Source organism: Flavobacterium sp. (genome assembly GCF_046293665.1).
GTDB lineage: Bacteria > Bacteroidota > Bacteroidia > Flavobacteriales > Flavobacteriaceae > Flavobacterium.
In genome coordinates this window covers 346,028-461,370 of record NZ_JBKBOL010000001.1, presented here as the reverse complement: position 1 = coordinate 461,370, position 115,343 = coordinate 346,028, and the positions used below count along the sequence as shown (strand labels likewise).

The 115,343-nt window shown below is 34.7% G+C and carries 118 protein-coding genes and 1 tRNA gene (1 of these 119 cut by a window edge); 50 read left to right on the top strand and 69 right to left on the bottom strand.

Annotation, left to right across the window (positions count from 1 at the left end; translation table 11 throughout):
- The 10 genes from atpB to ACK4R1_RS02040 all read right to left on the bottom strand — a co-directional run.
- Positions 1–756, bottom strand: partial view of a F0F1 ATP synthase subunit A gene (gene atpB / locus ACK4R1_RS02085; RefSeq protein WP_409682974.1) — the 5' portion only. Its footprint begins 399 nt before the window's first position; the window shows 756 of its 1,155 coding nt (coding positions 1–756); its start codon is at positions 754–756; its stop codon lies off the left edge, out of view.
- Positions 757–872: 116 nt separating this feature from the next.
- Positions 873–1,271, bottom strand: coding sequence for a hypothetical protein (locus ACK4R1_RS02080; RefSeq protein ID WP_409682971.1), 399 nt, complete (start codon positions 1,269–1,271; stop codon positions 873–875).
- Position 1,272: 1 nt separating this feature from the next.
- Complete coding sequence (locus ACK4R1_RS02075) at positions 1,273–1,506, bottom strand: AtpZ/AtpI family protein (protein ID WP_409682968.1); 234 nt, start codon at positions 1,504–1,506, stop codon at positions 1,273–1,275.
- Positions 1,475–1,879: a polymer-forming cytoskeletal protein gene (locus ACK4R1_RS02070; RefSeq protein ID WP_409682965.1), complete on the bottom strand. Its 405-nt coding sequence runs from the start codon at positions 1,877–1,879 to the stop codon at positions 1,475–1,477. Before ACK4R1_RS02070 ends, ACK4R1_RS02075 begins: the two co-directional genes overlap by 32 nt.
- A gap of 4 nt (positions 1,880–1,883) precedes the next feature.
- Complete coding sequence (locus ACK4R1_RS02065) at positions 1,884–4,679, bottom strand: tetratricopeptide repeat protein (RefSeq protein WP_409682962.1); 2,796 nt, start codon at positions 4,677–4,679, stop codon at positions 1,884–1,886.
- Positions 4,680–4,768: 89 nt separating this feature from the next.
- Positions 4,769–5,467, bottom strand: a complete 699-nt coding sequence (locus ACK4R1_RS02060; RefSeq protein ID WP_409682959.1) for an ABC transporter ATP-binding protein — start codon at positions 5,465–5,467, stop codon at positions 4,769–4,771.
- A 32-nt stretch (positions 5,468–5,499) separates the two neighbouring features.
- Positions 5,500–6,966, bottom strand: coding sequence for a DUF5687 family protein (locus tag ACK4R1_RS02055; protein WP_409682956.1), 1,467 nt, complete (start codon positions 6,964–6,966; stop codon positions 5,500–5,502).
- 56 nt (positions 6,967–7,022) lie between these two features.
- Positions 7,023–7,715 (bottom strand): hypothetical protein, encoded by a 693-nt coding sequence (locus tag ACK4R1_RS02050; RefSeq protein ID WP_409682953.1) that lies wholly within the window; start codon positions 7,713–7,715, stop codon positions 7,023–7,025.
- Positions 7,712–8,341 carry a hypothetical protein gene (locus ACK4R1_RS02045; RefSeq protein ID WP_409682950.1) on the bottom strand — a complete coding sequence of 210 codons (630 nt, stop codon included), beginning with the start codon at positions 8,339–8,341 and terminating at the stop codon, positions 7,712–7,714. Before ACK4R1_RS02045 ends, ACK4R1_RS02050 begins: the two co-directional genes overlap by 4 nt.
- Entirely contained in the window at positions 8,341–8,676 is a 336-nt protein-coding gene (locus ACK4R1_RS02040; RefSeq protein WP_409682947.1) for a PadR family transcriptional regulator, read from the bottom strand. Before ACK4R1_RS02040 ends, ACK4R1_RS02045 begins: the two co-directional genes overlap by 1 nt.
- A gap of 119 nt (positions 8,677–8,795) precedes the next feature.
- Here ACK4R1_RS02040 and ACK4R1_RS02035 point away from each other — a divergent pair, with 119 nt between their 5' ends.
- A complete protein-coding gene (locus ACK4R1_RS02035; RefSeq protein WP_409682944.1) occupies positions 8,796–9,851 on the top strand; it encodes a 2Fe-2S iron-sulfur cluster-binding protein in 1,056 nt (351 codons plus the stop codon).
- A gap of 58 nt (positions 9,852–9,909) precedes the next feature.
- On the opposite strand, the gene ACK4R1_RS02030 is transcribed toward ACK4R1_RS02035, so the two are convergent.
- Positions 9,910–10,908 (bottom strand): glycosyltransferase family 9 protein, encoded by a 999-nt coding sequence (locus tag ACK4R1_RS02030; protein WP_409684045.1) that lies wholly within the window; start codon positions 10,906–10,908, stop codon positions 9,910–9,912.
- A gap of 140 nt (positions 10,909–11,048) precedes the next feature.
- Positions 11,049–11,654: a DUF4254 domain-containing protein gene (locus tag ACK4R1_RS02025; protein ID WP_409682941.1), complete on the bottom strand. Its 606-nt coding sequence runs from the start codon at positions 11,652–11,654 to the stop codon at positions 11,049–11,051.
- A 135-nt stretch (positions 11,655–11,789) separates the two neighbouring features.
- On the opposite strand from ACK4R1_RS02025, the gene upp reads away from it, so the two are divergent.
- On the top strand, positions 11,790–12,443 hold the full coding sequence (gene upp, locus ACK4R1_RS02020) for a uracil phosphoribosyltransferase (protein WP_409682938.1): 654 nt from the start codon (positions 11,790–11,792) through the stop codon (positions 12,441–12,443).
- Here the strand turns inward: upp and ACK4R1_RS02015 are convergent.
- Positions 12,438–13,367, bottom strand: coding sequence for a DUF6427 family protein (locus tag ACK4R1_RS02015; protein WP_409682936.1), 930 nt, complete (start codon positions 13,365–13,367; stop codon positions 12,438–12,440). The two genes, upp and ACK4R1_RS02015, sit on opposite strands and share 6 nt — an antisense overlap.
- A 45-nt stretch (positions 13,368–13,412) precedes the next feature.
- Between ACK4R1_RS02015 and ACK4R1_RS02010 the strand changes: the two genes are divergently transcribed.
- Positions 13,413–13,643 carry a DUF6341 family protein gene (locus ACK4R1_RS02010; RefSeq protein WP_409682933.1) on the top strand — a complete coding sequence of 77 codons (231 nt, stop codon included), beginning with the start codon at positions 13,413–13,415 and terminating at the stop codon, positions 13,641–13,643.
- Positions 13,644–13,676: 33 nt separating this feature from the next.
- Here ACK4R1_RS02010 and purD read toward each other — a convergent pair whose 3' ends face one another.
- The gene (gene purD, locus ACK4R1_RS02005; protein ID WP_409682929.1) at positions 13,677–14,951 is read right to left on the bottom strand and encodes a phosphoribosylamine--glycine ligase; all 1,275 of its coding nucleotides are present in this window, start codon (positions 14,949–14,951) and stop codon (positions 13,677–13,679) included.
- A gap of 99 nt (positions 14,952–15,050) precedes the next feature.
- Between purD and ACK4R1_RS02000 the strand changes: the two genes are divergently transcribed.
- Genes ACK4R1_RS02000 through ACK4R1_RS01985 form a run of 4 tightly spaced genes read left to right on the top strand, consistent with a single transcriptional unit; the run spans position 15,051 to position 20,021 of the window.
- A complete protein-coding gene (locus tag ACK4R1_RS02000; RefSeq protein ID WP_409682926.1) occupies positions 15,051–16,376 on the top strand; it encodes a T9SS type A sorting domain-containing protein in 1,326 nt (441 codons plus the stop codon).
- 58 nt (positions 16,377–16,434) lie between these two features.
- The gene (locus ACK4R1_RS01995) at positions 16,435–17,748 is read left to right on the top strand and encodes a phenylacetate--CoA ligase family protein (protein ID WP_409682923.1); all 1,314 of its coding nucleotides are present in this window, start codon (positions 16,435–16,437) and stop codon (positions 17,746–17,748) included.
- Positions 17,749–17,751: 3 nt separating this feature from the next.
- Positions 17,752–18,837, top strand: a complete 1,086-nt coding sequence (wecB, locus tag ACK4R1_RS01990) for a non-hydrolyzing UDP-N-acetylglucosamine 2-epimerase (RefSeq protein WP_409682920.1) — start codon at positions 17,752–17,754, stop codon at positions 18,835–18,837.
- Positions 18,837–20,021, top strand: a complete 1,185-nt coding sequence (locus tag ACK4R1_RS01985) for a glycosyltransferase family 4 protein (RefSeq protein ID WP_409682917.1) — start codon at positions 18,837–18,839, stop codon at positions 20,019–20,021. The genes wecB and ACK4R1_RS01985 overlap by 1 nt, the downstream gene beginning before the upstream one ends.
- On the opposite strand, the gene ACK4R1_RS01980 is transcribed toward ACK4R1_RS01985, so the two are convergent.
- From ACK4R1_RS01980 to ACK4R1_RS01860, 25 genes are all read right to left on the bottom strand, one after another.
- Positions 20,018–21,385 (bottom strand): undecaprenyl-phosphate glucose phosphotransferase, encoded by a 1,368-nt coding sequence (locus tag ACK4R1_RS01980; RefSeq protein WP_409682914.1) that lies wholly within the window; start codon positions 21,383–21,385, stop codon positions 20,018–20,020. The two genes, ACK4R1_RS01985 and ACK4R1_RS01980, sit on opposite strands and share 4 nt — an antisense overlap.
- A gap of 6 nt (positions 21,386–21,391) precedes the next feature.
- Positions 21,392–22,375, bottom strand: coding sequence for a UDP-glucuronic acid decarboxylase family protein (locus tag ACK4R1_RS01975; RefSeq protein ID WP_409682911.1), 984 nt, complete (start codon positions 22,373–22,375; stop codon positions 21,392–21,394).
- Positions 22,372–23,733, bottom strand: coding sequence for an O-antigen ligase family protein (locus ACK4R1_RS01970; RefSeq protein WP_409682908.1), 1,362 nt, complete (start codon positions 23,731–23,733; stop codon positions 22,372–22,374). The genes ACK4R1_RS01975 and ACK4R1_RS01970 overlap by 4 nt, the downstream gene beginning before the upstream one ends.
- Positions 23,666–24,781, bottom strand: a complete 1,116-nt coding sequence (locus ACK4R1_RS01965; protein WP_409682905.1) for a DUF1972 domain-containing protein — start codon at positions 24,779–24,781, stop codon at positions 23,666–23,668. The genes ACK4R1_RS01970 and ACK4R1_RS01965 overlap by 68 nt, the downstream gene beginning before the upstream one ends.
- Before the next feature lie 90 nt (positions 24,782–24,871).
- Entirely contained in the window at positions 24,872–25,981 is a 1,110-nt protein-coding gene (locus ACK4R1_RS01960) for a glycosyltransferase family 4 protein (RefSeq protein ID WP_409682902.1), read from the bottom strand.
- Between the two features lie 3 nt (positions 25,982–25,984).
- Positions 25,985–26,902: a hypothetical protein gene (locus ACK4R1_RS01955; protein ID WP_409682898.1), complete on the bottom strand. Its 918-nt coding sequence runs from the start codon at positions 26,900–26,902 to the stop codon at positions 25,985–25,987.
- 341 nt (positions 26,903–27,243) lie between these two features.
- On the bottom strand, positions 27,244–28,500 hold the full coding sequence (locus ACK4R1_RS01950; RefSeq protein WP_409682895.1) for an oligosaccharide flippase family protein: 1,257 nt from the start codon (positions 28,498–28,500) through the stop codon (positions 27,244–27,246).
- Positions 28,501–28,531: 31 nt separating this feature from the next.
- A complete protein-coding gene (locus ACK4R1_RS01945) occupies positions 28,532–29,314 on the bottom strand; it encodes a class I SAM-dependent methyltransferase (protein WP_409682892.1) in 783 nt (260 codons plus the stop codon).
- A 110-nt stretch (positions 29,315–29,424) separates the two neighbouring features.
- The gene (locus tag ACK4R1_RS01940; RefSeq protein ID WP_409682889.1) at positions 29,425–29,979 is read right to left on the bottom strand and encodes a hypothetical protein; all 555 of its coding nucleotides are present in this window, start codon (positions 29,977–29,979) and stop codon (positions 29,425–29,427) included.
- Between the two features lie 71 nt (positions 29,980–30,050).
- Entirely contained in the window at positions 30,051–31,907 is a 1,857-nt protein-coding gene (locus tag ACK4R1_RS01935) for a glycosyltransferase family 39 protein (protein ID WP_409682886.1), read from the bottom strand.
- Complete coding sequence (locus ACK4R1_RS01930; RefSeq protein ID WP_409682883.1) at positions 31,907–32,650, bottom strand: glycosyltransferase family 2 protein; 744 nt, start codon at positions 32,648–32,650, stop codon at positions 31,907–31,909. Before ACK4R1_RS01930 ends, ACK4R1_RS01935 begins: the two co-directional genes overlap by 1 nt.
- Entirely contained in the window at positions 32,650–33,711 is a 1,062-nt protein-coding gene (locus ACK4R1_RS01925) for an NAD-dependent epimerase/dehydratase family protein (RefSeq protein ID WP_409682880.1), read from the bottom strand. Before ACK4R1_RS01925 ends, ACK4R1_RS01930 begins: the two co-directional genes overlap by 1 nt.
- Positions 33,708–35,399: a hypothetical protein gene (locus ACK4R1_RS01920; protein WP_409682878.1), complete on the bottom strand. Its 1,692-nt coding sequence runs from the start codon at positions 35,397–35,399 to the stop codon at positions 33,708–33,710. Before ACK4R1_RS01920 ends, ACK4R1_RS01925 begins: the two co-directional genes overlap by 4 nt.
- 4 nt (positions 35,400–35,403) lie before the next feature.
- Complete coding sequence (locus ACK4R1_RS01915; RefSeq protein WP_409682875.1) at positions 35,404–36,465, bottom strand: NAD-dependent epimerase/dehydratase family protein; 1,062 nt, start codon at positions 36,463–36,465, stop codon at positions 35,404–35,406.
- The gene (gene rfbD / locus ACK4R1_RS01910) at positions 36,462–37,319 is read right to left on the bottom strand and encodes a dTDP-4-dehydrorhamnose reductase (RefSeq protein WP_409682872.1); all 858 of its coding nucleotides are present in this window, start codon (positions 37,317–37,319) and stop codon (positions 36,462–36,464) included. The genes ACK4R1_RS01915 and rfbD overlap by 4 nt, the downstream gene beginning before the upstream one ends.
- Positions 37,313–37,864 (bottom strand): dTDP-4-dehydrorhamnose 3,5-epimerase, encoded by a 552-nt coding sequence (gene rfbC, locus ACK4R1_RS01905; protein ID WP_409682869.1) that lies wholly within the window; start codon positions 37,862–37,864, stop codon positions 37,313–37,315. Before rfbC ends, rfbD begins: the two co-directional genes overlap by 7 nt.
- The gene (gene rfbA / locus ACK4R1_RS01900; protein WP_409682866.1) at positions 37,865–38,722 is read right to left on the bottom strand and encodes a glucose-1-phosphate thymidylyltransferase RfbA; all 858 of its coding nucleotides are present in this window, start codon (positions 38,720–38,722) and stop codon (positions 37,865–37,867) included.
- Between the two features lies 1 nt (position 38,723).
- Positions 38,724–39,707 carry a hypothetical protein gene (locus tag ACK4R1_RS01895; RefSeq protein WP_409682863.1) on the bottom strand — a complete coding sequence of 328 codons (984 nt, stop codon included), beginning with the start codon at positions 39,705–39,707 and terminating at the stop codon, positions 38,724–38,726.
- Between the two features lie 9 nt (positions 39,708–39,716).
- Positions 39,717–41,408: a DUF6909 family protein gene (locus tag ACK4R1_RS01890; protein ID WP_409682860.1), complete on the bottom strand. Its 1,692-nt coding sequence runs from the start codon at positions 41,406–41,408 to the stop codon at positions 39,717–39,719.
- A gap of 42 nt (positions 41,409–41,450) precedes the next feature.
- Positions 41,451–42,344, bottom strand: a complete 894-nt coding sequence (locus ACK4R1_RS01885; RefSeq protein ID WP_409682858.1) for a carboxypeptidase-like regulatory domain-containing protein — start codon at positions 42,342–42,344, stop codon at positions 41,451–41,453.
- Positions 42,345–43,199: a carboxypeptidase-like regulatory domain-containing protein gene (locus ACK4R1_RS01880; protein WP_409682855.1), complete on the bottom strand. Its 855-nt coding sequence runs from the start codon at positions 43,197–43,199 to the stop codon at positions 42,345–42,347.
- Positions 43,199–44,083: a carboxypeptidase-like regulatory domain-containing protein gene (locus ACK4R1_RS01875; RefSeq protein ID WP_409682853.1), complete on the bottom strand. Its 885-nt coding sequence runs from the start codon at positions 44,081–44,083 to the stop codon at positions 43,199–43,201. The genes ACK4R1_RS01880 and ACK4R1_RS01875 overlap by 1 nt, the downstream gene beginning before the upstream one ends.
- A 113-nt stretch (positions 44,084–44,196) precedes the next feature.
- Positions 44,197–45,693, bottom strand: a complete 1,497-nt coding sequence (locus ACK4R1_RS01870; RefSeq protein ID WP_409682850.1) for a GH3 auxin-responsive promoter family protein — start codon at positions 45,691–45,693, stop codon at positions 44,197–44,199.
- Positions 45,694–45,695: 2 nt separating this feature from the next.
- Complete coding sequence (locus ACK4R1_RS01865; RefSeq protein WP_409682848.1) at positions 45,696–46,061, bottom strand: SdpI family protein; 366 nt, start codon at positions 46,059–46,061, stop codon at positions 45,696–45,698.
- Positions 46,062–46,064: 3 nt separating this feature from the next.
- On the bottom strand, positions 46,065–46,934 hold the full coding sequence (locus tag ACK4R1_RS01860; protein WP_409682845.1) for a M23 family metallopeptidase: 870 nt from the start codon (positions 46,932–46,934) through the stop codon (positions 46,065–46,067).
- Positions 46,935–47,074: 140 nt separating this feature from the next.
- On the opposite strand from ACK4R1_RS01860, the gene tatA reads away from it, so the two are divergent.
- A complete protein-coding gene (gene tatA / locus ACK4R1_RS01855; RefSeq protein ID WP_409682842.1) occupies positions 47,075–47,275 on the top strand; it encodes a twin-arginine translocase TatA/TatE family subunit in 201 nt (66 codons plus the stop codon).
- A gap of 152 nt (positions 47,276–47,427) precedes the next feature.
- Here the strand turns inward: tatA and ACK4R1_RS01850 are convergent, their stop codons facing one another.
- The 5 genes from ACK4R1_RS01850 to ACK4R1_RS01830 form a co-directional block, all read right to left on the bottom strand.
- Positions 47,428–49,551 carry a Tex family protein gene (locus ACK4R1_RS01850; protein ID WP_409682839.1) on the bottom strand — a complete coding sequence of 708 codons (2,124 nt, stop codon included), beginning with the start codon at positions 49,549–49,551 and terminating at the stop codon, positions 47,428–47,430.
- A 75-nt stretch (positions 49,552–49,626) separates the two neighbouring features.
- Positions 49,627–50,442 (bottom strand): NAD(P)H-hydrate dehydratase, encoded by an 816-nt coding sequence (locus tag ACK4R1_RS01845; protein ID WP_409682836.1) that lies wholly within the window; start codon positions 50,440–50,442, stop codon positions 49,627–49,629.
- A 10-nt stretch (positions 50,443–50,452) separates the two neighbouring features.
- The gene (locus tag ACK4R1_RS01840) at positions 50,453–51,355 is read right to left on the bottom strand and encodes a cation diffusion facilitator family transporter (RefSeq protein ID WP_409682833.1); all 903 of its coding nucleotides are present in this window, start codon (positions 51,353–51,355) and stop codon (positions 50,453–50,455) included.
- 2 nt (positions 51,356–51,357) lie between these two features.
- Positions 51,358–51,789, bottom strand: a complete 432-nt coding sequence (gene rpiB, locus ACK4R1_RS01835) for a ribose 5-phosphate isomerase B (RefSeq protein ID WP_409682830.1) — start codon at positions 51,787–51,789, stop codon at positions 51,358–51,360.
- 670 nt (positions 51,790–52,459) lie between these two features.
- Positions 52,460–52,693: a DUF2007 domain-containing protein gene (locus ACK4R1_RS01830; RefSeq protein WP_409682827.1), complete on the bottom strand. Its 234-nt coding sequence runs from the start codon at positions 52,691–52,693 to the stop codon at positions 52,460–52,462.
- 113 nt (positions 52,694–52,806) lie between these two features.
- Between ACK4R1_RS01830 and rnr the strand changes: the two genes are divergently transcribed.
- The 3 genes from rnr to ACK4R1_RS01815 are packed head-to-tail and all read left to right on the top strand — an operon-like array spanning position 52,807 to position 56,434.
- Positions 52,807–54,987 (top strand): ribonuclease R, encoded by a 2,181-nt coding sequence (rnr, locus tag ACK4R1_RS01825; RefSeq protein ID WP_409682824.1) that lies wholly within the window; start codon positions 52,807–52,809, stop codon positions 54,985–54,987.
- 32 nt (positions 54,988–55,019) lie between these two features.
- The gene (locus ACK4R1_RS01820; protein ID WP_409682822.1) at positions 55,020–55,685 is read left to right on the top strand and encodes a head GIN domain-containing protein; all 666 of its coding nucleotides are present in this window, start codon (positions 55,020–55,022) and stop codon (positions 55,683–55,685) included.
- Between the two features lie 56 nt (positions 55,686–55,741).
- Positions 55,742–56,434 (top strand): LysE family translocator, encoded by a 693-nt coding sequence (locus tag ACK4R1_RS01815; RefSeq protein ID WP_409682819.1) that lies wholly within the window; start codon positions 55,742–55,744, stop codon positions 56,432–56,434.
- A gap of 681 nt (positions 56,435–57,115) precedes the next feature.
- Here ACK4R1_RS01815 and ACK4R1_RS01810 read toward each other — a convergent pair.
- Both ACK4R1_RS01810 and folB read right to left on the bottom strand, forming a co-directional pair.
- Positions 57,116–57,186, bottom strand: a tRNA-Cys gene (locus ACK4R1_RS01810).
- 75 nt (positions 57,187–57,261) lie between these two features.
- Positions 57,262–57,621 (bottom strand): dihydroneopterin aldolase, encoded by a 360-nt coding sequence (gene folB / locus ACK4R1_RS01805; RefSeq protein ID WP_409682816.1) that lies wholly within the window; start codon positions 57,619–57,621, stop codon positions 57,262–57,264.
- Positions 57,622–57,720: 99 nt separating this feature from the next.
- On the opposite strand from folB, the gene ACK4R1_RS01800 reads away from it, so the two are divergent.
- From ACK4R1_RS01800 to ACK4R1_RS01785, 4 genes are all read left to right on the top strand, one after another.
- Positions 57,721–59,406: a glutamine--tRNA ligase/YqeY domain fusion protein gene (locus ACK4R1_RS01800; protein WP_409682813.1), complete on the top strand. Its 1,686-nt coding sequence runs from the start codon at positions 57,721–57,723 to the stop codon at positions 59,404–59,406.
- A gap of 279 nt (positions 59,407–59,685) precedes the next feature.
- Positions 59,686–60,015 carry a YtxH domain-containing protein gene (locus ACK4R1_RS01795; protein ID WP_409682810.1) on the top strand — a complete coding sequence of 110 codons (330 nt, stop codon included), beginning with the start codon at positions 59,686–59,688 and terminating at the stop codon, positions 60,013–60,015.
- Positions 60,015–60,365, top strand: a complete 351-nt coding sequence (locus ACK4R1_RS01790; RefSeq protein WP_409682807.1) for a competence protein — start codon at positions 60,015–60,017, stop codon at positions 60,363–60,365. Before ACK4R1_RS01795 ends, ACK4R1_RS01790 begins: the two co-directional genes overlap by 1 nt.
- Positions 60,366–60,368: 3 nt before the next feature.
- Positions 60,369–60,623 (top strand): DUF6327 family protein, encoded by a 255-nt coding sequence (locus ACK4R1_RS01785; protein ID WP_409682804.1) that lies wholly within the window; start codon positions 60,369–60,371, stop codon positions 60,621–60,623.
- A gap of 30 nt (positions 60,624–60,653) precedes the next feature.
- Here the strand turns inward: ACK4R1_RS01785 and ACK4R1_RS01780 are convergent, their stop codons facing one another.
- Positions 60,654–61,637, bottom strand: a complete 984-nt coding sequence (locus ACK4R1_RS01780; RefSeq protein ID WP_409682801.1) for an SPFH domain-containing protein — start codon at positions 61,635–61,637, stop codon at positions 60,654–60,656.
- Positions 61,638–61,715: 78 nt separating this feature from the next.
- Between ACK4R1_RS01780 and ACK4R1_RS01775 the strand changes: the two genes are divergently transcribed.
- Positions 61,716–62,345, top strand: coding sequence for a PorT family protein (locus ACK4R1_RS01775; protein WP_409682798.1), 630 nt, complete (start codon positions 61,716–61,718; stop codon positions 62,343–62,345).
- 35 nt (positions 62,346–62,380) lie between these two features.
- On the opposite strand, the gene gltX is transcribed toward ACK4R1_RS01775, so the two are convergent.
- Positions 62,381–63,892 carry a glutamate--tRNA ligase gene (gltX, locus tag ACK4R1_RS01770; RefSeq protein ID WP_409682795.1) on the bottom strand — a complete coding sequence of 504 codons (1,512 nt, stop codon included), beginning with the start codon at positions 63,890–63,892 and terminating at the stop codon, positions 62,381–62,383.
- Positions 63,893–64,068: 176 nt separating this feature from the next.
- On the opposite strand from gltX, the gene ACK4R1_RS01765 reads away from it, so the two are divergent.
- From ACK4R1_RS01765 to ACK4R1_RS01740, 6 genes are all read left to right on the top strand, one after another.
- On the top strand, positions 64,069–67,443 hold the full coding sequence (locus ACK4R1_RS01765) for a hypothetical protein (protein WP_409682793.1): 3,375 nt from the start codon (positions 64,069–64,071) through the stop codon (positions 67,441–67,443).
- Positions 67,436–67,858, top strand: a complete 423-nt coding sequence (gene ybeY / locus ACK4R1_RS01760; protein ID WP_409682790.1) for an rRNA maturation RNase YbeY — start codon at positions 67,436–67,438, stop codon at positions 67,856–67,858. Before ACK4R1_RS01765 ends, ybeY begins: the two co-directional genes overlap by 8 nt.
- 1 nt (position 67,859) lies before the next feature.
- Positions 67,860–69,731: a tRNA uridine-5-carboxymethylaminomethyl(34) synthesis enzyme MnmG gene (gene mnmG / locus ACK4R1_RS01755; RefSeq protein WP_409682787.1), complete on the top strand. Its 1,872-nt coding sequence runs from the start codon at positions 67,860–67,862 to the stop codon at positions 69,729–69,731.
- Positions 69,732–69,785: 54 nt separating this feature from the next.
- Positions 69,786–70,631: a class I SAM-dependent methyltransferase gene (locus ACK4R1_RS01750; RefSeq protein ID WP_409682784.1), complete on the top strand. Its 846-nt coding sequence runs from the start codon at positions 69,786–69,788 to the stop codon at positions 70,629–70,631.
- A 253-nt stretch (positions 70,632–70,884) separates the two neighbouring features.
- Entirely contained in the window at positions 70,885–71,463 is a 579-nt protein-coding gene (locus tag ACK4R1_RS01745; protein ID WP_409682781.1) for an OmpH family outer membrane protein, read from the top strand.
- Positions 71,464–71,570: 107 nt separating this feature from the next.
- Complete coding sequence (locus ACK4R1_RS01740; protein WP_409682778.1) at positions 71,571–73,844, top strand: helix-turn-helix domain-containing protein; 2,274 nt, start codon at positions 71,571–71,573, stop codon at positions 73,842–73,844.
- On the opposite strand, the gene ACK4R1_RS01735 is transcribed toward ACK4R1_RS01740, so the two are convergent.
- Both ACK4R1_RS01735 and ACK4R1_RS01730 read right to left on the bottom strand, forming a co-directional pair.
- Positions 73,836–74,219 carry a DoxX family protein gene (locus tag ACK4R1_RS01735; RefSeq protein ID WP_409682775.1) on the bottom strand — a complete coding sequence of 128 codons (384 nt, stop codon included), beginning with the start codon at positions 74,217–74,219 and terminating at the stop codon, positions 73,836–73,838. The genes ACK4R1_RS01740 and ACK4R1_RS01735 overlap by 9 nt on opposite strands.
- 4 nt (positions 74,220–74,223) lie before the next feature.
- On the bottom strand, positions 74,224–75,372 hold the full coding sequence (locus ACK4R1_RS01730; protein ID WP_409682772.1) for an ATP-binding protein: 1,149 nt from the start codon (positions 75,370–75,372) through the stop codon (positions 74,224–74,226).
- A gap of 232 nt (positions 75,373–75,604) precedes the next feature.
- Between ACK4R1_RS01730 and ACK4R1_RS01725 the strand changes: the two genes are divergently transcribed.
- From ACK4R1_RS01725 to ACK4R1_RS01710, 4 genes are all read left to right on the top strand, one after another.
- Positions 75,605–76,792 carry a phosphoglycerate kinase gene (locus tag ACK4R1_RS01725; protein WP_409682769.1) on the top strand — a complete coding sequence of 396 codons (1,188 nt, stop codon included), beginning with the start codon at positions 75,605–75,607 and terminating at the stop codon, positions 76,790–76,792.
- An 85-nt stretch (positions 76,793–76,877) separates the two neighbouring features.
- Complete coding sequence (locus ACK4R1_RS01720) at positions 76,878–79,145, top strand: LysM peptidoglycan-binding domain-containing protein (protein WP_409682766.1); 2,268 nt, start codon at positions 76,878–76,880, stop codon at positions 79,143–79,145.
- Between the two features lie 38 nt (positions 79,146–79,183).
- Complete coding sequence (locus ACK4R1_RS01715) at positions 79,184–80,155, top strand: DUF4837 family protein (protein WP_409682763.1); 972 nt, start codon at positions 79,184–79,186, stop codon at positions 80,153–80,155.
- Positions 80,156–80,160: 5 nt separating this feature from the next.
- Complete coding sequence (locus ACK4R1_RS01710; RefSeq protein WP_409682760.1) at positions 80,161–80,607, top strand: GNAT family N-acetyltransferase; 447 nt, start codon at positions 80,161–80,163, stop codon at positions 80,605–80,607.
- On the opposite strand, the gene ACK4R1_RS01705 is transcribed toward ACK4R1_RS01710, so the two are convergent.
- The 10 genes from ACK4R1_RS01705 to ACK4R1_RS01660 form a co-directional block, all read right to left on the bottom strand.
- On the bottom strand, positions 80,608–81,420 hold the full coding sequence (locus tag ACK4R1_RS01705; protein ID WP_409682757.1) for an OmpA family protein: 813 nt from the start codon (positions 81,418–81,420) through the stop codon (positions 80,608–80,610).
- Position 81,421: 1 nt separating this feature from the next.
- Complete coding sequence (locus ACK4R1_RS01700; protein WP_409682754.1) at positions 81,422–83,059, bottom strand: S41 family peptidase; 1,638 nt, start codon at positions 83,057–83,059, stop codon at positions 81,422–81,424.
- Position 83,060: 1 nt separating this feature from the next.
- Complete coding sequence (locus ACK4R1_RS01695; protein WP_409682751.1) at positions 83,061–83,933, bottom strand: DUF4349 domain-containing protein; 873 nt, start codon at positions 83,931–83,933, stop codon at positions 83,061–83,063.
- Positions 83,934–83,993: 60 nt separating this feature from the next.
- Positions 83,994–84,383: a ribonuclease P protein component gene (gene rnpA / locus ACK4R1_RS01690; RefSeq protein WP_409682748.1), complete on the bottom strand. Its 390-nt coding sequence runs from the start codon at positions 84,381–84,383 to the stop codon at positions 83,994–83,996.
- 16 nt (positions 84,384–84,399) lie between these two features.
- Complete coding sequence (locus ACK4R1_RS01685; RefSeq protein WP_409682745.1) at positions 84,400–84,813, bottom strand: hypothetical protein; 414 nt, start codon at positions 84,811–84,813, stop codon at positions 84,400–84,402.
- A gap of 72 nt (positions 84,814–84,885) precedes the next feature.
- Positions 84,886–86,775, bottom strand: a complete 1,890-nt coding sequence (locus ACK4R1_RS01680) for a M1 family metallopeptidase (protein WP_409682742.1) — start codon at positions 86,773–86,775, stop codon at positions 84,886–84,888.
- Positions 86,776–86,816: 41 nt separating this feature from the next.
- Positions 86,817–88,397, bottom strand: a complete 1,581-nt coding sequence (locus ACK4R1_RS01675) for a S8 family peptidase (protein WP_409682739.1) — start codon at positions 88,395–88,397, stop codon at positions 86,817–86,819.
- Between the two features lie 321 nt (positions 88,398–88,718).
- Positions 88,719–88,928, bottom strand: a complete 210-nt coding sequence (locus tag ACK4R1_RS01670) for a hypothetical protein (RefSeq protein ID WP_409682736.1) — start codon at positions 88,926–88,928, stop codon at positions 88,719–88,721.
- Positions 88,929–89,015: 87 nt separating this feature from the next.
- Positions 89,016–89,447, bottom strand: coding sequence for a MarR family winged helix-turn-helix transcriptional regulator (locus ACK4R1_RS01665; RefSeq protein WP_409682733.1), 432 nt, complete (start codon positions 89,445–89,447; stop codon positions 89,016–89,018).
- Positions 89,448–89,471: 24 nt separating this feature from the next.
- Complete coding sequence (locus tag ACK4R1_RS01660; RefSeq protein WP_409682730.1) at positions 89,472–90,329, bottom strand: MBL fold metallo-hydrolase; 858 nt, start codon at positions 90,327–90,329, stop codon at positions 89,472–89,474.
- 181 nt (positions 90,330–90,510) lie between these two features.
- On the opposite strand from ACK4R1_RS01660, the gene ACK4R1_RS01655 reads away from it, so the two are divergent.
- The 5 genes from ACK4R1_RS01655 to sufD all read left to right on the top strand — a co-directional run bounded on the left by ACK4R1_RS01655 (position 90,511) and on the right by sufD (position 94,955).
- Positions 90,511–90,840, top strand: coding sequence for a HesB/IscA family protein (locus tag ACK4R1_RS01655; RefSeq protein ID WP_409661241.1), 330 nt, complete (start codon positions 90,511–90,513; stop codon positions 90,838–90,840).
- A 9-nt stretch (positions 90,841–90,849) separates the two neighbouring features.
- Positions 90,850–92,298: a Fe-S cluster assembly protein SufB gene (gene sufB, locus ACK4R1_RS01650; RefSeq protein ID WP_409682727.1), complete on the top strand. Its 1,449-nt coding sequence runs from the start codon at positions 90,850–90,852 to the stop codon at positions 92,296–92,298.
- A gap of 143 nt (positions 92,299–92,441) precedes the next feature.
- Positions 92,442–93,191: a Fe-S cluster assembly ATPase SufC gene (gene sufC, locus ACK4R1_RS01645; RefSeq protein ID WP_409682724.1), complete on the top strand. Its 750-nt coding sequence runs from the start codon at positions 92,442–92,444 to the stop codon at positions 93,189–93,191.
- A gap of 32 nt (positions 93,192–93,223) precedes the next feature.
- Entirely contained in the window at positions 93,224–93,613 is a 390-nt protein-coding gene (locus ACK4R1_RS01640) for a four helix bundle protein (RefSeq protein WP_409682721.1), read from the top strand.
- 25 nt (positions 93,614–93,638) lie between these two features.
- Positions 93,639–94,955, top strand: a complete 1,317-nt coding sequence (gene sufD / locus ACK4R1_RS01635) for a Fe-S cluster assembly protein SufD (protein ID WP_409682718.1) — start codon at positions 93,639–93,641, stop codon at positions 94,953–94,955.
- A gap of 129 nt (positions 94,956–95,084) precedes the next feature.
- Here sufD and ACK4R1_RS01630 read toward each other — a convergent pair whose 3' ends face one another.
- Positions 95,085–95,273, bottom strand: coding sequence for a hypothetical protein (locus ACK4R1_RS01630; protein ID WP_409682716.1), 189 nt, complete (start codon positions 95,271–95,273; stop codon positions 95,085–95,087).
- Between the two features lie 103 nt (positions 95,274–95,376).
- Complete coding sequence (locus tag ACK4R1_RS01625; protein WP_409682713.1) at positions 95,377–96,717, bottom strand: serine hydrolase domain-containing protein; 1,341 nt, start codon at positions 96,715–96,717, stop codon at positions 95,377–95,379.
- Between the two features lie 179 nt (positions 96,718–96,896).
- Between ACK4R1_RS01625 and ACK4R1_RS01620 the strand changes: the two genes are divergently transcribed.
- The 7 genes from ACK4R1_RS01620 (at position 96,897) to ACK4R1_RS01590 (ending at position 101,589) form a co-directional block, all read left to right on the top strand.
- Positions 96,897–98,111 (top strand): aminotransferase class V-fold PLP-dependent enzyme, encoded by a 1,215-nt coding sequence (locus ACK4R1_RS01620; protein WP_409682710.1) that lies wholly within the window; start codon positions 96,897–96,899, stop codon positions 98,109–98,111.
- Positions 98,112–98,121: 10 nt separating this feature from the next.
- Positions 98,122–98,562 (top strand): hypothetical protein, encoded by a 441-nt coding sequence (locus ACK4R1_RS01615; RefSeq protein ID WP_409682707.1) that lies wholly within the window; start codon positions 98,122–98,124, stop codon positions 98,560–98,562.
- Positions 98,559–98,978 carry a SufE family protein gene (locus ACK4R1_RS01610; RefSeq protein ID WP_409682704.1) on the top strand — a complete coding sequence of 140 codons (420 nt, stop codon included), beginning with the start codon at positions 98,559–98,561 and terminating at the stop codon, positions 98,976–98,978. The genes ACK4R1_RS01615 and ACK4R1_RS01610 overlap by 4 nt, the downstream gene beginning before the upstream one ends.
- Positions 98,979–98,981: 3 nt before the next feature.
- A complete protein-coding gene (locus ACK4R1_RS01605) occupies positions 98,982–99,701 on the top strand; it encodes a hypothetical protein (protein ID WP_409682700.1) in 720 nt (239 codons plus the stop codon).
- 1 nt (position 99,702) lies between these two features.
- A complete protein-coding gene (locus ACK4R1_RS01600) occupies positions 99,703–100,026 on the top strand; it encodes an SUF system Fe-S cluster assembly protein (RefSeq protein ID WP_187659106.1) in 324 nt (107 codons plus the stop codon).
- A gap of 67 nt (positions 100,027–100,093) precedes the next feature.
- A complete protein-coding gene (locus ACK4R1_RS01595) occupies positions 100,094–100,600 on the top strand; it encodes a DUF2480 family protein (RefSeq protein ID WP_409682697.1) in 507 nt (168 codons plus the stop codon).
- A gap of 95 nt (positions 100,601–100,695) precedes the next feature.
- Complete coding sequence (locus ACK4R1_RS01590; RefSeq protein ID WP_409682694.1) at positions 100,696–101,589, top strand: DUF3078 domain-containing protein; 894 nt, start codon at positions 100,696–100,698, stop codon at positions 101,587–101,589.
- 116 nt (positions 101,590–101,705) lie between these two features.
- Here the strand turns inward: ACK4R1_RS01590 and ACK4R1_RS01585 are convergent, their stop codons facing one another.
- On the bottom strand, positions 101,706–101,945 hold the full coding sequence (locus ACK4R1_RS01585; protein ID WP_409682692.1) for a hypothetical protein: 240 nt from the start codon (positions 101,943–101,945) through the stop codon (positions 101,706–101,708).
- Between the two features lie 202 nt (positions 101,946–102,147).
- Positions 102,148–103,290 carry a cystathionine gamma-synthase gene (locus ACK4R1_RS01580; protein ID WP_409682689.1) on the bottom strand — a complete coding sequence of 381 codons (1,143 nt, stop codon included), beginning with the start codon at positions 103,288–103,290 and terminating at the stop codon, positions 102,148–102,150.
- A 115-nt stretch (positions 103,291–103,405) separates the two neighbouring features.
- On the opposite strand from ACK4R1_RS01580, the gene ACK4R1_RS01575 reads away from it, so the two are divergent.
- The 5 genes from ACK4R1_RS01575 (at position 103,406) to ACK4R1_RS01555 (ending at position 107,434) form a co-directional block, all read left to right on the top strand.
- Positions 103,406–104,113, top strand: a complete 708-nt coding sequence (locus tag ACK4R1_RS01575) for a response regulator transcription factor (protein WP_409682686.1) — start codon at positions 103,406–103,408, stop codon at positions 104,111–104,113.
- 142 nt (positions 104,114–104,255) lie between these two features.
- Entirely contained in the window at positions 104,256–105,509 is a 1,254-nt protein-coding gene (locus ACK4R1_RS01570) for an ATP-binding protein (RefSeq protein WP_409682683.1), read from the top strand.
- Positions 105,510–105,663: 154 nt separating this feature from the next.
- Positions 105,664–106,161 (top strand): hypothetical protein, encoded by a 498-nt coding sequence (locus tag ACK4R1_RS01565; RefSeq protein WP_409682680.1) that lies wholly within the window; start codon positions 105,664–105,666, stop codon positions 106,159–106,161.
- A 15-nt stretch (positions 106,162–106,176) separates the two neighbouring features.
- On the top strand, positions 106,177–106,641 hold the full coding sequence (locus ACK4R1_RS01560; protein ID WP_409682677.1) for a hypothetical protein: 465 nt from the start codon (positions 106,177–106,179) through the stop codon (positions 106,639–106,641).
- Between the two features lies 1 nt (position 106,642).
- Complete coding sequence (locus ACK4R1_RS01555; protein ID WP_409682674.1) at positions 106,643–107,434, top strand: YoaK family protein; 792 nt, start codon at positions 106,643–106,645, stop codon at positions 107,432–107,434.
- Between the two features lie 44 nt (positions 107,435–107,478).
- Here the strand turns inward: ACK4R1_RS01555 and ACK4R1_RS01550 are convergent, their stop codons facing one another.
- Both ACK4R1_RS01550 and ACK4R1_RS01545 read right to left on the bottom strand, forming a co-directional pair.
- Positions 107,479–107,934: a DinB family protein gene (locus ACK4R1_RS01550; protein WP_409682671.1), complete on the bottom strand. Its 456-nt coding sequence runs from the start codon at positions 107,932–107,934 to the stop codon at positions 107,479–107,481.
- 8 nt (positions 107,935–107,942) lie between these two features.
- A complete protein-coding gene (locus tag ACK4R1_RS01545) occupies positions 107,943–108,380 on the bottom strand; it encodes an acyl-CoA thioesterase (protein ID WP_409682668.1) in 438 nt (145 codons plus the stop codon).
- 70 nt (positions 108,381–108,450) lie between these two features.
- Between ACK4R1_RS01545 and ACK4R1_RS01540 the strand changes: the two genes are divergently transcribed.
- The 5 genes from ACK4R1_RS01540 (at position 108,451) to nadD (ending at position 111,910) form a co-directional block, all read left to right on the top strand.
- Complete coding sequence (locus ACK4R1_RS01540) at positions 108,451–108,804, top strand: arsenate reductase family protein (RefSeq protein ID WP_409682666.1); 354 nt, start codon at positions 108,451–108,453, stop codon at positions 108,802–108,804.
- Positions 108,804–109,694, top strand: coding sequence for a DMT family transporter (locus ACK4R1_RS01535; RefSeq protein WP_409682663.1), 891 nt, complete (start codon positions 108,804–108,806; stop codon positions 109,692–109,694). Before ACK4R1_RS01540 ends, ACK4R1_RS01535 begins: the two co-directional genes overlap by 1 nt.
- An 81-nt stretch (positions 109,695–109,775) precedes the next feature.
- Positions 109,776–110,636, top strand: a complete 861-nt coding sequence (locus tag ACK4R1_RS01530; RefSeq protein ID WP_409682660.1) for a YicC/YloC family endoribonuclease — start codon at positions 109,776–109,778, stop codon at positions 110,634–110,636.
- A 67-nt stretch (positions 110,637–110,703) separates the two neighbouring features.
- Positions 110,704–111,273 carry a guanylate kinase gene (gene gmk / locus ACK4R1_RS01525; protein ID WP_409682658.1) on the top strand — a complete coding sequence of 190 codons (570 nt, stop codon included), beginning with the start codon at positions 110,704–110,706 and terminating at the stop codon, positions 111,271–111,273.
- Positions 111,274–111,328: 55 nt separating this feature from the next.
- A complete protein-coding gene (gene nadD, locus ACK4R1_RS01520) occupies positions 111,329–111,910 on the top strand; it encodes a nicotinate (nicotinamide) nucleotide adenylyltransferase (protein WP_409682655.1) in 582 nt (193 codons plus the stop codon).
- A 79-nt stretch (positions 111,911–111,989) separates the two neighbouring features.
- Here the strand turns inward: nadD and ACK4R1_RS01515 are convergent, their stop codons facing one another.
- Positions 111,990–112,559, bottom strand: a complete 570-nt coding sequence (locus ACK4R1_RS01515) for a hypothetical protein (protein ID WP_409682652.1) — start codon at positions 112,557–112,559, stop codon at positions 111,990–111,992.
- A 320-nt stretch (positions 112,560–112,879) separates the two neighbouring features.
- The gene (locus tag ACK4R1_RS01510) at positions 112,880–113,470 is read right to left on the bottom strand and encodes a hypothetical protein (protein ID WP_409682650.1); all 591 of its coding nucleotides are present in this window, start codon (positions 113,468–113,470) and stop codon (positions 112,880–112,882) included.
- A gap of 221 nt (positions 113,471–113,691) precedes the next feature.
- Here ACK4R1_RS01510 and ACK4R1_RS01505 point away from each other — a divergent pair, with 221 nt between their 5' ends.
- Together ACK4R1_RS01505 and ACK4R1_RS01500 are read left to right on the top strand one after the other, a co-directional pair.
- Entirely contained in the window at positions 113,692–114,687 is a 996-nt protein-coding gene (locus ACK4R1_RS01505) for an NAD(P)H-dependent glycerol-3-phosphate dehydrogenase (RefSeq protein ID WP_409684043.1), read from the top strand.
- A 1-nt stretch (position 114,688) separates the two neighbouring features.
- Entirely contained in the window at positions 114,689–114,907 is a 219-nt protein-coding gene (locus ACK4R1_RS01500) for a hypothetical protein (RefSeq protein ID WP_409682647.1), read from the top strand.
- On the opposite strand, the gene ACK4R1_RS01495 is transcribed toward ACK4R1_RS01500, so the two are convergent.
- Positions 114,908–115,315 (bottom strand): hypothetical protein, encoded by a 408-nt coding sequence (locus ACK4R1_RS01495; protein WP_409682644.1) that lies wholly within the window; start codon positions 115,313–115,315, stop codon positions 114,908–114,910.
- Between the last annotated feature and the right edge of the window lie 28 nt (positions 115,316–115,343).

Genomic DNA, 115,343 nt, shown 5'->3' with positions numbered 1-115,343 from the left:
GGCAATGTTTCCGGTTACGTTAATTCCAAGCGGCGTTAATCCGAAGATATTTAAGAACCAAATAAAGAAGAAGATGGTTAATAAATAACTCATGTATCTTTTATAGTGCTTTTCTCCAATGTTTGGAATGGCAATTTCATCTCTTACGTATAAAACAATCGGTTCGAATATACGACCAACTCCTGAAGCAATTCCCCCGTTTTTAACGTAAGATTTGGCCAAACCTCTAAACAATAGGAACATGATTAAAGCTACTACGAAAATCATGAATACGTTTTTGGTAATAGAGAAATCAAGTGGTTTTTCATTAGTAGCATGGTGATGCTCATCCATAGTGACTTCGCCTTGAGCGCTGTCAACTTTGTAGATTTTACCGTGGTGTAATTTGTAGAAAGTTCCGTTAACTTCAGCCACCTCATCATCGTTGTGGAATTTTGAAGAAGAAAAAACTTGTAAACCATTGTCAAGCAAAATTACCGGTAACGGGAAACCAACGTGGTGTTGTTTTCCGGCTTCGTCTTTGTAACCAAAAATATTGAAGTCATACGAATCTTTCAAGTGATGATCGATGAACTCTTTGATTTCGGTTTTGACGTCTTTCGGTTCTGCTGATTCTCCATGTGCAGCTTCTACCACATGAGTAGTTTCTGCTGAAACTTGGGTTGAATCAACTGTTGGATTTGCCGAACTTACTAATGGTAAAAAAGCTACTAAGGTAGCGATGATAAAACGGAGTGGTTTTTTTGAAAACACCATATCTGATAATTATCTAAATTTTATTTTCTCAAATTTGGTGCAAAAGTACAATATTAATTAATATTAAAAAGTATAAGTTTTAATTTTTTTGATAGAATTGTCAATTTAAAACCCATTTATTGTTTATTATTTAAAATTCTGATAGTTACATAGGTTTCTATTGTCAAAAAGTAAATAAAAACGATAAAAAAACTCATTTTTTCTGTCGGCGTTTTGGGCAGGTTTGCAGCCAAAATCGGTTTCAAAAAAAGAAAAGCGATTCCCATTTTTAAAGTAGTGAGTAACAAGAAGGTATAACCGACTGAATTAATACTCTTTTCTTTAATCTTGTCAAGAACTAGAATCAACAAAGAAGAAAAGAAGAAAAAGAACAAATACAATAACTCAATTGAATAGATAAATCCTTCTTCGAATACTTTTGGAACAAAAAAATAAAACAAAGCTTTGTGCATTATAAAACCAATAAGTCCTAAAACTAAAATGGTAAAAATTGATTTGAATTTGTCTAAATTCATATTACTGATTATCAGATTTATTAATTTCTTTCAATTGACGATTAAGATTATAAAACGCAATAGCTACGCCAACTAAGGTTAAAATTTTCACATATAAATTATGCGGATTGGCGTACTTTTCGTCGAGCCAACGACCGAGATAAGCAAACAAAAAAACAATTACGCCCATTTGAATGGGAATGTTGATCAATGTCAACCATTTGTTACGCGCTTTTTTCTTCGGTTGATTGTCCATTGTTAGGAAGGTTTTTCACGTGTGGTTTCATGACACAAGACGCGCTGAATTCGGCTCCGGGTTCTACAGAAAGTTTGCCACAAATTACTTCTCCTATGATATGGGATTTTGATTTTACATTCAGGATTTCCTGGACTTGGATTTTGCCTTCAAAAGTGCCTTCGATATCTGCATTTTTACAAATGATGTCGCCTTTTACACTTCCGGCCGGACCGATAACTATTTTTCCTTTCGATTGAAAGTTACCTATCAGATGTCCATCCAAACGAAAATCGGCAGGAGAAACAATATCACCGGTAATGGTAGTTCCTTCCACAATTCTATTGGTTTTCCCTAAAAGATCAGTGTATGATTTTGGACTTTTTTCAAACATAACTTTACCCTTTCTTACTTGGCGGTGTCGTTAATTGAGGTGTTGGAGGTAAATCCATCTTACCCTTATTGATTTCTGCGCCTTTTTGTGTTTTTGTGGTTTGTGGTTTATTAACCTCTTGTTGTTCTTGTTGTTGAATCGGTTTTTGTTCTTGGACTACCGGTTTTTCTATAGTTCCATCCCAATTTGGTTTCGTGGGATTGTCTGTTAAATTTCCGGCTAAAAACTCATTCAGATTCTTTTTGATTTGAAGAATCGTATAATTTTCGGTTGAAATAATAATTGGCACTTCTTGAACCTTATAATCTTTGTAGTCTTTTAAAATAGAAGTAATTCCAACCGCTAAGTCATTAGAATTCATCCCATGAATTACCACAAAATTGTCGGTCATCGTGTAAATATCCAAAGAAACGGTCAGTTTTCCTAAGTCTCTGTCTTTAATAAATTTAGCAATCTTCTCTCGAAGCACTTTGGTATTTTTATCATCAAAATCTTTAGTTCTGTAAAGAATTTTCCAGTTTTTAGAATCTAGACTTGACAATTGTAAGGCTTGTAATTTTGGTAAATCTACCGATAACATTTTCTCGGCTCTTTTACCTTCTTCGCTATTGGGATAATTCAAGGCTACAAAATTCAACGCTTTTGCGTATTCATCAAGACCAGCTAATTTTCCAACAATATTGGCTTTTAATAATTCTAATTTTGGAACAATTTCATCTCCGGTAAATCGGTCGGTTGCGCTTTCTGTATCGGTTAAAACTAATTTATAATCACCTTCTTGATAACGTTTGTAGAGGCTTTGATAAACTGCTTTCGGCGAATCACTGTTTTCTGCGTATTCACCGCCGGGGTTGCTTAAAATTTGGGCATATCTTGAATTAGGGAATGAAGTAATGATTCTGTTTTTCATTCCTTCGGCTTTCGACTTGTCTATAATTTCATAAATTTTATACAAATTATACATCGAAGGCAAAACCAATCTTTCTTCAGGATCATTCTGCAACAAACGCTCTAATTTGTCAGCTGCCAACTGGTATTCTTTGAATTTTTCTTTGTAGATAACACCCAGTTGATAATAAGCGAAATTTCTTTCTTTGCTCAAACTATCAATAAGTGTTTGGCTGGTTGGCAGTTGTTTGATGTAAAAATCGGGTGTAAATCGCTCTTCAATAATAGCTTCTTTTGAGACTTTGTCGCTATTTTTATCTTCTTCTTCAACATTGTCTTTGTCATTGTTTTTACCTGAACCTGTTTCTAATCTCCAATTGTCTTGTAGCGTTCGCTTACCCCAAATTTTTTGAAACTCCTTTTTTCCAAATGCAACGGTTGTAGGATTATAAAAATAAAACGTTGCCTGATTTCCATTTGAGTTTGAAGCGATAGATGGATTTAATTTTTTGCCGCTGGTATTAACCTCTGAATCTGTTTTTCCTTCGTTCCTTTCTTGGTTTTCTTTGATTCTGGCTTCCTTCTCGGCTAATTTTAGGGCTATTTCTTCTTCTTTTTTAAGCTTCTCTATATGCTTTTGAAAATAAGCTGTTCTGTCTGCACCCGACATAGAAAACAATGAAATGATACTGTCATTGGTTTGAGCAATCGCTTCATATTTGATGACATCTTCCAGATTTTCCCTTTTCTTTTTAATCAAATTGAATTCGCGTGTTCTTGGTTTTAAATGCACCAATGTACTGTCAAAATATTTCCCAGCTGTCAGATATTTGGCTGAATCAAAATAAATATCAGCTAAATTCCTGTAATTTGATGCAATAAGATAATTGTCTTGTGTTTTCTTTTTTAGCGAAAGATTATAGTGTTTTTTGGCTTGGGACAAATTGTTTTGCTTGTCATAAAACAATGCTACTTGGTGGTGTAATACATCTAAATAAGGACGGTTTTCACGGTCTTCAAGCAAATCGTTGAATTTTTTCAGGAACGCAATGGTATCTCCGTTTTTATAATCAAACTGACCCGCTTGTTTAGCATGTGCCTGAATCACATATTGACGGGCTGATTTTCTGTTCATGTCAATTACCTCTTGGAATTTGGCATAAGCACTGTCTTTGTAACCCAATCCTTCGTAAAGTTGCCCTAATATGAATCGGTATCTCGCTTTTTCCTCGTTGGATTTAGTGAATTCGGTAGCCAGTTTTATTTTGGCTACAGCGCTGTCTTTTTCTTCTAAATTCAAATAGGCCTGAGCTAATGCCGCATTAGCATCAGCAAAAATTTGGTCTTTGAATTTGATTTCTTTTAAAAGTTTGGTCAAGTTGTTAACCGCTATCGCGTCGTTTTCTAGACGCATATTGGTTTTTTCACGCCAAATTTTGACTTCGTAAATTTTGTCGCTTTTTGGATATTTATAAAGTACATAATTGAAAGCCTCCAAGGCCGGTACAAAACGTTGTTCGTAATACCTTGATTGTCCCAAAAGCAAGTGCGCTTCATCCATTTGTGGGTTTTTCTCCGAACCTTGAATGTTCATCGAGTGTTTTTGAATGGCTTTAGTGGCTTTAGTTTCCGCTCTTTCGAAATTCGCGTTTCTGTTATCACCGGGTAACATTCTGTCTTCAGTAACCTGCATTCTCTCGATAGGAAGCAATTCCCAAAAATTGTCACTGTTTTGCAATTTCACATCTTCAATCCCTTTTTCCAAAGCGATTCCGCCATTGTATAAAATGTTGTATTTGGTGCTAAGCGCATGTGAATTTCGGGAAAGGAAAGTGTTTTTCTTGGTAGAACAAGCTATCAAAAAAACAAGCAATCCGGTATAGATAAGATATTTAATAGTATTGGTTTTCAAAGCGAAACGTATTTTTATAATAACGTGAAAAAGTCATAAATAGTATAACTAACTGGTAAAAATACGTTTCTTTTTGATATGGCAAAAAATTAGACTGCAAAAAATGCTTCCAGTTCTTTTAAAGTTTCAGGAGATGTTTGAATATCTTTTACGACTTCGCCCAAATGCAAGGCAACAATTCGGTTACAAACCTCAACGGTATGAACCAAATCATGACTCGATACCAAAACCGTTCTGTTAGGGTCTTCGGCTAATTCTTTGATAATTTTTTTCAATCGGTTTACGGTTGTTGGATCAAGATTGGCAAACGGCTCATCTAAAATAACCACTTCTGGATTGCCAATCAAAGCTGCTATAATGCCCACTTTTTTCATATTCCCTTTAGATAAATCTCGAAGGTATTTTCGGCTGTTGAGAATTTCTCCGTTGAAGAATTCTTCGTGTTTTTTTAGTAATGCATCTACATCTGCTTTATTTTGTCCCCGCAAATCTCCGATGAAATAGAAATATTCTTCAGCGGTTAAATAACCTATTAAGAAACTCTCATCGATAAAAGCTGCGGTAAAAGGTTTCCATGCTTCGCTGGTATTAACCTGAACTTTATTGTTTATAATATGTCCGGAACTTGGTTGGATTAAGTCGAGCAATAAACTAAAGAAAGTGGTTTTTCCGGCTCCGTTGTTTCCTACTAATCCGAAGCTTTGCCCTTTTGGAATTTCAAGATTAGTGATGTTTAAAACGCGAACACCATTAGCATATGTTTTTGAAAGATTATTGACTTGTATCATCTTAAAAGTAGTTAGTGATTAGTGATTGGTAATTAGTTTTTTTGTTTATAAGCAGCAATGGTTTCGTACTTTTCGGTTTTGTAAATTTTTTCAATTTTATCAAAAACATAATTTCTGAAAGCAAAGCCTAAAACTCCGGCACCCGCGACGAAAATCAGTCCAACATTTGGAGAAAATAAATAATACCCTAAAGCATACAATCCCATTGGTAACAACATTTTTGGAATGGCGATTAACATGGTTTTTACATTAAAAGCTTGTTTGTCACCAAAGGCCTGTTTGCTGGTGGTTAAATCGATTGGGGTTTTTACGAAAGCACCGCCAAGCATTACCAAATGAGAATTGACACCAATATTAAAAATCGCAGCAACGACAATAATAAGATAAGTATGTAGCCCGAAATACAAATAAAAAGACGCTAAAATGGTTGTGATTACCGTAGCAATCACCATCAACCACCATTTTGCACTGATGTATTCTCGATATTGAATGTTTTGACTCATCATTAATTGGTAATAGGCGCTATCCCAACTTGGCACAAACTGCCCGAAAACAAATAAAAAGCCACCAGAAACAAATATTCCGGCAAAAACTTTCATCGCTGGATTATCGTAAGCTTCGATTGATTGTGTATAAAATAACAGACCATAAAAAATAAATACCACACTCATGATAACTGTGGTTTTGGAGCGTTTGTTCCTTTTCAATAAACGTATATCGTTTTTGAGGAATGTTCCCAAAGTACCAAATTGGTCTAACCAAGTGAAATTTTCGGTTTTAGCGATATCGCTTCTCTTAGCTAATCCATCATCAAGGTTTAATCGGCTCTTGAAGTAGATAAATGAGAAATAATAAACCAATGCAACAAGAATAATAGGAACCAAAAACAAATAATTGGTGTCATACATTCCTTGAAAAAACTGAGTCGAATAAACCGTTAAATCAAAAATATGATAATATTGTAATGCTATTAAACCAATCAAAATAGCCAAAACGCTGTAAAAAACCGAACTTTTATTATTGACAAAGACATTGATGTAATTGTTGGAATAAATTAGAGCCACAATGCCTAAATGCCACAAAATCGCTTGGTAACCAAATCCTTCATACAATAAACGCGCGGTAAATGGCACAAAGAAAAAAGCATGCATTATATTGAAAAAAGAGATGGTGGTTTTCCCTAGTGAAAAATGTACAATCGTGCTTCGTTTTATAGGTAAAAGCAATAATGGTTTGATATTGGTCACCGGCATCTTTTGCAAGAAATAGCGAATAATCAAATCAATTAACACATAATAAACGAGATATTTATTTACCGTTTCCAATGGTTTTAGATTGTATTTCTCCATGATGTCATAGGAAAAAATACCTAGTGCCAAAAACTCCAAGATGATAAAGGCCGCAAAAATACCCATGATGATTTTCAGCGCCAGATTACTCCCAAAAGAAGACGACCGAAGAAAAGACTTCCATTCTAGTTTGATGAAATGTTTGAACATAGTTGGTGGTTTTAGGTTTTGGAAATTAGTTCCTAAAGATAGAAAATTGTTACAATTTAATTTACAAATTCATATTCAGGATAAGTTTCTTTGAGGTGTTTTTCGGCTTTAGACGGAATTAAAACCAAAACGATATATTCTGTCAACGCAAAGACAATCATGAATAAAGCATAAATCGCCAAAACCCAATCCGGATAACTTTCAGCTCTTAGATGAATAGAAAACTGTAACGGTAAATTGATCAAACCGGCCGAAGCGCTATACCCAAAAATAATGTCTTTGAATAACCATTTTCGGCCACTCTTTTGACTTCTTCGTTTATTGGTTCTCCAAAGTATGGTCATTCCAATGAAATAAAATAAAACCAAGAAAAGGAAAACCGTTTGCATTATCCAAATACCTTCTTGAAGGGATTTCAGGAAGTAAAAAATAATACCGATAGCCGAGAAAGTTCCGATGATTTTTGGGATTGAAAAGAACGTTTTCAATTCGCTTAAAACCAATTTATTGTACTTTTTATTCAAGGCAACTTGTCGTTCTTCGACCACTTCCATAAACCCGAAAACACCGAATTTTTTAAACTCAATTTTTAAAGCTTCTTCAAAAGATAATTTCGGATTTTCTAGCCATTGTTCTTCAATGGCATTCGCCAAATGATCCACCAATTCGGTTTGCAAATCGTAATATTCCACATAATGCTGGCGTGTGAAAGTGTATAGTCTTTCTATTTGTTCGGCGTTGAGTTTCATGATTTCAGATAACTGATTTGTTGACGATTAAATTTTATAAGTTCTTGTATAAAATAAGAAACATACCCAAAAAACAGGAAGCTAAAAATAGTAAGTATAATTGCCGAAGGCGGCGTTTTACTAAAAATCGGAAAGAAAAAAAATTGTCCGAAGTAGATTAAAACTAATAACTGAGACACTTTTTCAACTTTATAAAATTGCTTTTTAAGTTGATATTTCATATATACCTGCTGGAAAATTGCAGCTGTTAATACCAATACAAAAAACAAATTATTAATGGTGAATTCTTCAGAAAAGTATTGATTAACATCAACTTTTCTAATAACGCCGTAAAACAGAACTCCGAAAATCAACATTTGTGGCTTTCCTAAAAAAAGAAAAAACTGAACTATAGTTGATAACGAAAAACTTCCACGCTGTTTGTTACTTTTCAGAATATCTTTTTTATTAATTGCCATGTATTGTTTGAAGGCGTTATAAAAATCATGTTGTTCTGATTGCATTTTTTCCTCAATAGCCGTTGCAATATGGTCTACCATCTCTTGACGAATATCCACATAGACAACATCACTACTTTGTAAATACGTGTCAATGAATTTGATTTCATCTCTTGATAATTTCATCATCAATAATCTAATTTAGGTTGAACTAAAGTTTGCATATTCCTAATAAAATCTTCCAATTCGGTCAGTCTGTTCACGGTTTCTGCCGAACCTTTTTCCGTAAGCTTATAATATTTTCGCAATCTGTTGTCTACATTTTCAACTTCAACTTCTAAAACGCCTTCGGCTTCCAATTTATGTAACGCCGGATACAACGCACCTTCGGTGATTTTCAGTTCGCCTTTGGTGATTTCTTTTACTTTTTGGGTGATTTCATAGCCATACATTCGGCCATTTTCTTCCAATAGCTTCATCACTATTGTGGTCAAACTTCCTTTGTATAATTGTGAACTTTTCATTGACTTTCATTTTTAAAAATCAAATATACATAAGTTTTTTATATACATAAAATTCTTAGGTATAAATTATTATTTTCTCAAAAGTGATACGTTCGCTACCTTTGCCAAAAATAAATTCCATGTCAGCTTTTTATAAATTACATATCAAAGAAGTAAAGCGCGAAACACCAAGCGCTATTTCTGTTGCTTTTACCATTCCGGCCGAATTAAAATCGGCTTACCAATTTACTGCCGGTCAATACGTTAACCTAAAATTAACCCTTGACGGACAAGAAGTACGCCGAGCCTATTCGGTTTGTTCTTCGCCTAATAGTGATGAATTGCGTATCTCGATTAAATCCGTGAAAAGTGGTCATTTTTCTAAATTTGCCAATGAGAATTTGAAAGTGGGCGATATTTTAGAAGTCAGTCAACCCGAAGGAAGATTTACGTTCGAACCTTCTTTTTCGAACCTAAAAAACTATGCGGCTTTTGCAGCAGGAAGCGGCATTACACCGGTAATGTCTATTTTAAAATCGGTTTTGGAAGGCGAACCAAATAGTTCTTTTGTATTGGTTTACGGCAATAAAACGCCGGAAGAGACCATCTTTCACGATGAGTTACACGACTTACAATTAAAATATGTAGGGCGATTTTTTGTACACTTTGTGTATAGTCAAGCTAAAATAGACAACGAACTTTTTGGTCGAATTGATAAGTCAACCGTCAACTTTGTGTTGAACAACAAGCACAAAGAAAAAGAGTTTGACAAGTTCTATTTGTGCGGTCCGGAAGAGATGATTAATTTGGTTTCGACGGTTTTAAAAGAACACAACATTGCCGATAAAAACATCAAATTCGAATTGTTTTCGACTTCAACTGCTGCCGAAAATACCACTGCGGCTTCGCACGATGGTCATACCAAAATTACCGTAATGGTCGATGACGAGGAAACCACTTTTGAAATGTCACAAAAACAAACGGTTTTGGAAGCGGCTTTAAAACAAGGGATTGATGCTCCGTATTCTTGTCAAGGCGGCATTTGCAGTTCTTGCTTGGCGCGAATCACGAATGGTTCAGCCGAGATGAAAAAGAATTCGATTTTGACAGATGGTGAAATTGCCGACGGATTGATTTTAACTTGTCAAGCCCATCCGACTTCTTCGGAAATTTATGTGGATTTTGATGATGTATAGTTAAAAACAAAGATATTGTCATCCCGAGCGCAGTCGAGGGACCAAATTCCAATTTTGTCTAGGCAAGATTGGAATTTATTTTTTCCACCACTTGCTCAACGGAAATTGTTCGCATAGCATTTTCGTAGCCTTCTACTTTTTTGTTACCATAAACTGAAGTCGGCAAAAGCGGATATTGTTCTCTATCAGAAACCAAACAGTTTTCCATTGGTTGGTTGAAAGGTTTGAAACCGGCATAAGGATGCGTTGCGCCCCAAAGTGTGATTACATTTACACCTAACATCGCTGCAATATGAGCGTTTCCGGAATCCATCGAAAGCATGAGGTCTAAATTGGAAATCAATTGTAATTCTTGTTCGAAAGATAATTTTCCGGCAACCACAATTACATTTTCTTTGGCTGTAGCCAAAATATTCAATTCCTCTATTTCTTTTTTTCCACCACCGAAAAGGAATATTTTATAAGCATGATTTTGGGCCAAATTATATATTACTTTTTGCATCAAATCTAATGGATAAACTTTGCTGTCGTATTGGGCAAATGGCGCAATACCAATCCATTTATAATTGTCTTTTTCGCTTGAAACTTTTAGGATATCTTCGGATAAAATAGCTTTTTCAGGAAATATCGTATTGTTTAAATCAACGAAAAAACCAAGTTCTTTAAAGGTCTCAACATGTCTTTCAAACATTGATTTTACCGGTTGAAAGATTTTGTTTTCGGGACGAGTTAGGGCTTTTTTATCGGCTCTGCCTTTGTCGGTGTGTGCCACTTTTTTTCCGCTTAGCGCGAATAAATTTCGGACTACAATAGAACGCAGCACATTGTGCAAATCGGCAACCGCATCAATATTTAATTTCTTTAAATCGGAATACAATTTGAGCAAACCCAAAAACCCTTTGTGTCGTCCTTTAACATCAACCGCAAAGAAACTGACATTCGGAATTTCGTCAAAAAAAGGCTGGAAAAACGGGCGCGAAACTAGGGTGATTTTCACGCTCGGATTTTGATGTACAAAAGCTCTAATAACAGGAACTGTCATCGCAACATCGCCCATGGCAGACAATCGGATGACGGCTATATGTTGGATTGGGTTTGACAAATTTCTGCATTAAATTGTCATTCCGAGGAACGAGGAATCTCATAATATATGAATAGTTTGATGAGATTTCTCCTTTGTCGAAATGACAAAGACGTTTATTTTTTATTTTGATACAACACCGGATTCAAATCGTCGTCGTTGTACATTTTCATTTGTTTGTATACTTTCATGAACTTGTCGCCGTTTTCAATATCGGTCAACAAATCATTAATAGAAATAAACATGTCGCTTTTTTGGTCTAGCAATACATTCAATTTCTCCTGACATTTAGCTCTGTGTTCCGCCGAAGCTTCTGCACGATTTGCTTCTTCATTCATGTGGTAAATTTTCAACGCTAGAATTGACAAACGATCGATAGCCCAAGCCGGACTTTCAGTGTTGATTTTAGCATTTGGTTTTACCTGAACGTCTTTGTGTTTTTGTAGAAAATAACTATCGATATATTCCACCATATCCGTACGAACTTGGTTTGAAGCGTCAATTTTTCTTTTCAAAACTAAAGCCGCAACCGGATCAATATTTGGGTCGCGGATGATGTCTTCATAATGCCATTGAACAGTATCAACCCAATTTTTAGCATATAATAAATACTCGATAGTTCCTTTGTTATATGGGTTTAACGTTGGTTGATAAACATCATCTATAACGTGGTAATCTTTTATACTTTGCTCAAAAATAGGAAATGCAAATTGTGAAAACATAATTTTGATTTTTATTTTATTTAACTTCGTTCCTTTTGCCTTGAAGACTCGTACACATAAAATTTGACCTAAAAGGACTCGGGTACAAAGATAGTTTTTATACTTTTACCATACCATACAAAATTAAAGTCGTCCATGCACATTCATTACATTTCAGAGCAGAACAGTATTCTCAATCATTTTTTGGCCCAAATTCGCGATGTCAGCATTCAAAAAGACAGCATGCGTTTTCGAAAAAACATCGAGCGCATTGGTGAAATTATGGCTTATGAATTAAGTAAAACTTTAGACTATAAAAACATTGCTGTGCAAACACCATTGGGCATCAAAAACACCACTACGATTGCCGATCATGTGGTTTTGTGTTCTATCCTTCGCGCCGGATTGGCTTTACACACCGGTTTTATGAACATTTTTGACAATGCTGAAAACGGTTTTGTTTCTGCCTATCGCCACCATTATGACAACGATGATAAGTTTGAGATTTTGGTCGAATACCAAGCCGCGCCTTCATTTGAAAATAAAAACCTGATTTTAATCGACCCGATGTTGGCTACCGGACAGTCATTAGTGGCGGTTTTACACAAGTTACATTTGGAACAAAAACCAAAAGAAATTCACATCGCGGTAGTAATTGCTGCTCCTGAAGGCATTGCTTATTTAGAAAAAAATCTCCCGGAAAATTGTCATCTTTGGGTTGCGGCTTTGGACGAAAAGCTTAACGAGAAAAACTACATCGTTCCGGGTTTGGGTGATGCCGGTGATTTGGCTTATGGCAGTAAATTATAACTGAGCAAAAAAGATAAAAAAACTACCTGAAATTAATATCAACAATACGATTTCTTTGTACATATTATTTTGAGAAAACTCAATATTATTGGTACACATTAAAGACAAAGGCATTAGTGTGAAGATTAGCATGCTGTTATTTTTATCCGGAGAAATTAGGAAAACAATTACTCCTACAATAAATGTAAAGATCATTTTTTTATACGATGCTTGCAAAATAAGTGGTCTGTTTGAAACAGTAAAAATGGTAGAAAAAACAAAATACAAAGCGATTACCGAATAGAAAGAGAGTGCTATGTTTTGGTAATTGTTAGTAAAATAATCAAGTTCAAAATTCATTCGCGTTTGATCAAATATATGGTCTATCCATGTTTTGTCAAAAAATAAAGCCGCCGCTAAAAAAACTATTGCCGTAGTTACAAAGGCTACGAATGGTAAAAGCCAATTTCTATAATCTCTAGACACGTGGAATATGATAGAAATATAGACTAAAACTATAAAAAGAATACACCAAAAATGAAATAATGCCGCAATGAAAATCCAAATAGATGCGTCAAAAATCTTTTCTTTTGGTTGTTTTAAAGTCTGTAAAGAAATTAATCTTCTGATGGCCAATAAAAGAAAAAAATTGGCGAATAATATATTAGTGTTGTTGAAAATCGACTGAAAAAGCGCCAAAAAAAGCAAGAAAAAGAGAATGGCATAACTACTGTCTTTTGTTAATCCATTTTTTTTTACAATAAAATTGACCAAAAAAAGTGACGCTAATAATAAGGCTAATGTCTCAATGGTTATTAAAAATCCTTGCGATAAATTTTTAGGGTAAAGGTCACTTGATTGGTGTAAAAAAAAGAAAAGCAATACCAAAATTACAATTAGCGTATAATTTAGAATTGTAGATTTTTTAAAAACACTTGTTATCATGAGGATATTTTATACATTTGTGCTGTAAATATAACATTTTATAAAATGAAAGCATTTTTTGAGGGCATTCAAACTTTATTTGTAGACTTTTTATTCAAACCACTAGATTGGTTACGTGCGCTAGAATTAAGCAATTGGTGGTTGGCTAATATTGTTAGTTGGGTATTAATCATCGTTTGCTGCAAATACATAGTTTACTGGTGCAAAGAATTGAAAAAACACCAAGACAACAACGAAGAAAACCAAGATACTACGGCGCATTCTTTCTTAAGCTAAAAACTCCTTAACCCAAAAAAGGAAAAAGAGGTTTTATATTAAATCGAATCCGATATCTTTTCTAAAATACATCTTATCAAAATGTAGCTTGTCTATGTTTTGGTAAGATTTTTTTATGGCTTCTTGGAAGTTGTCTCCAAAAGAAGTCACAGCCAAAACTCTCCCGCCGCTAGTCACCACTTTGCCGTTTTCCAATTTAGTTCCGGCATGAAAAACAATCGAATCTTTTACGTTTTCAATTCCGGTAATTTCAAAACCTTTGTCATAATCTTCAGGATATCCTCCCGAAACAATCATAATTGTTGTGGCACTTCTTGGGTCGATTTGTAAAGTAACTTCGTTTAGTTTTTGCTTGGCTACCGCTTGAAACAATTCGACTAAATCAGATTTAATTCTAGGCATTACCACTTCGGTTTCCGGATCGCCCATTCTCACGTTGTATTCAATTACCATTGGTTCTTCTTTGACAATGATCAATCCGATAAAGATAAATCCTTTGTATTCGATTTCATCCTTTTGTAAGCCTTCAACTGTTGGTTTAATTATTCTGGTTTCTATTTTCTCTAATAAAATTTTGTCTGCAAACGGGACAGGAGAAACCGCTCCCATTCCGCCGGTATTCAATCCGGTATCTCCTTCGCCAATTCTTTTATAATCTTTGGCGGTAGGCAATACTTTGTAATTCTTTCCGTCCGTTAAAACAAAACAACTTAATTCAATTCCATCAAGAAATTCTTCTATTACTACTTTTGAACTTGCTGTTCCAAATTTGGCGTGAACCAACATATTTCGCAATTCGGTTTTGGCTTCTTCTAAATCATTTAAAATTAAGACTCCTTTCCCGGCGGCCAATCCATCTGCTTTTAAAACATATGGAGGTTGCAGTGTTTCTAAAAAAAGGCATCCATTTTCAACCGTCTCTGAGGTAAAACTATCGTAAGCGGCGGTAGGTATTTTGTGTTTGATTAGAAACTCTTTGGCAAATTCTTTACTTCCTTCTAATTGAGCCCCTACTTTCGATGGCCCAATCACCGGAATATGATTGATAGCACTGTCATTTTTAAAAAAATCATAAATACCGTGAACTAAAGGGTCTTCGGGTCCTACAACAACCATGTTAATTCCTTCTTTCACAACAAAAGTTTTTATGCTTTCAAAGTCAGTTGGGCTGATGGATATGTTGATTGCAATAGCCGCTGTTCCGGCATTTCCCGGTGCTACAAAAAGTTTTTCACACTGTGAACTTTGAATTAATTTATAAGATAATGCGTGTTCTCTCCCGCCTGAACCAAGTAGTAAAATTGTCATTTTTGTTGTGTGTTGTGTTAAAAGTATGCAAAAATACAAGTATTCTTTTTTCTTGAGTTATTTTTAACTAATTTAGTTCCGAATAAAAACAATCATCTTATGAAAAAAATATTACTTTCTTTTTCTTTACTCATTTTAGCCTTTACTGCAAACGCTCAATCTTGGACCTCTCAAGCAACCGGTTTTGACCTTACCAGCAGAGGCCTTTCAGAAATTCATATTGTAAATCCTACAACGGTTTGGGCATTGGCCTATGATGGTTTGAGTACTACAAATGTAATTCAAGAGTTCACCAGAACTACCGATGGAGGAAATACATGGACTCCCGGAACTATCAATGTTGGTGACCCAACTTTATCCATAAACAATATTGCGCCAATTAGTGCTACCACTGCTTGGGTAAGTGCCTTGACCCCAACTATAGGAAACAACGGTGTTATTTACAAAACTACGGATGCTGGTGCAACTTGGGAACAACAAAACATAGGTGCTTTTAATGCCGCATCTTCATTTATTAATGGTGTTCATTTTTTTGATGCCAACAATGGAATTTCTTTCGGAGATGCTGTTGCGGGTGAATTCGAAATTTATACCACTTCAGATGGTGGAGAAACATGGGATCCTGTACCGGGTGCAAATATTCCTAACCCTCTAGGTTCAGGTGCAACAATTGAGTATGGTTACAATGGTGGAAATGTTTTTATCGGTAATACTGCATGGTTAGTAACTAACAGGGGTAGAATATTAAAATCTACTGATATGGGATTAACTTGGACTGTTTCTCAAGCGCCTGTAACTGATTTTGCAGGAACTACTCAAAGTGCGAGATTGACAATGAGTTCTCTTACAAATGGCTGTTTGTTAAAAACTGCAGGTACTACTTACACATTCTATACAACTACTGACGGTGGTGCTACTTGGTCAGCAGGAACTCCATTTACCGGAGCTTACAGAGTTTTAGCTTATGTGCCGGGTACTACAACTTTAGTAGCCACATCTGCAGGAACTCCTTCAGGTTCTGCCTACAGCAATAACAATGGCACTACTTGGATTCCAATCGATTCAGGTGCGCAGAGAGGTGTTGTGACTTTCTTAGATGGTTCAACAGGATGGTGTGCCGGATTTAACGAAGACCCATTTACCGGTGGTATATTTAAATTTAATGGAACGTTGTCTAACAGTGATTTCAATAGTAGTAAATTTAGAGCATATCCAAATCCTACTACTTCTTTAGTGAATTTACAAACTGAAGGATTAGATTCATACACTTTAAAAGTTACTGATTTAGCAGGTAAAGTAATGGTAACCAAAGAATTCAACGGTGTTGAAAACACTCTGGATATTTCAAGTTTTGCTACCGGGGTTTATTTTTTCGAAATTAATTCAGGTAACAAATCAGAAACTATTAAGATTATAAAAAATTAATACTAATAAAATAGTATTTTTAAGGGCTGACATTGGTTAGCCCTTTTTTATTGTTTTTATGTTCCATATTTTCAACTTATCGCTTCAACTCAATGGCTATCCGATAAAGGATGCTCTTCGTGAATTTGAAAAAATTCAATCTTTATCTGAAGCTGAGTATGAAAATTATCTGACTATAAAAAGAAACGATATTGTTGCTTTTCACCTACAAAAAAATGATTCCTATAAAAAATTAGTTGGAAATAGAATTGCTGGCGATTGGAATACACTTCCGATTATGACCAAAAAAGATTTTCAAAAGCCATTAGCCGAAAGACTTTCTGAGGGATATACTCTTAAAAATGTTTATGTCAACAAGACTTCCGGTTCCAGTGGTGATCCTTTTATTTTTGCTAAAGATAAATTCTCTCACGCCTTAACATGGGTCAATATTTTTGACCGATTTGGTTGGTTTAACATTGATTTTAATTCGTCTTTACAAGCGCGTTTTTATGGAATTCCATTAGATTTTTTAGGCAACACTAAAGAACGGTTTAAAGATTTTTTAAGTCATCGTTATCGCTTTCCTATTTTTGATTTATCGGATAATATTTTAGAAGGCGTTCTAGAAAAATTTAAGCAAAAGCGTTTCGATTACATCAATGGTTATACTAGTTCAATCGTCTTATTTGCTAAATTTCTCCAACATAAAAATGTCGTTTTAAAAAGCATTTGTCCGACATTAAAATGTTGCGTTGTCACTTCAGAGATGTTATTTGATGACGATAAGCTATTACTCGAAAAACAATTTGGCGTTCCAATTGTCAATGAATATGGTGCTTCCGAATTGGATTTGATTGCTTTCCAAAATCCTCAAGGAGAATGGCAAGTGAATTCGGAAACCTTATTTGTAGAAATTTTGGACCAAGAAAATAATGTCTTACCTTTTGGAAAAGAAGGTCGAATCGTAATCACTTCTTTATACAACAAAGCCCATCCTTTTATTCGTTATGACATAGGCGATATTGGAATTTTGGATGAGAAAAGCACTTTTAAAAAGCCTATTCTGAAAAAATTAACCGGAAGAACCAATGATGTTGCGATTTTACCTAGTGGTAAAAAATCCCCGGGATTGACTTTTTATTACGTGACCAAAAGCATCATTGAAGATGATGGAAATGTCAAAGAGTTTGTCATTAAACAAACCAAAATCGATACTTTTGACATAGAGTATGTGAGTCAAAGTGAATTGACTTCGGCCCAAATAAAAAATATTGAAAAAGCCATATCAACCTATTTAGAAAACGGTTTGACTTTTAAATTTATCCGAAAAGAAAAATTAGAAAGAACCAAAAGCGGTAAATTGAAACAGTTTGTTTCGTTAGTAAAATAATTTATGAAAATCACCATAATCGCAGGCGCGAGGCCTAATTTTATCAAAATCGCTCCCATAATCAAAGCAATTGAAAAAAAACAAGCCGAAGGAGCTAACGTTTCGTATCGGTTGGTCCATACCGGTCAACACTATGATAAAAACCTCAGCGACACCTTTTTTGAAGAATTAAATATTCCGCATCCGAATGCTAATTTAGAGGTCAAAAGCGGTTCACAAGCTGAACAAACTGCTGCCATTATGATCGCTTTTGAAAAAGAATTAATCCAAAACCCGTGTGATTTGGTTTTGGTTGTAGGCGATGTTAATTCGACCATGGCTTGTGCCATTGTAGCTAAAAAAAGCAATGTAAAAGTTGCGCATGTCGAAGCCGGAATTCGATCAGGCGATATGACCATGCCCGAAGAAATCAACCGAATTGTAACCGATAGTATTACTGATTATTTCTTTACCACTTCAACAACTGCTTCGGAGAATTTAATTAAATATGGTGCAGAAATTTCAAACATTCACTTTGTTGGTAATGTAATGATTGATACTTTATATCAAAACCTTAGTAGGATTTCAGCACCGAAATTTTGGGATGAATTTGGTTTAGCCAAAGGCAATTATATCATCTTAACTTTGCATCGACCGGCGAATGTTGACGAGGAAAAATCTTTAATCAAATTGCTCCAAGGCATTGATCAGATGGTTGGTGATAAGAAAATAGTTTTTCCGATTCATCCGCGCACTAAAGCTATTTTGGGCGAAACCAATTTGGCCTTAAAAAACATCCTTTTTGTAGAGCCTCAAGGCTATTTAAATTTTATGTTTTTAATTAAAAACAGTTTTGCAGTCATTACGGATTCCGGAGGAATTTCGGAGGAAACTACGGTTTTAAACATTCCGTGCTTTACCATGCGCAACAATACCGAAAGGCCGGAAACGGAAACAATCGGCACCAATACTTTGGTAGGAACTTCAATAGAAAATCTGGAAAAAATATTTGCTGCATTTCTTCAAAACGGACCCAAAAAAGCGGGGATTCCTGAGCTTTGGGACGGAAAAGCCTCAGAGCGAATTATCGAGATTCTTTTGAAAAAATAATGGAAGAAATACTAATCATATCTAATTATTATCCGCCGGAAAAAGGCGCAGCTGCCAACAGAATTGAGCAGTTGGCTTTGAAATTACATCAAAATAATTACAACGTTACAGTGATTTGTCCGTTGGGAAATTACCCGAAAGGGGAATTGTTTCCTGAATACAAAGGGAAGTTTTCCGTCACCGAAAATCGCGATAATATTACCGTAAAGCGACTTTGGATTTATCCGAGTGTGAGTAAAAACATTTTGGTTAGAATTGTTTCGATATTGTCTTTTTCTTTGAATTTATTTTTCTATTTGTTATTCAAAAAAACACCTCAAAAAGTAATTGTTCAATCACCTCCTTTATTGCTTTCTTTTATTTCAGTTTTGGTCCTTTCATTTAAAAACAAAAAAATAATTCTCAATGTTTCGGATTTATGGCCATTGGCTGCTATTGAATTAGACGCGTTAAAATCAGGCTCTTTTTCGCATAAAATTTCGTTGTTTATGGAGCGATTTATTTATAAAAAAGCCTCTTTGGTTTTGGGACAATCTGATGAAATTATTGCGCATATAAAAACTATCTCACCCGGTAAAGAATGTCATTTGTACAGAAATTTTCCTGATCATCAAGTGACCGAAATAGAATTGAAAACCATCGAAAACCAACCGATAAAAATATTTTATGCCGGATTGTTGGGTGTGGCTCAAGGTGTTCTAGAATTGTGTGAAAAAATAGATTTAAACGGCTTGTCTATCGAATTGCATCTGTTTGGCGACGGTGCCGAAAAAAATCAAATAGAAGCGCTTATATCAAGCATGAAAGACCAAAAGATATTCTTCCACGGTATGATGGACCGAAAGGCTTTGCATGAAACACTTAAAACTTTTGACATTGCCATTGTTCCTTTGAAAACCAGAATTTATGGCTCCGTGCCTTCTAAGATTTTTGAATATGGTTCGTTGGGATTTCCAATACTTTATTTTGGTGGTGGCGAAGGAGAAATAATCGTTTCGGAAAATAAATTAGGTTGGGTAGCTTCGGTGGAAGATTTTCAGGACTTGAACGAAAAGCTAGTTGAAATTTCCCTATTGGAAAAAGCCGATTTAGATACAATGAAACAAATGGTTTTTAATACGGCCAATACCAATTTTCACTTAGACAACCAAATCAAAGATTTGATAGCAAAAAAGGTTTTTTAATACGCCTTTTCTTCCCCTTTAAAAATGTTTATCACTGTTTGGAAAATGATTTTCAAATCCATGATGATGGACCAATTTTCAATATAAAAAACATCCAGTTTGATTCGATTGACCATGTCTTCTTCAGTTTCAATTTCGCCTCTGAATCCTTTGACTTGCGCTAAACCGGTAATTCCTGGTTTAACATAGTGTCGCACCATATATTTCTTAATTTTACTGGCGTAAGCTTTGTTTTGTGACCATAAGTGCGGTCTTGGTCCAACTACCGACATGTCACCTAATAAAACATTGAAAAATTGTGGCAATTCATCCATACTGGTTTTACGCATCAATTTGCCCATTCTGGTAACTCTTGGGTCATTTTTAGAGGCTTCTTTTTCGGTAAACCCATTGACTTGCATCGAGCGAAATTTGTAACAAAAGAATTCTTCTTCATCCAAACCAGGTCTGCCTTGTTTAAAAAATACCGGCCCTTTTGATTCTAATTTGATTAAAACCGCCAAAACAGGAATCAACCAAGACAGTATAAAAATGATAACAAATAACGAAAAAACCACATCAAAAACACGTTTAAACCCTTTAATAATTGGGTTGTGTAATTGTGTTTTTTGCAGAGAAAGTACCGGGAATAATTCGTAATAATCGACCTTTAAATTTTTGGAGAAAATCTCTTTGGAATCAGGAATGAATTTGATGGCTTTTTTATTATCGTCTGCAAATTCAACTAACTCTTTTAGTTTTTCATTAGAAATTTCGTTTAAAGAACAATAAATTTCGTCAATTTTATTTTCAATGGCATATTTTTTTAGGTCTTCGACTTTGCCTAAAATTTCCGGATTTTGTTTCTTATCTGAAAAATAACCATAGAATCGATAACCATAATCTTTCCTGTTTTCAAAAACCTCTTTTAGGCGAATGGCTTCTGGTGTATAGCCAATGATTACGGCATTTCTGAAGTTGCTTCCGGTGACAATTCTGTACTTCTTTAGATAGAAAAACAGAAAATATTTAAACGTTAGGATGATAACAAAACTAAAAGTAATAAAAATGGCAACCGCACTACCACTAAAAATAGCCGTTTTGGCAAAAGGGAAAAAAGCAATCACTACCAGTAAAAAAAGACCAAACTGCTTAACTAGTTTGGTAATAATTTCTACCGGTGTTGTAAATCTAAAAACCTCATAATATTTGACAATAATAGCAATCAAAAACCAAGTAAACGTTTGATACAACAAATAGTAAAGTACATTAAGTTCCAATTCCCTGAAGAAAAACAAACTTAATGTTGTTACTACAATTAGATCGAATAAAATACTTATCGGTCTAATATATTTTGAATATCTTCCTGTTTGCTGTGCAACCATAAAATACTAATGGATATATCCTTTAAAATCTTTATGTTCTTCTTTTAACAGTTCATCATTCGAAAGCGATTTGAAATAATCGTAAGTTAATTTCATGCCTTCGTCTCTCTTTACTTTGGCTTCCCAACCTAAAATTTCTTTGGCTTTGGTAGTATCCGGTTGGCGCTGTAAAGGATCGTTTATTGGCAATGGATGATAAACCACTTTTTGATTGGTTCCGGTAAGTTTAATGATTTCGTCTGCAAAATCTTTAATGGTAATCTCGTCTGGATTTCCGATGTTAACCGGATAAACATAGTCTGAATGCAACAATCTGAAAATACCTTCAACTTGGTCCGTTACATAACAAAACGAACGCGTTTGGCTTCCATCACCAAAAATGGTTAAATCTTCGCCTCTCAAAGCTTGACCGATAAAAGCCGGAATTACACGGCCATCATTGAGTCGCATTCTTGGTCCGTAAGTGTTAAAAATTCTAACGATTCTGGTTTCCACCCCGTGAAAAGTGTGATAGGCCATCGTAATTGATTCTTGAAAACGCTTGGCTTCATCATAAACACCTCTTGGTCCGATGGTGTTTACGTTACCGTAATATTCCTCTGTTTGCGGATGAACTAATGGATCACCATATACTTCTGAAGTAGACGCAATTAATATTCTTGCTTTCTTAACCCTTGCCAAACCTAAAAGATTGTGTGTGCCTAATGATCCTACTTTTAGCGTTTGAATTGGAATTTTCAGATAATCAATCGGACTTGCCGGCGAGGCGAAATGAAGGATGTAATCAATTTTTCCGGGCACGTGAACAAACTTGGTTACATCGTGATGATAAAACTCGAAGTTTCTATCTTTAAATAAATGTTCAATGTTTTTTAAATCTCCGGTAATCAAATTATCCATCCCAATTACAAAATAGCCTTCTGCTATAAACCTGTCACAAAGATGGGAACCCAAAAAACCTGCTGCTCCGGTAATTAATATTCTTTTCATAAATTTTGTTCTGATTTGGAATTATTTGAGGCAATTCCGGAATTAAAAAGACAATACATCATTGTGAAAAACACAACACCTCTTTGTCTCCATAAAAATGATTCGGTCAAAAATAAACTTATCATTAGAATTGCGAAAGCAAAATGGACAAAATCTTTCGATTTGTATGCGATTTTAACGTTAATGATGAGCATTAATAACAATAATATAAAACCTAAGATGCCTAATTCGGCGAAGTTTTGAATGTATTGATTGTGAAAGTTTTTATTTTGATAACCTTCTTTTCCTTCTTCGCCTAAGTACAAATTGTAGAATTTGGCCTTTTCTTCTATTTTCGGATAAGAAGCATTTAAACCAAAGCCCATTAAAAACACCATGCGGTCATTAATTAACTCGGTAAAGATTCTAAACTGATAAACCCTAAAAGCTGTTCCGGGAAAATAATCATTTGGCGTGAATTTTTCGTTTGACCAAGCCTCTTTTAAACTTACATAATGAACTCCTGCTGGAATTCCTTCGACTACATTGGCACTTAAACTTTTCTCTGAATTGGTTTGAAACTCTTGTTGAAATCTTGTTTTTATTTTACCAAACGAAAAAATCAAACCTATAATGAGACCAAAAACGATAAGGTTTCGCAAACGAAGTTTGTGCGATGATTTTGAAAAAAAGAAAACATGAAGTAAGACCAATAAAATAAAAATGAGAATGATATTTTTAGAAGATAGCATTAACACAAAAACAAAAAGCAAAACCGAAAAAAAAATGTCAATTTTAGATTTGATTTCCTTAGTGAAAAAATAAAAAAAGGCGACTGCTACAAATACAGAAACATGAATTGCATTTAATAGTTTAGGAACCAAACCGAAATCAATGTGGTCTTCCCCATGGTAAAAAAACACCCTGAAATCATCTCTTAACCAATACCTAACTACCGCTCTTAGCAAGAAATACAAGGTTAAAAGCACTATTGCGTAACTATAATAGGCTATTATTTTTTGCTTTTGGGTTGCCGAAAAATCTTTAAGCAGTAAAAATCCTATTGGTATAATTAATAGCGGAATTTCTTTTGATAAAGCAGGCAACGTACTTTCTTTGTCGATAGACCAGAAATAAGATAGCGCCATTAAAACATAAAGTGTAATGGGCAAAATCAAGTGGGATTGGAGCGAAAAATGGTTTTTTTTGTAAGTGAAAATGGCTGTAGCCAAAAACAATCCCATGGCTATATTATTAAAAGCATAGCTTAACGGAATGGTAATAAGAACTAGAAGTGTTGGAATAAAAGAATTATTTTCTTTGCTTTCTTTTGTCAGATTTTGAAAAACATTCTTCAAAAAGTTGTAAGTATTCCCCATTTATTTTCTCCCAATTAAATTCATTGACGATCGCGTCAAAATTGTTTTGAACTAATTGCAAGTTATCATTTTTTTTGATAGTATTCAGAATATTTTTCACCTCAATAGGGTTGGAAAAATAATGACTGTTTTCTTTTAAAATTCCTTTGTTAAAATCATTATTATGTGCGATAACCAGAGCTCTTGAAGCCATGGCTTCTAACAATGACGGATTGGTTCCACCAACAGAATGTCCGTGAAAATACAAGTTTGAAAAGTAACGAAGGTTATTCAAATGTTCTAAATTGTACAGACCGCCAATAAAACGAATATTTTGATGAGATTTGAACTTGTTTTTAAGGTATTCTCCATACTTGGTTTGGTGTTTCCCAATAACAAGAATAGGCGTTTTGTCTTCGTTCATTGCTACGCCTTCCAATACCATATCAAGATTGTTTTCCGGCTCGAAGCGCGCCATTATCATATTGTATTGCTCTTTTTCTACGCCATATTCTTTGAGAACCGTTTCATCGGGATTGCTAAAAGGATAAGCGCCATAAGCAATATAGGTTGACTCTTTTTTATATTTCTGTAGTAAAAACTTTTGAATCCCTATTGAATCCGATACTAAAAAATCACTACTGGTCGCGGCTAATCTTTCGGCAAACCTCAAGAATTGCTGTACTGGTTTTGAATACTTGGTTCTCTTCCACTCCAAGCCGTCCATATTGGTAATGATGATTGATTTTTTGGGTAAAAGAAAACACCAGATAGAATTGCTGGTATAACCCAATTGCAAAATGATGTCAAAATCTCTTTTTCGAGAATCCATGATGCAATTAAAATCATAAATAAACTGACCAAAAGTACCCATTTTGTGCTCGGGATCGTATTGGTGAATAATATTTACGCCGTGAAAAGATTTTTCCTGAAAAGGATGATCATGGGAATTGTAGCAATATACTTCGTGCCCTTGCTCAACCAAATAAACCGAAAAAAATTCGGCAAACTGTTCAAAACCTCCGTAATAATTGGGCACACCACGAGTTCCTAAAATGGCTATTTTCATGAGTTATATTACGATTTGCTTTGACTTGTTATTCGAGTTTGCAAACATAATAAAATTGAGGGAATATCTTTAAAGAAAATGACTTGTTTGCTATTTCTTTGAGGCTTCAAAATCATACAAAGCATTAATAAAATCTGTTTTCGCTTTTTGCCAACTGTAAACAAGCTTCATCTCAGAAATCATTTTGGGCCAATCTTGATTAGTTAATCCAAAATGAATTTTAGTATTTAAATCCGCTTCATTTAATGGATCAAACTGACAATCTTTTAGAAAGTGGAAATCTGCCATAGCTGTTGTATTGGAACAAATAGTTGGAATTCCCGCTGCTAAAGATTCCAAAGGCGGAATTCCAAATCCTTCGGCGATTGAAGGATAAACAGATAGATTTGTGCCACGAACAAATAACAACAAATCTTCGAAATTAACTTTGTTAAACGTAAATATCTTAGCTTTTATCGTCTCTGGAAGCCCTGCGTAGTAATCAGTGTAGGTTTTGTTTTCAATGGCTTTGTCTCCAATAAAAACTAATGAATGATTTTTATAATGTTCCTTTTCGACAAAAACTTTAAGCAACCTGTGGTGGTTTTTTCTTGGTTCCCAACGGCTAACAAAAAGAAAGTAATTGTTTACGCCAAACTTTCTTTCTACTTCCTTTTGAATAGTTCGCTTGTCAAATGCCTCAAAGTAAATCGGATCAACGGCATTGGCTGTTACAAAGACTTTTTCAATTCCAAAATGTTTTTGGATTTGAGCTTTGGAGTATTCGGAAACACTCAAAACGATATCGGAGCATTTTGCGCTTCTTTTAAACAGCAATTTGTTCTTTAATCGGTAGCCTAAGGGAAAATATTGAGGAAAATCAAGAAACAACACATCGTGTATAGTGACTATGTATTTGCATTTTTTAACTGGTGGTACTACATATTGAAAATGGGCGTAATCAATCTTATTCTTTTTGATAATGTTAGGGATATCAAATAACAGCCTGAAAAATTTATTTTTTGTTTTGTATTGTATGTAAGTCAAATTCTTGTGGGCACCAAAAATGGTTTCCAAAAAAACAATATCATTTGCTGCAAAAAAGAAATGACAATTAACCTCTTGGATTAACTTGGCGTAAAGTCCTTTTATATAGGTAGTCGTGCCTTGAAAATTCCCGTCAAAGACATGACAATCAACAAATATTTTTATTTTTTGCATGGTTTATTCAATGACTTTGGATTGATTTTCTTTCTTGATTAGCAATTCTTTATAGGATAAAATAAACCCAATTATTATTGCTTTATTTTCTGTTTTTAGGTACAAGCCTAACAATACCCAATTATCAAATAATAAATAAATGCCCGTTGCCATTAATATCAAGTTCAATTGTTTGATATTCTCATGGGCTGAAGGATTTTGCTTTATCAATAATCTTAAAAAATAAAACATAAAAAAGACACCTATAAGCCCTGATTTTAAAAACACTGTCATAAAGGCATTATGCAAAATGGATATTTCTGTTAGTACTGTCCCATCGTTAGTGTATAATTTCTGACCTAGCTGTATTTCAGAACCCAACCCTTTTCCTCTTACAACACCCCAAAAACCTTCATAAACAACATTTTTAACGGTAATAATGTTTTCATAAGCACGATAATTATCATTGAAATCCTTCCAATCATCTTTATTTACTTTAGACTTAAAAGCTTCAATTGGTGCATTTTTAATTTTATAAAGTAATGCCTCTAGCCCTTTACCATTTCTAGACAAGTTCATGTTATAAATTACAGCATAGCCTATCAATATCAATGAAATGAATGAAATGAGAATGAGTAACGTTCTCTTATTTAGCGAAAAATACCCTTTTAAAACAAGGAAAAAAATAAACGCTTGAATAAAATTAGCTCTGGAAACATATAAAGCGCTGGAAACACCAATTACGATGAGCAATAACAAGAATCTTTTTCTAGTGAAAACAACACCAAATTTCTTGTGAAATAAAACTAATATAAACGCATAGACTTCAAAATCACTGAAATAACCCGAATACTTTCTGAGCTCATGAATGTTTAAAATTCTATGAATTAAAGCGCTATAAAAAATAATCCCCAAATGAATAATCGCTATGATAAAACCCACATAAATAATCGTTTTTACGACCTTCATGTCTGCATTTCTACACAATTGATAACCCAATATTAAGCCAACAATGGGTTTTAATAAGTAGGTTATATCCCTGATTATCTTGTATGTTGTATAATCATAAAAAAATGAGGAAATTATGGCCACTATTAAAATTGCGACATAGGGTAGAATGTAGTGTAAAATGGTTACTGAGTATTTTTTTCTCAATGTGAACAAAATTGTGGTACTCCAAACCACAAAAGTCAATTCATAGTTATTTAAATAAGTAACTCCAACACAAATGGCAAAGAGTATTTGGTATAAATAATTTTTAGATATTTTAATACTGCTCATTTTTATGCGATTACATTTTGGTTGAAGTGCTTTCTCAAAATCGTTAAATACAAAACTATAATAATAAATTCAATAATAATAATAGAGTAAAAAGCACCTTTTAGCCCTTGATAGTTGGTCAAAATATAAAGCAAAATAAAATTGAAAATGGTGGCTATAATGGTTATTCGGATGTAAATTTTATTTTCGTTAAAGGCAAATATTAATTGACGTAAAGGTTGCGAAACCGAAACGAACAATGGCACTATCAATCCTAATTTGAAATAGTCTGCCATTAAAGCAATTTTAGTCGGATGGATTTTAAAAAAGGTTAAAATGTATTCTGAATTAAGGTAAAATGTCATCAATACTATCAACAAAAGCCCAAAATTAAATCCGTTGTATTGTTGCCAGACTTTGATCCCGCTTTTGATGTTTTTATTTAATTCATAGCAAATGTTGGCATAAACAAAGTAAAAAAACATATTAAGATAAGTCTTAAATACAGAAACAATTTGGTCGATGACTCTAAACTGTCCGGCCATAAAATCACCACCGATGTAACTGATCACCATGATGGGAAAAAATTGGTAAAGCGATAAAAAAATCTGCGAAACACTGAAGCTGAATTCCTCTTTTAAGATGACTATCGCGTCTTTAAATGAAAAGTCATTCAGCACAAATCCATAATGACTTACCAACCACCACAGACCAATGCCGTTTCCGATTACAGCACCGATTCCAAAAAACAAATTAGCATAAATGTAATCTGATTTTTGATTGACTAAAATCAGTACCAACAAAATGTATATCGTTTTAGAAATTACATTTACAATTGAAATCCACTTAAAATTTTCAACACCTTGAAAAAACCATTGCGGATTAATAAACTGTCCTATGACAATAAAAAAACTAAAAAAAAACAGCGTTTTGTCTCTTGAAAAAAAAGGCACGGTAAAAACCAGAACTGATAATAGTATAAAAACTAAAACGGTTAGAAGTAATTTAGAAAGATATATCGATTTAAATTTGCGTTCTAAAACCACTTTGTTGTCTCGGTTGATGGATATTTCCTGAACGCCTTTGATGTAAGAACCGTAATCAATAATTCCGTTTAAAATCAAAGCTAATGAAAATCCAACACCAACTTTTCCTAAGCCATCTTCACCACATTTATAAATGATAAAAGGCATTACAAACAATGGACTAACCAAGTTTATAACTTGTCCGAAACCATAAATTAAAAAGTCTGTTATTTTTTTTCTATTAAAAACACTCATTGCATTCAATCAAATATAAGGATGCAAGGTATTACTTTTTGATATAAAAGCTGTTCATATCATCAAGTGATTTGGATTTTAGAAACGGATTAAAAACAAAATATCCAAAATAAAGTAAGTGTTTTGCAAAACCAAATTTGAAGAAAAGTTCACTGAAGACACCAAGTTTTTTCTTGGTTAGAATATGAACATTCATCGCATTGTAATAATTCATTCCGAATTTTTTAGCGATTTCTTTAAACGCCTCTTTAGAATAAAAAGAGACATGCTGTCCGTGTTCAGAAGCGTAATACCACCAATCCTTGTGAGCAGGTGCCGGTTTTGAAATTAAATCGGTAGTGAGAATGATGGTGTCCGTAAGTTTTACAATTTTTGCTATTTCTTCCAGTGGATTTTCGAAATGCTCAAAACTTTCGAAAGTTGTTACAACGTCATATGTGTCATTTAAACTTCCCTCAAAACCCCTTGCGATTTCGTTTTTTGTATAAGGATCTTGCCAATAATAATCAAAACCAATGTCACGCATTTGCCTAGTAAAAACTCCGAAACCACCGGCATAATCTAAAAATTTACCTTTTGGATTAAAAAACAAAAACAGTAAAGATGTTGTAATCTTTGACATTCTTTCACAACGATACATGACACCGGTATCTGAAAGATTCATGGAACTGATATAGGCTTCTTCTAACCAATAAGGTTTTTCAGTTTGGCCAAAACCACAAGTTTGACATTGAAAATAATCAACATCGTATTTGTATAAAACTTTAGCTTTAAAAATTGTTTTGGTTTCGTTTTGGCAAATTTTACAGGTCATTGTTAAATTTTCTTGGATTTGTTGTATACAATTGTACTTTTAGTAAAGTTAATTTTTTAAACAAAAAAGCCATAAGTATATACTTATGGCTTTGTAATTTTTAAAATATCTTATTTTAATATCTTTTTAATCTCGTCAAGAATAGTTTGTTGTGGATAAAAAGATGGTGTATATGGTTTGTCTGCAATTTTTTGGAATCTAATAGTTCCTTTTACAGGATCTACATCTGCTTTTACATTTTCATTTGGAATAAAATATTTTAAGAAATCTGATCCCTGAGCTTCAAAAGTTTTTCCATAATAGTTTAATTTAAATTTTTCCAAAGTTACATCACCTCTATCCTGAACGATTCCAAAATCAATTCTAATATTAGTTGGCATGATTTCTTCTTTTAAATTAAAAACAACTTTTTGGCTTGTTGCTTTTGGCTCTACACCAGTCCAAGCTACTTGATCTGCATTAAAATTAATAGTACCGTCTTCGGTATAAAACATTGAGAAATCCTCCTTATTTGTACATATTACATCCATTTCTAGACTGAAGTTTTCCTTGACATTTTGATTTGCAACTTCTGTTCCTTCTTCAGTTGTAGTCTTTTCTTCATTCTTGCATGAGATAAGTATCAACGAAAAAACAGCTGTAAGAATAATAAATTTTGTTTTCATGTCATTATTTAAATTAGTGGAGCTAAATTATGTTTTTTTTGTATAATTCAAACAAATACTTTATAAATTATTTATCTTTTTTTGATTTTAATAGAGTGAATTATTGCATTTCTATCTTTACCGTTTTCTGAGATATCATTATCATAAATAATTTGAAATCTTACTCTTTCATAATTCAAATTTGAGAACTGAATTTTTGTTAAAGGATTTGAAAGATCATCACTTAAATAAAAGTTTGCAATTTCGTTACCATTTAATTTTATTTTTATGTGTGCGTTCTCATTATTTATCGCTGGAGAAGGAAAACTATTCCCATTTATCTGTAATTCATAATTACCTCTATCCAAATCTATAAACGATGAAACTGTATTGGTCTTTTCAAATAATGTCATACTTCCATTCGAATCGAATTTTACTCTTTGAAATATTTTTAAATCTAAATTATTATCTGAATTTATTTTTTGCTTCTTCTTGGATACATAATGATAGGCCCATGCGTCAAAATATTCTATTTTGTCTTGTTCAATAAAATTTTGCTTTAAAAATTCTTCATCTTCGTTGCTTAAATTGTATGGGTTTACATTGGCATACCAAAAATCATTTTGATCGATTATATTTTTTCTCATCCCGTCAATATATTCCTCAAATGATTTTCCTTCAATAGTAATATCGGGTCTATCTTCAAAGAAAAAAGGAAAAACCCAATTGTAAAAAACTACAAGTTTAGTATCGCCATCATTTCTTGCTTTTATTTCATTTGTTAATTCCCTCATTTGACATTTTGAAGGTTTATTGTAATAATCCTTTACTATAAAAATATCTATCAAACTAAAAATTAAAACAGTTGAAAAAACCAAATTTTTAATGATTTTAGTTTTAATTAAGTCAATACCAACCGCTATTACAATAATAAAAATTGGGACGATGTTAATAAAATAGCGCGCTAAAATCATTGATACATCTGTATATGATTTTATCATTGGAATTAAAATAGATACTATTAACCAAGAAAAAAGAATGATAAAACTAAAAATCAGCTTATTTTTAATAATACTAATTGCTGTGTTAGTTGCAGTTTTTTGCTTTAAAACTTGAATTATATAGTAAAGAATTATACAATTTATGACAAAAAGCAACAATTCAGAATTGCCAAAAAACTCCTTGAACATAACGGTAAAAGAATCTGGATTCGGTTTAGGAATCCAAAATGATTTTATTTTCATTATTTGCAATAATGGCTCGTATGTTGGAATCATCAGTAAAATTGTTGCTATTCCAGCTACTATCGAATATTTTATAAAAGAGATTCTTAAGTTTTTAGGTGTTTTGAAAGCAAAAAACAGTATTACAATAAACTGAGAAAATAAAGTTAATAATCCAAAAAAATGAGAATTCATCATTAAACCTGAAAAAACTCCGTAGTAGATTGCATTTTTATAATTGGTTTTTTTTAAGAATATAACCATTCTATAAAATGACAGCACGGTAAATAGAAACAACATTCCATAAGGTCTAACTTCTTGTGAATAAATAATATGATAAATACTCACACATGTAATAGCTGCAGCGATTAATCCTGTTCTTTTATTGCGTAATTCCTTTCCTAAAAGATAAATGGCATATACGCCAAAAACACCAATTATTGCAGAAAAAATCCTAGCTTGCATTGTTGAATAACCAAAAATCAACATAAACCATTTCAATAAAAGAAAATAAAGATGTGGAAACGCTTCCCAAAGCAATACACTTTCATAAAACTGCTTAAAACTCATTTCTGGCTTAGTATCATTCATACTCAGCACTTCATCTAACCAAAAGCTCTGATAGTCTGCATGATAAAACCGTAAAAATATTGAAGCTAATAAAATAATAGTTAACCAATTATTATCAACAAGCCATCTTTTAATTTTTGAAATAGTGTCCTTCATTATTCTTCTCTCTTTCTCTTAAAATCTCCTCTAGAGAAATATTTTTCTACAAAACAATATACTAAAATGAAGAAATAACGACTTCCCATTTCTTTTATTTTCAATTTAGAAACACCATATTTCCTGTTAGTCCAGGAATTTGGAACAACGGTAAAAGTATATCCTCTTATGATTGCCTTTAATGGCAACTCAATGGTTAAATTAAAATGTGGTGACAAAATTGGCTTAACGCCTTCTATAACTTCTCTTTTATAAAGTTTAAAAGCGTTAGTTGTGTCATTATATTTTATTCGCATCACCATTCTGATGATAAAATTTGCTATACGGTTGATGATTTTTTTTACCCAAGGATAATCAATTACTTTTCCGCCTTTGATAAAACGACTCCCAAAAACACAATCATAATTACCTTCAATCATAGTCGTATAATAGCGGATCAAATCATAAGGAGAATCGGATAAATCGGCCATCATTACCGCAACACAATCACCAGAATATCTTTCCAAACCATAGCGAACGGCATAGCCAAAACCATTTGGACCAAGGTTAGTTCCATAAGTTAATGAAGGATATTTTTTTGCTAATTGCTCTAAAACCACGAGTGTTCCGTCTTTAGAATTATCATTAACTACATAGATTTCATGATCGATATTGACTTTAGAAAATGCTTCTTCAATTTGGTCAATCGTTTCAGTGATAGACTCTTCTTCGTTATAGGCAGGAATTACAATGCTTAGTTTCATTAGTTTTTCTTAATCGTTGCTTCGTATATCTGTGTTAATATATCGTTGATGTTGTATTTCCAAGTCCAGTTCGGATAATGTGCTTTGAATTTTGATACATCACTTACCCACCAAATATGATCCCCAATTCGGTTGGCTTCAGTGTATTCATAATTCATCGGTTTTCCGGTAATGGCTTCACACATTTCTATCGCTTCTGCCATAGAGCAATTTGAATGTCTTCCGCCGCCGGCATTATACACTTCTCCTTGTCTTGGGTTTTGATAAAAATGCCAAAACATATTTACCAAATCCCAACTGTGAATGTTGTCTCGAACTTGCTTGCCTTGATAACCAAAAACCGTATACTTATCACCTGTTATTGCGCATTTCATTAAATAAGATAAAAAGCCATGCAATTGTGTTCCTGAATGATTTGGTCCGGTTAAGCAACCACCTCTAAAAACACCCGTATTCATTCCGAAATACTTTCCATATTCCTGAACTAAAACATCCGCAGCTACTTTTGAAGCACCAAAAAGAGAATGTTTGGTTTGATCAATACTCATGAGCTCGTCAATTCCGTCTTTAAAATAAGGATGTGATTCGTCAATTTCCCATCGCTTATCTAACTCTACCAAAGGTAAATAGTTTGGTGTATCACCATAAACTTTATTCGTAGACGTGAATATAAAAGTAGCTTCCGGTGCATGTAAACGAGTCATTTCTAACATATTTAACGTTCCGTTGGCATTTACAGTAAAGTCGGTTAATGGCTCACGAGCCGCCCAATCGTGGCTTGGTTGTGCTGCAGTGTGAACAATTAGCTGTATGTCTGTATTGTATTTAGCAAATAGTTTCTCTAATTCGTCTACGTTACGGATATCTATGGCGTGATGTTCAAAGTTAGGAACTTCTTTAACTAACTTCTCTGTATTCCAATCGGTAGATGCATTTTTACCAAAAAAAACTTGGCGCATATTATTGTCAATTCCAACGATTCTGTCAAATTTATCAGCAAAAAAGGCCACTGATTCACTTCCAATCAATCCCGATGAGCCTGTTATGATACATGTTTTCATTCTAAAATATTTATTTTCTTATCTGTTTCTATTTGCTTTGTTTCTTCTTTTGTTTTAACCAAAACGAAAATTTTATATTCTCCCTTATCTAATTTATCGGTGTAAATTCTACAGAAAAAACCTCCGTTATTCAGATTCCATTTTTTAAAATACGGGTTTAAATCAAATCGTTGAACTTGTTTTGTGGTATAAAATTTCGGTTCCGTTTGTATAATGTCTTTTAATCCAATATATACTTCTTGACCTGATGTGGAAATACCGTCGAGAAAAGCCCATCCATCAATCAGGTAACTATCTTTTATTTTGTTAATACCATCTACACTGTATGAAATATTGTTTGGGCCTTTGGTTTCTTCCATTTTGTTTTCCACAATCCTACTAAAAGGGAAAGTGGTTTCCAGATATTGGTCATCCGGAAAATGATAAACATCTAAAGTACTAGATTCCGAAATCATTGAACCATAGGCTTCAACCATTGATTTATCTCCATTTAAACGACTTTGGTCATCTGAATTAAAGTGTAATATTCCCAATAGAGTTTGATTTTTTCTAAAATATAAATACTCATACTGATTAAGGTTGATATAAAAAAAGTAGAAAACAGTAATAACCGACAATGTCCAAATCTGTCTTTTATTTAACTTCGGATTGGATTCTATAAACCAATAATATAATGATATACAAAAAATTATTCCATTGATTCTATATCGAGAAGCGCCTGCTGTTTCCAACCCAAAGGAAACCCTTGAAACAGCTGTTACAAAGGATGAAATGACAACAAACAACATTAATGAATAGTTAAATAAGTTCTTCTTATAATATTTAGTTTTACTTATATAGAGAAAGAGAACAAACAATAAAAAACCAATTACCGCAGTTACATAAAATGACTGATCCACAACATTGGTGTAAATTAAAAAGTAATTGAAGGCATTTCCTAAGAAAGCAAAAACAAAAACTAAAATTTTTACATTGTACTCAACAAGGGTTGTAAATAAGCCGGTGTTTTGAGGTCTATGAAAACCGTAAAAGTAAGCAATCAGTATTGGTAAGACGAAAAGAGAATAAACTAAAATGTTTTTATATTCTTTTTTAAACAATAAAATCAAAATAGAAACTGGCAATATAAAAATTCCTCCTCCTTGAGTTAATAACGCCAAATAAAAAAAAAGAATTGCTATAATGATATTCTTTTTTGTACTCAAAGTATCTTTTGCTATAAAATTCAAACTTAATATTACAAAAAGTAATACGGTGAAATTTGACATTCCAGCCATGGCAAAGGTCATGTTTTCCCAATTGGACAAGTTGAATAATAAAACACTTATTGGTACAAAAAGAAATAAACTTGTTTTTAAACAAAGAAATTTTCTAAAAAAGAAAAGTCCAATTGCTAAAATTGAAAGATTCCCAATGAAAGCCAAAAAGGTAAAATTAACATACATATGAAACTTATAAGAAAAGATTGTCCATATCCTGTCATAAACAATTCTATGCTCATTATGTTGTGAAAAGATCAACTTTATTTTTTCTGAAAAAGAATCAGTCGAAATGCACTTATTTAAAAAATCCAAAATCGCCTGATAATCATCATTAATCGGGGCGTTAACCATATACAAAAAAAACATTCCGAAAAATGTAATAATTGGTATTAATATTAAAATACTGGAGATTATTTTTTCTTTCATATTCTTATTTCAATATCGCTTCTAATTGTTTTTCATTTTCTCTAATCCAATCATAAATATCCTGAAAAACCATTTCAACCGATTTTTTAGGTTTCCAACCTATTTCGCTTTCAATACTTGAATTATCGGTTACAAAAATCCTTAAATCAGCCGTTCTGGTTTCTTTTTCAGAGGCTATCTCAATAGTGTTTCCTGTTATTCTTTCGCAGATTTTGGTCATTTCCAATAACGAAGCGCTGTTTTCTAAACCACCGCCAACATTGTAGATTTTACCATTGAATTTTTCAATTTGGTGAATTTGTAAATCGATTAGCGCTACTAAGTCATCTACATGAAGAATATCGCGAACTTGTTTCCCTGTTCCGCCATATCCAATGTATTTCAAAGATTGATTCCAAAAATGTTTGGCCATCCAAAGTGTCACAACACCTTGATCGGTTTTACCCATTTGTCTTGGTCCGGCAATTACGCCAAATCTTGTAACCGCTGCCTGTAAACCATAAAAAGCGGCATACTCTTGAATAAAAAGTTCTGAAGCCAATTTGGTGGTTCCATAAAAAGAACGCGCACCTTCAAGTGATAATGCTTCTGAAATTCCCTTTGAAGAAATACCTTTAGTGGTTTGGCTTTCATCAAAAATAAAACGGGTTTCTTGTTCTTTAAAATTAGCGTTTTCAATCCAATCAATCGGGTAAACTCTACTAGTTGAAAGGAAAATCAGTTTAGCTTTATTCTTCAAACACGCATTGAAACAATTAATGGAGCCGTATAAGTTATTATTAATTACATAAGTCGGATCAGAATCTAATCCTGCCGTCACAGAAGGCTCAGCTGAAGCTTCCACTAAAACATCAAAGTTGCCTAAAGCTGATAAATCTTCATTGTTTCGGATATCGCCATGAAAAAAAGGAATTCCATTTTTTTGAAAATCTGACAAATTCAGTTCGGAACCTCTTCTTTTCAAATTGTCAAAAGCTACAATTTCATAAGTAGGATATTTTGCCTTCAATTGTAAACAAAGTGTTGATCCTACAAATCCTGCGCCGCCGGTAACTACTATCTTCATATTGTGATTATTTTTAAACTTGCCTCCCAACTTTTAATGTTCAAATCAAAAGCATCCTTGATTTTAGTCTTATCCAAAACACTATAACTCGGTCTCTTAGCCGGTGTCGGAAAACCCGTAGTTGGAATGGGTTGTAAATTTATACTTATATTATTGATTTCAAATATTTTTTGGGCAAAATCATACCAAGAACATTGGCCTTCGTTACTGAAGTTATAGATGCCAAAGTTATCGGTTGTCCGTTGTCCGCTGTTCATTAAAATAATTTGAACCAAAGCATTAGCTAAATCTACTGCATAAGTTGGTGTTCCGATTTGGTCATTGACTACAGAAATTGCATCTCTCTCCGAAGCCAAACGCAACATGGTTTTCATAAAATTATGTCCGAATTGTGAATAAACCCAAGACGTTCTAATGATAAAATGTTTTACCCAAGTTTGCTGAATAGCGATTTCACCCTCTAATTTTGTACGACCATAAATACCTGTTGGATTAGGTAAATCGACTTCAGTATAGGGTTCTTTTTTTTCTCCATCAAAAACAAAATCGGTGGAAATATGAAGTAAAACGGTATTGTTTACTTTACAAACCTCAGCTAAATTTTTAGCGCCAATTACATTAATGGCCTTTGCTTTTTCAGGTTCGCTTTCGGCTTTGTCAACCGCGGTATAAGCCGCAGTGTTTATGCAATAATTAGGTTGATGCTTGGAAAAAGTATTTTGACAACTTTCTAAATCGGTGATGTCCAATTCATTTGCATTACAGAAAATAAAAGTAATTTCAGGATAATTAGGCGCAATAAATTGCAAACTTTGTCCCAATTGTCCTGAACTTCCGGTAACTAAAACTACCATGCTTTCTTAGCGTTTTCAATAGTTGGCTGAATCTTGTCTTTGTCTGAAACGATTAGGTTTTCTGATGGGAAATCCCAATCAATATTGATGGTTTTATCATTGTAAATGATTCCGCCTTCACTCTCTTTATTGTAGAAATTATCACATTTGTAAAAAAATGTAGCCGTATTGCTGAGCACTAAAAATCCGTGTGCGAAACCTCTTGGAACAAAAAACTGTCGCTGATTGTCTCCCGATAAAACTACCGATTCGTATTGCCCGAATGTTGGTGAATAAGGGCGAATATCAACCGCAACGTCTAATACTTCTCCTTGTAATACTCTAACGAGTTTGGCCTGAGCGTGTTCTCCCGTTTGGTAATGTAATCCGCGTAAAACGCCTTTAGACGAATAAGATTGGTTGTCTTGAACAAAATGAATCTCTTGACCAACGCCATTTCGAAAAATCCTTTCGTTGAAACTTTCCATAAAATAACCTCTTTCATCAAGAATAATTTTAGGCTCAATAATAAAACATCCTTCGAGTTTTGTTGGGATAAAATTCATTTAAATCAAACTTAGTAAATGATTGCCGTAACCGCTTTTTAATAACGGCTGGGCTAGTTTTTTTAATTGTTCGGCATCGATAAAACCCATTTTATAGGCAGCTTCTTCTATAGCGCCAATTTTCAATCCTTGTCTTTCTTCAATAACTTGAACAAACTGGCTGGCTTGCATCAATGAATTGAATGTTCCGGTATCTAACCATGCCGTTCCTCTGTCGAGGATGCTGACTTTGAGTTTTCCTCTTTTTAAATATTCCTTATTAACATCGGTAATCTCTAATTCACCGCGATGACTTGGTTTGATGTTAGAAGCAATTTCAACAACCTCATTGTCATAAAAATAAATGCCGGGAACCGCAAAATTGGATTTAGGATGCTCTGGTTTTTCTTCGATTGACAAGACTTTCCCATTGGCATCAAAATCGACTACGCCATAACGTTCAGGATCGTGAACATGATAGGCATAAATAATTCCGCCATCCGGATTGTTATTGGCCAAAAGCAAATCAGATAATCCGGTTCCGTAAAAAATATTATCGCCTAATACCAATGCTACTTTATCATTCTCTATAAATTCTTTTCCGATAATAAAAGCTTCGGCAAGACCATTAGGGTTTTCTTGTACAGCATACTCAAAACGACAGCCCAAACTAGATCCATCTCCTAAAAGTTGTTGGAAAAGCGGTAAATCATGTGGTGTTGAAATAATCAATATCTCACGAATTCCAGACCACATCAGTGTTGACAATGGATAATAAATCATCGGCTTGTCATAAATTGGCATTAATTGTTTACTTACTGCTAAGGTCAATGGATGCAATCTTGTACCTGAACCGCCTGCTAATATTATTCCTTTCATATTAATTGTTCAATTTGGCCATTTGATGCTTGTAATAAGATTTAAATAATCTAACTAAAACATAAAATAAAATAAACAAAAATGGTAAAACAAGCTTCATTTTTCCATTTGTAGCCTTGTTGTTTCTTATGTTTAATGTGATACTGGTATCTTTTACTATTCTATCATAATTAATCAACTCTAAACGATGTTCTCCTTGTTCCGCAATTAATAAATCTTTGGTTTTAATTATATCATCAAGTTGTGAATTCTCATTATAATAAATCAATTTATCATTCTTCTGAGTTCCGTCAAGTGATTTATTAAACGTGTTTAAAAACCCATTGATTTGTGTAAGAGTGGAATCGTTTTCAATTACTTTTAATCTAATATTTTGCAAATATTCCTTTTGCATTTTATTGTAGAAGTCTGAATCATTTAAATACTTCAATATCGGCACAACTGTTTTCTCATGAGAAGTCAATTGGACTGTGCTAAATGAAATTAAATGAGAAGGATAATTTTTACTGGTAATTGATTCATTAACCACTTTCTTTACGTCTCCGCTTTCTGCCAATAACTTAATCAATTCGAAGTTTTGTGGTCTATTATCAATGAATTTATATACATCAATGATAGGTGAAATGTTTATAGACCTTATTTTTTTAGGTTCTTTAACTCCTACAACTTCTTTTAAAAAAAGGGTATCTCCTTCTTCTATTTTAGAATTAATCAACTCTATCTTTGCGTATAAATAATCTACTGAACCAAAGTTAGGTGCAACAATCAACTGATGGTCATAAATCTTAGTCTTTTTATCTAAATAATACCCTAGTGAAGCTCCAAGAACAAACAATATCCCAACCCAAATTACATTTTTTTTAAAAAACAAGAAAGCTTTGAAAATTTGAGTAGAAATGTTTTCAAAAAAACCTCCTATTCTCCTAGAAATCTGTGATAAATCTATTTCCTGATTGTCAGTATTGTTTTGAGGTGTTGCGCTCATAAAAAATGATTATTTTACGTTAAAAATTTGTTCTAATATTTTAATGGTAATCAAGTAAGTCGGTTTTACTCCGGTTGTACCCAATCCGCCTGACGCTAATGTACTTCCGGTTTCCAATGGATTGTCCGAAGCATAATAAGCATAACGAACTTTTACATTAGGATGGATGCTTTTTCTGATTTTTGAAGCCGATTGAATTGCTTTTTGGTAATAAGAACCTTCCATTTCAAGACCAATTACTTCCCAAGTTGATTCGTGGAAGAATTTCAAAAGATCCTTATTTTGCAGCGATGTTCCCAAAACGGTAACCATTGGTCCTGAAAATACCGGAATGCCATTGCCCTCAAACATTTCGGCCGTTAACTCATTTTCAAACGGATAATTATCTGCTGTTCCTTCATTGATGTGCGCAGACGGAATCATGATATCGCCTTTACCGCCTTGTAAAATACCGGCTTTTCCCATAATGGAAACCGACTCTACGTTGAGGAAGGTTTTATTTTTTCCGTCTTTATACGGTTTCAATAATTCGTCAATAGTTTCAAAAGCTTGTTCTCCAAAAGCATAATCCATTACGATTAGCACCGGGCTTTCTTTACCAATAACCGCTTTAGGGAAACTCGATTTGGTCCAATCGATTTTGGCTGTATCAAAAATCTGAACATCAATATTGGTTCCCGATTGGTCAGGCAAAGAAATCATTCCATGTTTTACGGCAAATTCTTCTACTTTATTCCTAACCGGATCAGCGCCCGATTTGCTCAATTCTTCATAGATAAAAAAATCTGATTTGTCTTTAAACTTGGTTTTCAACACCGTAGTAGCAAAAAGTGAATTCATTACACTGTGCATGTTGGCACTGATAATGTGAATCGGTCTTTCCAATAAATTGTTGGCTTTCAGGGTTTCTTTGATGGTTGTAGCCCAAATTTCACCGTGGATATGATGGCCTAATCTTTCTCTTAAAATCGGACTAAAAGTGATCGTTCTTTTGTTGTTGTCAACGATTTCTTCAATGGCTAATTTACCCAACCAATAAATTACGTGTAAAAATCTATCCGGTTTTTCTTTAGTACCGAAAGAATCATAAATATCTAACACTTCCGAAAAACTTCTGCCCAAAACATTGGCGGCATGAGAAATCGCCACTTCCTTTTCTGATTGTGTGAACTTTTTGTTCTGTAAAACCGCTTGTTCTAATTTTTGCCAATCGCGAGTAAGTTCTACGGTAGTTTCGTCTAACATCACGCGGTCTTTAATTTTATGCGATTCGATAAAAATAAAAGTCAAATGCGTTAAAATATCATAGATGTCAGAACGGCCACGCGTGATTTCCACGTTCATTTGTTCTTCATCAATACGGTAACAATTTCTTCTTCTTTTGGGTGGAACAATCGCCTGAAAATGCGATTTTGAATAGCCTTCGTCTGAAGTTAAGTTGATAAAACGACATTCTTCAATGCCTACCGGAAGTCTTTCTATTACATAAAGCAAACCGTTGAGTTCTACTTTTTCTTCGGCAATACTGCCATAAATTTCCGGTCTTAGAGACAACAACGCCTCTCTTAAAGTTTCTCCCGAAACACCCATGGGTTTATAAAAACCTCTGTTGAATAAATGTCTCATGGTAATGTACAATCGTTCGATAGCTGCCGACGATTCTTGCGCTCTTGAGCGCGAAATGTTTTTAATTTCTTTCATTAAATTTTGTTTTCTAACCTGCAAATATAGGTTTTTTGTCGTTTAGTTGGTCAGAATTAGGTGGATTGCCGGTTCGTATCCTTTCACTTTTTCGGCTATGCCGTTGGTTTCTTTTACTTCTTTATTCCATTTTCCTCCTGAAAAAGTGAACAACGCCTCTCTTTCTACATAATTATATAGTATGAACGGATAATAGATTTTTTGGATTTGAGTGGTTTTGGTATTTTGGTCGATGATGGTTTTTTCTTTCTTGTTTTTTTCAATCATTAATTTTTCAAAACCCACAAAAAGACCGTTTTTAGGCATGACCAAATTATAATCAGACAAGTCTATTTTATTACTCTTGGTGCCGTTTTTAACCGAAACAATTAAATCTTTTTTGAGCATTTCTTCCCCGGGAAAGCCATTGGCATCAACATGATAAAATCGAATTCTAATCGTAGCGTCTTCAATCCTACTATCGGTAGAAAGGGTTACTTTTTTTATGTATCTGGTTTTTTTGTAAGCTTGACTGTACGGAAAATATTTTACGTCAATTCTGGGTCCGTTGTCAAAAGCTTGCGCGATAGTATTTTCGGTTTGACCGATGACAATTCTCTTGGTGTCAATGCTATTAGAAATAACAACTTCATCCAAATCAAATGCCTTGGAATTCAGAAAAACTTCACCTGATTTCGAGGCTTTAACTGTTTTCTTTTCGTAACCCAATGCTGAAAAAATCAGGTTTTTGTTTCCTGAAACATTAATGGAAAAAGTACCATCTTCTTCAGAAGTTGTGGCGATGTTTTCATTCTCAACCCAAATATTGACATACGAAATGGGTTGGCCGGAAAGGCTGTCTTTTACAACGCCTTTAACTTCGTTCCGTTCGGCTATGCCACGGGTGGTTTGAGCGGAAAGTGATAAAAAAGAAAATAAAGCAACGAATAGTTTCATTTAGTTTGTGAGTTTAATTTTTAAGGCGATTTCTACGTTTCCATATCCTTTAGAACGAGGACTTCCATCACGGTTAAGTATTAAAAGTGATTCGCTTCCTGGAAAAAAACCTTTAATGGATGGTTCGTAAGCATATCCTTTTTGACTTCCTTTTTGCCCTTTTGTGGTATAACTATACTCGTATTTATTTTGCTCTAATTTTAGATATTCAAAACCCACTATTATTCCTTCTTCGGGAATTCTAATGTTGTATTTTGTTAAATCTACAATATTATTGTTCTTGCCTTTTTTTATCGATACCAAAATATCTTCTTCAACCTCGTCTTCTGTTGGAAAACCTTCTTTGTTAACATTGAAAATCCTAATTCTCAATAAAACATTATTTAGTTTTGAACTAGTGACAAACTCGATTGACTTAACAAAAGGATGTTCTTTGATTTTTTCATTTGATTTTACAAATTTTCCCCAAACGTGAACATTCTCTTGTCCGGTATTGGTAACGCCTGAATTTAATTTTATTCCCGAAAAGTCACCAATCACTATTTCGCTTGTTTCTTTTTTTCTTTCAACAACAACTTCATTGAGTTCTAAAGCTTTTGGATGTAGTGTGATTGAGGTGAGATTTGTAGATAAAACAATTTTAGTTTCATAGCCTAAGGCCGAAAAAACGATCCTTTTTGTTTCCTTTAACGGTATTGAAAATGTGCCGTCTTCTTCTGCTGTGGTTCCGATATTTTCATTTTCAACCCAAATATTCACATAAGGAATCGGTTGGTTTTTTTCATCAACTACAATGCCTTTGGTTTGGGCGAATAATAATAACGGAAATAAAAAAAATAGCAGTGTTGTTTTCATCAATTGGTCAATATCAAATTTATAGCCGGCATCATTATTTTATTATACCAAGGTTCTTTACTTTTCTTTTCGGTTAGGAATACTTTGCTTCTGTGCCATTTCCCACTAGAATAGGTAAACGCATTTTCTTTTTCAGAATAGTTAACCACCAGTGATGGCGCGTAATCTTCTTGTTTTACCAATTTTTTAGTTTTAGGATCTTTGTATTCAAAATCGGCCCTGTTTTCTTCTATTATCATCCATTCTAAACCGATTACAATTCCTTTTTCGGGAAATCTTAAATTGTATTTAGAAACATCTATCTCATTGCGCTTCATGCCTTTTTTAACGGTTACAATCAGGTCTTCTTCGATTAGGTCTTTTCCGGGAATCGAATCGTTGAATTCGAAAAAACGGATTTTTAGTTTGGCGTCTTTTTTATCACTGTCTGAATAAAACACCACCTTTTTTAGAAACGGCGTTTTTTCATAAATCGTATCATTTTCAAATAATTTTCCGTAAATCCAAGGTTTGTCTCCCGACAATTGTCTGTGGTGTATTCTTTGGGCATCGCCGATTTCAATTTGTTTCTCTTGCTTTCTTTTGGCAATGACTACTTCTCTTAAGTTGTAAACAGCCGCTACTAAAATTACTTTTTCTTCATTTTTTACCGCGGTCTTTTTTACTTCAAAACCAACGGAAGAAAAAACAAGTGTCTTGTCTTCAGAAGTATTTATTTTGAAAATCCCTTTCTCATCCGAAGTTGTTCCGATATTTTCGTTTTCAACCCAAATGTTCACATACGGAATCGGTTGGTTTTTTTCATCAACAACAACACCTTTAATTTGGGCAAAACCCGAAAGTGTTTGTAAAAACAAAACAATAATTATAGCGTTTATTTTCATGCCTTTAGTTTGTTTTCTAGCCCTGATACCGAAATTGTTTGAGCTCGTAACGCAGTTACAGCGAGTTTCGGTAGCAGGAAAATGGTAACCAAAAATGCCCAAGCCATTCGCTCCTATTGATTAAAAAAATCCGCAATTTTTCTGTCGTTCGACAATCTTGGTAATTTGTTTTGTCCGCCGAGTTTTCCGATGGATTTCATATACTCTTGGAAACCGTTTTTGGCCACTTTTGAAATGACTAAAGTTCGCAAAACATTGCCCACAATTAAATCATCGTAATAAGTGTTTTGCTTGCGCATCGCGTTATCAATTCTCAAGGCGAAATCTTCTAGGTTTTCGGGTTCTCCCGAAGCTTCGGGATCAAATTCGATAAACCATTCGTGATAAGGCAATCCTTCCTTTGGTGTGATTTGCGGTGCCACGGTAAACTCGTTAACCCGAACCGTTGTTCCTTGCATGGCTTCTTGCAAAGCGCTTTCGACTTCCTTGCCAATCACGTGTTCGCCAAAAGCGGAAATGTAGTGTTTAATCCTTCCGGAAACGATAACGCGATACGGTTTTAAACTCGTGAACTGAACGGTATCGCCGATGTTGTAAGCCCAAAGTCCGGCATTAGTGGAAATGATTAAAACGTAATTGATGCCTAATTCGACTTCGCCAATGGTATAACGTCTTGGTTGGTCTGTGAAAAATTCATCTGCTTTTACAAATTCGTAGAAAATACCCGAATTCAACAACAGCAACATGCCTTTGTCTTTCTGCGAATCTTGGTAGGCAAAAAAACCTTCGGAAGCTGGAAATAACTCTATAGAATCGACTTTTCGGCCAATTAGGTTTTCAAATTTGGCGCGATAGGGTTCGTAATTCACGCCGCCGTAAATGAATAAATTGAAGTTTTTAAATATCTCGCCAATGGGTTTTCCTCCTTTTTGCTGTAGTTTTTCAAAATACATTTGCACCCAAGACGGAATGCCTGAAATGACGGTCATGTCTTTGTTAAACGTTTCTTCAACTATGGCGTTTACTTTAGTTTCCCAGTCTTCGATGCAATTGGTTTTCCAACTTGGCATGCGGTTTTTTTGAAGATATTTAGGCACAAAATGCGCTACAATTCCGGAAAGTCTTCCGAGTTTGATTCCGTTTTTTTCTTCTAAAATCGGACTGCCTTGCAGGAATATCATTTTGCCATCGACAAAATCTGCTTTCCCGGTTTCGTGTATATAACTTAGAATGGCATTTCGTGCAGCTTGAATGTGAAACGGCATCGATTCTTTAGTCAGCGGAATGTATTTCGCGCCCGAAGTTGTTCCGGAAGTTTTGGCAAAATAAATCGGTTTACCTTTCCATAATATGTTTTCTTCTCCTTTTACAACTTTATCGATGTATGGCCGCAATTCTTCGTAGTCGCGAATCGGCACTTTGGCGGCAAAGTCTTCAAAAGTTTTGATGTTGAGAAAATCGTGGTCGTTCCCGAAAAGTGTAAATTTAGCTTCATTGATTAAATTGTTCAACACTTTTTGTTGGGTTTCAATAGGTTTTGAAGCCCAAGTTTGGACTTTTTTATGCACATTTTTGGCTAATAATTTGGCGGCTATTGATTTGATTGACATTTTTATTCTTTTGGAAAATTCTTTTTTATGGCTTTTTCTGTTGCGAAAAACAAGTAGAGGCAAGCTAAAATTACTAAGGTTAAACCTAGACCAACTTGTAAACCTTCTGCTAAATCTAAAAAGAAATTTAGAAAAGAAATCGTTACTAAAACCAATCCGACTTGAATCATTTTAATGCCGGAATAACGTTGCGAAAAGTCCCAAACTTGTTGGTTCTTCATAGAAGCTATTGTTCTGTATCCGTATAGATAATTGATTTTTTTGGGTGGAAATCTTAACATAATTAATGCTGTTGCGGTAAAAATGATTCCGATTAGAAACGGAATGATCATTATTTTTTCGCTTAGGTAATTTAAAATGGCTTCCATAATTTATTCAAATGCTATAAAAATTGTTGGATCAATTGGGTAACCGTCTTTCCACAATTCAAAGTGCAAATGCACTCCGGTTGATTCTTGTCCGGTTGAACCTGCTAGTGCAATGACTTCACCGGTTCTTACGTTATCACCTTGAGATTTGGTTAAAGACGCAGCGTGTTTATAGACCGATATAAATCCGTTATTGTGTCTAATTATGGCAACGTTTCCTGTCGTTGGCGTCCAATCGGCGAAAATTACGGTTCCGCCCAAAATGGTTTTTATCGGTGTATTTTTGGCCAAAGCCACATCAACCGCATAATGCTTTTCTTTAGGGTTGAATTTCTCAGTAATCATACCTTTTGCCGGCGGAAAAAGCACCACGCTGACTTTGGGTTTGGCTTTTTCAAAAAGATTGTATTTGTCTTCTCTGGCGACTTGTTCTCTTAGTTTTAAATCGGCTTCGGTGGGTTGCAAATCTTCTTCCGAAACAGGTTCGAGATTTGTAGCCGTTATTGAATCTTTACTGAATTTGGCATAATCCAAATCGCCGGTTAAAACTCTTTTGATGGAAGCAATATAGGCTTCGTTTTTCTTTAAAGCGTTGCTTAACGAATCTGACTTCAGCGCTAATTCGGTTGCATCTCTTTTTAATTTAGACGATGCATAACCCGGAATATATTCACGCAAAGGCGTAAAAGCAATGATATAAGTGGTTACGAAAATAATCAATAAAGCTCCGATAGAAGCTACCACAAACACGTTCATCAACGTCAAACGCAAAGAAAATACTTCTTCAAAAGTGTCTTCATTCAGGATAACCAAACGGTTTTTAGTGAATAATTTTTTCTTGATGATTTTGCGCTTGAGCCGTTTTCCCGCCATAGTTGTTGATTATACCACAAATATAGAAAATAATATCTGCTTCCTATTTTATAAAGTTTAACGTTCTTTAGGATTAAAAGAATCGCTCCTATTGATTTATTTTCTACATTTGCCTAATATTTAATCTAATTACAGTAATCATGAACTTTTTAATGATATTTTTAGGAGAATTTGGAATGCCACAAATTCTATTGATTCTTGCGGTTGTCTTATTGCTTTTTGGCGGTAAAAAAATTCCGGAATTGATGAAAGGTTTGGGTAGCGGCGTAAAAGAATTTAAGAACGCAGCTAAAGATGATGCTCCTGCCGCTAAAAAAGAAGAAGAAACTACTAAAGAGTAATAACCTTTATGTCTAAACTAGGTTTACTTGAAATATTTATCATTCTATTTATAGTCTTAAGTCCTATTTTAGTTATACTTTTTATTCTTTTTCTAAGAAGAAATAAGAAAAATAAAATGTAAAACCCAACTTTAAAAGTTGGGTTTTTGTTTTTAGATAACCATCGTCAACTGAATGCGTTTGCGTTCTTCGTCAACCTCAACCACTTTTACTTGAACGTGTTGGTGTAATTTGACTACTTCATTAACATCCGAAACAAAACCTTCTTTAAGTTGGGAAATGTGAACCAAACCGCTTTCTTTGATTCCGATATCGACAAAGCAACCAAATGCGGTAATGTTATTGACAATTCCAGGTAAAATCATGCCGGAACGAACATCTTTTATTGTTTTGACATTGGCATCGAATTCGAAAACTTTGGCGGCTTTTCTTGGATCTAATCCGGGTTTTTCCAATTCTTTTAGAATGTCTTTGATTCCTAAAATTCCAATATCTGAAGTAATATAACTTTCCGGTTTGATTAAAGCAATTTTATCTTTTTTACCTATCAATTCTGCAGTTTTCATCCCTAAATCACTGGCCATCTTTTCTACAATTGAATAAGCTTCCGGATGTACGGCCGAATTGTCCAGTGGATTTTTTCCGTCTTTGATTCGGATAAAGGCTGCGGCTTGTTGGTAAGCTTTATCACCCAAACGCGGTACTTTTTTGAGTTGTTTTCTGTCTTCAAACGGACCATTTTCAGAGCGAAAAGCAACAATGTTTTCGGCCATTTTTTCACCGATTCCTGAGACATAACTTAGTAATGATTTACTCGCGGTATTGATATTGATTCCAACCGAATTCACGCAACGAACCACAACAGTGTCTAATTCTTCTTTGAGTTTGGTTTGGTCGACATCGTGCTGGTATTGTCCGACTCCGATAGACTTCGCATCAATTTTTACCAATTCCGCCAAAGGATCGGAAAGTCTTCTTCCGATAGAAACGGAACCACGAACGGTTACATCATAATTTGGGAATTCATCTCGAGCAATTTTACTGGCAGAATACACCGAAGCGCCGGCTTCTGAAACTACAAAAACTTGCACCGGTTTATCAAAGGCTATCTTTTTGATGAAAAATTCGGTTTCTCTCGATGCCGTTCCGTTTCCAATAGAAATCGCTTCAATATTGTACGCATTCACCATCGATTTGATTTTCTTCATTGCCATCGCAGTTTCATTTTGCGGTTGGTGTGGATAAATGGTTTCGTTGTATAACAAATCACCTTTTTCATCCAAACAAACCACTTTACAACCACTGCGATAACCCGGATCAATAGCTAAAATTCGTTTTTCTCCCAATGGCGGCGCTAATAAAAGTTGTCCCAAATTCCCGGCAAATACTTCAATGGCTTTAGTATCTGCTTTCGCTTTGGCTTCTTGTAACGTTTCGTTGGCAATGGCCGGTTCGAGTAATCTTTTGTAACTGTCTTTGATGGCTAATCGCAATTGATCAGCCGTTTCTCGGTTGTTTTTTATGGTATTGTTTTCGATAAACTCTATCGCTTCTTCTTTTTCAATTTCTACATTTAGCTTGACAAAACCTTCGGCTTCGGCTCGCAACATCGCTAATAATCTATGCGATGGCGCTTTGGAAATCGGTTCAGACCATTCAAAATATTGAGCAAATTTTTGAGCAGCTTCGTCGTCTTTTTTGGTTTTTACGACTTTAGTTTCTACAATCGCTTTTCTTTGGAACAAACGACGGAGATTTTTTCTAATATAGATGTTTTCGTTAATCCATTCGGCGATAATGTCACGCGCACCTTGTAAAGCATCGTCTTCATTGGCGACTTTGGCATTCAAATATTTAGACGCGATGAATTCTATTTCATCACTATTTTGTGCCATGATAATTTTGGCCAAAGGTTCTAAACCATTTTCACGCGCGATATCGGCTCGGGTTTTTTTCTTCTTTTTATAGGGTAAATACAAATCTTCAATCTCTTGCAAATCGAAACTGTTATCAATTTTACTTTTCAATTCAGAAGTTAGTTGACCTTGTTCTTCAATCGATTTTAAAACGCTGTCTTTTCGTTTTACTATTTCATCGAATTGCTTGGAAAGTTTGGCGATATTTTCAATGACCACTTCGTCCAAGTTTCCGGTTTGGTCTTTTCGGTAACGAGAAATAAAAGGGATGGTGCAATCTTCTGATAATAATTTTAAAGTGGCTTCGATACTTTTTGGCGAAGCCGTAACTTGGCTTTGGATGAATTGTATGTTGGTCATCAGTTGAATTTCTTATAACCGCAAAGATGCAAAGTATTACGCAATCCCGAAACTTCGGGACGCAAAGATTTATGCTTAAATTTTTTGAAAAGCTTTGCCTAAATTTTCTATCACATCGGTAATTAACATACTTTCTACACTTTGGGATTCCAACGTAATATCGGCAGCTAATCCGTGAAGATAAACTCCCAGAATTGCGGCATTTATAGGTTCGTAACCTTGGGCTAAAAAAGCAGTAATGATTCCAGTTAACGCATCGCCGGAACCGCCTTTAGCCAAGCCGGAATTTCCGGTAGTATTTTGAAAACTTTGGGTTCCGTCGGTGATGAAAGTTTTGTGACTTTTTAAGACAATAATGCAGTTTAATTCTACTGCTTTCTCAATGGCTTTTTGTTGTCTTTTTTCGACGGAAAAATGAATACCAAAGAGTCTATCAAACTCTTTAACATGTGGTGTTAAGATAGATTTTTCGGGAAGTTTAGAAAGCAATTGTTGGTTTTTGGCTAAAATATTGAGCGAATCGGCATCAAAAACTGTTGGCAATTTTACATTTTTAATTAAAAATTCTATTTTTCTTTCAGCTGTTTTATCGGTTCCAAAACCCGGTCCGATGGCGAAAGCGTTGTACTTTTCCCAATCGTTCTTTTCTTCACGAAATTCAATCATCGCTTCAGGAATAGAAGTAAAAATAGCCAATCGCTCTTTTTTTGGAATATTAACCGTTAACAAACCAACTCCGGTTCTCAAACAAGCTTTTGCGGCAATAATCGCTGCGCCCATTTTGGCTTTGCTTCCGGCGATAATCAAAGCGTGGCCATGGTTGCCTTTATGGGATTCGGGCAAGCGTTTTTTGAGAATTTTTCGGATAAGATATTGGTCAACAGTAATCATGTTGAAAGTTTTAGTCCTGAACTATAAAATCTTTTGGATCTTCTTTTTTGAATTCGGGTTGGATATTGATGTGATTGATGTTAAATTTGAGAAATAAAACTTGTTCTACCTCGTGAAGCAATTCATTAAATTCACTCATTTTAATATCGTCAGAACAATCAAGATGTGCTTCGAGGTGTAATTCTTCGTCGTTTAAATGCCAAACGTGAATATGGTGTAATTTATTTACGCCTTTTACTTTGTGTACTTCGCGAACCAATTCTTTGATGTCGATAAAATCGGGCGTGAACAGCATTAGCATTTTGGTAGATTGAATTAGTAATTTCAAACCAACCACTATCAAATAAATAGCAATGGCAATCGTCATTACGCTATCGACCCAAAACCAACCATAGAATTTCATCAACAAACCGCCAACTAAAACGGCTACGGAAGCCATCATATCGGTGAGCAAATGCAAATAAGCTGACTTCATATTAATGTTGTGCTCGGCATCTTTTCTGAGAAAAAGCACAGACATTCCGTTGACAATAATACCTAATAAAGCCAACCAAATGACTAATCCGGATTCTATAGCTTGCGGATTAACAAATCTTCCTATTGCACCATAAATCAATATAAACGCTACTATCACTAAAGTTGACGCATTGACAAAAGCGGCTATTAATTCGGCTCTTTTATACCCAAAAGTATTATTGATAGAGGCTTTTCTTCTGGACAATTTGTGTGCGACCAAACTAAAAACCAACGAAAGTACATCGGAAAAATTATGTAAAGCATCTGAAATTAGCGCCAAACTTCCTGAAATGATTCCGCCAACTACTTGCGCGATAGTAATAATCAGATTCAGGATTATGGAAAGGACTAGGTTTTTCCCTTTTACTTCATGTTTGTGGATATGAACTTCGCTCATTATTATTGACAAGCAATTTTATTCACTCGGGTGGCGTGTCTTCCTCCTTCAAAAGCTGTATTTAAAAAAGTATCCACCATTTCAACCGCTTGTTGAACCGAAGTAAATCTCGCCGGAATACTGATAATGTTAGCATCATTATGTTGACGAGCCAAAGCTGCGATCTCTTTGGTCCAGCAAAGTGCGGCACGAATACCTTGGTGTTTGTTAGCCGACATTGCTATTCCGTTTCCTGAACCGCAAATCACTATACCAAAATCGGCTCTTTTGGTTTCTACATCAATCGCAACAGGATGACCAAAATCAGGATAATCGACACTGTCAAAAGTATCGGTTCCATGGTTGAATATTTGATAGCCTTTTTGTTCCAAAAATGAGACAATGGCTTTTTTATAATCCGGTCCTGCGTGATCGTTTCCGATAGAGATTTTCATAGTGGTGTTTTTGTAGTTAAGACTACAAATTTACGCAAACTATCGGTTGGTTTTCTACTTTAAGGTAACTACTTGATTTTAAAAACCTAAGATTTTTGACCAACTAAGAAGTTTTTATAACTATTTGAAAATCATTACATAAATTGTATCTCAACTGTTAAAATATTGCAATGTTAATAGTGTTTTGCAAATCCTTGATAATCAGTTAACTTTAAATTAACACGAATTGTTAACAACTTTGGATAGAATATTAGAAGTTTTTTGGGGTTGTATGCCTTTTTTTTCTAATGCAAAACGCAAACGAGATAATCAAATTTAGTTTGGTCTTTTTTTGGAATATTTATCAGCATAAAAAAGTAGGTTTTCAACATAAATCAGTTATTAAACTTATCAAAAATTTAGTTGCTTTTTTACATGTTAACAACTGTTGATAAGAATTTAAATTTTGCTCATTCAAAGAACTTTAGAAACTATAATCATTGTTAATTTCTCTGTATAAGTTTACATAACTTTTAAAACCTTATAAATCTAAAAAAGTTATTGGCACTATTAACACACTATAATAACCATCATAAATTTTAAATAATTTTAAAAATCTTTTTATTGTTTTTAATATGTGTTGACAACTTTAAATTTTAGAAAATAGAAAAAAGGAAATAGAGTAAAGATTTTAGACGATTTTTAAATTATTATTCAAGTCGTCTAGAATCGTTTGAACTGTTTCAATATCGTTAGGATGAATTTTTAATTGGATTCCGCCATAAGCAATACTAGCCAGTGGATCAATAGAAATAAGATTTTCATTTTGGAACAAATGCGGAATACCTTCTTTGTCTAAAATTGTTCTTAGAATAGCAATTTCATGAGCGAAATTAAAAGTAGCAATCGTTATAAATTCGGTCATCTTTTTTGAGTTTTTATAAAGATAGTGAATGTTAGATTTATATTAAAACTTATAACTTATAACTCATAACTTATAACTATTTCGTAATTTTCAACATTAATAGAACTGATACAATGAGTAAGAAACCCAAAAAGTTCGGAAAGAACACCAAAACATTTTCCGAAAAGATTTTTAAAATATTATCTAAGAATGCCAATAAACCATTCAATTACAAACAAATAGCTGCTATACTTGAATTGGATGATACCAAAAGTAGAAATGAAATTATCAAAGATTTAAAGGTATTAGCCGCTCAAAAACTAATTATAGAATCCGAACCCGGAAAATATTTAGTTAAAGCCACCAGCCAAAAATATTACGAAGGAACCATTGACATGACCAGCAGAAAAGCCGGTTATTTTGTTTGTGACGAATTAGAACACGATGTTTTTGTTCCGTTTGTGAATTTGAATCACGCTTTAGATGGCGATAAAGTCAAAGCTTATGTTTACGACCGAAGAAGTTCGAGAAAACCAGAAGCAGAAGTGCTTGAAATTTTAGAAAGACACAAAGAAGAATTCGTTGGAGTTGTTGATATTCAAAAGAATTTTGGCTTTGTCACTACAGCGAATGCTAAAATGTATACTGATATTTTTATTCCAAAAAATAAATTAGGCGATGCTGAACACGGTGATGTAGTTTTAGTAAAATTAGAAGATTGGCCAGCAAAGGCAGATTCACCTTTTGGTTCCGTAATCAAAGTTTTAGGAAAGCCAGGAGAACACAATACCGAAATTCATGCCATTTTAGCCGAGTATGGTTTACCCTATGATTTCCCGATAGAAGTGGATGCTTTTGCTAATAAATTAGATACTTCAATCACAGAAGAAGAAATTGCTAAGCGTCGTGATATGCGAAAAGTATTGACTTTTACCATTGATCCAAAAGATGCTAAAGATTTTGATGATGCACTTTCTTTTCAAGTTTTAGAGAATGGAAATTACGAAATTGGTGTTCATATTGCCGATGTTTCTCATTATTTAAAAGAAGGAACTATTTTAGATGATGAAGCTTACAGACGAGCAACATCTGTTTATTTAGTAGATAGAGTTGTGCCAATGTTACCCGAGGTATTATCTAATTTTGCTTGTTCACTTCGTCCAAATGAAGAAAAATATACGTTCTCAGCTATATTTCAATTGAATAACAAAGCCGAAGTTTTAGATTCTTGGTTTGGAAGAACGGTAATTTATTCTGACCAACGTTTTGCTTACGAGGAAGCACAGCAAATTATTGAAACCAGATCGGATTTAATTCCGGCAGAAATTTCGTTAACCGGAAAAGAATACAAAGCGCCGAAAGAAATTGTTGAAGCAACCTTAAAAATGCAAGATTTAGCTAAAATTCTTCGCAAGAAAAGAATGGCTGATGGAGCAATATCTTTTGACAAAGTAGAAGTAAAATTCAACTTAAATGAAGCGTCAGAACCAGTTGGAGTGTTCTTTAAAATTTCTAAAGATGCCAATCATTTGATAGAAGAATTTATGTTGTTGGCCAATCGAAAAGTAGCCGAATTTATTGGGAAACAAAAGAAAACTTTCATCTACAGAATCCATGATGAGCCAAATGAAGACAAGTTAATCAATCTTCAAACCGTGATTGCTAAATTTGGTTATTCGATTAACATGAAATCCAAACAAGAAATTTCAAAATCATTGAATAATTTATTGAATGAAGTTAATGGTAAAAAAGAGCAAAATTTAGTTGATACGTTGACGATTAGAAGTATGAGTAAAGCCAAATATTCTACTGAAAATATAGGTCATTACGGATTAGCTTTTGATTTTTACAGTCATTTTACATCACCAATTAGACGTTATCCGGATGTTATGGCACACAGATTATTACAATTTTATCTCGATGGCGGAAAAAGTGTCAGCCAAGAAGAATACGAAGAAAAATGTGCGCATTCCAGTGATATGGAAGGTTTAGCAGCACAAGCCGAAAGAGATTCTGTGAAATACATGCAAGTAAAATACATGCAAGATCATAAGGACCAAGAGTTTTTAGGAGTAATTTCAGGGGTAACCGAATGGGGAATTTATGTAGAAATTATAGAAAATAAATGCGAAGGCATGGTTAGAATTCGAGAAATCAAAGAAGATTATTATACGTTTGATGAGAAACAATACGCTTTGGTTGGTCAAGCCACTAATAGTATTTTACAACTTGGTGATGAAGTTTATGTTAAAGTTAAAAATGCTGATTTAGTGAAAAAACAATTGGACTTTCATTTTATCAGAAGAAAAGAGTAATTAATATTTTGAGTTCAATATAATTTATAAAAATGAAAAATTTAGTATTTAGTTTATTAGCATTCAGTTCGATAGCTTTTGGACAAGTAGAAAAAAATGTAGGTGATTTTAATAAAGTTACTTCTTTTGACCAAATTGATGTTTATTTAATAAAAAGTAGTGAAAACAAGGTTGTTATCGATGGCAAAGAAGCCAACGAAGTAGAATTAGTAAATAAAAAAGGTGAATTAAAAATCAGAATGCCATTAACTAAATTGTTGGCAGGAGATCATATTTCGGTTACCGTATATTTCAAAAATCTTTCTGCTGTTGAGGCAAATGAAGGATCAAGAATTTCTTGTGGAGATAAAATAGCATCAACTGCTTTTGAAATGATTGCTAAAGAAGGATCACAAATTAGATTGAATTTAGCAGTGGGAAAATTAAATGTTAGAGTAGCTAATGGTTCTCAAATCAACTTAGATGGGAATGCCGACAATCAAGAGGTTTTAGTAAATTCAGGCGGAATTTATGAAGCTCAAAATTTTAAAACCAAGCAGACAACGATTACAGCAAACGCTGGTGGAAATGCGGATATTTATGCTACTGATTTAGTGGAAGCTAAAGTTAGAGCCGGAGGTGACATCACTATTTATGGTAAACCAAAACAAATCAATCAAAAAGTGATTGCCGGTGGAAACATTGCCGAAGCAAAGTAGAAATAGTTTTATATTATTAAAATTTAATTCTAACTTGCATTGTCAAAATTCAAAATATGATTTTTCTTAACGATATTTTATCTGCCATTCCATTAGGTTTCTTTTTAAGCTTTATGATTGGACCGGTTTTTTTTGTATTACTCGAAACCAGTGTAGTAAAAGGATTTAGGGCAGCCGTAATGTTTGATTTAGGAGTTGTTTTAGCCGATATTATTTTTATTCTCATCGCTTTTTTTAGTAGTTACCGATTGATTCAAAGCATCAAAGATGATCCTGCTTTGTTTATTTTCGGTGGATTAGTAATGCTTACTTATGGTATTATTTCTTTTGTAAAAAACAAAAAAGAATCCAAAAAAAGTATCGATGAAATTGACCCGAAAGAATTGGCTAAAACGAATTACTTTTCATTGTTTATCAAAGGTTTTTTCCTAAATTTTATTAACATTGGTGTACTCGGATTTTGGTTAGCCATTCTAATAACCATTGGCCCACAATTGGAATTAAAGACTTCGAGAATGATGACTTTTTTTTCTACTCTAATCATAGTGTATTTTATCACAGATCTTTTTAAAATCATATTGGCCAAACAATTACGAAAACAACTTAATCCTAAAAACATTCTGTTAATCAAGAAAGTTATCAGTATTGCTCTGATTATTTGTGGTGTAGTTTTGTTGTCTCAAGCATGGTTTCCCAAAGAACAAAAAATCGTCAATTCTGCTTTTGAGAAGTTGGAAGAGAAAAAATAATGGTATAGCCTTTAATATTATCTTAAGGATAGATTCTGAGGTTTTTATATCTGATATGTATCGTTTATTTTCAAATACAACTTGAATAAACTTTCCTAAAATTAACTTATAAAAACCTTCAAATTTACTTGAAGTTTTACAGACACTCTCTAGGCTAAAACACCACTTTAATTATTTTTTTTATAAATTTTCCATAAAAAAGAGCTATAATTTCTAGCAATAGGTTTGATGTGCTTCGTCTGGATTCTAACATGATTTTAATTTTTTTTCTAAAAATTAACCACAAAAAAGAGCTACTATTTCTAGTGAGTGTTTAAATAACTATGTCCGGGTTCGAACATTACTTTAATTAATTTTTTCTAAAAATTAGCCATAAAAAAAGAGTTACTATTTCTAGTAAGTGTTTATATAGCCATGTCCTGGTTCTAACATCACTTTAATTAATTTTTCCTAAAAATTAACCACAAAAAAAGAGCTACTATTTCTAGTAAGTGTTTAAATAGCCATATCCGGGTTCGAACACCACTTTAATTAATTTTTAGAAAAAATTAATCACAAAAAAAGAGCTATGATTTCTAGTGAGTGTTTAAATAGTCATGTCCGGGTTCGAACATCACTTTAATTAATTTTTTCTAAAAATTAGCCATAAAAAAAGAGTTACTATTTCTAGTAACTCTTTTGAGGCATCGTCCGGGTTCGAACCGGAGTAGTCGGTTTTGCAGACCGGTGCCTAGCCGCTCGGCCACGATGCCAGTTGGACGGCAAATATATAAAACAATTGATAATTAACAATTGATAATTAATAATTTTTAGAATTCGTAATTCTTTTAACTTCTGTATTCTTCCATTTCAATGGTAACCGCTTCAACATCACCGCCAATAGGTGGATTGAGTTTAGAAACACCTAACAAAATTCGAGAAACGGATGGTATTTCTCCAAAGATTCTAGTGATGATTCTGTGCGCAACATGTTCTAATAATTTAGAGCGAATTGCCATTTCTTCTTCTACAATTCGGTTTAAAAGCACGTAATCAACCGTATCTTTCAAGTCATCAGTAACTGAAGACTTCCTCAAATCGGTTTTAATTTCAAGGTCAACTCGGTAATCCGAACCAATTCTGCCTTCTTCCTCCAAACAACCGTGAAAGGAAAAGGTTCTGATATTTTGTAATTTAATAGTTCCCATAAATTTTTAGTTTCAGGTTTAAAGTTTCAGGTTAGAACCTTCCAACATGGAACTTGAAACTTGAAACCTTTTTATATCTTTGCTAAAATTACAAAAATAATGTCAACAGAAGAGAAGTCCCTTAATTTCCTCGAACAAATTATAGAAGAAGATTTGAAAAACGGTTTGCCTCAAAACAAATTACGTTTTCGTTTTCCACCTGAACCTAACGGTTATTTACACGTTGGGCATGCCAGTGCTATTTGTTTAAATTTTGGTTTAGGAATTGATTATCAAGCACCTGTAAATTTGCGTTTCGATGATACCAATCCCGCGAAAGAAGAACAGGAATACGTTGACGCTATCAAAAAAGACATTGAATGGTTAGGTTACAAATGGGATACCGAATGTTATGCTTCGGATTATTTCCAACAATTATACGATTGGGCAGTTGAGTTTGTCAAAAAAGGAAAAGCTTATGTAGACAGCCAATCTTCGGAAGAAATGGCCAAGCAAAAAGGAACGCCGACTCAAGTTGGAACCGATTCTCCTTATCGAAATCGCTCAGTAGAAGAAAATTTAGACTTATTGGAACGTATGAAAAACGGCGAATTTCCAAACGGAACCCATATTCTTCGTGCTAAGATAGACATGTCTCACAACAATATGTTGATGCGCGACCCAATTATGTATCGAATTCTACATTCGCATCATCACCGTACCGGAAATGACTGGTGTATTTATCCATTGTATGATTGGGCACACGGAGAGAGCGATTATTTAGAACAAATTTCACACTCGTTTTGTACACTTGAGTTCTTGCCACACCGAGAATTATACGATTGGTTTTTAGACCAGGTTTATGATGAAAGTAAAGTTCGTCCTAAACAAAGAGAATTCGCCAGAAGAAATCTTTCTCACACTGTTGTTTCTAAGCGTAAGCTTTTACAATTGGTTGAAGAAAAACACGTTACCGGTTGGGACGACCCAAGAATGAGCACGATATCCGGAATGCGTCGTCGTGGTTATCCGCCAATGGCGATTCGGAATTTTGCCAAAACTATCGGAATTGCAAAGCGTACAAACCTTATTGATGTTTCACTTTTGGAGTTTTGCGTTCGCGAAGAGTTAAATAAAACCACACACCGTGTAATGGCGGTTTTGAATCCGGTGAAGTTGGTGATTACCAATTATCCTGATGGTCAAGAAGAATGGTTAGAAGCCGAAAACAATCCGGAAGAAGCAGTGATGACTTATAGAAAAGTCCCATTTTCAAAGGAATTATACATCGAAAGAGAAGATTTTCAGGAAGAAGCCAATAAAAAGTTTTTCCGCCTGACATTAGGAACTGAAGTACGTTTGAAAAATGCTTATATCATTAAAGGTGAAAGTGTTGTCAAAGATGCTGAAGGCAATATCACAGAAATTCATTGTACTTATGACACCGATTCCCGCAGCGGAAGTGGTACCGAAGCTTCTCAAAGAAAAGTAAAAGGAACCATTCATTGGGTTTCTATCAATCATGCCATTGAAGCAGAAGTTCGTATTTATGATCGTTTATTTTCACATGAAAGTCCGGACGGAAACAAGGAAATCGACTTTAAAGAATTTATCAATCCGAACTCTTTGGAGGTAATTACCGGTTATGTAGAACCAAGTTTGCAATCGGCTAAAAATTTAGACCAATTCCAATTCCAACGCTTAGGTTATTTTTGTGTTGATAAAGATTCCTCAGCCGAAAAATTGGTTTTTAACAAAACGGTTGGCTTAAGAGATACTTGGGCAAAACTAGAAAGCAAAGAATAAATTTGAAATAGATTTTATAAATGAAAAACCGGTATAAAAGCCGGTTTTTTCTATTATTAACAAAAGCTATTACAATTCAAATCAATATAATTTTAAGTAATCAAAACTGACCTTTATAAAGCGATTTTATTCAACTTTTGAGATTTCGGAATTCAATTTATAACACAGTAAACGAACAGCTTTTATATCGCTTTAAAATGAATTTAGGCTGTTTAACGACCTCTTAACAGCTTTCCGAGAAATTTTTCGTAACTTTCATAAAATTAAAATTCAAAAATTATGTCTAGTAGAAACGGTGATAGTATTTTGGCTCTTTTGGCCGGTGCCGCAATTGGAGTTGGAATAGGAATTTTATTTGCTCCGGATAAAGGTTCGAAAACGAGAGAAAAAATCAAAGACAGTTTAGATGATTTAAAAGACCAAGCCAAATCAAAGTTTGGTTCTTTTGAAGAAGAAGCTAAAGAAAAATTTTCACAGTCAAAAGACGAGTTGAAAGAAACGGTAGAAAATTTACTTTCAAAATCGAGTTATAAAGCCGAAGAAGCGATTTCTTTTTTGGAAGAGAAATTAGCGGAGCTTAAAAAACAAAACGCCAAACTACAGAAATAATGGCTTTTGAAGAAATAAAAGAAAACGTAGAAGATATTCAGGAAAATGCCAAAGCTTATATGGAAAGCAGTATTGCTTACTATAAACTTTGGGGTTTCAAAGTGGCTATGAAGTCAACGACTTTAATGGTCAAATTTATGTTGATTGCATTTTGTTTGATGATTATTTTACTATTCGTTTCGATAGCCGGAGCCTTGGCTTTAGGAAAATTATTTGACAGTTATCCTTTAGGATTTTTAGCCGTAGCCGGAATTTATTCGATTTTAGTGGTATTGCTGTTTTTGGTAAAAGACAAAATAGTAGAAGGACCAATCTTAGAAAAATTCTCTGAAATATTTTTTGATGAATAAGTTATGATAACAAAGAAATATGCTTCTTACGCCGAAATCGACCACGATTTGGAAATCCTGAAACTGGAAAAGGAAATTCACTATCAAAAGATGCTTTTGAGTATTGACAAGACCAAAGAAAGTATTCTACCGTCAGAACCTTTAGAAGGTTTGTATAACATTTATAAAAATGTGTTTTCTGGAACTTTCGGGATGATTTTAAAGATGTTGATTCCGTATGCCATCAATTGGTTTATAAACAGAAAAAGAGGCGATTAAGCCTCTTTTTTTTATCTTTTAAAACAAAATTTACTGATTGTCTTCATTTTCTTCAGTGAAGTTTTCATCGTTATTTTTTTGTTTCAAATTTTTTAATCTTTTGGTACTGTCAGCTCTTTTCATTGCTTCACCAACTTGATTACTAGCTGTAAAACTAGCCACCATATTGTTCAACATATCGCTTCCGGCTTGTGGTGAATTTGGCAACAATATTAAATTCGAATTGGTATCAGCACCAATGGCTTGTAAAGTATCATAATGTTGTGTCACAACAATCAAAGCCGAAGCTTCTTGTGAATTGATGCCTACTTTGTTTAAAACATCCACACTTTCTACCAAACCTTTAGCGATTTCTCTTCTTTGGTCGGCGATACCTTGTCCTTGTAAGCGTTTGCTTTCTGCTTCTGCTTTGGCTTTGGCTACAATTCTGATTCTTGAGGCTTCTGCTTCAAATTCGGCAACCGTTTTTTCTCTATCGGCAGCGTTGATTCTGTTCATCGCATTTTTAACTTGAATATCGGGATCAATATCAGTTACCAAAGTATTGATAATGGTGTAACCGTAAGTTGTCATCGCTTCGTTTAATTCTCTTTTTACCGCGATGGCGATATCGTCTTTTCTTTCGAATACATCATCCAAAATCAATTTCGGTACTTCGGCACGAACCACGTCAAAAACATAAGAAGTGATTTGATCATGTGGATATTCTAATTTATAAAAGGCATCATAAACGGTATCTTTAACGACCATAAACTGTACAGAAACTTTTAGTTTAACGAATACGTTATCCTTAGTTTTGGTTTCAATAATCACATCCAATTGTTGGATTTTCAAATTTACACGACCGGCAATTCTATCAATCAAAGGAATTTTTAAATGAAGTCCGGATTGACGGATACTCAAAAATTTCCCAAAACGTTCCACAATTACAGCGGTTTGCTGTTTGACAGTAAAAAAAGAAGAGAACAACACAAAAAGTCCGAAGACCAGAAAGGCAATTAAAAAAACATCCATTTTTGATTATTTAAATTGTTAATACAGTGTTTATACGAAATATATGTATGTTTGTTACAAATTAACTGTCATCATTTCATGAACAAAAATCTTATTGTCCTTTTGTTGTTTATCACAACAATTGGATCAGCACAATACGGCTACAGAGATTCCAATATGATTGGAATAACCTTAGGCCTAAATCAATTCAATTTAAAAACTTCAGATTTCGAGACCAAACCCGGAGATGGTTGGAACATTGGACTTTCTATGCGCGGAAATGCTTTTAACGATTGGGATGCGATTTATGGTTTACAGTTTAGCGAATACAATTTCAAAGTGATGACTTTAAACCAATCCATGAACGAAAGAGAGACCAATTTAAAATTGTCTTGTGCCAATATTACTTTTCAGTTGAGTTATAAGTTTATCGAAAACCATTTGAGTGTTGAGTTTGGCCCAATGGTTCAGATTAACGGAAAACTTGCTATTGAAGAAACAGATGAAGATAATATTCTTCAAAACACTGAAGAAATTTATCCTGTTAAGAACTTAACCGACATCAGTAATTTCACGGTTTATCCAGTAGTTGGTTTAACGGCAGGTGTTAGGAATGTAAGATTGAATGTTACGTACCAATATGGTTTAAATAACATGCTTAGCAAAACGGAAGGTGGTTTTAAAGGAAATGCTTCGGTTTTGAATGGGAATGTTATATTTTATTTTTAATAAAAAAAGTCCCGAGATTATCGGGACTTTTCTTTTTATAATGTGGCAATTGCTTTTTCCAATCGCTTGATGGTTTCATCTTTTCCAATCAATTCAACAATGTCAAAAAGATGCGGTCCTTTCAAAGCACCAACCAAACTCAATCGAAACGGCTGCATTACTTTTCCCATGCCAATTTCATTTTTAGTCATCCAATCTTTGACAATAGTTTCAATATTTACGGAAGTAAAGTCTTCGATGTTTGTCAAAACCGAAATCAATTGTTTAATTAAATCAGGCGTTTCTTCTTTCCAATTCTTAGCGGCTTTTTCATCATAAGACGTTGGTGCCATAAAGAAATAATCGGCTAAATCCCAAAACTCTGAAACAAAGTTGGCACGTTCTTTTATCAATGAAGTAATCTTTGTCATTTCGACAAAGGAGAAATCACATTTACCAGTTTTTTCAATCACATCTTTCTCAAATACTTCCGCCAAACTTTCGTCGCTTTGCTTTTGTAAATATTGATGATTGAACCATTTATTTTTCTCCGGATCAAATTTGGCTCCGGCTTTGTGCACTCGATTCAAATCGAATTTCTCTGCTAATTCTTCTAACGAAAACAATTCTTGTTCGGTTCCGTCATTCCAGCCTAATAAAGCCAAAAAGTTAACCACAGCTTCCGGGAAAAACCCTTTTTCTCGATAACCTGATGAAACGCCTTCTTCGCTTTTCCATTCTAATGGAAATACCGGAAAGCCCATTTTATCGCCATCGCGTTTGGATAGTTTTCCGTTGCCAATTGGTTTTAAAATCAAGGGCAAATGAGCAAATTCAGGTGCTTCCCAACCAAAAGCTTTATACAACAAACAGTGTAAAGGCATTGAAGGCAACCATTCTTCTCCACGAATCACATGTGAAGTTTCCATCAAATGGTCATCCACAATATTCGCCAAATGATAAGTTGGCATACCGTCCGACTTGAACAGAACTTTATCGTCTAACAAATTCGTTTCAAATTTTAAATCGCCACGAATAATGTCTTGCAACTGCAAAGTTTCGTTTACCGGTGTTTTAAAACGAATGACATAAGCTTCGCCGTTGGCAATTCTTTTCTCGGTTTCTTCTTTTGAAATCACTAACGAAGTATCTAATTTTTCACGGTTGTGCCAATTGTAGATAAAAGTTTTTCCTTCAGCTTCATGCTGTTTTCTGTGATTATCCAAAGCTTCAGCCGTGTCAAAAGCATAGTAAGCCCAACCCGAATTCACCAATTGATCGGCATATTGCTTATACAAAGGCTTTCTTTCGCTTTGACGATACGGACCGAATTTTTCATTCTTTCCAACGGTTTCACTCGGCGCAATGCCTAACCATTCCAAAGCTTCAAAAATGTATTGTTCCGCTCCGGGAACGAAACGATTTTGGTCGGTATCTTCAATTCGCAGATAGAAAACACCGTTATGTTTTTTGGCAAATAAATAATTGAATAAGGCAGTTCTCACGCCGCCAATGTGTAATGGTCCGGTAGGACTAGGCGCAAAACGAACTCTAATAGGTCTTGACATTTCTCTAAAATTTTGTGCAAAGATAAACAGAAGTTGGAAGTTGGAAGTTAGATGTTGGAAGTTTTTAATGTGGTTTAGGCGTTCATTTTCAGCCCTTTTTTCATTGGCAAATTTTTAACGTTGGTTATTCGCCAAAAATTGTACATTTATCGGTTATAAAAAAGATGGGCTAAAAAGTGGAAAAATCAACCCTTATTTATCAAAAGTTAGAAGACTTTATTCGAAAGTTTTATACCAATGAATTACTGCGCGGAACGATATTCTTCGTCGGCTTAGGATTGTTGTATTTTATTTTCACACTCTTTGTGGAATATTTTCTTTGGCTGAAACCAACCGCCAGAACGATTTTGTTTGCGGTTTTTATTTTGGTGGAATTGTTTCTGTTGTTGCGATTTATATTATTTCCGCTGTTCAAATTGTTCAAACTCCAAAAAGGAATCGATTATAACCAAGCGTCAAACATCATTGGAAGCCATTTTAATGAAGTAGGCGATAAGCTGACCAACTTTTTACAGTTATCACAAGACCAAAATAAATCGGAACTATTATTAGCGTCGATTGAACAAAAAGCCAATACTTTACAGCCTATTCCTTTTGGCAACGCCATTAATTTGGGCAAAAACAAAAAATATTTACCCTTAGCGGTTATCCCGATTTTGTTCTTCTTGTTTTTCTTGATTTCAGGCAAAGGTGATATTTTGTCTCAAAGCTTGAACCGTGTGGTGAACTTTAAACAACAGTTTTTACCGCCGGCGCCATTCGAATTTGTTTTGGTGAATGATAATCTGCAAACCGAACAAGACAAAGACTTTTTATTAAAAGTGAAAACAGTCGGTAAAGTATTTCCAGAGAATGCGATGATTTTTATTGGTGAAGAAAGTTATTTCATGGAAAGCAACAAAGCCGGAGAATTCCAGTTTGTGATACCGAAACCTTCTGAAGATTTAGAGTTTCACATAGAAGCCAATGACGTTTCTTCGAAAGATTATGAGTTGAAAGTCGTAACCGTTCCGTCAATAGCGAATTTCGAAATGGTCTTAGATTTCCCGGGTTATTTAAATAAGAAATCAGAAGTCATCAAAGGAACCGGAAACGCTATCATTCCCGAAGGAACAAGAGTTACTTGGAGAATGAATACTTTGGCGACCCAAAAAGTAGATTGGGTCAATGCCAGTAATCGTTTTGCTTTTATCAAGAGTGAAAATACCTTTTCGTTATCTAAAAGCATCCTTCAAAACACCGATTATCAGATCTTGACCTCTAATTCTAAGGTTCAGAATTATGAGAAATTGAATTATCAGATTTCTGTTATCAAAGATCAATTTCCAACGATTTCTGTTAATAATGCTCCGGATAGTTTAAAAGTGAATAAAAATTATGTTCTCGGACAAGTTTCGGATGATTACGGACTTTCTAAACTTCAAATTGTCTATTATCCAAAAGAGACGCCAAATATTGCTAAAAAGGCACTTATAAACGTTAAGAAAGATGTTTACGACCAGTTTGTGTTTTCTTTTCCAAGTAATCTTCCGGTAGAAGAAGGCGTTTCGTATGAGTATTACTTTGAGATTTTTGATAACGATGCGATTCACAATTACAAAAGCACTAAATCTTCTGTATTCAGTAATCGCATTGCAACCGAAACAGAGAAGCAAGATGAAATGTTACAGCAGCAAAATGACAACATCAATTCATTAGCTAAATCTTTAAAAGCCCAAGACAAACAATTATCCGAAATGGAGAAGTTGCAAAAAATGGGTAAAGAGAAGGACAATCTCGATTATAAAGAGCAACAGAAAGTAAACGACTTTATCCAACGTCAAAAGCAACAAGACGAAATGATGAAAGAGTTCTCGGAGAAAATGAAAGATAACTTAGAGCAATTCAAAACCGAGAAGAAAGACGAGAAGAAAGAGTTGTTGCAAGAACGTTTAGAGAAAACCAAGGAAGAATTAGAAAAGAACAAAAAGCTTTTAGACGAACTTCAAAAACTAAACGAGAAGATTAGTAAAGAAGAGTTGTTTCAAAAGATGGAGAAATTCCAACAAGCCAGCAAAAATCAGACCAAGAGCTTGGAACAATTGGTAGAATTGACCAAACGTTATTATATAGAAAAAAAAGCCGAACAAATTGCTGATAAACTTGACAAGCTGGCTGAAAAACAAGATAAATTGGCTGATAAAACCGAGGAAAATAATGTTGATAAACAAGAAGACATCAACAAGGAATTTGACAAACTTCAAGAAGAATTAAAGGAGCTTGACAAAGAGAATAAGGAATTGAAATCTCCTATGGATTTACCTAACACTGATGAAAAAGAGAAAAGTATCGATGAAGATCTAAAAAATGCGAAAGACCAATTACAAAAACAGCAAAAAGATAAGGCAAAGCCAAAACAAAAAAGTGCCGCCAAAAAAATGAAACAAATGAGCCAACAAATGGCTGAACAAATGCAATCGGGCGACATGGAACAAATGGAAGAAGATGTTGCGATGTTGCGACAAATTTTAGACAACCTTTTGGCTTATTCATTCTCGCAAGAAGATGTGATGAAACAATTTAAAAATTTGAAACGTGGTGCGCCATCTTTCAATAAAAATTTAAAAATTCAGCAAGATTTAAAGCAACAATTCAAACATGTTGATGACAGCCTGTTTGCAATGTCACTTCGTAATCCTAAGATTGCTGAAGATGTCACTAAAGAGATTGGAAATGTTCAGTATAATGTGGATAAAGCTTTAGAGAATTTGGCTGAAGCCAATGTACCAAAGGGCAATTCACACCAACAGTATGCAGTTTCTTCAGCCAATAAATTAGCCGATATGTTAAGCGATATTCTCAACGGCATGCAAATGCAGATGCAAATGGAAGGCCAAGGGCAAGGCAAGCCAAAACCCGGAAAAGGACAAGGTGGCGGAATGCAATTACCGGATATTATCAAGAAACAAGATGGACTTGGTGAGAAGATGAAAAAAGGAATGAAGAAAGGCGAAAAACCCGGTGAAGGACAAGACGGTAAAGAAGGAGAAAAGCCAGGAGAAGGCCAACCAGGAAGTAAAGATGGTCAAGGTCAGAAAGGCGGTAAATCCGGTCAAAGTCAAGGTAATGAAAAAGGTGGTGAACAAGGCCAAGACGGAGAAGGTGATGCTAAAGCTATAATGGAAATTTATAAAGAACAACAGCAATTGAGAGAAGCTTTAGAAAAAGAATTAAAGAAACAAGGTGTTGGCGGCAATGGTCAAAACACATTGGACCAAATGAAACAAATCGAGAAACAATTGTTGAATAAAGGATTTAACAATGAAACACTTCAGAAGATACTTAATGTAAAATATGAATTGTTGAAGTTAGAAAAAGCAATCCAACAACAAGGCGAAGATAAGAAGCGTCAATCGGAAACCAATAAGAAAGAATTTAACAATCAAGCTAATGCACTTCCGAGCAAGTTACAAGAATATTTGAATAGTATAGAAATTTTAAATAGACAAAGCTTACCTTTGCGCTCCAATTTTAACCAAAAGGTTCAAGAATACTTTAAAAAAAATGATTAGTTTCAACTACGAATCAGATTTCAAATTAGACCATGAAACGCTTTATGCTGATTGGCTTTCCAAAGTCATTAGCTCTGAATTAAAGAACGAAGGCGACATTAATTATATCTTCTGTGATGATGATTACTTATTGGAAATTAACCAACAATACCTAGATCACGACACGTTAACGGACATCATTAGCTTCGATTATTCTATAGGAAACGAACTACACGGAGATGTTTTTATTTCTATAGAAAGAGTTCGTGAAAATGCTGAAGATTTTCAAGTTACTTTTGAAGATGAATTAAAACGAGTTATGGTTCATGGCATTTTGCATTATTGCGGATACAAAGACAAGTCTGAAGAGGACGAACAACTAATGCGCGAAAAGGAAGAAGAGAAAATGAAGATGTTCCACGTGAAACAAAGTTAAAATGTTTTTAGAGAAGTACGACACCATAGTAGTAGGAGCGGGTCACGCAGGTTGCGAAGCCGCAGCGGCATCAGCCAATTTAGGTTGTAAAACTTTATTGGTTACCATGAGCTTGCAGAACATTGCACAAATGTCATGTAATCCTGCTATGGGCGGAATAGCCAAAGGTCAAATCGTTCGCGAGATTGATGCGCTTGGCGGTTACTCAGGAATTATTTCGGATAAGACTGCGGTGCAATTTAAAATGTTGAACAAATCAAAAGGTCCGGCCATGTGGTCGCCACGAGTACAAAGTGACAGAATGCGTTTTGCGGAAGAATGGCGTTTGATGTTAGAACAAACAGACAATCTCGATTTTTACCAAGAAATGGTTAAAGGGCTTTTGATTAAGAATAATAAGATTGAGGGTATTGTTACGTCTTTGGGAATAGAAATCAAAGCTAAAACAGTTGTCTTAACCAATGGAACTTTCTTAAACGGATTGATTCATATTGGCGATAAACAATTTGGCGGAGGAAGAGCCGGAGAAAGTGCCGCTTATGGAATTACTGATGATTTAATCAAGGTTGGTTTCGAAGCAGGAAGAATGAAAACAGGTACGCCGCCGCGAGTTGACGGACGTTCTTTAGATTATTCCAAAATGCGCGAAGAACCCGGAGATTTGATTCCGGATAAATTTTCGTATTCGGATGAAACCAAACCATTGACGCATCAGAAATTGTGTCACATGACCTATACTTCGAATGAAGTGCATAACATTTTACGGGAAGGTTTCGATCGTTCGCCAATGTTTAATGGTCGAATCAAAAGTATCGGACCTAGATATTGTCCTTCGATTGAAGACAAGATTAACCGTTTTGCTGACAAAGAAAGACACCAACTTTTCGTAGAACCGGAAGGTTGGAATACTGTAGAAGTTTATGTAAACGGATTTTCCACTTCTTTGCCGGAAGACATTCAGTTTAAAGCATTGCGTTCTGTAGAAGGATTTGAAAAGGTTAAGTTTTTCCGACCGGGTTATGCGATTGAATACGATTATTTTCCACCAACTCAATTAAAGCATACGCTAGAAACTAAGCTGGTTGAAGGTTTGTATTTTGCTGGGCAAATCAACGGGACTACCGGATATGAAGAAGCCGCATCTCAAGGTATGATGGCCGGTATAAATGCCGCTTTGAAAGTAAAAGAAATGGAACCAATGATTCTTCGTCGTGACGAGGCTTATATAGGTGTTTTAATAGACGATTTAATCACTAAAGGAACTGAAGAGCCTTATCGTATGTTTACTTCTCGTGCAGAATACAGAACTTTGTTGCGTCAGGATAATGCGGATTTCAGGTTGACACCAAAGTCTTTTGAAATTGGTTTAGCTTCTGAAAAAAGAATGAGAAGAATGGAACACAAGTTCAATGAAAGTGAAAAAATGGTAAACTTCTTCAAAGAAACGAGTGTCACACAAGAAGAAGCCAATCCAATTTTAGTCGATAAAGAAAGTGCGCCAATGAATCAATCGGATAAGATGTTTAAAGTCTTTTCTCGTCCGCAAATTGAATTAGAAGATATTTTAAAATTTGATAAAGTTCAAAAGTACATTCAAGAAAATGATTTAGACAAAGAAATAATCGAGCAAGCTGAAATTCAAGTGAAGTATTCGGGTTATATCGAGAAGGAAAGAAACAACGCTGAAAAGCTTATCCGATTGGAAGATATTAAAATCCCAGAGAATTTCGATTATAACAAAATCAAATCGATGTCAATTGAAGCAAAGCAAAAGCTAAGCAACATTCGTCCCGTGACTATTTCACAAGCATCCAGAATTAGTGGTGTTTCACCTGCCGATATTTCAGTTTTATTAATTTATATGGGAAGATAGTTTAAACGTTCCACGTGAAACTAAGTTTGCCAAGCCTTACCAATACAGCCTTATATGAGTTTTCAAAACAATATTTTTTTTCAAAAAGTCAAAGATTATTCCGTTTCCAAAGAAGTTTTTGAATTGCACCACAATCCGGAATATGATCTCTTAATTACTTTTCCAAAGCCAAGTCTAGATAAGTTGCCAAGCTATTATGAAAGCGAGGACTATATTTCACATACCGATGGTAAGCGCTCATTGTTTGAAAGAGCGTATCATTTTATCAAAGGAATTGCACTCAAAAACAAGCTGAAATTGATCAACGCTCAATCGCCAAAAGGAAAACTTTTAGACATTGGCGCCGGAACCGGAGATTTTTTAGTAGTAGCCAAAAATGACGGTTGGCAAATTACCGGTATCGAACCAAGTACAAAAGCCAAAGGAATTGCCCTTAATAAGGGAGTAACTCTTGCTGAAAGTTTATCAGCTTTAGAAAGTAACTCATTTGATATCATCACCATGTGGCATGTTCTAGAACACGTTCCCAATTTGGACGAGTACATTTCAGAATTGAAAAGATTGATTAAACCATCAGGAACCATTGTTATAGCCGTTCCCAATTTTAAATCTTTTGACGCCAATTTCTACGGAAGACATTGGGCTGCTTTTGATGTGCCAAGACATATTTGGCATTTTTCTAAAACGACTATCGAAAAATTATTTGGAGAAAAAGAAATGAAATTGGTTGAAGTCTTGCCCATGAAATTTGACAGCTTTTATGTGAGTTTACTTTCTGAAAAATACAAATCCGGGAAAATGAATTTTATTAGAGCCTTTTTTGTCGGATGGAAGTCAAATATCAGCGGAAACAAAACAAAAGAGTATTCATCCCATATTTACATCATAAAAAACCAATAAAACCCATATAAATGAGCGCTATTTAATCAAAAAGCATTGAAAAGACATCTTTGCCGCCAAAACAGAGAAGACTTCTTAAATCGCTTTATTTAAGCCCAAAAACAATAATTCTTTGTTATCGCTTTTGTTTAAACAATAATTAAACCTTATAAGACGTAATTGCATTAACATGGTGGTTTTTTTAGGGTAAGATTATTGCCTTTTATTTTATACTTTTGGAATCGAAAATAAATTTATCAAATCACATTTAATAATGAAAAAAACAGTTTTACTTTTTGCATTGGCCATTTCCATAATTTCCTGCAATAAAACCACTGAAACTAAAGAATTTAAAACCGCCTATATTGATACGTCAAAATTAATGGAGGAATCAATCGAGGCTAAAGATATCGGCGAGAAATACAAAGACAAGTCTAAAGTAATGGGTAGCCAATTAGAAGTTGAAGTAAATCGTTTTAAGTCGGAAGCAGCCAATTTTCAAAAAAATGCTCAAGCAAACGGACAAGTTTGGGCACAACAAAAAGGCGCCGAATTACAACAAAGAGAGCAAGAGTTGAGCTATGCACAACAAGCGATGCTAAGACAACTTCAAGATGAAAGCGGAGTTGAAATGGATTCTTTAGTAAAAAACTACAGAAAAGTAATCAAGGATTACGGAAAAGAAAAAGGATACGATTACATTTATGGATCAGGTGATGTTTCACCATCTATTTTATACGCCAAAGACAGCTATGATATTACTAATGATGTCATTAAAATGATTAACGATAAATACAAGTCTTCTGATAAAAAAGAAGAAAAACCGGAAGCTAAGAAAGAAGAAAAGAAATAATCTCATTTTCAAAAGTATAGATGAAAATACGCCTTAATTTCGAGGCGTATTTTTTTTGTTTATTGAAATACAATAGTTTAAATTTGTTCAGATAAAACTTATAAGCCATGAAATCTGTAACAGCCGAAGCAAACTTTGTTTTGCAATTCATCAACCAAACCAATCGCTCTGTTTTTCTTACCGGAAAAGCCGGTACGGGAAAGACAACGCTTCTAAAAGAAATTATTCAAACCACTCATAAAAACACAGTGGTTGTGGCACCAACCGGAATTGCGGCACTAAATGCCGGCGGAGTTACCATTCACTCCATGTTTCAACTGCCTTTTGGTGGATTTTTACCCGATAATTCTTCACCCCAATTTTTAGAAAATTCTAAATTCGAAAGCCGTTCAACTTTGCGCAGACATTTCAAAATGAGCGGCTTAAAAAAAGCAGTGATTCGAAATATGGAATTGCTAATCATAGATGAAGTCAGCATGTTGCGCGCTGATTTATTAGACGCTATGGATTTTATGATGCAATCCGTTCGAAAAAACAATCGCCCTTTTGGTGGTATTCAAGTGTTGTTTATTGGCGATTTGCTTCAACTTCCTCCGGTTGTACGCGATGAAGAATGGCGAACTCTTAGCAAATATTACAAAGGAAAATTTTTCTTTCACGCACACGTAATCGAGAGAAATCCGCCATTATACATCGAATTATCTACCATTTTTCGCCAAACCGATGATACATTTATTTCAGTTTTAAACAATCTTCGAAACAATAAAATCACCAAGGAAGATATTCAAGTTTTAAACCAATTTGTAAAACCGGATTTTGATCTCAAAGCCAACAAAGGCTACATTATTTTAACTACGCACAACGCCAAAGCCGACAGCATAAATTCTCAATCACTTATTGATTTAGAAGGAATTTCCAGAAAATATAACGCGGAAATTACCGGAGACTTTCCGGATAAAATTTATCCATTGGAACAAGAATTAGAATTGAAAATTGGTGCCCAAGTCATGTTCATCAAAAATGATTTATCGGTCGAGAAAAAATTCTTTAACGGAAAAATGGGTATTGTCAAATCGCTTTCCGAAAGAGAAATTCTTGTTCATTTTCCCGATGAAAATAAAACCATTGAAGTCGAAAAATATGAATGGGAAAATATACGATATACAGTAAATGAAAACACTAAGGAAATTGACGAAGAAGTTTTAGGAACATTTGTACATTATCCCATTAAATTGGCTTGGGCAATCACTGTTCACAAAAGTCAAGGATTAACATTTGACAAAGCAGCGCTCGATGTTTCGCAAGTTTTTCTTCCCGGACAAGCCTATGTTGCACTTTCGCGTTTGCGTTCGTTAAACGGCTTAATTTTGCTTTCTCCGTTGCAAATGAATGGGATTTCAAACGATCAAGACGTGATGGATTATTCGCTGAACAAAGCTTCAGAAGAAATTCTTCATAACACTTTGCAACAAGAAACCAAAGCTTTTATTCATAACTATTTGATTCACAGTTTTGATTGGAACGATTTGGCGCAAGAATGGCGCAATCATCAATTCAGTTATAACGAAAATTCAACCCTTTCAGCAAAATCAAAACAAGCGCTTTGGGCTAAAAAACAAAACGAAGAACTAGAGAAATTAATTGATCCTTCCAGAAAATTTATTTCGCAATTGAATAAGTTGTTTGCTGAAAATGCTGATTTTCAATTTATAAACGAAAGAATTCAAGCCGCGTTTAGTTATTTTTTGTTGCCAATGGACAACATAGTTTATGAAATCCTGTGGAAAATTGAAGAAGTGATTCGGGTCAAAAAAGCAAAAGCTTATTACGAAGAATTATTGGTGTTAGAAGAACTCCAAATCAAAGCTGTTTTGCGTTTGATGAAAGCCAAATTATTGATTGAAACGTTTGTAAAAGGCGAAGCCATTTCCAAAGAAAAATTATCTTCAGATGAAATCCGTTTTTATAAAGTTAAAAAATTGGAAGCCATCAAACAGGAATTCAAGAATGTCAATGTAACGCTAATTGAAGACGAGCAAGATTTGGAAAGGTATTCTAAAAAGAAAAAAACAAAAGAACCCAAAAAATCAACCGTTCAAGAAACTTATGAATTGTGGTTGCAAAAGAATTCCATCAAGGAAATTGCCGCTATCAGAAAATTAACACCTCAAACCATAGGAAGTCATATCGCCAAATTAATAGAAACCCAAACCATCAAAATCGATGACGTTTTGCCGGAAGATAAAATACAAGCATTAGCCAAAGTTTTCAAAGATTTTAAAGAAGAATCGTTAAGCGGATTGAAAGAGCAATATGGCGACCAATTTACTTGGGACGAATTAAAAATGTTTCAAGCGGCAAGAAAAAGTGGTTTAACTTAACCACCAAACGGCTAAAACTGCAGGCACAAAATAAATAGCAATGGTTCTGGCGCCATCGTAATCTTTGGCTAATCTTTGGCCTAACAATAATAAAATTAAGGTAATTGAAGAAAAGACACCGGCATAAAAACCAAATGTTTTTCCGCCATTGACCATCAATTCAACACAGCCAACTAATGCAAAAATTCCGGCAATTAATTCTAAAACTAAAATAATAAACAAGGCAAAAGGCACGTTGTTTTTTAAAATAGTCTTTTCAAAATGACCTTTAAGCCATTCTACATTGCCTTGCCATTCAAAAACTTTATCATAAGCAGATTGGACAAAAGTAACCGCTAAAAAAAGCAAAACTAAGATTGAAGCTGTATTGTTCATGGGTTTATTTATTATGGATTAATCGGGTAAGTTTTATCGATAAATCGGTTAAAATAATTTTGGCATTTCCGTTGCGTTCAATGTGATAGATGGCATCCGACAATTCTTTAAAAATGTCATTGATGTTATTGCCACTGACGAAAGGCGCAAATTTTTCGAGCGTAAAATTCTCCACTTTAGGCTCTAAATATACTAATTTTTCATTCTGATAGTTAAGCAATAAAGCTTGACGAAACATGTCGATGCAGAAATTCAAAAACTGCTTTTGACCTTCACGACCAATACTGGCAATTTCTTCACTCCAAGCAATCAAATCTTGAATAGCGGAAGCATTTCCTTTGGCTCTGAAAGCTGCGCGAACCCAATCTACAAACCATTTTTCGAATTGCAAATCTTCATTGTCTTCGCTCAATAAATACAAAGCTTTGTTGTAATTTCCTTGCGCTTGATGGGCAATTTTGCTGGCTGTTTTCGGGTCCAAATTTTCACGAGAAATCAAAGCATCAACAATTACACTTTCCGGTAAAGCTCCGAAATGTAACACTTGACAACGCGAACGAATCGTTTGTATAATATCTTCCTCGTTTTCTGAAATTAAGATAAAAAGGGTTTTCTCAGGCGGTTCTTCTAATAGTTTTAATAATTTGTTTGATGCGGCTATATTCATTTTTTCAACCATCCAAACAATCATCACTTTATAACCACCTTCATAGGATTTTAAAGCCAGAGATTTCAGAATATCTTGAGCATCTTCAACCCGAATCTCACCTTGTTTGTTTTTAACACCCAAATGTTTGTACCAATCAAATAAACCTCCATAAGGATTTTGCAAAACGAATTCACGCCAATCCATAATGAAATCAGCGCTTTTAGGTTTAGATTTTACGTCTTCATTAGTAACATTTGGATAAACAAAATGCAAATCAGGATGCGAAAGCGATTGGAATTTCAAATTACAACTTTCATTCCCGCCATTGTTTTCAGTACCAATATTATTGCACAAAACAAATTGCGCATAGGCAATAGCCATCGCCAAGGTTCCACTGCCTTCCGGACCAACGAACAACTGCGCATGCGGAATTCTTCCCGACAAAGCACTTTTAACGAGATGGTTTTTAAGGTATTCCTGACCGAGGATTTCTGAAAACTGCATGAGCAAATATAGCGCAAATTTTTGGCTAAAAGAAAAGCAATCTTTAACCGGCACAATCAAATCTAGACTGACTTTCTTCCTGTAAGGTTAACACTGAAAAAAAACTATTTGTTTGAAAATAAATCAATTACAACTTAATTTTTTCTTAAAAATCATCGACAAACACACAAAAATAACCGATGAAATTAAATTTTATTATATTTGCAAGGAATCATAACCTCTTAAATTTTAGATGAAAACACTTCAAGATTTTAATTTCCAAGCCAAAAAAGCGATTATCAGAGTTGATTTTAATGTGCCTTTAGACGAGAATTTTAAGGTAACAGATGCTAACCGAATTGAAGCCGCAAAGCCAACTATAGATAAGATTTTAGCCGATGGTGGAAGTGTAATTTTGATGTCACATTTAGGAAGACCTAAAGGAAAACAAGACCAATATTCGTTAAGACATATTGTAGCAAAAACAGCTGAAGTTTTAGGAGTTAAGGTTCTTTTTGCAGAAGATTGCAGAGGTGATATAGCGACAAATGCAGCCAAAAATCTAAAACAGGGAGAAGTTTTACTATTAGAAAACCTTCGTTTTTATGCGGAAGAAGAAGCCGGAGATGAGAATTTCGCTAAAGAATTAGCTTCATTAGGTGATATTTATGTAAATGACGCTTTCGGAACAGCCCACAGAGCACACGCTTCAACCACAATAATTGCAAAGTTTTTTCCAACAAGCAAATGTTTCGGCATGCTTCTGGCCAAAGAAATTGAGAGTTTGAATCGCGTGTTGAATAATTCGGTAAAACCGGTAACTGCAGTGCTTGGTGGTTCGAAAGTTTCTTCTAAAATTACGGTGATTGAAAATATTCTAGACAAAGTTGACCACATGATTATAGGTGGCGGAATGACATTTACTTTCGTAAAAGCCTTAGGTGGAAAAATCGGAGATTCGATTTGTGAAGACGACAAGCAGGATTTGGCATTAGAAATTTTGCGTTTGGCCAAAGAAAAAAACGTTCAAATTCATATTCCGGTAGATGTAATTGCCGCTGATGCTTTTTCAAATGACGCTAACACAAAAGTAGTTGATGTTCGCGAAATTCCGGATGGATGGCAAGGTTTAGACGCCGGGCCAAAATCGTTGGAGAATTTCAAAAAAGTAATTATGGAGTCTAAAACCATTCTTTGGAACGGACCATTAGGCGTTTTTGAAATGGAAAATTTTGCTAAAGGAACAATTACTTTAGGAAATTATATTGCAGAGTCAACAGCGAACGGTGCTTTTTCACTCGTTGGTGGTGGAGATTCAGTTGCAGCCGTAAAACAATTTGGCTTAGAGGATAAAATGAGTTATGTTTCCACTGGCGGCGGCGCAATGTTGGAAATGTTAGAAGGAAGAGATTTACCGGGAATTGCAGCCATTTTAAATTAACATTTGCAACACAATAAAAAACAATAAATTACGTTGTTAATTACAATTAACAACAAGATATAAATACCACTTATAATATCAAGATATGATTATAAAAAAAATAACCACATTGGCGCTTTTTTTGGCTTCTTCGGCAATTTTTGCCCAAGACACCATCAAAGACATTTCGGCTCAGACCAAACTGCCCAAAAGAGAACTAACTAAAAGAGAAGTACTTGATTCTATCAAAGCTTCATTCGTTCATGACAACATTGCCAAGTGCATAGATAGTATGTGGATGAAGGAATTGGCGAGTTTAGATTTGTATAATGAGTTGACTTTCGACATCAAAAATATCGATGTGGATCAGAAAGTTGATTACGAATTACCAACAGAATTGTTGAAGGAAAGACTAAAAGCATTAGATGATAAATCGCCCTTCAACATAGAATACAATCAAGGTTTAGAGAACGTAATCAAATCGTTTTTAAAGAATCGAAAACGTTCGTTTGAAAGATTAATCGGGATTTCTCAATATTATTTCCCCATGTTTGAAGAGTCGTTAGCGGCACAAAATATTCCTTTAGAAATTAAATATTTATCAGTAGTAGAATCAGCTTTGAACCCAAGAGCGGTTTCCAGAGTTGGTGCCACCGGTTTATGGCAATTTATGTACCAAACCGGAAAACAATATGGTTTGAAAGTGGACACTTATGTAGACGAAAGAAGCGATCCTTTAAAAGCCAGTAATGCCGCGACACAATACATGAAAAACATGTATGCTATTTTTGGCGATTGGGATTTGGTTTTAGCCTCATACAATACCGGTCCGGGAAATGTAGCCAAAGCAATTCGACGTTCAGGTGGAAAACAAAACTACTGGAATATCCGACCTTATTTGCACAAAGAAACACAAGGTTATGTTCCTGCTTTCTTAGCTACAATGTATATTTTTGAATACCACAAAGAACACGGAATCAAGCCGGATAGAGCCATTGCCAATCATTTTGCAACCGATACAGTTATGGTTAAAAGAGCCATGACTTTCAAACAACTAGCAGATTTGTTAGATGTTTCTGTGGCAGAATTGCAATTTTTAAATCCGTCTTACAAAAGAGAAGAAGTTCCGGTTATTTCAGGACAAAAACATTTTTTAAGATTGCCGGTTGATAAAATTGCCGTGTTTACTTCAAATGAAGATAAAATTTACGCTTACGCAGATTATGAAGCCAGCAAAAGAGAAAGACCTTTTGAAAGAACCATGTTGGCTTCCTCAAATTCAGGATCATCAACCAAAGTTAAATACCATAAAGTTAGACGAGGTGATAGTTTAGGCGAGATTTCAGATAAGTACGGCGTAACCATTTCGGAACTAAAAAAATGGAATCATTTAAAAAGCAGCAAAGCACCATTAGGCAGAAGTTTAAAAATCTATGTAGCCGATTATAGTAATAATGCTATTGCTTCCAACGAAAAGAAAGTGACAAATCCAGTTGACACGACTGCTTTAGCTTCAAATTCTAACAAAGTATTTAGAGAAGAAAAAGTAGTGGCCTATAAAGATGTGGTTAAATTTCACAAAGTTAAAAAAGGCGATAATCTAGGTGAGATCTCTGGGAAATACGGTGTTTCTGTTGCTGAGGTTAAGAAATGGAATAAACTAAAAAGCAACAATATTGCTTTGGGCGCCAACTTAAAAATCATCAAGAACGAAAGAGTCGTTACTACCGTTAGAAAAGAAATTAAATCAGATAAAGTAATCGCTGATCACAAAGTAGAAACGGCAGTAGCTTCAAATGATAATAATGTTGACTCAAATGAAAATACGGGTGATTACTACGAAGTACAAAGAGGTGATAACCTATTTAGTATTGCCAAAAAATTCAATGTTAGTTTAGAAGACTTAAAAAAATGGAATAACCTTGATGATTTACATGTTCAAACAGGTTCTAAATTGGCTTTAGCTAACAAAGAGGAAAATGCAGTGACTGAAGAGCCAAATACCGAGACTAAAATTGTAGAACACAAGGTTAAAAAAGGAGAATATCTTGGCACAATTGCAAAAAAATACAATGTCACTTTAGCTGAAATCAAAGAATGGAACGACATGGAAGACAACAATGTAAAATTGGGTCAAACTTTAATTGTTTCTAAAAAAGAGGTTGCAGTTAATGAAGCCAAATCTTCAAAAAAAGAAAGCATAGCGGCTAATGACCGAAACGAAGTAAAAACATACTACGTGAAAAAAGGGGATTCATTATTCAGTATTGCTAAAAAATATCCAGGCGTTACCATTTCCGATATCAAAAAATGGAACGGCATTAAAAACGAAAGTTTAAAACCGGGCATGAAGTTAAAAATTAACAACGGTTAATCCGAAAATCTTCTATAAATTTGGGTTTTATTTCAATTATGAATAAAACCCTTTTTTTATGGCTTTTTGTCACGTTGATTGTGAGTTCTTGTTCGTTTAAAAAGGACAAGTTTCCCGGCGATTCTTCTGCTGCCATAAACATTATTGCTGTAATTATTGATGACCAACTTTGGAATGGTGAAGTAGGCGACAGTATAAGAAATAAATTTGCCTCACCGGTTTTGGGTTTACCACAAGAAGAACCATTGTTTACCATCAATCAATATCCGGTAAAACTTTTCGAGGGCTTTTCTACGGATGCCAGAAACATTATCATCATCAAAAAAGACAATGAGACTAAGTTTGAAATCAAAGAAAACGAATTTTCATCGCCTCAAAATGCCGTTCATATTTCGGGAAAGACAACCGCTGAAATTTTAGAAATTTTAGAGGAAAATGCGCAGAGTATCACCCAAAAAATGAGAGCGATTGAGATTTTGCAAAACCAAAAAATTTTCAAAGATTCTTTATTGGACACCAAAAAAATCCAAACCAAATTTAATATCAATTTGTTGATTCCTTCCAAATATGAATATGTCATGCGCAGAAAGAATTTCATTTGGCTTAAAAGTGAAATTACCAGCGGCAACACCAGTATAATTATTTACCAAATTCCGTGGAATGGTATTAACCCAAACAACGCCGTCAATGATATAGTGAAAACCAGAGATTCTATAGGTAGAAAATATATTCATGGTTCGGCAGCGAGAACGCAAATGGTAACCGAAGAAGCTTATTCGCCTTATTTTTTCAAAACCACTTTGGCCGGTAAAAGAGCCTATGAAACCAAAGGAACTTGGCAAATGAAAAATGATTTTATGTCGGGACCATTTATCAACTATGCTATTTTTGATAAAGAAAATAAGAGAATATTGGTATTGGAAGGCTTTTGTTATGCGCCATCCAAAGAAAAACGAGATTTGATGTTCGAATTAGAATCTATTATCAAATCGATTCAATTTAAAAAATAATCCTCATGAATTTAGAATGGAAAATAAAGCGATTTGAGGCACTTTCTGCCAAAGAACTTTATGCTTTGCTGCAATTGCGCGCCGAAGTCTTTATAGTGGAGCAAAATTGCGTTTATCAAGACATTGATGGCAAAGATGAGAAAGCATTGCATTTGATTGGAGAAGACAAAGGAGAAGTTGTGGCGTATGCTCGATTGTTCAAACCCAATGATTATTTTGAACAGGCTTCCATTGGTCGGGTTGTAGTGAAAGAACATTCTCGTTCCAAAAAATTAGGACACATTTTAATGCGCGAGGCAATTCAAGTTATCAAAACGCATTTTGACCAAAGAAAAATCACAATTTCGGCCCAATTGTATTTGAAGAAATTCTACGAAAGTCACGGTTTCATTCAAACCAGCGATATGTATTTAGAAGATGATATTCCGCATATAGAAATGAAAAAAGAGTGATTATATTTTAGAAATCACCAATTCTACTCTTCGGTCATATTCTGCGCCTTTGCCCAGCGGAACGGTATTGCCATAGCCTTTGAAAGTCATTCTTTCTTTTGGAATTTTTTTCCAAATTAAATATTTGTAAACGCTTTCCGCTCTGTTGGTTGATAATTGGCGTTTTTTGGTGTCTTTGTCAATTGCTTCTTTTTGGTATGGCGGCGTACAACAAACATGTCCTTGGATTTCAAATTTAAGGTTTTTGTATTTCATCAAAAGTTTGGCAATTTTATCCAATTCAGTTTTCGATTTGAAAGTCAATTTGCTGCTTCCTCTTTCAAATAACACATCGTCTAAATAGATGTGGTCACCAACAATATGCTTTTTTTGAATGGAATTATAATAACCCGGAATTTCGATTTTTGGTAAAGGTTTCAAATTCAAAACCACATCAACACGACGGTTTTTAGAACGTTTCTCCGGTAGATTTTCAATGATGTCATCATCTATAAGAATTCTTCCCTTGCCTTCAATAGTGACGATGATTTTGCTTTTGATACCGCTTTCAATAAATTTATTCTGAATCTCGGCGGCACGCTTTGTGGAAAGTTTAAAATTATAGGCTTCCTTGCCAACGTCATCAGTATAGCCAAAAATCTCTATAGATTCTATTCTGGTGGAATCTGTTTTTCGGATAAAATCAACCACGTCTTTAGCTTGAACTTCATTCAAAGTAAACTTGTCAAAATCAAAATATACTGAATGAACTACTTCTTCTTGAGCATTTAAAAATCCGAATAAAAGTAACGGCAAATATTTTAGTAGCTTCATATTAAATTTTTAAAATCTTATTGTATTCTGTGGTGTTATTTAAGACTCCAATGGCTTTTTTGATTTCTAAGTTGCTTTTAGCATAATATTGATACAATCCTTCTTTGTATTGATATCGCTTGATGATTTCGTCTAAGAGCAAAGTCTTGATTTCTCTTTGGTTTTTGTCAATCAGGATTTCTTCACTTTTTTGTAATGCGGTCAAAAGTTGTTGGTATTCTGTATTAATGGCCGAATCAACTTGTTCTTTTTTGGCTTTTTCTAAGGTGTTTTTTAGGGCAATTTCAGTTTCTGTATTGAACTCAATTTTCTCGCGTTTTAAAAAAGCTTTAAAATCCGTGAAATCCGCATCGGTAATGGTTGGTATTTTATTGCCTAGCGTTGGGTTTTTATAATAGTAATGGGTTACATAATTAAAAATACCGTCATTTTTTTGTAAAGCGTCAGCAATTGCACTGGTTTTGGTTTCTTCGATTTCAACATCGGGTAAAACGCCGCCGCCATCAAAAACAGGTCTTCCTTTTTTGGTCTTGAAAGCATTAAAGTTTTTTTCCTCGTTGCGAGTTGCTTTCCCGGTTTTGTCTTTTTTGTTGTAATTCAGAGCCTGAATACATCTTCCGGAAGGCGTATAATATCTAGAAATGGTAACTTTAACCTGTGTTCCGTAAGTCATGTCAATCGGACGTTGTACTAATCCTTTTCCGAAACTTCTACTGCCTACAATCACCGCGCGATCTAAATCTTGCAAAGCACCCGAAACAATTTCAGAAGCCGAAGCACTTTTGCCATCAACAATTACCACTAAAGGAATTTCGGTGTCAATTGGTTCACGCGTGGTTTTATAAGTGTTGTTGTATTTTTCGTTTTTCGATTTGGTGGTCACAATAATTTCACCTTTTGGCACAAATAAATTACAAATATTTACTGCTTCATGTAATAATCCGCCCGGATTGCCACGTAAATCTAAAATGATTTGGGTTGCGCCATCGGCTTTTAATTTTTCCAAAGCTTCTTTGGTTTCAGAAGAGGCTTTTTTGTTGAATTGTGACAAGACAATATAACCGGTTTTGTCATCTACTTTTCCGTAAAATGGAACAGCTTTTACTTCGACTTCGTCTAAAATCAATTGTGTAGTTAACGGTTTTCCTTGGCGAAGATATTTGATGTCAACTTTGGTGTTTTTGGCACCTTTCAACAGTTGTGAAGCATCGTCTTTAAAATCAGCTAGCAATACATCTCCAATTTGGATGATTTCGTCACCGGCTTTTAATCCGGCTTTGTCTGCCGGAAAACCTTTGTACGGTTCTTTGATAATTAATTTGTCTTCTTTTCGGGTAATCAATGCGCCAATTCCGGTATATTCTCCGGTATTGTTGATCTTGAATTTAATAACATCTTGTTCGTTGAAATAATTGGTGTACGGATCCAAATCAGCCAACATTGTTTTGATGGCTTTATCCATCAGTTCAGCCGGATTGGTTTCATCAACGTAGTTTTGATTGATGGTTTTGAACAGTGTGGTAAAAATTTCTATTTGTTTGGAAATTTCGAAGAAATCGTCTTTAAAACTTACCCCAACAAATAGAAAAACACTTAATACTGTTGGGATAATATATCTTTTTTTGAATTTTGAAAACATGTTATTTATTTTTTCTTTTAAATCTTTTTCTAATGAAGAAAAACAAGACAACTAATGTAATAATAACTGGCCAATTTTCGATTAAACCAATCAAGAAATTTGAAATCCCGTTAAAACCCGAAACAATAGCATTTGCTATTCTTCCGCCATACGAAACGGTAGCTTTTCTTCCTTGGGCAACCGGTTTGTAAAATTCGATGTCGAGCGTACTCATAGAAACTTTGTTTTGAAGGTAACGCAATCGGCCTTCTTTGGCTTCAATTTCTTCTCTGATTTCGGAAAGTTGTCTTTCAATTTCAAGCATTTCCGAAACCTTATTGGCTTTTTTCAACAGCTCCAAATACCGTGCCTCTAAAACTTTTTTGGTCTTAATTCTTGAAGCCACATCAATATATTCTTCAGTAACATCTTGAGAAGATATGTCTTTTAAATCAAAATACTTTACACCTTTGGAAATATCAGCAATAAAAGCATCAAAATGTTGGTTGGGAATCCTAATGTTAATCGTTCTGGAAAATTGATAATCGTTATTCGCTTGGGAATCATTTTTGATTAAGGCGTTATATTTCTTAACTGCAGTCTGAATTTGACTGTAAGTTTCTTCCAAATTGTCAGATTGAAAACGCAAATTCCCTGATTTGATGATTTTGGTTTCAATGGCTTCTTCTTTGACAGGCGCTACTGGCAGCCTCATTTCTTTAACGGAAGAAGCCTCTTTTTTATCAGAATAACTATCATAGTCATCTGCCGCAACAGCAGTAGTATCTGCCGCTGCATAAACCATCATGTCGGCGGAGGCTTCGGAAGCATCGGCTTGTTTGCACGAAACAAACAACAATAAAAACACAGAAAAAATTAGAGAGACTTTTTTCATAATAAAGAGATTTATACTACTAAAACGCAAATAGTGTCTAATTTATTGTGTCTGTGGAAATTATATTGATTTTTTCTCTTCGGAAATAGCTCTGGCGAATTTTTCAAAAAGTTGTTTGGTCTTCTCATCGATTTCTTGGTAAGATAATTTATCGCTGGTTTGGTAGAAGAACATAAAGCAGTATTTTTTGTCCAAACTAGCAATCAATTGGGCTTTATTCAATCGGTAGCATTCTCTCAAAATGCGTTTGAAAAAATTGCGATCAACGGCTTTTTTAAAGTATTTTTTGGAAACAGAAACGCCTACTTTCAGAGGAACATCTTCTTCAAAATCATGAGCAACATAAACCAAACGCAACGGATATTTGCCTACTGATTTACCTTCAGAAAACAACAAATCGATGATTCTTTTGCTTTTAAGTTTTTCAGCCTTTGGATAGGAGAAATCCATTTGGTTTATGGGTAAGTTAATTGGAATTGAAAACGTTATAAACGAATTTGACTTCGTTATAATTGATGTAAATCTGCATTCGATTGCTTTCTTTTTTCTTGGTAATTATTAATATTTGGCAATTAGAATACCTATTGTCAACACACTCAAAAGGAACAATATTTACTTCTTCATTGTCCTCAATTTCGCCATAAGCTTTGATTTTAAAAGATTGTACTTCGGCAGAATTAATGAGAATTAAATCTTTTTTTGGATCTAAAGTGATTAAAACATTGGCAGCAACGAAATCAGACCATTCGTTCCAAGTTCCGTTACTTTTTTTGTCGGTAAAACTAACGCTGCTCGATTTGAATCGAATAGGTTGGGCATTACTTTTTTGAAAACCAAAACCAAAAGCAATCAAAAGCAATAGAATTTTTAAGTTCTTCATGGTGAAAAATATTTGCGGTAAATCTACAAATTCTATTCCAAAAAAAAGCGTCTCTACTGAGACGCCTATGGATTAATTTCTACTTAAAAAAATTATGGTGTTGTTTTCCTTTTTTACATCAGCCATCAAACCACTCGGGTCAATAGTGATTTTTTTGATGCTGTTTTTCGGTTTGTTTATAGATAAATTATAAGTTGGGAAAGCCCATGCCCAATCGCTAAGAGTAGTTCTTTTAATATTCGGATTTGGGTTTTCTTTTTCAAAACTCATCATGCGCAACGGAATGTAAAAACTTTCTTGAGTGCCATCGTTGTATTCCACTAAAATATCCATCGGCATTGGAATTCGGCCGATTCTTTCTAAAGTTACGTTGGTTGAATTGTTGTTTTCGCTAACCTCCTTTATTCCATAATCAATCTTGTTTACGGTTTGCGTCCATTCGGTCAAATACCAATCTAAATTGGCCCCTGAAACTCTTTCTGCTGTGCGTTTAAGGTCATTTGGTGTTGGGTGTTTGAACTTAAAATCCTCATAATAACGTTTTAAGGTTTTCATAGTGTTTTCTTCACCAATCAAATATATTAATTGTGTCCAAAACAATTCGCCTTTGTAATAAGAACAAGTACTGTAAACTTTATTATAACCAAAACGATCCCCATGTGTTGAAAGCGGTTCTTCTAATCCTGAATTGGCTAAATCAGTATAACTTTTGTAAGCGCCGGAAAAAGGATTTTTAGATTTGGTTTCTGCAATTTCATTTACGGCTAAATCTTCCACAAACGATGCGCCGCCTTCATCCATCCATGGATGTTTACTTTCATTAGAGGCTAAAACATGTTGGAACCAAGAATGCGCCATTTCGTGTGAGATTACACTGTTTACCAAACCATCGAGTGTGCCTTCGCCTAAAACAAGTGTACACATGGCATATTCCATACCACCATCGCCACCTTGAATTACAGAGTATTGGTCATAAGGATATTTACCAATGTTTTTGTTGTAAAAATCCATTAGTTGAACTGTTTTTGGTTGCGCTTTTTTCCAGGTATCTATAATTTTTGGATTGTTTTTGTACAAGAAGTGTAAAGTGGTGCCGAAATCAGTTTTTACCACATCATGAAGGTAATTTTTATCGGCTGCCCAGGTAAAATCAAGTACGTTTGGCGCCAGGAAATGCCAAGTTAATGTTTTTTGTTTCTTCGGAATATTGACTACAACACCATTGTCTTGATAACCAAAACCAATCTCGTTTTTGTTTTGTAAATAACCGGTTCCACCTAAAATATATTCTTTGTCGATTGTAATTTTGACATCAAAATTGCCCCAAACACTGTGAAATTCTCGAGCGATGTAGGGATCAGCATGCCAACCTTCAAAATCAAATTCGGCCATTTTCGGATACCATTGCGCCATTGAAAGCTCAACACCTTCCACGTTATTTCTACCAGAACGGCGTATTTGTACCGGAACTTGTCCATCAAAATCTAAAGTTAATAAAGTAGATTTTCCCGGTAAAAGCGGTTGGACCAAGTCGACTTCTAAAATGGTGCTGACTTCTTTGGTTGTAGCCAAAACGCCGTCTTGTTTAAAATTTGAGATTTTTAAAAAGCCAATTTCATTTGGCTTTAAAGACTTGAGTCGACTTTCTTTAATTTCCTTGCCTTCAGGAGTTTTGACTTTATGTACCATTCTTCGATCCGGATCCGGAATAGATTGCAGTCGAGCATCCATTTCGCTTCCCGGTTGAAAAGCATTGTTGAATAAATGGTAGTAAACCCGTTTTAAAGTGTCTTTTGAATTATTAGTATAAAGTAATTCTTGTTTGCCTTTGTATTGATAGGTTTTAACATCCATCGATACTTCCATTTTGTAATCAACTTTTTGTTGCCAATAACTATCAGTTTGGGCTAAGATTGTTGAGGTAAATAGTAAAACGGCAATGGTAAAAAGTTTGTTTGTCATGCTTTCTAAAAATTGGGAATTTTTTATTCTTCCCGTAAAAATTATAGTTTAGGTTCTTTTGGAATTTGTTTTGAAAGTTCTTCTGCCATTTTCAAAGCATTGTAAGCATTTACTATTTTTCCGGAAACACTTGCTTTTGAAAAAGGACGCTTTTCTTCATTTTCTCCTAATACAACCTCAAAATCCAATGGAGTTCCCGATTGCATAATGATTTGTTTTACTTGAGTCGCTTTAAGATTAGGATAATAGGAGCGAATTAGGGCTGCAACCCCGGCAACATTTGGCGAAGCCATTGACGTTCCTTGTTGGTACTTGAAGTTATGGTCTTCAACGGCGGCATAAATTCTCACACCCGGCGCAAAAACATCAACATTATCAGTACCGAAGTTGGAAAAATTAGCGACTACTTTTTCGCCGTAATTGTAGTTGATAGCGCCAACTTTAATCACATTATTAACCAATTCATTTTTTTTGTCTGCAGTGTCTTCGGGATAATTGGGTTCAACATCTACATCTTTTCCATCATTTCCAGCGGCAAGAATGATTAAAACATCTTTGCTTTCTGCGTATTTCATGGCTTCCCAAACCCATTCTTTGTGTGGAGAATAGTCTTTTCCAAAACTTCCGTTGATGATTTTGGCACCATTGTCAACAGCATATCGAATGGCTAAAGCGATGTCTTTATCATATTCGTCACCATTAGGAACTGCTCTAATTGGCATAATTTCAACATTAGTCGCTACACCATCACCTCCGATTCCGTTGTTTCTTACTTGGGCAATGATTCCGGCCACATGCGTTCCGTGAGAAGAGTCTTTTCTTTCTTTGGAATAGACGATATTATTACCGTATTTTTTATCATTTATGTCTTCAGGATTATCACCAACCGGTTTTCTTCCGTCGAATTCTTTGTTCAAATTATAGTTTAATCTGTCGTAAACATAATCTTTGTATTCCTCTAAGCTTTGGTGGAATTTTTCACCGGCATAATCAGCATAAGACAACATAATTCTTTTGCTTTTGTACAATTCATATTTAACTGAAGAAATATTATTTAAGTCTTCTATGGTGTAATTGTCTTTTTTTAAATGTTCTCGGATTGTTTTATCAGCACTAACCAGCAAATCAACGGTTTCTTTTTCTGGAAAAACTTTTTGGTATTCTGCGTCATATTCTTTTTGGGCTTTTTTATACATTTCAGAACCATCATCACCTTTTCTTAAATATCTAACCAATTCTAAAGTTTCATTATTCGAATTGCCTAAAAAATTCCAACCGTTAACATCATCAACATAACCATTTTTGTCGTCGTCTTTGCCGTTTTTTGGAATTTCCTTTTTATTGGTCCAAATTACCGATTTCAAATCGGGATGACTGATGTCAACACCAGAATCAATAACGCCTACAATCACTTTGTTGCCTTTTTTGTTATTCAAAAGTTCCGCGTAAGCTTTGTCAACACTCATCCCGGGAATAGAATCTTTTTCTAAATCAAGATGACTCCAACGTTTTTCTTGCTCTTCGGTTAATGGGTTTTTTTTATAAGATTTTGTTGGCACTATCTCTTGAGCAGAGAGTGACATTGTAGCCGATAATAAATATATATAAGTTAATGTTCTCATTTTTAATGAATTGATTTTTTAGTAGCGGTAAAAATAATTTCTTTTTACACCAACAAAAAAAGGATTAACAATAATTTAGTAACGGTTCAAATACCAAGCCGAATCGAATAGCTTCAAAATTATGTTACTCAAAAATATAAAAAGTCTTGAGTGAAAATAATTTAACGCTTTCAATTTTAGTGAATTTCTGAACTCTTTATTTATTGTTTATCCCTTTTCTGGGTTAGCCTTTGAGGTTCTTAAGTTGATGTTGTTTTTGACTTATTTTCTCTCATTATTAGCTGGAGAAAAACAGCCGTTGATGCCGATTTTTGTCTTTTTTCATTTTGATGTTGATGATTGAAGCTCCGATGATTTTGTGTTTGGCTGATAGACTGTTGATGAATTCAATCTTATCAATTCGCCCCGAATGAATACCTCTGACAAATTTCCTGGAATAGGGAGTTTGTCTTTAGTTGTGTTTTGCGAACGCGCTGCAAAGCCAAGTAATGAGCTGGCTATCGCATAAAATAATAAAGTTTTTCGTGACATGATTTAAACAGTTTAACGTGTCAATAATTGACATATCAAATATGTGTTTAAATTGCTAATTTGTTACTTAAGGAAAAGTTAAAAGTATTATTTTTTACAGTTGGCACTAATTTTTTTCAGAATAGTGTTTACCGTTTCAATCTCTCCAGCAGAAATGCCTTCTAATGCCTTGGCTCTATTTTTTACGACTATTTTATAAACATCATCCAAAATTTTGTTTCCAGAAGCCGAGATTTTGAGGTTCACTTTTCTTCTGTCATTTGGATTAATCTCTCTATGCAGAAAGTTGGCTTTAAAAAGTAACTCTACAATCCTAGTGATGGAGGCATTGTCTTTAAAAACTTTTTCGGCCAGTTCGATTTGGGAGGCATTTGGATTTTCTTTTAAACATTTTAAAACCAACCATTGGTCAATTGTGATTTTTAAATCATTAATTTTCAGTTGATTTTGAGCATACATTCTATAGGTTTTTATGGCTTCCTCAATATTATAAAAGATGACAGAGTTTAGATTTTCCATATAGAATTTTTAAAAATGATTTAATTACAAAATATCTTCTACTTTGAAAACATCTTTCAAGCGAATCCCTTTTTCTGTATTTTCTACCGTAATGATTTGGTTGTGGGCATCGTGTTCCAACCACAAGTAATAATTATTTTCAAAGGCCGCATGAAGGAACTTTGATTTTTCAGGCATCGTTAAAAGTGGCCTCGTGTCATATCCCATCACATATGGCAAAGGCAAATGTCCCGCTGTCGGAATCAAATCCGCACAAAAGACAATGGTTTTATCTTGGTATTGAATATGCGGCAACATCATTTTTTCAGTATGACCATCAACGTAAAAAATTCCGAATCCCAATTCTTCAGAAAACCCAAAATCGCTTTCCGGTCTTTTGATAAAATTGAGTTGTCCGCTTTCCTGCATGGGCAAAATGTTTTCCGAAAGGAAAGAGGCTTTTTCTCTTGGATTAGGTTTTGTTGCCCATTCCCAATGGTTGTCATTCGTCCAAAATTTAGCATTTTTGAAAGCCACTTCATAACCGGTTTTGTCCTTGTTCCAGTTTACACTGCCACCACAATGGTCAAAGTGCAAATGCGTCATAAAAACATCGGTCACATCATCACGATGGAAACCAAATTTGGCCAAAGAACCATCTAAAGAATGATTTCCCCAAAGCGAATAATACCCAAAAAACTTCTCGGATTGTTTGTTACCCATACCGGTATCAATCAAAATCAGACGATTGCCATCTTCAATTAGCAAGCATCTGGCGGCAATGTCAATCAAATTATTGTCGTCAGCGGGATTGGTCTTATTCCAAATGGTTTTCGGTACCACGCCAAACATCGCACCGCCATCGAGTTTAAAATTTCCTGCTTCTATTGGATATAGCTTCATGTGTAGAATTTTCTTCAGTTAATTTTGAAAATGGTTTGCAAATTACTAAAAATCCGTTGCTTTTAATTCCTCAAAATCATTTTTTTCTATTCTTAAATTAGTTATAAAAATGCTTTGAGATGCCGAAAAAATAGATATTTGTGTTAACTTTGCCCTTTATTTAGACAAAATCAAAATAGACATGATCAAAGTTTCAGATACAGCCAGCAAAAAAATCATCGATATGATGAAAGATGACGGTTTTGATGCAGCCAAAGATTACGTGCGAGTAGGCGTAAAAAGTGGCGGTTGCTCGGGTTTGTCGTATGAATTAAAATTCGACAAAGAACTAGGCGAAAACGACAAAGTTTTTGAAGACAACCATGTGAAAATAGCCGTTGAAAAAAAATCATTTTTATACCTAGCCGGAACTGTTTTAGAGTTCTCGGGCGGATTGAACGGAAAAGGATTCGTGTTCAACAATCCTAATGCATCACGTACTTGCGGATGCGGAGAATCATTCTCACTTTAGCATAAAACTATGGCAAAATATACAGAAGACGACTTAAAAGTCGAACTCGAAAATAAAGAATACGAATACGGTTTCTACACTGATTTAGAATCGGAGACGTTTCCTATTGGGCTCAATGAAGATATCGTTCGCGCCATTTCTTTGAAAAAAGAAGAGCCGCAATGGATGACTGATTGGCGTATCGAAGCGTTTCGTGCTTGGCAGGAAATGATTGAACCGGATTGGGCAAACGTACATTACGAAAAACCCGATTTTCAGGCGATATCGTATTATTCTGCACCCAAAAAAGCGGATCCGAATAAAACCTTAGATGATGTAGATCCTGAATTATTGGCGATGTACAAAAAGTTAGGAATTTCGCTTGACGAACAGAAAAAAATGAACAATATCGCCATGGATATTGTGGTCGATTCAGTTTCTGTTGCAACGACTTTCAAAAAGACTTTAGCCGAAAAAGGCATCATTTTCATGAGTATTTCCGAAGCGATTCGCGAATATCCTGATTTGGTCCAGAAATATTTAGGAACGGTTGTGCCACAAAAGGATAATTTTTATGCCGCTTTGAACTCAGCTGTTTTCTCAGACGGTAGTTTTTGTTACATTCCAAAAGGCGTTCGTTGCCCGATGGAATTATCAACCTATTTCCGTATCAACCAAGCCGGAACCGGTCAGTTTGAAAGAACGCTTTTGGTTGCCGATGAAGACAGTTATGTTTCTTATTTGGAAGGTTGTACAGCGCCAAGTAGAGACGAAAATCAATTACACGCAGCGGTTGTCGAACTAATCGCTTTAGACGGTGCCGAAATCAAATATTCTACTGTTCAAAACTGGTATCCAGGCAATAAAGAAGGCAAAGGCGGTGTTTTCAACTTTGTAACCAAAAGAGGTTTCTGCGAGAAAAACGCAAAGATTTCTTGGACACAAGTCGAAACCGGTTCGGCTATTACTTGGAAATATCCTTCAGTTATTTTGAAAGGGGATAATTCCATAGGAGAATTTTATTCGATAGCCGTAACCAATAATTACCAGCAAGCCGATACCGGAACCAAGATGATTCATTTGGGTAAAAACACCAGATCAACGATTATTTCCAAAGGAATTTCGGCCGGAAAATCACAAAACAGTTACAGAGGTTTGGTGCAAATAGGCGCAAGAGCGGATAACGCCCGTAACTTTTCGCAATGTGATTCGTTGTTGATGGGTAATAATTGCGGAGCGCATACTTTTCCCTACATAGAAAGCAAAAATTCTTCTGCGAAAATTGAGCACGAAGCCACCACTTCCAAAATTGGTGAAGACCAAGTGTTCTATTGCAACCAACGCGGAATCCCAACCGAAAAAGCCATTGCGTTAATCGTAAACGGTTTCAGCAAAGAGGTTTTGAACAAGTTACCCATGGAATTTGCCGTGGAAGCGCAAAAATTATTGGAAATCTCGCTGGAAGGAAGTGTTGGGTAATTTGAAGATTAACCAATTTGAAGATTTGAAAATGATTTCAATCTTCAGAGAGAAAAATATAAATAAGAACAAATAAAATGAAAAGAAAATCAGGAAGTGAATAAAGCCATTTTCAAATTTTCAAATTTTCAAATTTTCAAATCATGTTAAAAATAACAAATTTACACGCAAGTGTTGAAGATAAAGAAATTCTAAAAGGAATCAACCTAACGGTAAATGCCGGAGAAGTACACGCGATTATGGGACCAAACGGTGCCGGAAAAAGTACGCTTTCTTCCATCATTGCCGGAAATGAAAATTACGAAGTAACCGAAGGCGAAATCCTTTTGGAAGGCGAAGATATTTCAGAATTGGCGCCGGAAGAAAGAGCACACAAAGGCGTTTTCTTGTCATTCCAATATCCGGTAGAAATTCCGGGTGTTTCGGTGACTAATTTTATGAAAACTGCCATCAACGAAAGTCGCAAAGCCAACGGTAAAGAAGAAATGCCGGCCAACGAAATGTTGAAATTAATCCGCGAGAAATCGGAATTATTAGAAATCGACCGCAAGTTTTTATCGCGTTCGCTAAACGAAGGTTTTTCGGGTGGAGAAAAGAAAAGAAACGAGATATTCCAAATGGCCATGTTGGAACCTAAATTAGCCATTCTGGACGAAACCGATTCAGGTTTGGATATTGATGCTTTGAGAATTGTAGCCAACGGTGTCAACAAATTAAAAAACGAAAACAACGCGGTGTTAGTAATCACGCATTACCAACGTTTGTTAGATTATATCGTTCCTGATTTCGTTCACGTTCTAATGGACGGAAAAATTGTAAAATCAGGTGACGCTTCATTGGCACTTGAGCTTGAGGAAAAAGGATACGATTGGATTAAAGCAGAAATGGTTTAAAATTAGTTTCAAGTTTAAGGTTTCAAGTTATTATGGCGACAATAACAAAATTCGAAGATTTAGAAATTTGGCAGGAAGCCAGGAAACTTGCAAAAGAAATTTATTTAATTTCTAAAGAAACAGATTTAAAGTCTGATTTTAGGCTTAAAGAACAAATTAAAGCTTCCGCAGGTTCTGTAATGGATAATATTGCAGAAGGATTTGAAAGAGATGGGAATATTGAATTCCGTCAGTTTTTATCCATAGCGAAAGGCTCTGCGGGAGAATCAAGATCACAAATTTATAGGCTTTATGATTATGAATATATTTCAGAAGAACAGTTTATAGATTTAAAAAATAAATATGAAAACTTAAGTGGTAAGATTAAAAACTTCATTACTTATTTGAACAAAAAGGATTTCAAAGGCAACAAGTTCCAATAACCTGAAACTTGAAACAAAATATAAAATGGAATTAAAAGAAAAACTAATCTCGTCTTTTATGGCTTTCGAAGAACACATCGATGTTCATTCGGAATTGCACGACGTGCGTACTTCGGCCATCAAAAACTTTGAAAATAAAGGTTTTCCAACCAAGAAAGAGGAAGCTTGGAAATATACTTCGCTGAATGCTATCTTAAAAAATGATTATTCCGTGTTCCCAAAACACGAAAATGCTATTGAATATGCTGAAGTAAAAAAATACTTTCTACACGAAATCGACACACATAAAGTAATCTTTGTAGATGGAAAATTCGCTTCGTTTTTATCTGCAACCACGCACGACGGTTTGGATGTTTGCTTGATGTCATCGGCCTTAAACAAACCGAAATACAAAATGATTATCGATGAGTATTTCAACAAAATTGCCAGCAAAGACGAAAGTTTGACTAGTTTAAACACAGCTTTCGCCAATGAAGGCGCGTACATCAACATTCCAAAAAGCAAAGTAGTCGAAAAACCTATCGAAATCATCTATTTCTCTACCGGAAACGAAAGTGCTTTGATGGTGCAACCAAGAAATTTGGTTATTGTAGGCGAAAATGCACACGTGCAAATTATCGAAAGACACCAAAGTTTGAATGAGAATCCGGTATTGACCAACTCAGTTACCGAAATTTTTGCCCAAAAGCGTGCCATCGTAGATTACTATAAAATTCAAAATGACTTGCAATCAGCCAACCTGATTGACAATACTTATATTTCCCAAAAACAAGAAAGTCGCGTTTCAGTACATACGTTTTCTTTTGGAGGAAACATCACCAGAAACAACCTGAATTTCTATCATTTTGGCGAAAGAATCGACTCGACTTTAAAAGGCATCACCATCATTGGCGATAAGCAACATGTGGATCATTACACTTTGGTAAATCACGCTACGCCTAATTGCGAAAGCCACCAGAACTACAAAACGATCTTGGCCGGAAGTTCAACCGGTGTTTTCAACGGAAAAATTTACGTAGAAAAAGAAGCGCAAAAAACCGATGCGTTCCAACAAAACAACAACATTTTATTAGGCGATAAAGCCACAATCAACGCCAAACCACAATTAGAAATTTTTGCCGATGACGTAAAATGTTCGCACGGCTGTACCATCGGGCAATTAGACGAAACCGCTATGTTCTACATGCAATCGCGCGGTATTCCGAAAAAAGAAGCCAAAGCTTTGTTGATGTACGCCTTTTCCAACGAAGTAATTGAAAGCATCAAAATACCGGAATTAAAACAAAGAATCACTAAAATTATTGCCACGAAATTAGGCGTGAATTTGGGTTTTGACTTGTAAAGTCTAACCGCGAAGAACGCAAGAAAAAATCACAAAGGGCGCAAAGTTAACCATACTTCGCGCCCTTTGCGTACAACTTAGGAAACTTTGCTGTTCAATACGTTTATGTAATCAAATTTCCTTTACCGGTTATGATTCATCTTTGGTAGTTTTTACCAATCCAATTCCGGAAATAAAGAACACAACACCTAAAACTCCATATATAATCAGAGATTTCATATCGCTTTCGCCTCCTGATGTGCCTGCAAAAATCGTCGCGGCAAAAATAAGTCCGCCAATTCCCAAAACAGTCAATAGACCGCCAAATATTCGTTTCATGTTCATGATTGTATCTCTTTAAATTATCTAATCAAAGATATCAGAGAAATTCATTTTAATTTTATAGAATTTCTACTAAAACTTACATTTTTTCGCTAAAAAATCATTTTTCCAAACTCGCCACCACATCACGCAAAAACGCATTAAAATCAAATGCTTCACTCAATCCCATTCTTACCACTACCAAATCATGACTCGGGAAAATGGCCACCATTTGCCCTTGGAAACCACTGCAGTAAAACATATCGCGTGGCACATCGGGGAATTTTCCGCCAGCGTTTAACCAAAATTGCCCACCATATTTTCCGTTTGAACCGTTGGTAGGCGTTGCCACATATTTGGCCCAACTCGAATCGAAAATCTGTTCACCGTTCCAATGGCCTTCGTTTAAATAAAGCAAACCAAATTTTGCCCAGTCTCTTGTCGTCGCCCAACCATAAGAGGAACCCACAAAATTTCCGGCCATGTCAACTTCCACTAAAGCCGAATTCATCCCAATTTTATCAAACAAACTGCTGTACCAAAAATCCAAATATTCCTGATGGGTTTTGAATTGTTTTCGCAAAATTCCCGATAATAAATTCGTTGTTCCCGAAGAGTAATTCCAACTATTATTTGGTTTTCCCACTAAAGGTTTATCGATTTGAGGTTGAGTCATATCTTCAGCTGTGAAAAGCATTTTGGTGGCATCCGAAATTTTAGTATAGCTTTCTTCCCATTCCAAACCTGAATTCATGTGCAATAAATCATTAATAGTGATATTTTTCCGTTCGTCATTTTTCCATTCGGCAATAGGTGCCGGTTTCATAATATCAATTTTTCCTTGTTTTTGTAGTATCCCGAAATAAGTTGCCGTGATACTTTTAGTCATCGACCAACCTAAAATTTTAGATGTTGCCGTAAAACCCGACGCGTATTTTTCGGCAATTAATTTGTTTTTATAAATTACAACAACAGAACGTGTGCGTTTGTTTTTTTCGCCTTCTTTGTCAAAGGCATTTTCCACCGCTTTTTGCAATTTGGCATAATCAATAGTAGCAAAAACAGTATCAATCGGATTGTTGTTGCCAAAAGGATAAGGCAAACTATTCTTCAAAAAAATCCGTTTCGGAACATTATAAGGTTTGTTTACCTCAAAATCATCGTTGATTAAGGTGGCACCCAAGCCTTCGCGGTAGATGGCTTTTCGGGCTTTTAAACCATATACTTTTGAAGTTGTAAACTTTCTATTTTCATCAATTTCATTGGTTGCCCAATCTACTTTAGGAATGTCATTGTCGCCTTTTTGAATGGTTTCTAATGAACGATTGTCAATAAAATGTCCGGAAGCCACGCTCTTGGCCGAAAACCCCGAAATCAAATCGAGTTGCGGATAAATTTCAATGCGCAGATAAACGAAGACAATCAGCAGAACAACAGCAAAGATTTTGAGAAATTTTTTCATGGAAATTAATTTTGAAGCAATTTATAAAATTTGAACCATATAAGCCATTTAAGTTCATTTTAGCAACTATTTTCTAATATGACTTATATGGTTTAAAATCATAAAATATTAATATTTGTTTAGCAATTAACAATTCCATTTTAGCTACTTTTGTATTTAGAATTTTTCTAAATAATACCATGTTAGACATCCAAAAAATCAGAGCTGATTTTCCGATACTTTCTCAAAAAGTCAATGGTAAACCACTCGTCTATTTTGATAACGGCGCTACTTCTCAAAAACCTCAAGTGGTTATCGATGCGATAGCCCAATATTACCAAGAAATTAATGCCAATATTCACCGCGGCGTACATACTTTGAGCCAATTGGCTACGGATGCATATGAAGTTTCAAGAGGTAAAATTCAAAAGCACATCAATGCCCAACACACTCATGAAGTTATTTTTACTTCGGGAACAACCCACGGAATTAATGCTATTGCCAATGGGTTTGCAGCCTTTCTAAAACCCAACGATGAGGTTTTGGTTTCCGCTTTAGAACACCACAGCAATATAGTGCCTTGGCAAATGCTTTGTGAAAAAACCGGCGCGACTTTGCGTGTGATTCCTATGAATGAGAAAGGCGAATTGATTATGGCAGAATACGACAAATTATTGTCGGACAAAACTAAAATCGTAACCGTAAATCATATTTCAAATGCTTTGGGAACCATCAATCCAATTAAATATATGATTGATCAAGCACACGAAGTTGGAGCAGCGATTTTAATCGATGGCGCTCAAGCCACACCGCATTTAAAACCCGATGTTCAAGCTTTGGATTGTGATTTCTACGTGTTTTCGGGGCATAAAATTTGTGGGCCAACCGGTGTCGGAATTCTATACGGAAAAGAAGATTGGTTACGCAAATTGCCACCATACCAAGGTGGCGGCGAAATGATAGCGACCGTAACTTTTGAAAAAACAACTTATGCCGATTTACCACACAAATTCGAAGCCGGAACGCCCAATATTGCCGACGGAATTGTGCTTGGTACCGCTATTGATTATTTGAATGAGATTGGTTTTGATAACATCGCACAATACGAACACGAATTATTAGCATATGCAACCGAAAAGTTATTAGAAATCGAAGGATTAAAAATATTCGGCACCGCAAAAGAAAAAACTTCCGTAATTTCGTTTAACGTTGACGGGATTCATCCTTACGATATTGGCACAATTATAGATAAGTTGGGCATAGCGGTGCGTACCGGACATCATTGCGCGCAGCCGATTATGGATTATTTCAATATTCCGGGAACGATAAGAGCGAGTTTTGCTTTTTATAATACCAAAGAAGAAATCGACGCCATGGTGGAAGCGGTAAAGAAAGCCCAAATGATGTTATCTTAAAAACAAAAAGATGAAAGCAATAACCATGATTTTACTAACCATTTTCCTCGGAAAAAGTTGTACCAATGAAGCGCAGAATGATTTGACTAATACCGTGATTCAATACACTGCAAATACCCGTGGGTTTTACCAAAAGATTGTCATCATCAATCAAAAAGCAACCATTTCAAGAGACCGAAGCGAAAAAGCATTGAAGGAAGAAATCACTATTTCAGATGCCGATTGGAAAGATTTGGTAACCGCTTTCGGTAAGATTAATTTAGAGGAAGTGCCAAAATTGAAAGACCCAACACAAAAGCGATTTTACGATGGCGCAGCAATTGCCAATTTAAAAATACGCTACCAACAGCAAGATTATGAAACTACTGATTTTGATCACGGTTTTCCTCCAAAGGAAATAGAAAAATTAGTCAATAAAATAGTGGCTTTGGCCAAAGAAAAAGAAGAATGAGCATAAAAGAAATACAAGACGAAATCGTAGACGAGTTTTCGATGTTTGACGATTGGATGCAGCGCTACGAATATATCATCGACCTTGGAAAAGGATTGCCTTTAATCGAAGAACAATATAAAACGGAAGAAAATATTATCACCGGTTGTCAATCCAAAGTGTGGGTTCATGCCGAACAGCAAGGCGATAAAGTAGTTTTTACAGCCGACAGTGATGCGATTTTGACCAAAGGCATTATTGCTATTTTAATTCGAGCTTTTTCCAATCAAAAAGCGTCTGACATTTTAGATGCCAATACGGATTTTATTGATGAAATTGGTTTAAAAGAACACTTGTCACCAACACGCGCCAACGGTTTGGTTTCGATGATTAAGAAACTAAAAATGTATGCTTTGGCGTTTGAAGCTAAAAATTAATGGATGAAGTATTTTGTAAACATATTGTTTTTGATTGGCTTTTGGAGTTGTTTTTCTCAAGGGGAATTCAACAAAATGCCTGAGAAAGCAACTGAAATTCATTTTGTTTACGAAATGAAATCTAATTATATAATCAATGATGAAGGCATATTTGCAGACACTTTATTGCTTCAAATTGACTTTCCAAATTTTAAATACAGTTTAAGAAAGCATCCTCTAGACTCGACAATTGTTTGTGGCTTTTCAACATTTAAAGGATTTGGTACTAATAACAGACAAAAGCTGAAAAGTATTATTTATCACACAAACGAAACTATAAATGCTATTCATTTTGTAGTCAGCAAGAAAACTGTTTTTAATGTTGTTAGAGGCTCTGAAGAAACTGAAATAATTTTTAAAAAGCACTTCAAAGAACGTTTTACGAATTTTGAATACAGACAAGAGTTCGATTTTGTAAAAAGAATCGAAAAGAGAAAATATCCCAGAGTTAATTATGATTTTCCGTTCGATAAAATAACCAAAAGCGTTGAGTTCACATCAGACGAGTCCATTGGTTTTTATTATGATTTTGCAAGAGAAGTACTTTATAAAAACATTATTTTTTTCAATAAAGACCTATCTGTTTTTATTAGTCCGATAGTATTCGAGAACAGTAGATTTGGCGTTGAAAAGATTGAAACCATAAGTAGAACAATTATTTTAAAATCAGTTTATTATAAATAACATGGAAGAATTTAAAGACGATATCAATTTAGGCGAAAATGTGGTGAAAACCTTAAAAGGCATTTACGATCCTGAAATTCCTGTCGATATCTATGAATTAGGCTTAATCTATGACGTGATGATTAACGAGGACAACGAAGTAAAAGTCTTGATGACGCTAACTTCACCAAATTGTCCGGTAGCCGAAACATTACCACGTGAAGTAGAAGAAAAAATCAAAAAAATCGATACCGTTAAAAATTGTGAAGTAGAAATCACTTTTGATCCGCCATGGAGCAAAGATTTGATGAGTGAAGAAGCCAAGTTAGAACTGGGAATGCTTTAAAACTAGTCTTCAGTCTCAGTCACATTTTTCAGTTACTGTGACTGCGACTGCGACTGTAAACTAAAATATGGACGAAATCATCAACAGAGTAACCAACTCCGTGCTCGAAGTGTTCGATTTGGAAGACTATTATCCAAACGGCATTCGGACACAAATCGATATTTCTCAATGGTTATTGGAAGGTTTTTTATTGAAAGAAAAAGACTTTCGCGAAGCCTTAAAAAACCACGATTGGACACAATACCAGAATCATTTTGTAGCGATTCATTGCGCAACAGATGCAATAGTTCCGGCTTGGGCGAATATTTTAGTGGCTACTTATGTCACGCCTTTTGCTCAAAAAGTAGTTAGTGGAAATCTGAATGATTTAGAAACAGCTTTGTACCAAGATATTTTACCAACGCTTGATTACACTCCTTATCAAGATAAACCCGTTATAATTAAAGGCTGCTCAAAAAAACCCGTTCCGGAAAGTGCTTACATCATGGCAGTTCAAAAACTCCAACCGATTGCCAAAAGTATAATGTATGGTGAAGCATGCTCTGCGGTTCCTTTGTTTAAAAAAGCCAAATAGCTTTTACCTCTAATAATCAGATATTTAGCGTTTATTAAAGATTTGTTTAAATCGAATGTATTCTTACCTTTGCACCGAATTTAAAAAAGGCAAAAATGAAAAGAGTTTTATTGGCAATACTATTTCTTTTATCAGTAAACAAAGGGTATTCACAAGTCAGTGAAAAAGAACTTTTGAAAAAAACCGAAGAAACTGTTGCCAAAATCCAGGAAGAAAAACCAAATGGTTGGGAAAAAAAAGGGATGGCAACACTATTAGTAAATCAGGCGAGTTTTAACAACTGGTTGGCAGGCGGGCAAAGCAGTATCTCCGGAAATGCGGCAGTGAAATACGATCTCAATTACAAAAGTGATACTTGGACATGGGATAACAAACTCAACGCCAATTATGGTTTGACCAAAATTAATGGTCAGGATTTGCGAAAAACCGATGATCGATTTGAAGTGAATTCTCTTTTAGGTAAAAAAGCTTCGGGCGAATGGTATTATTCTTTCTTTTTCAATTTTAAAACCCAGTTCGATTCTGGTTTTGATCCGGCCGATAACACAATTAAAACATCTCACTTCTTATCACCAACATTTACGCAGTTTGGACCTGGTATGCTTTGGAAAAAAAGTGACAACTTTAAAATAAACGTAGCACCGGCAACCTCCAAAATAATTACTGTTCACCAGCATTTTACAGAGCTTGGGCCTGCATTTGGTGTACGTCAAGGAGAATCTTCTCGCTATGAGTTTGGAGCCGCGATAAATGGTTATTACAAGTTTAATATCATGGAAAATGTTTCAGCCGAAAACATATTGAATTTATATACCAATTATTTGGAAGAAGTTTACAATGTAGATATTGATTACACTTTGAATATTGTCATGAAAGTCAACAAATATCTGACTACTAATTTTGCCTTTCAAACAATTTATGATGATAACGCTTATAGAGGATTTCAAACCCGTCAAGTGATTGGAATTGGAGTGAATTATGGCTTCTAATGTCAAATTAACAATAATAAAAGTCCCGAGTTATCGGGACTTTTTTGTTTTAATAATCTTCGGACAGCATCAACTATTTGTCAATAGCAATACTAAGAATTTCAGCTGAGATTTGATTATTTCTTGAAGAATTTCTTAGCCTTAGATTGCATAGCATAGCCTCTTGGTGCAGTAGAATTATCCTTGATAGTTGTTTTTGATATCTTTGTCGCTTTGCTTACAAAACAAGTTCTTGATTCATGACCACTAGAACTTGCGGCAGTTGGTAGTTTTGTGAATGAAAAACTCTTAGTGCTACATAATATGAGCGCGAAAAGAAATAGTTTAAAGGCAGTTTTTAGGTTAATAGTTTTCATGGGACTAGATTTTAATTGTGAAGCATAAACCTATATAAATAAATTCAAACAATCGCTAAAACAACAATAATAATCGATGAAATGCATGAAATCATAAAAAAATTATAATTTATCTTATAATTTATTTTTATCGATTCAGGTGAATTTTAAAAAAAAACCAGAGGTTTTCTCCTCCGGCTTTCTATTGTTGATGAAGTTTAATCTATCTAAACGCTTGTTCTAAATCAGCAAGCAAATCATCAATGTCTTCAACGCCTGTACTTAAACGTACCAAGTCGTCAGTAATACCAATTTCTTTTCGTTTGTCTTCCGGAATGGAAGCATGTGTCATTAACGCCGGATGATTTGCCAAAGATTCAACTCCTCCAAGTGATTCTGCCAAAGTGAATACTTTTAGTTTTTCTAAGAAAGAAATGGCGTCTTCTTTTTTGCCTGATTTAAAGGTGAAAGAAACCATACCGCCAAAACCACTCATTTGCTTTTTGGCAATCTCATGAAATGGATGATCAGGCAATCCCGGATAATATACTGTTGCTACTTCAGGATGATTGGCTAAAAATGCGGCCACTTTTTCACCATTTTCACAATGTCTTTGTACACGCAAATGCAAAGTTTTGATGCCGCGTAAAACCAAGAAGCTGTCCATTGGGCCAAGTGTTCCGCCGGTAGCGAATTGTTTAAAGTGTAACTCATCGCCTAAATCTTTGTCTTTGATAATCAAAGCACCCGCAATCACATCACTATGTCCGCCTAAATATTTCGTAGCCGAATGCATTACGATATCCGCCCCTAAATCCAATGGTTTTTGCAGATAAGGTGTCGCAAACGTATTGTCTACCGCAAAAAGGATGTTGTGTTTTTTGGTGATTTTGGCAATTTCAGCGATGTCAGCCAATTTCATCAACGGATTGGTTGGCGTTTCTACCCAAACCAACTTTGTATTTTCATTAATCAATGATTGAAATTTAGCGATATCATTCATATCCACAAAATGGAATTTGATACCACTATTGTTGTATAATCTTGTAAATAAACGATAAGTGCCACCATATAAATCGTCCATGGCGATGATTTCGTCACCGGCTTTGAACATTCTTAATAAACAATCGGTTGCCGCTAATCCTGAAGCAAAAGCCAAACCACGAGCGCCATTTTCAATACTGGCTAAAGCATCTTCTAAGGCTTGACGGGTTGGATTTGCAGCACGTGAATATTCATAATCACCCACAGGTTTTCCGGGTGAAGTTTGGGCATAAGTTGAGGTTTGAAAAACCGGTGGCATCACTGCTCCGGTAACTTCTTCATGGTGTTGATTCCCATGAATGACTTTGGTGTTGAATTTCATTTGAGTTAAAATTAGGTTACAAAGGTATTAACTTCGGATGATTTTTTTTAATTTGCGAGAATCATTGATGTTAAAATTCTATACAACTTTCCAAAAAACATCTTTTACGCTATTCATGAAAAAAATACTTTTGGTTGAAGACGAAGCTCATGTAGTTTCATTTATTAAAAAAGGACTCTCAGAAGAAGGATTTGAAGTTAGTGTTGCTTTTGACGGAAAGACCGGCTTGCAATTGGCGTTGGATAACACCTTTGACTTAATTATTTTAGACATCATGTTGCCCGAAATGAACGGTTTAGAAGTTTGTAAGGCCATTAGAATTGAAAATCAATTTGTACCCATACTTTTTTTGACTGCATTAGGAACATCTGAAAATATTGTTTTAGGATTAGAGAACGGCGCTGATGATTATTTGGTAAAACCATTCAAGTTTATCGAATTAGTGGCTCGAATTAAAACACTTATCAGACGTTCTAAAGGAAAATCATCGAGTTCTGAAACCGCTGTAAATGATAAACATACTTATATTTTTGGCGATTTAACCGTAAACGATTATACAAAAACAGTAATTCGAGCCAACGAGGAAATCTCTTTAACTTCTACCGAATACAAATTGTTGTTATTTTTTATCAAAAACAAGAAAAAAGTATTGTCCCGACAAGATATACTTGACGCGGTTTGGGGAATTGATTATGATTTAGGAACCAATGTTGTGGATGTTTATGTCAATTATTTACGCAAAAAAGTAGACACAAAACCCGATGAGAAAATTATTCACACCATTATCGGTATGGGTTATGTATTGAGAGAAAGTGAACAATAATTAAAAAGCCAATATTATGCAAATGAAGAGAAGCTCAAGAACGGCCTTGCTATTTTTAATTCCATTTTTGGTTGTTATATTTCTTTTTAGTTTGTTCATATATTACTCAGTTTCGAGTTACTCCGAAAACTATCTCTTTAAATTGTTAGAAGCCAGAGCTAATAAAGTTGCTCGTGAAAACATTGATGCTGTATCTTTGGGTAAGAATTTATTATTGAACAATGAATCAGCGGAAAAACTACCTCATGAAAAAGATTTTTTTATTCCAATTAATGATAAATTAGACATCAGTGCCGAAGCCAAGAAAGTAGGCATAAAAGAAAGTTTTTTTTCCGACGTAGTTCAAAAAGGAAGTGCAGAATTTGTCACCAAGCAATATTTATACAAAGGCATTCGTTATAAATCGAAATCGGGTGATTTTATTGTCATAACGGCCGCAGAAAATTATTTCGAAATCAATCAGGCTGAAAACCTTATCAATACACTTTTGTTTGCTATGGGAATCGCTTCTTTGTTGCTATTGTACATTGCTTTTTATTTTTCTAAAAATATTTTCAAGCCTATTTCCGCTATCACCGAAAGGGTTAAAGAAATCAGTTCTGAGAATTTACATTTGCGACTTAACGAAAACAATACTAATGACGAACTGAACCAATTGACCATGACCTTTAACAATATGTTAGACAGAATCGAAACGTCATTTGAAACTCAAAACAATTTTATCAGCAACGCTTCGCATGAGTTGAGAACACCATTGACCGCTATTATTGGTGAAACCGATGTCGTTTTATCTAAACCAAGACAAGTCGATGATTATGTAGAATCACTAAAAATCATTTTACAAGAAGCCGAAAAATTAGACAACAAGACCAAAGCGCTGTTGTTTTTAGCACAAACCGGTTTTAACGGTAAAGTACAAAAATTTGACAAAGTCAGAATCGACCAGCTTTTATGGGATGTGAAAGAAAATCTGGAAAGCATGAACAGCAAAAACAAAATTTATCTTGACATGGACTTATTGCCCGAAAACCCTATGAAACTCAAGGTAAACGGCAATGTGCAATTGCTTCATTTGGCTTTCAGTAATATCATTAGTAACGGATGTAAATATTCTGATTTCAATACGGTGACGGTTTCAATCGGTGCTTCAGACGATTTTGTTTATATTGTTATCAATGACACCGGAATAGGAATTCCTGAAGATGAAATACAATACATCTATGATCCGTTTTTCAGAGCTTCTAATACCAAAAATTATGAAGGCTACGGCATTGGTTTGCCCTTAACCCGAAACATCATCAGAATGCACCACGGGAAAATTTTTGTAAACTCAGTTCAAGAACAAGGAACGACGGTTCAAATCACCATTCCAACATGGAAACCGGAAGTCGTATAATGCAGTTTTTCAATAAATTAACTAATTATTAAGGTTTTCTAATCTCATTTTAATCTCGATAGCCCAATTTTAATAACATTCTAATCTCAAATTAAGAGTGCTCTAATTTCTCAGCTATAGCTTTGTATCTGTAAACAATAAAGATTTATAAGCTATGAGAAAAACAATTTTAATTCCGACAGATTTCACCGTAAACTCACTAAATGTTTTAAAGTCGATTTTGGTTAATAACCAAGGAAAACAAACTTTTGATATCATACTGGTTCACGGTATTAGTTTGAGCGATTCAATCAGAGATTTGTTATTTTATTCAAAAACCAAACAGATTGAGTCACTTACCAATCCAGAATTTGAAGAAGCTTGTGAAGTCATCAAAAACAAGTTTGATTCTCAAATAAGTTCGTTGCGAATAGATTTATTCACCGGATACAATTTGTCTGCGTTTGAAAATTATTTAGAAGGAAATAAAGTAGCACAAATTTTCACTTCAGAAAACAAATCGGTTTTAAGCAACAAAAACAGTTTTGATTTGTCGCGTTTTATTGATAAATGCTCGGTTCAAGTGACCAAAATTGACTCGGGTTTCAATACGATTATTCCGGAAAAAGGAAAAATTACAGAGGTTTTTATGAATCAGGTTTCTATGGGATAATTTAAAAAAAACACTATGAAAATATGGATAAGATACCTAAGCTTTTTTGGTCTCGGCATTTTTCTTTTTGTAACACTCATCAGTATGGCCAAAAGCCCGGAGATGATTATTGAAGGCGAATGGAAAGAACTGACATGGGAATACGAAAAAGCAGATAACATTGCTATTTCTTCTAAATCGAATTATATTAATGATTCGAGTTCTATAAAAGATATAGCCGGTCAAAATTTGGTGATTCACAAAGCCGAAAAATGGATTTTCTGTCCCGATGGGAAACTCATTTTAAAAGGAGAGAATTACACCAAAGAAATCACATGGAACATCAAAGGAAGAGGCAATATTTTGGAGTTAAAGTACGACGATAATAACATTGAACATTACAGTTTAACCGAACTTCAAAATGACAAACTCATTTTAAACTTTGATACTAGCGCGCATACACGAGGAATTGCCCGTTTAACTTTTGAAAAAATAAATTAATATGCTCAGAAAATATAGTAATAGCCGATCACTTTCAGACAATATAAAACTAGGAACACTATCCGCATTTTCAGCCGGAATGGTTAATATTGGCTCGCTATTGCTGTTCTTCTCATTTTCTTCAAATGTAACAGGACATTATGCCATTTTAGCCGCCGAAATCGTAAAAGGAAACTTATACCAAATTGCAGTGGTTTTTTCCTGGATATTTTTGTTCTTTTTCGGAAGTTTTGTCTCCAATTTGTTTGTCATTCACATCAATCAAAAGAACAGCTACATAGCACATTCGATTCCGCTTATTTTGGAAATCATTTGCCTGATGATTGTTGGGTTTTATGGCGAATACTTTTATAAAGAAACTTTGGCCGAAACAGAAATATTGTTGGCACTAATGCTTTTTGCCATGGGTTTGCAAAATGGTTTAACCGCAAGTATTTCAAATTTCACAGTCAAAACAACACATTTAACCGGAACAACAACCGATTTGGGCATTCTCTTTTCGATGTTTACCAAAAAAGAATACCGAAATAATGAAGCCTTAAAAGGAAGAGCCAAATTGTTGCTTTACATCACCGCTTCTTATTTGATTGGAGCGATTACCGCAGGGTTTACTTATGTTTATTTGAATTTCAAAATGTTCTATTTGGTAAGTCTGGTTTTGGTTATCATTATCATTTATGACTTGTCAAAACTAAAATTGAAACTCTATTGGCACCAAAGAAAATTGATACGACTCAATTTTGATAATGTCATCAGAATGGAAAAAGGAAATGAAGAATCAGTAGCTTCTTAAAGTGAAAATAAAAAATCCCAAGCAATCATGTTTGGGATTTTTATTTATATAAACTTTCGAATATTCATCATAAAACCTAAATGAATGCCTTCGTGGTAATTGTTGAATTCCATCGCGTCTTTGGTCGTAGCCAAATGGAATCCGGTTCCGGTAGTATATTCATTGTAAGTTACAAACTTTCCGGCGGCATAATCTTCTTTCGTTTTTTCTATCAAGGAGAAAAGAAGCACTTTTAATTCATCTACTTCGGCTTGAGTTGTTTTTCCTGTTGGTTTGGAACCATTTTTATAGGTTTCCATCATTTCAGGTGAAACATGCATCGGTAATCCCGAATTACGATAAACCAAACCTTGTTGTGAAACAATAACATGACCTAAATTCCAAACCAAATTATTACTAAAACCTTCCGGAATTTTGTTCAACTGTTCCAAAGTATAACTGTCAATCAGTTTGGCATAAATTTTTCGGCTGGTTTCCCAAATTTTGAATGTAGCTTCCATTTTTATTTTTATAATGTTGTAAAATCAGTTGTTTTGGGCATAGCATTCATCACTTCTGCCGCAATTTTTGGCGTTGGATTGGCAATTTTTCTGAGTTTAGTGTCAATCCAAGCACCATCAACCGAGATAGTTGCGTAAAGTTCGTCGTTTTCGTTTATCAATTCATGAACAATTGTCCAACGCGAAGCATCAGCTTTTATTTTCCCGACTTTGGTGCTGATGAAAACTTTGCTGTGTAATCTTATTTCTCTGCGAAAAACACATTCTTCGCGAAACAAAACCGGACCAAAATGTTGCTCTTGCATTACTTTCATGGACAATCCCATTTGCTCCAGAATTTCTATTCTGTGTTGCGCGCCAAAATCATAATAAGCACTATGTCTGACATGAAAATTCGGGTCTAAATCAGACCATCGAATAGATATTTCTTTAGTATATGTTTCCAATTTCTTTAAATTTATGTCAAAAATACAGATTATAAATTTCAAATGAATTTCCTTTGCAAAAAGAAATCTTATGACCGATAAAATATACTATTTAGCTTCTTGTGATACTTGTCGCAAAATCATAAAATCACTCCCAAATGCTCATAGATTGCAGTTTCACGACATTCGTCAAAACCCGATAACCGAACAGGAATTGGAAGAAATGTATCAACTCTCCGGAAGTTACGAAGCCTTGTTTAGCAAGAAAGCTCAGCTTTACAAGTCAATGGATTTGAAAAATAAAACCTTGACCGAAGCCGATTACAAGCAATATTTACTCCAACATTATACGTTTTTGAGTCGACCGGTTTTTATTATTGACGACAAGATTTATATCGGCAACAGCCAAAAAAACATCATCGAAGTTATTAAAGTTTTGAGTTAATGTCAAAAAGAACTTGGGCATTATTAGCTGCGACTATGGTTTCGCTCATTTATGGCGTTTCGTTTACGATTGCCAAAGACGTGATGCCAACTTACATCAAACCATTCGGTTTTATTTTGCTTCGGGTTTTTGGAGCAACAATTTTGTTTTGGGCGGTTTCTTTTTGGGGACCAAAAGAAAAAATTCAATGGAATGATTTCCCCCGAATTATAGCAGCCGCTTTTTTTGGCGTGGCTTTAAACATGCTGACTTTCTTCAAAGGATTGAATTATACATCACCAATTTCCGCTTCGGTAATTATGGTAACAACACCGATTATCGTTTTGATTTTATCGGCTATCATCATGAAAGAGCGTATGGAAATCAAAAAAAATTTAGGGATTCTGCTAGGGCTTTTCGGAACTGCTTTTTTGATTCTTTACGGCAAATCAATGGGCAATGCAACAAATGCTTCTTTAGGTAATTTTCTCGTTTTTATCAATGCTGTTTCCTATGGTTTTTACCTGATTGTTGTTAAAAAATTAATGGACAAATACAACGCCTTTACTTTCGTAAAATGGATTTATACTTTCGGTTTATTGATGGTTATTCCGTTTGGATGGAGCGAATATCAGGAAATTCAATGGCAAACGATTCCAGCGATGATCATGTGGGAAATAGTTTTTGTGGTCGTTTTCACAACATTTTTCACTTATTTATTCAATTTAGTTTCCATGCGCGAATTGAAACCGACAACGGTAGCTGTTTTCATTTACCTGCAACCACTTTTCGCCACCATTTTTGCGATGAGTTTAGGCAAAGACCAATTGACTTGGGTAAAAGTACTTTCGGCGATTTTGATTTTTGTTGGCGTTTATTTAGTACTACAGAAAAAGTCTCAGCCTCAGTAATCAGTCACAGTAGAAAACTGCAAACTGCGACTGCGACTGTAAACTTTTAATTATATTTGTAGCTATTAGAAATACACACGAATGATACAATCGATGACTGGTTTTGGGAAAGCAAGTTTGCAATTACCAACCAAAAAAATTACAGTAGAAATCAAATCGCTCAATAGCAAAGGTTTGGATTTAAATACGCGAATGCCATCTGTTTTCAGAGAAATGGAATTGGGTTTGCGCAACCAACTTTCGCAAAGATTAGAACGCGGCAAAATTGATTTTTCACTGTATGTTGAAGTAACAGGCGAAGAAACTTCGTCTAAACTTAACGTGCCGATTGTTAAAGGTTATATTGCCCAAATGAAAGCGGTGATTCCCAATGCCGATGAAACCGAATTGATGAAAATGGCAGTAAGAATGCCGGATGCGCTAAAAACTGAGCGCGATGAAATTGACGAAAATGAATGGAAGAAAATCCAAACAGTGATTGATGAAGCTTTGGAAAACATAATGCAATTCAGAAAAGACGAAGGCGTTTCTTTGGAAAAGGAATTTCTACATCGAATTGCCAATATCATGACATTAATGAACAATGCAGTGGCGTATGATGCAGAAAGAGTTGAAACGGTTAAAACCAGATTGAGAACAGCTTTAGATGAATTAAAAGAGAATGTTGATGAAAATCGTTTCGAACAAGAATTGATTTTTTATCTCGAAAAATATGACATCACCGAAGAAAAAGTGCGTTTGGAAAACCACTTAAACTATTTCATAGAAACCCTCGCCGGAACCGAAGCCAACGGTAGAAAATTAGGCTTTATCACTCAGGAAATGGGAAGAGAAATCAACACTATGGGTTCCAAATCAAACCACTCTGAAATGCAGAAATTGGTCGTGATGATGAAAGATGAGTTGGAAAAAATTAAGGAACAAGTGCTTAATGTATTATAAGTAATTGGTAATTAGTGATTAGTGAATAGCTAATTACTAATCACTATTCACTAATCACTAGAAAGAAATGAACAAAGGAAAATTATTAGTATTCTCGGCACCATCCGGTTCAGGGAAAACCACTATAGTCAGACATTTATTAGCGCAACCTGAATTGAATTTAGAATTCTCCATTTCGGCTGCAACACGTGAACCTCGTGGCGAAGAAGTACATGGGAAAGATTATTATTTTATTTCAATTCAAGAATTTAAAAAGCACATCAAAGCAGAAGATTTTATCGAATGGGAAGAAGTGTATCGCGATAACTTTTACGGCACTTTAAAAAGCGAAGTAGAACGCATTTGGGCCAAAGGCAAAAACGTGATTTTTGATATTGATGTTGCCGGCGGATTACGTATTAAACATAAATTCCCACAAGAAACCTTAGCCGTTTTTGTAAAGCCACCAAGCGTTGATGAACTAAAGCGTCGTTTAAAAGAACGTTCGACCGAAAGCGATGAGAAAATCAATATGCGCATCGCCAAAGCCCACGTAGAATTGGCAACTGCGCCACAGTTTGACACCATCATCAAGAATTATGATTTGGATGTGGCCAAAGCAGAAGCGTATGAATTAGTGAAAGAGTTTGTAAAATGAGCTAAAAAGCACTAGTCAAAAGTAATTAGTTTACTATTGCCTGTTACCTAGTATTATGAAAATCGGTTTATATTTCGGCACCTTTAACCCTATTCACGTTGGGCATTTGATTATTGCGAATCATTTGGCAGAACATAGTGATTTGGAGCAAATTTGGATGGTGGTTACGCCGCATAATCCTTTGAAACAGAAGAATACTTTATTAGATGATTACCATCGTTTGCATCTGGTTAGATTGGCTACTGAAGATTACCCTAAAATTAAACCTTCTGACATCGAATTTAAATTGCCTCAACCGAATTATACGGTCAATACACTGGCACATTTGATGGAGAAATACCCACAACATGAGTTTTCTTTAATTATGGGGGAAGACAATTTAAAGTCTTTTCACAAATGGAAAAACTATGAGTATATTTTGCAAAACCATGATATTTATATTTACCCTAGAATTTCTGAAGAACCCGAAAATGTGGAACTCAAAAATCACCACCGAGTTCATAAAATTGATGCTCCGATAGTAGAGATTTCCTCAACATTTATTCGAGAAAATATAAAAAATAAAAAAAATGTTCGACCATTATTACCACACGACGTATGGGAATATGTTGATCACAATAATTTTTATAAGAGATAAGACTTTACATAAAAAAAACCTCCCATTCGGGAGGTTTATATGATTGATTGCAATAAACGAGTTTGTAAAAGTGTTTTTATTACCAACAGTTTGATTGACATACGTCAAAAAACATTCCCCAACTGCTTTGGGTAAATCGTTCACCTCTTGCCCAAGCGGTCTCAACAAGAACGATTTCTCCGTCTTGAACAAGATATACCTCTGCGTTTGCTGAGATAGAAAAACATTTTGGTAAAACATCTTTAGAAATGGAATAGACTATGTTTTGCTCTCCTTCGGGATGTGTTCCGCCCATTGGAAAATTAACCGGAACCGGTTCACCTCTTCTATTCACGGGTGTCAATTCCTGGTCACCAATGTAAAGGTGGGTTTTTCTAATGTACCAGTTTTCGTTTGTTTCATACTCAACATAGACCTTTTCTGCATCAAAATACACTCTTAATTCTCCAGCATCAAAGCGTCTTCCTGCTAAAAGATCTGTTGTCACACAAGGTGAAAAATCGGGTAGATTAACATTTGTAGTGGTTACCACAACAGTTTGTTTGGCAGCAACATTATTAACATTAGTCTCAGAATTGTTTTCAGTTTCACAAGAAACCATTGATAAGGTGATTACACCCAGACACAAATAAAATAATTTTGTTTTCATAATTTGTAGATTCTTTAATTAGTAAATTTTTGGGACTGCTAAACTATAAAATTAATCCACAAAGTGTACAAAATAATCGTTGAAATACACATTTTAAGAAATAAAATAAGAAAAAAATTATATTTTTATTGTTTTGAAGTGTTTTTTATTGTAAGATTAGGTCTGTTGATTTGACTTAAAGAGCATCAGTTTATCCTTTAATAATTTTTTTGCTAATGTTAATTCAATGAACTTGAATTAAGAAATATATTGAAAATAACCAACCAATAAAAAAGCCGTCTGGTTTAAGAGACGGCTTTTTTATCGTATAATGAAACGTTTTATCGTTTGCCAAAGTAATAGTCTTCTATGTCAAAACAGTCGTCTTGACAAACACTAAAGAAAGTAGCCCAACTTTTTTGCGTAAACCTTTCTCCAGATGCCCAAGCTGTTTCAGTTTGTACTACTGTTCCGTTTTGAACGCGATATACCTCTGCATGCGCAGCGATGCAAAAGCAAGAAGGTAAATTGGTTTTAGGGATGGTGTAGGTGATGGTTTGAGTTCCGCCTGCCAATGTATTACTCAATGGAAATTGTCCTGGAATTGGATTTCCGGCATTATTTTTTGGGATTAATCGACAATTACCAACATACAAATGTGTTTTCCTAATATACCAATTTTCGGTTGTAGTATATTCGACATAAACATTGTCTAAATCAAAATACACATTTAAGTCTCCTGAATCATAATTTTGTCCGGCCATTAAATTGGATACGGTACAAGGAGTTAAGGCAAGAGTATTTGCCGTTGGGTTGTTGAGGGATGTTTTCGTTAGAGTTGATTGTTTCTCTTCAGAAACATTTTCATTCTCACATCCGGCAAATGTTAGTGCCATAACACCAACAAAAAGATAAAGTAATTTTGTTTTCATATTTTAAAAGATTTGGGAGAACTAATTTAGAACAAAGTCTTTAAAGTGAATAAAAAAAACGACAAAATGCATAAAAAAATCTTATTAATAAGAATAATATTAATTTTTAATATTCTCTTAATATGACCAATTAATAATTTATCATGATTTCTAATTTAAAAAGTTCCAGTATTATCATTTAAAATTGAGTATTTTTGAACAGAATAAAAAAGTTACTATTCATGAATGATTCTCCAAAATTTGCAGTAATTGGTGGCGGCAGTTGGGCTACGGCTATTGCAAAAATGCTTTGTGTAAATCTTGACGAAATTGCCTGGTACATGAGAAGCCAATCGGCTATAGACCATTTGAAAACCGAGCGACACAATCCAAATTATTTAAGCTCAGTAGAGTTTGATATCAAAAAATTAAGACTGACTAACGACATTAATGAAGCAATAGCTTATGCTGATTATTTAATTTTTGCTATTCCGTCAGCTTTTTTGAGTAAAGAATTGGAGAAATTAACGATTGATTTGAAAGGGAAAGTAATTTTTTCAGCCATCAAGGGAATTGTTCCGGAAACATTCTTAATCGTCGGAGAACATTTCCATAAACACTTTGATATTCCTTATGAGAATATTGGGGTAATAACTGGTCCATGTCATGCAGAAGAAGTGGCTTTAGAAAGACTTTCTTATTTGACAATTGCTTGTGCCGATGCTAAAAAAGCCAAAGTAGTAGCCAATAATTTGAGTTGTCATTTCATCAAAACCAAAATTTCGGATGACATTATCGGAACAGAATATGCTGCCATGTTGAAAAACATTTACGCCATTGCTGCCGGAATTGCCCATGGTTTAGGCTATGGCGATAATTTCCAATCGGTGATTATGAGTAATGCTATTCGCGAGATGAAAAAGTTTATCCGCAAAGTACATAAGATGAAGCGAAACATCAACAACTCGGCTTACTTGGGCGATTTATTAGTAACGGGTTATTCTGTTTTTTCGAGAAACCGAATGTTCGGAAATATGATCGGAAAAGGTTACACGGTTCAAGCGGCTCAAATGGAAATGAGTATGGTGGCAGAAGGTTATTACGCTGTCAAAAGCGCATACAAACTAAACCAAGAATACAAAGCCAAAACGCCAATTATTGATGCGGTGTATGAAGTTCTTTATGAAGGCAAAGAAGCCAAAAAAGTATTCAAAAAACTAACGGATAAATTAGATTAAGATGAGCGAAAGATGGAAATACCAATTAAAATCCGGCGGACTTTGGGGTGTATTTATGATTGTCTTTATGACTTTATTTGAAATCAAAGAAAAACCGTTCACTGAACAAATCAATTCCTATAATTTCTATTTCAGAGCGGTAGTTTATTTGGTAATCGGAATTTTTGTTTTAGGTTATTTCAATTGGAAGGCCAAAGTAAAAAGAGAGCGTAACCAATAATTACCTCGCAATAACACCATCTACAAACAATATCGGCACTTCTTCCACATAATCCGGAGTGATGGATTGCGCTTTGAAGATGAATTTCTTGTCGTATAAAGTATTTTCGATAAAGTAAGTCACCATAAACTCATTGTTCAAACGCAACACGTTGTTTTCAATCATTTCTATTTTCACCACGGAAACCGATGGTATTTGCAGAAAGGCATGGCGTAAGAGCGCCGTTTTTTTCATTTCTCCATCAATGGTGCCAAAAGCTTTAGAAACGACCATTACGCTGTCTAAATCGTAGTCAGAATCGTTTACGAGATAAACGTTCCAAACCTTTTCCATAAACTCATCGCTCCATTCTTGAACGGCGGCTAGGAATACGTTTTCTACTGTTGGTATGGTGATGTCTTTTTTCAATTCTTAATTTTTAGGAGCTAATCCCGCT

What these genes read in the sequence shown, in the direction of transcription:
- ACK4R1_RS02080 (WP_409682971.1), bottom strand. Translation starts at nt 1,271, where the DNA reads ATGAATTTAGACAAATTCAAATCAATTTTTACCATTTTAGTTTTAGGA.
- ACK4R1_RS02075 (WP_409682968.1), bottom strand. Translation starts at nt 1,506, where the DNA reads ATGGACAATCAACCGAAGAAAAAAGCGCGTAACAAATGGTTGACATTG.
- ACK4R1_RS02070 (WP_409682965.1), bottom strand. Translation starts at nt 1,879, where the DNA reads ATGTTTGAAAAAAGTCCAAAATCATACACTGATCTTTTAGGGAAAACC.
- ACK4R1_RS02060 (WP_409682959.1), bottom strand. Translation starts at nt 5,467, where the DNA reads ATGATACAAGTCAATAATCTTTCAAAAACATATGCTAATGGTGTTCGC.
- ACK4R1_RS02055 (WP_409682956.1), bottom strand. Translation starts at nt 6,966, where the DNA reads ATGTTCAAACATTTCATCAAACTAGAATGGAAGTCTTTTCTTCGGTCG.
- ACK4R1_RS02050 (WP_409682953.1), bottom strand. Translation starts at nt 7,715, where the DNA reads ATGAAACTCAACGCCGAACAAATAGAAAGACTATACACTTTCACACGC.
- ACK4R1_RS02045 (WP_409682950.1), bottom strand. Translation starts at nt 8,341, where the DNA reads ATGATGAAATTATCAAGAGATGAAATCAAATTCATTGACACGTATTTA.
- ACK4R1_RS02040 (WP_409682947.1), bottom strand. Translation starts at nt 8,676, where the DNA reads ATGAAAAGTTCACAATTATACAAAGGAAGTTTGACCACAATAGTGATG.
- ACK4R1_RS02035 (WP_409682944.1), top strand. Translation starts at nt 8,796, where the DNA reads ATGTCAGCTTTTTATAAATTACATATCAAAGAAGTAAAGCGCGAAACA.
- ACK4R1_RS02030 (WP_409684045.1), bottom strand. Translation starts at nt 10,908, where the DNA reads ATGGGCGATGTTGCGATGACAGTTCCTGTTATTAGAGCTTTTGTACAT.
- ACK4R1_RS02025 (WP_409682941.1), bottom strand. Translation starts at nt 11,654, where the DNA reads ATGTTTTCACAATTTGCATTTCCTATTTTTGAGCAAAGTATAAAAGAT.
- upp (WP_409682938.1), top strand. Translation starts at nt 11,790, where the DNA reads ATGCACATTCATTACATTTCAGAGCAGAACAGTATTCTCAATCATTTT.
- ACK4R1_RS02015 (WP_409682936.1), bottom strand. Translation starts at nt 13,367, where the DNA reads ATGATAACAAGTGTTTTTAAAAAATCTACAATTCTAAATTATACGCTA.
- ACK4R1_RS02010 (WP_409682933.1), top strand. Translation starts at nt 13,413, where the DNA reads ATGAAAGCATTTTTTGAGGGCATTCAAACTTTATTTGTAGACTTTTTA.
- purD (WP_409682929.1), bottom strand. Translation starts at nt 14,951, where the DNA reads ATGACAATTTTACTACTTGGTTCAGGCGGGAGAGAACACGCATTATCT.
- ACK4R1_RS02000 (WP_409682926.1), top strand. Translation starts at nt 15,051, where the DNA reads ATGAAAAAAATATTACTTTCTTTTTCTTTACTCATTTTAGCCTTTACT.
- ACK4R1_RS01995 (WP_409682923.1), top strand. Translation starts at nt 16,435, where the DNA reads ATGTTCCATATTTTCAACTTATCGCTTCAACTCAATGGCTATCCGATA.
- wecB (WP_409682920.1), top strand. Translation starts at nt 17,752, where the DNA reads ATGAAAATCACCATAATCGCAGGCGCGAGGCCTAATTTTATCAAAATC.
- ACK4R1_RS01985 (WP_409682917.1), top strand. Translation starts at nt 18,837, where the DNA reads ATGGAAGAAATACTAATCATATCTAATTATTATCCGCCGGAAAAAGGC.
- ACK4R1_RS01980 (WP_409682914.1), bottom strand. Translation starts at nt 21,385, where the DNA reads ATGGTTGCACAGCAAACAGGAAGATATTCAAAATATATTAGACCGATA.
- ACK4R1_RS01975 (WP_409682911.1), bottom strand. Translation starts at nt 22,375, where the DNA reads ATGAAAAGAATATTAATTACCGGAGCAGCAGGTTTTTTGGGTTCCCAT.
- ACK4R1_RS01970 (WP_409682908.1), bottom strand. Translation starts at nt 23,733, where the DNA reads ATGGGGAATACTTACAACTTTTTGAAGAATGTTTTTCAAAATCTGACA.
- ACK4R1_RS01965 (WP_409682905.1), bottom strand. Translation starts at nt 24,781, where the DNA reads ATGAAAATAGCCATTTTAGGAACTCGTGGTGTGCCCAATTATTACGGA.
- ACK4R1_RS01960 (WP_409682902.1), bottom strand. Translation starts at nt 25,981, where the DNA reads ATGCAAAAAATAAAAATATTTGTTGATTGTCATGTCTTTGACGGGAAT.
- ACK4R1_RS01950 (WP_409682895.1), bottom strand. Translation starts at nt 28,500, where the DNA reads ATGAGTGTTTTTAATAGAAAAAAAATAACAGACTTTTTAATTTATGGT.
- ACK4R1_RS01945 (WP_409682892.1), bottom strand. Translation starts at nt 29,314, where the DNA reads ATGACCTGTAAAATTTGCCAAAACGAAACCAAAACAATTTTTAAAGCT.
- ACK4R1_RS01940 (WP_409682889.1), bottom strand. Translation starts at nt 29,979, where the DNA reads ATGAAAACAAAATTTATTATTCTTACAGCTGTTTTTTCGTTGATACTT.
- ACK4R1_RS01935 (WP_409682886.1), bottom strand. Translation starts at nt 31,907, where the DNA reads ATGAAGGACACTATTTCAAAAATTAAAAGATGGCTTGTTGATAATAAT.
- ACK4R1_RS01930 (WP_409682883.1), bottom strand. Translation starts at nt 32,650, where the DNA reads ATGAAACTAAGCATTGTAATTCCTGCCTATAACGAAGAAGAGTCTATC.
- ACK4R1_RS01925 (WP_409682880.1), bottom strand. Translation starts at nt 33,711, where the DNA reads ATGAAAACATGTATCATAACAGGCTCATCGGGATTGATTGGAAGTGAA.
- ACK4R1_RS01920 (WP_409682878.1), bottom strand. Translation starts at nt 35,399, where the DNA reads ATGAAAGAAAAAATAATCTCCAGTATTTTAATATTAATACCAATTATT.
- ACK4R1_RS01915 (WP_409682875.1), bottom strand. Translation starts at nt 36,465, where the DNA reads ATGAAGATAGTAGTTACCGGCGGCGCAGGATTTGTAGGATCAACACTT.
- rfbD (WP_409682872.1), bottom strand. Translation starts at nt 37,319, where the DNA reads ATGGTAGTTTTAGTTACCGGAAGTTCAGGACAATTGGGACAAAGTTTG.
- rfbC (WP_409682869.1), bottom strand. Translation starts at nt 37,864, where the DNA reads ATGAATTTTATCCCAACAAAACTCGAAGGATGTTTTATTATTGAGCCT.
- rfbA (WP_409682866.1), bottom strand. Translation starts at nt 38,722, where the DNA reads ATGAAAGGAATAATATTAGCAGGCGGTTCAGGTACAAGATTGCATCCA.
- ACK4R1_RS01895 (WP_409682863.1), bottom strand. Translation starts at nt 39,707, where the DNA reads ATGAGCGCAACACCTCAAAACAATACTGACAATCAGGAAATAGATTTA.
- ACK4R1_RS01890 (WP_409682860.1), bottom strand. Translation starts at nt 41,408, where the DNA reads ATGAAAGAAATTAAAAACATTTCGCGCTCAAGAGCGCAAGAATCGTCG.
- ACK4R1_RS01885 (WP_409682858.1), bottom strand. Translation starts at nt 42,344, where the DNA reads ATGAAACTATTCGTTGCTTTATTTTCTTTTTTATCACTTTCCGCTCAA.
- ACK4R1_RS01880 (WP_409682855.1), bottom strand. Translation starts at nt 43,199, where the DNA reads ATGAAAACAACACTGCTATTTTTTTTATTTCCGTTATTATTATTCGCC.
- ACK4R1_RS01875 (WP_409682853.1), bottom strand. Translation starts at nt 44,083, where the DNA reads ATGAAAATAAACGCTATAATTATTGTTTTGTTTTTACAAACACTTTCG.
- ACK4R1_RS01870 (WP_409682850.1), bottom strand. Translation starts at nt 45,693, where the DNA reads ATGTCAATCAAATCAATAGCCGCCAAATTATTAGCCAAAAATGTGCAT.
- ACK4R1_RS01865 (WP_409682848.1), bottom strand. Translation starts at nt 46,061, where the DNA reads ATGGAAGCCATTTTAAATTACCTAAGCGAAAAAATAATGATCATTCCG.
- ACK4R1_RS01860 (WP_409682845.1), bottom strand. Translation starts at nt 46,934, where the DNA reads ATGGCGGGAAAACGGCTCAAGCGCAAAATCATCAAGAAAAAATTATTC.
- tatA (WP_409682842.1), top strand. Translation starts at nt 47,075, where the DNA reads ATGAACTTTTTAATGATATTTTTAGGAGAATTTGGAATGCCACAAATT.
- ACK4R1_RS01850 (WP_409682839.1), bottom strand. Translation starts at nt 49,551, where the DNA reads ATGACCAACATACAATTCATCCAAAGCCAAGTTACGGCTTCGCCAAAA.
- ACK4R1_RS01845 (WP_409682836.1), bottom strand. Translation starts at nt 50,442, where the DNA reads ATGATTACTGTTGACCAATATCTTATCCGAAAAATTCTCAAAAAACGC.
- ACK4R1_RS01840 (WP_409682833.1), bottom strand. Translation starts at nt 51,355, where the DNA reads ATGAGCGAAGTTCATATCCACAAACATGAAGTAAAAGGGAAAAACCTA.
- rpiB (WP_409682830.1), bottom strand. Translation starts at nt 51,789, where the DNA reads ATGAAAATCTCTATCGGAAACGATCACGCAGGACCGGATTATAAAAAA.
- ACK4R1_RS01830 (WP_409682827.1), bottom strand. Translation starts at nt 52,693, where the DNA reads ATGACCGAATTTATAACGATTGCTACTTTTAATTTCGCTCATGAAATT.
- rnr (WP_409682824.1), top strand. Translation starts at nt 52,807, where the DNA reads ATGAGTAAGAAACCCAAAAAGTTCGGAAAGAACACCAAAACATTTTCC.
- ACK4R1_RS01820 (WP_409682822.1), top strand. Translation starts at nt 55,020, where the DNA reads ATGAAAAATTTAGTATTTAGTTTATTAGCATTCAGTTCGATAGCTTTT.
- ACK4R1_RS01815 (WP_409682819.1), top strand. Translation starts at nt 55,742, where the DNA reads ATGATTTTTCTTAACGATATTTTATCTGCCATTCCATTAGGTTTCTTT.
- folB (WP_409682816.1), bottom strand. Translation starts at nt 57,621, where the DNA reads ATGGGAACTATTAAATTACAAAATATCAGAACCTTTTCCTTTCACGGT.
- ACK4R1_RS01800 (WP_409682813.1), top strand. Translation starts at nt 57,721, where the DNA reads ATGTCAACAGAAGAGAAGTCCCTTAATTTCCTCGAACAAATTATAGAA.
- ACK4R1_RS01795 (WP_409682810.1), top strand. Translation starts at nt 59,686, where the DNA reads ATGTCTAGTAGAAACGGTGATAGTATTTTGGCTCTTTTGGCCGGTGCC.
- ACK4R1_RS01790 (WP_409682807.1), top strand. Translation starts at nt 60,015, where the DNA reads ATGGCTTTTGAAGAAATAAAAGAAAACGTAGAAGATATTCAGGAAAAT.
- ACK4R1_RS01785 (WP_409682804.1), top strand. Translation starts at nt 60,369, where the DNA reads ATGATAACAAAGAAATATGCTTCTTACGCCGAAATCGACCACGATTTG.
- ACK4R1_RS01780 (WP_409682801.1), bottom strand. Translation starts at nt 61,637, where the DNA reads ATGGATGTTTTTTTAATTGCCTTTCTGGTCTTCGGACTTTTTGTGTTG.
- ACK4R1_RS01775 (WP_409682798.1), top strand. Translation starts at nt 61,716, where the DNA reads ATGAACAAAAATCTTATTGTCCTTTTGTTGTTTATCACAACAATTGGA.
- gltX (WP_409682795.1), bottom strand. Translation starts at nt 63,892, where the DNA reads ATGTCAAGACCTATTAGAGTTCGTTTTGCGCCTAGTCCTACCGGACCA.
- ybeY (WP_409682790.1), top strand. Translation starts at nt 67,436, where the DNA reads ATGATTAGTTTCAACTACGAATCAGATTTCAAATTAGACCATGAAACG.
- mnmG (WP_409682787.1), top strand. Translation starts at nt 67,860, where the DNA reads ATGTTTTTAGAGAAGTACGACACCATAGTAGTAGGAGCGGGTCACGCA.
- ACK4R1_RS01750 (WP_409682784.1), top strand. Translation starts at nt 69,786, where the DNA reads ATGAGTTTTCAAAACAATATTTTTTTTCAAAAAGTCAAAGATTATTCC.
- ACK4R1_RS01745 (WP_409682781.1), top strand. Translation starts at nt 70,885, where the DNA reads ATGAAAAAAACAGTTTTACTTTTTGCATTGGCCATTTCCATAATTTCC.
- ACK4R1_RS01740 (WP_409682778.1), top strand. Translation starts at nt 71,571, where the DNA reads ATGAAATCTGTAACAGCCGAAGCAAACTTTGTTTTGCAATTCATCAAC.
- ACK4R1_RS01735 (WP_409682775.1), bottom strand. Translation starts at nt 74,219, where the DNA reads ATGAACAATACAGCTTCAATCTTAGTTTTGCTTTTTTTAGCGGTTACT.
- ACK4R1_RS01730 (WP_409682772.1), bottom strand. Translation starts at nt 75,372, where the DNA reads ATGCAGTTTTCAGAAATCCTCGGTCAGGAATACCTTAAAAACCATCTC.
- ACK4R1_RS01725 (WP_409682769.1), top strand. Translation starts at nt 75,605, where the DNA reads ATGAAAACACTTCAAGATTTTAATTTCCAAGCCAAAAAAGCGATTATC.
- ACK4R1_RS01720 (WP_409682766.1), top strand. Translation starts at nt 76,878, where the DNA reads ATGATTATAAAAAAAATAACCACATTGGCGCTTTTTTTGGCTTCTTCG.
- ACK4R1_RS01715 (WP_409682763.1), top strand. Translation starts at nt 79,184, where the DNA reads ATGAATAAAACCCTTTTTTTATGGCTTTTTGTCACGTTGATTGTGAGT.
- ACK4R1_RS01710 (WP_409682760.1), top strand. Translation starts at nt 80,161, where the DNA reads ATGAATTTAGAATGGAAAATAAAGCGATTTGAGGCACTTTCTGCCAAA.
- ACK4R1_RS01705 (WP_409682757.1), bottom strand. Translation starts at nt 81,420, where the DNA reads ATGAAGCTACTAAAATATTTGCCGTTACTTTTATTCGGATTTTTAAAT.
- ACK4R1_RS01700 (WP_409682754.1), bottom strand. Translation starts at nt 83,059, where the DNA reads ATGTTTTCAAAATTCAAAAAAAGATATATTATCCCAACAGTATTAAGT.
- ACK4R1_RS01695 (WP_409682751.1), bottom strand. Translation starts at nt 83,933, where the DNA reads ATGAAAAAAGTCTCTCTAATTTTTTCTGTGTTTTTATTGTTGTTTGTT.
- rnpA (WP_409682748.1), bottom strand. Translation starts at nt 84,383, where the DNA reads ATGGATTTCTCCTATCCAAAGGCTGAAAAACTTAAAAGCAAAAGAATC.
- ACK4R1_RS01685 (WP_409682745.1), bottom strand. Translation starts at nt 84,813, where the DNA reads ATGAAGAACTTAAAAATTCTATTGCTTTTGATTGCTTTTGGTTTTGGT.
- ACK4R1_RS01680 (WP_409682742.1), bottom strand. Translation starts at nt 86,775, where the DNA reads ATGACAAACAAACTTTTTACCATTGCCGTTTTACTATTTACCTCAACA.
- ACK4R1_RS01675 (WP_409682739.1), bottom strand. Translation starts at nt 88,397, where the DNA reads ATGAGAACATTAACTTATATATATTTATTATCGGCTACAATGTCACTC.
- ACK4R1_RS01670 (WP_409682736.1), bottom strand. Translation starts at nt 88,928, where the DNA reads ATGTCACGAAAAACTTTATTATTTTATGCGATAGCCAGCTCATTACTT.
- ACK4R1_RS01665 (WP_409682733.1), bottom strand. Translation starts at nt 89,447, where the DNA reads ATGGAAAATCTAAACTCTGTCATCTTTTATAATATTGAGGAAGCCATA.
- ACK4R1_RS01660 (WP_409682730.1), bottom strand. Translation starts at nt 90,329, where the DNA reads ATGAAGCTATATCCAATAGAAGCAGGAAATTTTAAACTCGATGGCGGT.
- ACK4R1_RS01655 (WP_409661241.1), top strand. Translation starts at nt 90,511, where the DNA reads ATGATCAAAGTTTCAGATACAGCCAGCAAAAAAATCATCGATATGATG.
- sufB (WP_409682727.1), top strand. Translation starts at nt 90,850, where the DNA reads ATGGCAAAATATACAGAAGACGACTTAAAAGTCGAACTCGAAAATAAA.
- sufC (WP_409682724.1), top strand. Translation starts at nt 92,442, where the DNA reads ATGTTAAAAATAACAAATTTACACGCAAGTGTTGAAGATAAAGAAATT.
- ACK4R1_RS01640 (WP_409682721.1), top strand. Translation starts at nt 93,224, where the DNA reads ATGGCGACAATAACAAAATTCGAAGATTTAGAAATTTGGCAGGAAGCC.
- sufD (WP_409682718.1), top strand. Translation starts at nt 93,639, where the DNA reads ATGGAATTAAAAGAAAAACTAATCTCGTCTTTTATGGCTTTCGAAGAA.
- ACK4R1_RS01630 (WP_409682716.1), bottom strand. Translation starts at nt 95,273, where the DNA reads ATGAAACGAATATTTGGCGGTCTATTGACTGTTTTGGGAATTGGCGGA.
- ACK4R1_RS01625 (WP_409682713.1), bottom strand. Translation starts at nt 96,717, where the DNA reads ATGAAAAAATTTCTCAAAATCTTTGCTGTTGTTCTGCTGATTGTCTTC.
- ACK4R1_RS01620 (WP_409682710.1), top strand. Translation starts at nt 96,897, where the DNA reads ATGTTAGACATCCAAAAAATCAGAGCTGATTTTCCGATACTTTCTCAA.
- ACK4R1_RS01615 (WP_409682707.1), top strand. Translation starts at nt 98,122, where the DNA reads ATGAAAGCAATAACCATGATTTTACTAACCATTTTCCTCGGAAAAAGT.
- ACK4R1_RS01610 (WP_409682704.1), top strand. Translation starts at nt 98,559, where the DNA reads ATGAGCATAAAAGAAATACAAGACGAAATCGTAGACGAGTTTTCGATG.
- ACK4R1_RS01605 (WP_409682700.1), top strand. Translation starts at nt 98,982, where the DNA reads ATGAAGTATTTTGTAAACATATTGTTTTTGATTGGCTTTTGGAGTTGT.
- ACK4R1_RS01600 (WP_187659106.1), top strand. Translation starts at nt 99,703, where the DNA reads ATGGAAGAATTTAAAGACGATATCAATTTAGGCGAAAATGTGGTGAAA.
- ACK4R1_RS01595 (WP_409682697.1), top strand. Translation starts at nt 100,094, where the DNA reads ATGGACGAAATCATCAACAGAGTAACCAACTCCGTGCTCGAAGTGTTC.
- ACK4R1_RS01590 (WP_409682694.1), top strand. Translation starts at nt 100,696, where the DNA reads ATGAAAAGAGTTTTATTGGCAATACTATTTCTTTTATCAGTAAACAAA.
- ACK4R1_RS01585 (WP_409682692.1), bottom strand. Translation starts at nt 101,945, where the DNA reads ATGAAAACTATTAACCTAAAAACTGCCTTTAAACTATTTCTTTTCGCG.
- ACK4R1_RS01580 (WP_409682689.1), bottom strand. Translation starts at nt 103,290, where the DNA reads ATGAAATTCAACACCAAAGTCATTCATGGGAATCAACACCATGAAGAA.
- ACK4R1_RS01575 (WP_409682686.1), top strand. Translation starts at nt 103,406, where the DNA reads ATGAAAAAAATACTTTTGGTTGAAGACGAAGCTCATGTAGTTTCATTT.
- ACK4R1_RS01565 (WP_409682680.1), top strand. Translation starts at nt 105,664, where the DNA reads ATGAGAAAAACAATTTTAATTCCGACAGATTTCACCGTAAACTCACTA.
- ACK4R1_RS01560 (WP_409682677.1), top strand. Translation starts at nt 106,177, where the DNA reads ATGAAAATATGGATAAGATACCTAAGCTTTTTTGGTCTCGGCATTTTT.
- ACK4R1_RS01555 (WP_409682674.1), top strand. Translation starts at nt 106,643, where the DNA reads ATGCTCAGAAAATATAGTAATAGCCGATCACTTTCAGACAATATAAAA.
- ACK4R1_RS01550 (WP_409682671.1), bottom strand. Translation starts at nt 107,934, where the DNA reads ATGGAAGCTACATTCAAAATTTGGGAAACCAGCCGAAAAATTTATGCC.
- ACK4R1_RS01540 (WP_409682666.1), top strand. Translation starts at nt 108,451, where the DNA reads ATGACCGATAAAATATACTATTTAGCTTCTTGTGATACTTGTCGCAAA.
- ACK4R1_RS01535 (WP_409682663.1), top strand. Translation starts at nt 108,804, where the DNA reads ATGTCAAAAAGAACTTGGGCATTATTAGCTGCGACTATGGTTTCGCTC.
- ACK4R1_RS01530 (WP_409682660.1), top strand. Translation starts at nt 109,776, where the DNA reads ATGATACAATCGATGACTGGTTTTGGGAAAGCAAGTTTGCAATTACCA.
- gmk (WP_409682658.1), top strand. Translation starts at nt 110,704, where the DNA reads ATGAACAAAGGAAAATTATTAGTATTCTCGGCACCATCCGGTTCAGGG.
- nadD (WP_409682655.1), top strand. Translation starts at nt 111,329, where the DNA reads ATGAAAATCGGTTTATATTTCGGCACCTTTAACCCTATTCACGTTGGG.
- ACK4R1_RS01515 (WP_409682652.1), bottom strand. Translation starts at nt 112,559, where the DNA reads ATGAAAACAAAATTATTTTATTTGTGTCTGGGTGTAATCACCTTATCA.
- ACK4R1_RS01510 (WP_409682650.1), bottom strand. Translation starts at nt 113,470, where the DNA reads ATGAAAACAAAATTACTTTATCTTTTTGTTGGTGTTATGGCACTAACA.
- ACK4R1_RS01505 (WP_409684043.1), top strand. Translation starts at nt 113,692, where the DNA reads ATGAATGATTCTCCAAAATTTGCAGTAATTGGTGGCGGCAGTTGGGCT.
- ACK4R1_RS01500 (WP_409682647.1), top strand. Translation starts at nt 114,689, where the DNA reads ATGAGCGAAAGATGGAAATACCAATTAAAATCCGGCGGACTTTGGGGT.